Annotated in this window: 100 protein-coding genes and 1 riboswitch (2 of these 101 running past the window's edge); of the genes, 46 read left to right on the top strand and 54 right to left on the bottom strand. The window is 54.8% G+C overall.

The window, feature by feature from the left end:
• Positions 1-255, top strand: the end of a protein-coding gene (btuF, locus tag O1721_RS07820; protein WP_017383741.1) for a vitamin B12 ABC transporter substrate-binding protein BtuF. The gene continues 555 nt to the left of window position 1, outside the view; the window shows 255 of its 810 coding nt (coding positions 556-810); its start codon lies beyond the left edge, outside the window; its stop codon occupies positions 253-255.
• Positions 256-279: 24 nt separating this feature from the next.
• On the top strand, positions 280-903 hold the full coding sequence (locus O1721_RS07815; RefSeq protein ID WP_003856227.1) for a TRIC cation channel family protein: 624 nt from the start codon (positions 280-282) through the stop codon (positions 901-903).
• A gap of 58 nt (positions 904-961) precedes the next feature.
• Here O1721_RS07815 and erpA read toward each other — a convergent pair whose 3' ends face one another.
• Positions 962-1,306 (bottom strand): iron-sulfur cluster insertion protein ErpA, encoded by a 345-nt coding sequence (erpA, locus tag O1721_RS07810; protein WP_003856230.1) that lies wholly within the window; start codon positions 1,304-1,306, stop codon positions 962-964.
• 85 nt (positions 1,307-1,391) lie between these two features.
• A complete protein-coding gene (gene clcA / locus O1721_RS07805) occupies positions 1,392-2,792 on the bottom strand; it encodes a H(+)/Cl(-) exchange transporter ClcA (protein ID WP_479953727.1) in 1,401 nt (466 codons plus the stop codon).
• Between the two features lie 177 nt (positions 2,793-2,969).
• Here clcA and hemL point away from each other — a divergent pair, with 177 nt between their 5' ends.
• On the top strand, positions 2,970-4,250 hold the full coding sequence (gene hemL, locus O1721_RS07800; protein WP_032647302.1) for a glutamate-1-semialdehyde 2,1-aminomutase: 1,281 nt from the start codon (positions 2,970-2,972) through the stop codon (positions 4,248-4,250).
• Between the two features lie 472 nt (positions 4,251-4,722).
• Here the strand turns inward: hemL and fhuB are convergent, their stop codons facing one another.
• From fhuB to hrpB, 10 genes are all read right to left on the bottom strand, one after another.
• Positions 4,723-6,705, bottom strand: coding sequence for a Fe(3+)-hydroxamate ABC transporter permease FhuB (fhuB, locus tag O1721_RS07795; RefSeq protein ID WP_032647300.1), 1,983 nt, complete (start codon positions 6,703-6,705; stop codon positions 4,723-4,725).
• Positions 6,702-7,592, bottom strand: coding sequence for a Fe(3+)-hydroxamate ABC transporter substrate-binding protein FhuD (fhuD, locus tag O1721_RS07790; protein WP_003856240.1), 891 nt, complete (start codon positions 7,590-7,592; stop codon positions 6,702-6,704). The genes fhuB and fhuD overlap by 4 nt, the downstream gene beginning before the upstream one ends.
• Complete coding sequence (gene fhuC, locus O1721_RS07785) at positions 7,592-8,389, bottom strand: Fe3+-hydroxamate ABC transporter ATP-binding protein FhuC (protein WP_032647298.1); 798 nt, start codon at positions 8,387-8,389, stop codon at positions 7,592-7,594. The genes fhuD and fhuC overlap by 1 nt, the downstream gene beginning before the upstream one ends.
• A 50-nt stretch (positions 8,390-8,439) precedes the next feature.
• Complete coding sequence (gene fhuA, locus O1721_RS07780; protein WP_032668676.1) at positions 8,440-10,650, bottom strand: ferrichrome porin FhuA; 2,211 nt, start codon at positions 10,648-10,650, stop codon at positions 8,440-8,442.
• A 204-nt stretch (positions 10,651-10,854) separates the two neighbouring features.
• Entirely contained in the window at positions 10,855-11,802 is a 948-nt protein-coding gene (locus tag O1721_RS07775; RefSeq protein WP_223259294.1) for a fimbrial protein, read from the bottom strand.
• Positions 11,803-11,846: 44 nt separating this feature from the next.
• Positions 11,847-14,324: a fimbria/pilus outer membrane usher protein gene (locus O1721_RS07770; RefSeq protein WP_032647296.1), complete on the bottom strand. Its 2,478-nt coding sequence runs from the start codon at positions 14,322-14,324 to the stop codon at positions 11,847-11,849.
• 20 nt (positions 14,325-14,344) lie between these two features.
• Complete coding sequence (locus O1721_RS07765) at positions 14,345-15,058, bottom strand: fimbrial biogenesis chaperone (RefSeq protein WP_032647295.1); 714 nt, start codon at positions 15,056-15,058, stop codon at positions 14,345-14,347.
• A gap of 43 nt (positions 15,059-15,101) precedes the next feature.
• Positions 15,102-15,710, bottom strand: coding sequence for a fimbrial protein (locus tag O1721_RS07760; RefSeq protein WP_048984305.1), 609 nt, complete (start codon positions 15,708-15,710; stop codon positions 15,102-15,104).
• 272 nt (positions 15,711-15,982) lie between these two features.
• Entirely contained in the window at positions 15,983-18,508 is a 2,526-nt protein-coding gene (mrcB, locus tag O1721_RS07755; protein WP_015572709.1) for a bifunctional glycosyl transferase/transpeptidase, read from the bottom strand.
• A 152-nt stretch (positions 18,509-18,660) separates the two neighbouring features.
• Positions 18,661-21,090 carry an ATP-dependent helicase HrpB gene (gene hrpB / locus O1721_RS07750; RefSeq protein ID WP_023295935.1) on the bottom strand — a complete coding sequence of 810 codons (2,430 nt, stop codon included), beginning with the start codon at positions 21,088-21,090 and terminating at the stop codon, positions 18,661-18,663.
• Positions 21,091-21,163: 73 nt separating this feature from the next.
• Here hrpB and thpR point away from each other — a divergent pair, with 73 nt between their 5' ends.
• The 16 genes from thpR to O1721_RS07670 all read left to right on the top strand — a co-directional run bounded on the left by thpR (position 21,164) and on the right by O1721_RS07670 (position 35,389).
• Positions 21,164-21,718, top strand: coding sequence for an RNA 2',3'-cyclic phosphodiesterase (gene thpR / locus O1721_RS07745; protein WP_003856249.1), 555 nt, complete (start codon positions 21,164-21,166; stop codon positions 21,716-21,718).
• Positions 21,708-22,412, top strand: a complete 705-nt coding sequence (gene sfsA / locus O1721_RS07740) for a DNA/RNA nuclease SfsA (RefSeq protein ID WP_017694492.1) — start codon at positions 21,708-21,710, stop codon at positions 22,410-22,412. Before thpR ends, sfsA begins: the two co-directional genes overlap by 11 nt.
• A gap of 176 nt (positions 22,413-22,588) precedes the next feature.
• Complete coding sequence (dksA, locus tag O1721_RS07735) at positions 22,589-23,044, top strand: RNA polymerase-binding protein DksA (RefSeq protein ID WP_001155232.1); 456 nt, start codon at positions 22,589-22,591, stop codon at positions 23,042-23,044.
• Between the two features lie 59 nt (positions 23,045-23,103).
• Positions 23,104-23,994, top strand: a complete 891-nt coding sequence (gene gluQRS, locus O1721_RS07730; protein ID WP_032647293.1) for a tRNA glutamyl-Q(34) synthetase GluQRS — start codon at positions 23,104-23,106, stop codon at positions 23,992-23,994.
• Between the two features lie 42 nt (positions 23,995-24,036).
• Positions 24,037-25,434, top strand: coding sequence for a polynucleotide adenylyltransferase PcnB (pcnB, locus tag O1721_RS07725; RefSeq protein WP_026080645.1), 1,398 nt, complete (start codon positions 24,037-24,039; stop codon positions 25,432-25,434).
• Positions 25,431-25,910, top strand: a complete 480-nt coding sequence (gene folK, locus O1721_RS07720; protein WP_015572706.1) for a 2-amino-4-hydroxy-6-hydroxymethyldihydropteridine diphosphokinase — start codon at positions 25,431-25,433, stop codon at positions 25,908-25,910. Before pcnB ends, folK begins: the two co-directional genes overlap by 4 nt.
• Before the next feature lie 123 nt (positions 25,911-26,033).
• Complete coding sequence (panB, locus tag O1721_RS07715; protein ID WP_015572705.1) at positions 26,034-26,825, top strand: 3-methyl-2-oxobutanoate hydroxymethyltransferase; 792 nt, start codon at positions 26,034-26,036, stop codon at positions 26,823-26,825.
• 11 nt (positions 26,826-26,836) lie between these two features.
• Positions 26,837-27,688: a pantoate--beta-alanine ligase gene (gene panC, locus O1721_RS07710; RefSeq protein WP_003856282.1), complete on the top strand. Its 852-nt coding sequence runs from the start codon at positions 26,837-26,839 to the stop codon at positions 27,686-27,688.
• Positions 27,689-27,720: 32 nt separating this feature from the next.
• Positions 27,721-28,101: an aspartate 1-decarboxylase gene (gene panD, locus O1721_RS07705; protein WP_003856284.1), complete on the top strand. Its 381-nt coding sequence runs from the start codon at positions 27,721-27,723 to the stop codon at positions 28,099-28,101.
• A gap of 277 nt (positions 28,102-28,378) precedes the next feature.
• Positions 28,379-28,987: a fimbrial protein gene (locus tag O1721_RS07700; RefSeq protein WP_032647291.1), complete on the top strand. Its 609-nt coding sequence runs from the start codon at positions 28,379-28,381 to the stop codon at positions 28,985-28,987.
• An 80-nt stretch (positions 28,988-29,067) separates the two neighbouring features.
• Complete coding sequence (locus O1721_RS07695; RefSeq protein WP_032647289.1) at positions 29,068-29,811, top strand: fimbrial chaperone; 744 nt, start codon at positions 29,068-29,070, stop codon at positions 29,809-29,811.
• Positions 29,812-29,892: 81 nt separating this feature from the next.
• Positions 29,893-32,484, top strand: a complete 2,592-nt coding sequence (locus O1721_RS07690; protein WP_032647287.1) for an outer membrane usher protein — start codon at positions 29,893-29,895, stop codon at positions 32,482-32,484.
• Positions 32,485-32,512: 28 nt separating this feature from the next.
• Positions 32,513-33,088: a fimbrial protein gene (locus O1721_RS07685; RefSeq protein ID WP_032647286.1), complete on the top strand. Its 576-nt coding sequence runs from the start codon at positions 32,513-32,515 to the stop codon at positions 33,086-33,088.
• 26 nt (positions 33,089-33,114) lie between these two features.
• On the top strand, positions 33,115-33,678 hold the full coding sequence (locus O1721_RS07680; RefSeq protein ID WP_032647284.1) for a fimbrial protein: 564 nt from the start codon (positions 33,115-33,117) through the stop codon (positions 33,676-33,678).
• A 14-nt stretch (positions 33,679-33,692) separates the two neighbouring features.
• A complete protein-coding gene (locus O1721_RS07675) occupies positions 33,693-34,301 on the top strand; it encodes a fimbrial-like protein (protein ID WP_032647281.1) in 609 nt (202 codons plus the stop codon).
• Positions 34,302-34,312: 11 nt separating this feature from the next.
• Complete coding sequence (locus O1721_RS07670) at positions 34,313-35,389, top strand: fimbrial protein StkG (RefSeq protein ID WP_032647279.1); 1,077 nt, start codon at positions 34,313-34,315, stop codon at positions 35,387-35,389.
• 1 nt (position 35,390) lies between these two features.
• On the opposite strand, the gene O1721_RS07665 is transcribed toward O1721_RS07670, so the two are convergent.
• The 4 genes from O1721_RS07665 to O1721_RS07650 all read right to left on the bottom strand — a co-directional run bounded on the left by O1721_RS07665 (position 35,391) and on the right by O1721_RS07650 (position 38,941).
• Positions 35,391-36,638 (bottom strand): polysaccharide deacetylase family protein, encoded by a 1,248-nt coding sequence (locus tag O1721_RS07665; protein ID WP_032647277.1) that lies wholly within the window; start codon positions 36,636-36,638, stop codon positions 35,391-35,393.
• Positions 36,639-36,701: 63 nt separating this feature from the next.
• Positions 36,702-37,142, bottom strand: a complete 441-nt coding sequence (locus tag O1721_RS07660) for a PTS sugar transporter subunit IIA (RefSeq protein ID WP_015572698.1) — start codon at positions 37,140-37,142, stop codon at positions 36,702-36,704.
• A 105-nt stretch (positions 37,143-37,247) separates the two neighbouring features.
• On the bottom strand, positions 37,248-38,018 hold the full coding sequence (locus O1721_RS07655) for an ABC transporter permease (RefSeq protein ID WP_006810078.1): 771 nt from the start codon (positions 38,016-38,018) through the stop codon (positions 37,248-37,250).
• Positions 38,015-38,941: an ABC transporter ATP-binding protein gene (locus tag O1721_RS07650; RefSeq protein WP_017383763.1), complete on the bottom strand. Its 927-nt coding sequence runs from the start codon at positions 38,939-38,941 to the stop codon at positions 38,015-38,017. Before O1721_RS07650 ends, O1721_RS07655 begins: the two co-directional genes overlap by 4 nt.
• A gap of 107 nt (positions 38,942-39,048) precedes the next feature.
• Here O1721_RS07650 and can point away from each other — a divergent pair, with 107 nt between their 5' ends.
• Both can and O1721_RS07640 read left to right on the top strand, forming a co-directional pair.
• On the top strand, positions 39,049-39,711 hold the full coding sequence (gene can, locus O1721_RS07645) for a carbonate dehydratase (RefSeq protein WP_032647274.1): 663 nt from the start codon (positions 39,049-39,051) through the stop codon (positions 39,709-39,711).
• 150 nt (positions 39,712-39,861) lie between these two features.
• Positions 39,862-41,205, top strand: coding sequence for an RCC1 domain-containing protein (locus tag O1721_RS07640; protein WP_032647272.1), 1,344 nt, complete (start codon positions 39,862-39,864; stop codon positions 41,203-41,205).
• 46 nt (positions 41,206-41,251) lie between these two features.
• Here the strand turns inward: O1721_RS07640 and hpt are convergent, their stop codons facing one another.
• A complete protein-coding gene (hpt, locus tag O1721_RS07635) occupies positions 41,252-41,788 on the bottom strand; it encodes a hypoxanthine phosphoribosyltransferase (protein ID WP_003856303.1) in 537 nt (178 codons plus the stop codon).
• A gap of 206 nt (positions 41,789-41,994) precedes the next feature.
• Between hpt and O1721_RS07630 the strand changes: the two genes are divergently transcribed.
• The gene (locus tag O1721_RS07630; RefSeq protein WP_032647270.1) at positions 41,995-44,385 is read left to right on the top strand and encodes a glucose/quinate/shikimate family membrane-bound PQQ-dependent dehydrogenase; all 2,391 of its coding nucleotides are present in this window, start codon (positions 41,995-41,997) and stop codon (positions 44,383-44,385) included.
• A gap of 86 nt (positions 44,386-44,471) precedes the next feature.
• Here the strand turns inward: O1721_RS07630 and cueO are convergent, their stop codons facing one another.
• A complete protein-coding gene (gene cueO, locus O1721_RS07625) occupies positions 44,472-46,031 on the bottom strand; it encodes a multicopper oxidase CueO (RefSeq protein WP_032647268.1) in 1,560 nt (519 codons plus the stop codon).
• A gap of 145 nt (positions 46,032-46,176) precedes the next feature.
• Here cueO and O1721_RS07620 point away from each other — a divergent pair, with 145 nt between their 5' ends.
• The 3 genes from O1721_RS07620 to speD all read left to right on the top strand — a co-directional run bounded on the left by O1721_RS07620 (position 46,177) and on the right by speD (position 48,290).
• Positions 46,177-46,524, top strand: a complete 348-nt coding sequence (locus tag O1721_RS07620) for a YacC family pilotin-like protein (protein ID WP_003856306.1) — start codon at positions 46,177-46,179, stop codon at positions 46,522-46,524.
• A gap of 101 nt (positions 46,525-46,625) precedes the next feature.
• Positions 46,626-47,495 carry a polyamine aminopropyltransferase gene (speE, locus tag O1721_RS07615; RefSeq protein ID WP_032647267.1) on the top strand — a complete coding sequence of 290 codons (870 nt, stop codon included), beginning with the start codon at positions 46,626-46,628 and terminating at the stop codon, positions 47,493-47,495.
• On the top strand, positions 47,496-48,290 hold the full coding sequence (speD, locus tag O1721_RS07610) for an adenosylmethionine decarboxylase (RefSeq protein ID WP_032647265.1): 795 nt from the start codon (positions 47,496-47,498) through the stop codon (positions 48,288-48,290).
• Between the two features lie 31 nt (positions 48,291-48,321).
• Here the strand turns inward: speD and yacL are convergent, their stop codons facing one another.
• Positions 48,322-48,684: a protein YacL gene (gene yacL / locus O1721_RS07605; protein ID WP_003856309.1), complete on the bottom strand. Its 363-nt coding sequence runs from the start codon at positions 48,682-48,684 to the stop codon at positions 48,322-48,324.
• Between the two features lie 212 nt (positions 48,685-48,896).
• On the bottom strand, positions 48,897-51,494 hold the full coding sequence (gene acnB / locus O1721_RS07600; protein ID WP_017383766.1) for a bifunctional aconitate hydratase 2/2-methylisocitrate dehydratase: 2,598 nt from the start codon (positions 51,492-51,494) through the stop codon (positions 48,897-48,899).
• A gap of 445 nt (positions 51,495-51,939) precedes the next feature.
• Here acnB and O1721_RS07595 point away from each other — a divergent pair, with 445 nt between their 5' ends.
• Together O1721_RS07595 and O1721_RS07590 are read left to right on the top strand one after the other, a co-directional pair.
• On the top strand, positions 51,940-53,436 hold the full coding sequence (locus O1721_RS07595) for a DUF3300 domain-containing protein (RefSeq protein ID WP_479953722.1): 1,497 nt from the start codon (positions 51,940-51,942) through the stop codon (positions 53,434-53,436).
• 10 nt (positions 53,437-53,446) lie between these two features.
• Entirely contained in the window at positions 53,447-54,238 is a 792-nt protein-coding gene (locus tag O1721_RS07590; protein ID WP_032647261.1) for a DUF2950 family protein, read from the top strand.
• Between the two features lie 52 nt (positions 54,239-54,290).
• Here O1721_RS07590 and lpdA read toward each other — a convergent pair whose 3' ends face one another.
• From lpdA to pdhR, 4 genes are all read right to left on the bottom strand, one after another.
• On the bottom strand, positions 54,291-55,715 hold the full coding sequence (lpdA, locus tag O1721_RS07585) for a dihydrolipoyl dehydrogenase (protein ID WP_032647260.1): 1,425 nt from the start codon (positions 55,713-55,715) through the stop codon (positions 54,291-54,293).
• Positions 55,716-55,890: 175 nt separating this feature from the next.
• Complete coding sequence (gene aceF, locus O1721_RS07580) at positions 55,891-57,789, bottom strand: pyruvate dehydrogenase complex dihydrolipoyllysine-residue acetyltransferase (protein ID WP_032647258.1); 1,899 nt, start codon at positions 57,787-57,789, stop codon at positions 55,891-55,893.
• Between the two features lie 14 nt (positions 57,790-57,803).
• On the bottom strand, positions 57,804-60,467 hold the full coding sequence (aceE, locus tag O1721_RS07575) for a pyruvate dehydrogenase (acetyl-transferring), homodimeric type (RefSeq protein ID WP_003856315.1): 2,664 nt from the start codon (positions 60,465-60,467) through the stop codon (positions 57,804-57,806).
• Between the two features lie 123 nt (positions 60,468-60,590).
• Complete coding sequence (gene pdhR, locus O1721_RS07570; protein WP_015572686.1) at positions 60,591-61,355, bottom strand: pyruvate dehydrogenase complex transcriptional repressor PdhR; 765 nt, start codon at positions 61,353-61,355, stop codon at positions 60,591-60,593.
• Positions 61,356-61,892: 537 nt separating this feature from the next.
• Between pdhR and aroP the strand changes: the two genes are divergently transcribed.
• The 3 genes from aroP to O1721_RS07555 all read left to right on the top strand — a co-directional run bounded on the left by aroP (position 61,893) and on the right by O1721_RS07555 (position 65,786).
• Entirely contained in the window at positions 61,893-63,263 is a 1,371-nt protein-coding gene (gene aroP / locus O1721_RS07565) for an aromatic amino acid transporter AroP (RefSeq protein WP_015572685.1), read from the top strand.
• 164 nt (positions 63,264-63,427) lie between these two features.
• Positions 63,428-64,825 (top strand): glycoside-pentoside-hexuronide (GPH):cation symporter, encoded by a 1,398-nt coding sequence (locus O1721_RS07560; protein WP_017383771.1) that lies wholly within the window; start codon positions 63,428-63,430, stop codon positions 64,823-64,825.
• 10 nt (positions 64,826-64,835) lie between these two features.
• Complete coding sequence (locus tag O1721_RS07555; protein ID WP_479953720.1) at positions 64,836-65,786, top strand: glycoside hydrolase family 43 protein; 951 nt, start codon at positions 64,836-64,838, stop codon at positions 65,784-65,786.
• An 18-nt stretch (positions 65,787-65,804) separates the two neighbouring features.
• Here O1721_RS07555 and ampE read toward each other — a convergent pair whose 3' ends face one another.
• The 3 genes from ampE to O1721_RS07540 form a co-directional block, all read right to left on the bottom strand.
• Positions 65,805-66,659, bottom strand: a complete 855-nt coding sequence (gene ampE / locus O1721_RS07550) for a beta-lactamase regulator AmpE (protein ID WP_003856320.1) — start codon at positions 66,657-66,659, stop codon at positions 65,805-65,807.
• A complete protein-coding gene (gene ampD / locus O1721_RS07545; protein WP_017694507.1) occupies positions 66,656-67,219 on the bottom strand; it encodes a 1,6-anhydro-N-acetylmuramyl-L-alanine amidase AmpD in 564 nt (187 codons plus the stop codon). The genes ampE and ampD overlap by 4 nt, the downstream gene beginning before the upstream one ends.
• 269 nt (positions 67,220-67,488) lie before the next feature.
• On the bottom strand, positions 67,489-68,493 hold the full coding sequence (locus O1721_RS07540) for an IS110-like element IS5075 family transposase (protein WP_000427619.1): 1,005 nt from the start codon (positions 68,491-68,493) through the stop codon (positions 67,489-67,491).
• Positions 68,494-68,633: 140 nt separating this feature from the next.
• Here O1721_RS07540 and nadC point away from each other — a divergent pair, with 140 nt between their 5' ends.
• The 4 genes from nadC to hofC all read left to right on the top strand — a co-directional run bounded on the left by nadC (position 68,634) and on the right by hofC (position 72,705).
• Positions 68,634-69,527 carry a carboxylating nicotinate-nucleotide diphosphorylase gene (gene nadC / locus O1721_RS07535; protein WP_032647254.1) on the top strand — a complete coding sequence of 298 codons (894 nt, stop codon included), beginning with the start codon at positions 68,634-68,636 and terminating at the stop codon, positions 69,525-69,527.
• A gap of 174 nt (positions 69,528-69,701) precedes the next feature.
• Positions 69,702-70,139 carry a prepilin peptidase-dependent pilin gene (gene ppdD / locus O1721_RS07530; RefSeq protein WP_015572680.1) on the top strand — a complete coding sequence of 146 codons (438 nt, stop codon included), beginning with the start codon at positions 69,702-69,704 and terminating at the stop codon, positions 70,137-70,139.
• A gap of 12 nt (positions 70,140-70,151) precedes the next feature.
• On the top strand, positions 70,152-71,531 hold the full coding sequence (gene gspE, locus O1721_RS07525) for a type II secretion system protein GspE (protein WP_015572679.1): 1,380 nt from the start codon (positions 70,152-70,154) through the stop codon (positions 71,529-71,531).
• Positions 71,521-72,705 (top strand): protein transport protein HofC, encoded by a 1,185-nt coding sequence (gene hofC, locus O1721_RS07520; protein WP_032647252.1) that lies wholly within the window; start codon positions 71,521-71,523, stop codon positions 72,703-72,705. The genes gspE and hofC overlap by 11 nt, the downstream gene beginning before the upstream one ends.
• Positions 72,706-72,738: 33 nt before the next feature.
• Here the strand turns inward: hofC and O1721_RS07515 are convergent, their stop codons facing one another.
• The gene (locus O1721_RS07515; RefSeq protein ID WP_017383777.1) at positions 72,739-73,782 is read right to left on the bottom strand and encodes a GMP reductase; all 1,044 of its coding nucleotides are present in this window, start codon (positions 73,780-73,782) and stop codon (positions 72,739-72,741) included.
• Positions 73,783-74,010: 228 nt separating this feature from the next.
• On the opposite strand from O1721_RS07515, the gene coaE reads away from it, so the two are divergent.
• The 3 genes from coaE to yacG are packed head-to-tail and all read left to right on the top strand — an operon-like array spanning position 74,011 to position 75,578.
• Positions 74,011-74,631, top strand: coding sequence for a dephospho-CoA kinase (coaE, locus tag O1721_RS07510; RefSeq protein WP_032647250.1), 621 nt, complete (start codon positions 74,011-74,013; stop codon positions 74,629-74,631).
• Positions 74,631-75,374: a cell division protein ZapD gene (gene zapD, locus O1721_RS07505; RefSeq protein WP_017383779.1), complete on the top strand. Its 744-nt coding sequence runs from the start codon at positions 74,631-74,633 to the stop codon at positions 75,372-75,374. Before coaE ends, zapD begins: the two co-directional genes overlap by 1 nt.
• Positions 75,375-75,383: 9 nt before the next feature.
• Positions 75,384-75,578 (top strand): DNA gyrase inhibitor YacG, encoded by a 195-nt coding sequence (gene yacG, locus O1721_RS07500; RefSeq protein WP_003856332.1) that lies wholly within the window; start codon positions 75,384-75,386, stop codon positions 75,576-75,578.
• Between the two features lie 34 nt (positions 75,579-75,612).
• Here the strand turns inward: yacG and mutT are convergent, their stop codons facing one another.
• From mutT to leuO, 23 genes are all read right to left on the bottom strand, one after another.
• Positions 75,613-76,005, bottom strand: a complete 393-nt coding sequence (mutT, locus tag O1721_RS07495; RefSeq protein ID WP_026080649.1) for an 8-oxo-dGTP diphosphatase MutT — start codon at positions 76,003-76,005, stop codon at positions 75,613-75,615.
• A 57-nt stretch (positions 76,006-76,062) separates the two neighbouring features.
• The gene (gene secA, locus O1721_RS07490; protein ID WP_015572673.1) at positions 76,063-78,768 is read right to left on the bottom strand and encodes a preprotein translocase subunit SecA; all 2,706 of its coding nucleotides are present in this window, start codon (positions 78,766-78,768) and stop codon (positions 76,063-76,065) included.
• Positions 78,769-78,826: 58 nt separating this feature from the next.
• On the bottom strand, positions 78,827-79,330 hold the full coding sequence (secM, locus tag O1721_RS07485) for a secA translation cis-regulator SecM (protein ID WP_032103219.1): 504 nt from the start codon (positions 79,328-79,330) through the stop codon (positions 78,827-78,829).
• Positions 79,331-79,610: 280 nt separating this feature from the next.
• Complete coding sequence (lpxC, locus tag O1721_RS07480) at positions 79,611-80,528, bottom strand: UDP-3-O-acyl-N-acetylglucosamine deacetylase (protein ID WP_003856337.1); 918 nt, start codon at positions 80,526-80,528, stop codon at positions 79,611-79,613.
• A gap of 101 nt (positions 80,529-80,629) precedes the next feature.
• The gene (gene ftsZ / locus O1721_RS07475) at positions 80,630-81,781 is read right to left on the bottom strand and encodes a cell division protein FtsZ (protein ID WP_003856338.1); all 1,152 of its coding nucleotides are present in this window, start codon (positions 81,779-81,781) and stop codon (positions 80,630-80,632) included.
• Between the two features lie 63 nt (positions 81,782-81,844).
• Positions 81,845-83,101 (bottom strand): cell division protein FtsA, encoded by a 1,257-nt coding sequence (ftsA, locus tag O1721_RS07470; protein ID WP_003856340.1) that lies wholly within the window; start codon positions 83,099-83,101, stop codon positions 81,845-81,847.
• Positions 83,098-83,940 carry a cell division protein FtsQ gene (gene ftsQ, locus O1721_RS07465; protein WP_003856342.1) on the bottom strand — a complete coding sequence of 281 codons (843 nt, stop codon included), beginning with the start codon at positions 83,938-83,940 and terminating at the stop codon, positions 83,098-83,100. The genes ftsA and ftsQ overlap by 4 nt, the downstream gene beginning before the upstream one ends.
• Before the next feature lies 1 nt (position 83,941).
• Positions 83,942-84,862, bottom strand: coding sequence for a D-alanine--D-alanine ligase (locus O1721_RS07460; RefSeq protein WP_017694515.1), 921 nt, complete (start codon positions 84,860-84,862; stop codon positions 83,942-83,944).
• Positions 84,855-86,330, bottom strand: a complete 1,476-nt coding sequence (gene murC / locus O1721_RS07455) for a UDP-N-acetylmuramate--L-alanine ligase (RefSeq protein WP_003856345.1) — start codon at positions 86,328-86,330, stop codon at positions 84,855-84,857. The genes O1721_RS07460 and murC overlap by 8 nt, the downstream gene beginning before the upstream one ends.
• A gap of 59 nt (positions 86,331-86,389) precedes the next feature.
• Positions 86,390-87,454 (bottom strand): undecaprenyldiphospho-muramoylpentapeptide beta-N-acetylglucosaminyltransferase, encoded by a 1,065-nt coding sequence (murG, locus tag O1721_RS07450; protein WP_045324555.1) that lies wholly within the window; start codon positions 87,452-87,454, stop codon positions 86,390-86,392.
• On the bottom strand, positions 87,451-88,695 hold the full coding sequence (gene ftsW / locus O1721_RS07445; RefSeq protein ID WP_003856348.1) for a cell division protein FtsW: 1,245 nt from the start codon (positions 88,693-88,695) through the stop codon (positions 87,451-87,453). The genes murG and ftsW overlap by 4 nt, the downstream gene beginning before the upstream one ends.
• A complete protein-coding gene (gene murD, locus O1721_RS07440; protein WP_032647246.1) occupies positions 88,695-90,011 on the bottom strand; it encodes a UDP-N-acetylmuramoyl-L-alanine--D-glutamate ligase in 1,317 nt (438 codons plus the stop codon). Before murD ends, ftsW begins: the two co-directional genes overlap by 1 nt.
• Positions 90,012-90,013: 2 nt before the next feature.
• A complete protein-coding gene (gene mraY / locus O1721_RS07435; protein WP_003856353.1) occupies positions 90,014-91,096 on the bottom strand; it encodes a phospho-N-acetylmuramoyl-pentapeptide-transferase in 1,083 nt (360 codons plus the stop codon).
• The gene (murF, locus tag O1721_RS07430; protein WP_032647243.1) at positions 91,090-92,448 is read right to left on the bottom strand and encodes a UDP-N-acetylmuramoyl-tripeptide--D-alanyl-D-alanine ligase; all 1,359 of its coding nucleotides are present in this window, start codon (positions 92,446-92,448) and stop codon (positions 91,090-91,092) included. Before murF ends, mraY begins: the two co-directional genes overlap by 7 nt.
• The gene (gene murE, locus O1721_RS07425; protein ID WP_479953716.1) at positions 92,445-93,932 is read right to left on the bottom strand and encodes a UDP-N-acetylmuramoyl-L-alanyl-D-glutamate--2,6-diaminopimelate ligase; all 1,488 of its coding nucleotides are present in this window, start codon (positions 93,930-93,932) and stop codon (positions 92,445-92,447) included. Before murE ends, murF begins: the two co-directional genes overlap by 4 nt.
• Entirely contained in the window at positions 93,919-95,685 is a 1,767-nt protein-coding gene (gene ftsI, locus O1721_RS07420) for a peptidoglycan glycosyltransferase FtsI (protein ID WP_003856361.1), read from the bottom strand. Before ftsI ends, murE begins: the two co-directional genes overlap by 14 nt.
• Before the next feature lie 15 nt (positions 95,686-95,700).
• Positions 95,701-96,066, bottom strand: a complete 366-nt coding sequence (ftsL, locus tag O1721_RS07415) for a cell division protein FtsL (RefSeq protein WP_003856363.1) — start codon at positions 96,064-96,066, stop codon at positions 95,701-95,703.
• Positions 96,063-97,004: a 16S rRNA (cytosine(1402)-N(4))-methyltransferase RsmH gene (gene rsmH, locus O1721_RS07410; RefSeq protein WP_003856366.1), complete on the bottom strand. Its 942-nt coding sequence runs from the start codon at positions 97,002-97,004 to the stop codon at positions 96,063-96,065. The genes ftsL and rsmH overlap by 4 nt, the downstream gene beginning before the upstream one ends.
• Before the next feature lie 2 nt (positions 97,005-97,006).
• Positions 97,007-97,465 carry a division/cell wall cluster transcriptional repressor MraZ gene (gene mraZ / locus O1721_RS07405; RefSeq protein ID WP_006810119.1) on the bottom strand — a complete coding sequence of 153 codons (459 nt, stop codon included), beginning with the start codon at positions 97,463-97,465 and terminating at the stop codon, positions 97,007-97,009.
• 591 nt (positions 97,466-98,056) lie between these two features.
• Positions 98,057-99,061, bottom strand: a complete 1,005-nt coding sequence (gene cra, locus O1721_RS07400; protein WP_003856369.1) for a catabolite repressor/activator — start codon at positions 99,059-99,061, stop codon at positions 98,057-98,059.
• Positions 99,062-99,240: 179 nt separating this feature from the next.
• Complete coding sequence (ilvN, locus tag O1721_RS07395; protein ID WP_003856371.1) at positions 99,241-99,732, bottom strand: acetolactate synthase small subunit; 492 nt, start codon at positions 99,730-99,732, stop codon at positions 99,241-99,243.
• Position 99,733: 1 nt separating this feature from the next.
• Positions 99,734-101,458 carry an acetolactate synthase 3 large subunit gene (gene ilvI / locus O1721_RS07390; RefSeq protein ID WP_015572665.1) on the bottom strand — a complete coding sequence of 575 codons (1,725 nt, stop codon included), beginning with the start codon at positions 101,456-101,458 and terminating at the stop codon, positions 99,734-99,736.
• Positions 101,459-101,834: 376 nt separating this feature from the next.
• The gene (gene leuO / locus O1721_RS07385) at positions 101,835-102,779 is read right to left on the bottom strand and encodes a transcriptional regulator LeuO (RefSeq protein WP_017383788.1); all 945 of its coding nucleotides are present in this window, start codon (positions 102,777-102,779) and stop codon (positions 101,835-101,837) included.
• Positions 102,780-103,407: 628 nt separating this feature from the next.
• Here leuO and leuL point away from each other — a divergent pair.
• From leuL to leuD, 5 genes are all read left to right on the top strand, one after another.
• Entirely contained in the window at positions 103,408-103,494 is an 87-nt protein-coding gene (gene leuL / locus O1721_RS07380) for a leu operon leader peptide (protein WP_057979999.1), read from the top strand.
• A gap of 91 nt (positions 103,495-103,585) precedes the next feature.
• Entirely contained in the window at positions 103,586-105,157 is a 1,572-nt protein-coding gene (gene leuA / locus O1721_RS07375) for a 2-isopropylmalate synthase (protein WP_017383789.1), read from the top strand.
• Positions 105,157-106,248 carry a 3-isopropylmalate dehydrogenase gene (gene leuB, locus O1721_RS07370; RefSeq protein WP_032647237.1) on the top strand — a complete coding sequence of 364 codons (1,092 nt, stop codon included), beginning with the start codon at positions 105,157-105,159 and terminating at the stop codon, positions 106,246-106,248. Before leuA ends, leuB begins: the two co-directional genes overlap by 1 nt.
• A gap of 2 nt (positions 106,249-106,250) precedes the next feature.
• Entirely contained in the window at positions 106,251-107,651 is a 1,401-nt protein-coding gene (gene leuC, locus O1721_RS07365; RefSeq protein WP_003856382.1) for a 3-isopropylmalate dehydratase large subunit, read from the top strand.
• Positions 107,652-107,661: 10 nt separating this feature from the next.
• Positions 107,662-108,267 carry a 3-isopropylmalate dehydratase small subunit gene (leuD, locus tag O1721_RS07360; RefSeq protein WP_015572662.1) on the top strand — a complete coding sequence of 202 codons (606 nt, stop codon included), beginning with the start codon at positions 107,662-107,664 and terminating at the stop codon, positions 108,265-108,267.
• A gap of 91 nt (positions 108,268-108,358) precedes the next feature.
• Here leuD and O1721_RS07355 read toward each other — a convergent pair whose 3' ends face one another.
• From O1721_RS07355 to sgrT, 3 genes are all read right to left on the bottom strand, one after another.
• Entirely contained in the window at positions 108,359-108,511 is a 153-nt protein-coding gene (locus O1721_RS07355; RefSeq protein WP_032647235.1) for a Hok/Gef family protein, read from the bottom strand.
• A 216-nt stretch (positions 108,512-108,727) separates the two neighbouring features.
• The gene (locus tag O1721_RS07350) at positions 108,728-109,906 is read right to left on the bottom strand and encodes a sugar efflux transporter (RefSeq protein ID WP_045141618.1); all 1,179 of its coding nucleotides are present in this window, start codon (positions 109,904-109,906) and stop codon (positions 108,728-108,730) included.
• Between the two features lie 121 nt (positions 109,907-110,027).
• A complete protein-coding gene (gene sgrT, locus O1721_RS07345; RefSeq protein WP_023334488.1) occupies positions 110,028-110,180 on the bottom strand; it encodes a glucose uptake inhibitor SgrT in 153 nt (50 codons plus the stop codon).
• 88 nt (positions 110,181-110,268) lie between these two features.
• Between sgrT and sgrR the strand changes: the two genes are divergently transcribed.
• From sgrR to thiQ, 4 genes are all read left to right on the top strand, one after another.
• The gene (gene sgrR / locus O1721_RS07340; RefSeq protein ID WP_032647229.1) at positions 110,269-111,924 is read left to right on the top strand and encodes an HTH-type transcriptional regulator SgrR; all 1,656 of its coding nucleotides are present in this window, start codon (positions 110,269-110,271) and stop codon (positions 111,922-111,924) included.
• A 36-nt stretch (positions 111,925-111,960) separates the two neighbouring features.
• Positions 111,961-112,061, top strand: a riboswitch (TPP riboswitch).
• 31 nt (positions 112,062-112,092) lie between these two features.
• Positions 112,093-113,076 carry a thiamine ABC transporter substrate binding subunit gene (gene thiB / locus O1721_RS07335; protein WP_032647227.1) on the top strand — a complete coding sequence of 328 codons (984 nt, stop codon included), beginning with the start codon at positions 112,093-112,095 and terminating at the stop codon, positions 113,074-113,076.
• Positions 113,052-114,662: a thiamine/thiamine pyrophosphate ABC transporter permease ThiP gene (gene thiP / locus O1721_RS07330; RefSeq protein ID WP_032647223.1), complete on the top strand. Its 1,611-nt coding sequence runs from the start codon at positions 113,052-113,054 to the stop codon at positions 114,660-114,662. Before thiB ends, thiP begins: the two co-directional genes overlap by 25 nt.
• On the top strand, positions 114,646-115,343 hold the 5' portion of the coding sequence (gene thiQ, locus O1721_RS07325) for a thiamine ABC transporter ATP-binding protein ThiQ (RefSeq protein ID WP_017694525.1). It continues 1 nt past the right edge of the window; 698 of the gene's 699 nt are visible here — the first part of the coding sequence; it begins with the start codon at positions 114,646-114,648; only part of the stop codon is in view: it crosses the right edge, with 2 bases visible at positions 115,342-115,343. The genes thiP and thiQ overlap by 17 nt, the downstream gene beginning before the upstream one ends.

The following is a 115,343-nucleotide window of genomic DNA, read 5'->3' as shown; positions in this document are numbered from 1 at the left end:
GAAAATATCTTTGCCGAAAGCCGGGTTCCCTGGCCCCAGGTCAGTCGTGAGCAGGTTCTGGCACGACAACCGCAGGCCATTGTGGTGGTCGGAAATGCGAGCGAGATTCCTAAAATAGAACAATTCTGGCATCGGCAGCTTAAAATTCCGGTCATCGCACTCAACAGCGACTGGTTTGAACGCGCCAGCCCGCGTATTATCCTCGCCGCAAAACAACTCTGCGCCGAACTGGCAGAGAGTCACTCAAACAGATAAATACCCCCCTTCGAGGATTTAACGATGCTCGTGTATTGGCTGGATATTCTTGGCACAGCCGTTTTTGCTATCTCCGGCGTTTTGCTTGCCGGAAAACTACGCATGGATCCTTTTGGCGTACTGGTACTCGGCGTTGTTACGGCGGTGGGAGGCGGAACGATCCGCGATATGGCGCTGGCAAACGGCCCGGTATTCTGGGTAAAAGATCCCACGGATCTGGTGGTGGCGATGGTCACCTGCCTGTTAACCATCGTGCTGGTTCGTCAGCCTCGCAGACTGCCAAAATGGATATTGCCGGTGCTGGATGCCGTCGGTCTGGCGGTCTTTGTGGGAATAGGCGTGAATAAAGCCTTTATTGCCGGGACTGGCCCGCTGGTGGCGATCTGTATGGGCGTGCTAACCGGCGTGGGCGGAGGGATTATTCGCGACATACTGGCGCGAGAAGTCCCGATGATCCTGCGAACGGAAATCTACGCGACGGCCTGTATCATCGGGGGGATTGTTCACGCCACGGCGTATTACACCTTTGCTGTCCCGCTGGAGAATGCGGCGATGCTGGGGATGGTGGTCACGCTGGTGATCCGTTTAGCGGCGATACGCTGGCACCTGAAGCTGCCGACGTTTGCGCTGGATGAAAATTCAAGATAGGCGTCGTTTATAAGCCCGGTAGCGCTTCGCTTACCGGGCCTACAATCTGCGTTCAAGCTTAAATACTGAACGAAGAACCACACCCGCAGGTGCTGGTCGCATTCGGGTTAGTCACCACAAAGCGCGAACCTTCCAGACCTTCAGTGTAGTCCACTGAACCGCCCACCAGATATTGCAGGCTCATCGGGTCAACCACCAGCGCGACGCCCTGTTTCTCGATAGTCATATCACCATCGTTAACCTGATCGTCAAAGGTAAAACCATACTGGAAGCCACTACAGCCGCCGCCGGTAATATAAACACGCAGTTTCAGATCCGGATTGTCCTCGTCGGCAATCAGGGTTTTCACTTTTTTCGCTGCTGCTTCGGTAAATTCCAGCGGCAACGCTACGTCATCACTCATCTTATGCTCCCATGAATACTGCGACTGCTATTGGGCAAAAATCACCCAATTCTTTTTGTCATTATCTAATACCCTGGTAATTCATTCAAGTATTCTGCTTCAGGGCCTGTTCAGCTTCCTGTTTCGCCAGGGTACGGGCAAGAATGGTGGAGTATAGCGGTTTTCCACCCAGGAATTGGGCTAATAGTGTCGCGCCGAGACAGGTAATGATCATTGGCAAAATGAGCTGGTAATTGTCGGTCATTTCCAGCACCAGTACGATCCCGGTCAGCGGCGCGCGCAGGGAGGCCGCCAGCAGCGCCCCCATTCCCGCAACCGCAAACGTCCCCGCCTCCAGATGGTAGGCCGGGAAACCTGCCGCCGCCGCCATCCCGAACGCCGTACCCAGCAGCGTCCCCAGTGCCAGCATCGGAGCAAAAATGCCGCCCGGGGCGCCAGAGGAGAAGCACAATACCGTGGTGATGACGCGTGAAATAAACATAAACAGCAGCAGGCCTACGCTGAAATTCCCCGCCGCGGCAATGGGAATCAGGCCGAAACCGCCGCCCGCCGCATTCGGTTCGATGAAACCGAGGATCCCGCACACGCCGCCAAGCAGGCCTCCCACCAGCACCCATTTCGTGGTATTTCCGCCATGGATGCGCTGAAACATATCCTGCGCCCGTAAAATCAGGGTGTTAAAAAGCGGGCCGACGACGCCAAAAATCATCCCAAGAACCAGATACAGCCATAAAGTATTGACCGGCGCATTGGTCAGCTTGCCAACTTCAATCACCGCTCCTTCGCCGTTAAAGACGCGAAAGACAATGCTCGACATAATCACGCCGGTAAACACCGCTTTAATGGAGATCAGGTTGTAGCGGAACTGGGCACGCATCTCTTCAATGATAAACAGGATACCCGCCAGCGGCGCGTTAAACGCCGCAGACAGCCCCGCTGCGGCCCCCGTCGCCAGCAGCGTATGCCGTGCTTCGGCGCTGCGCATACGGAACAGATCGCCGACCATGCGCCCGACGTTACCGCCCAGCTGTACCGTTGGCCCTTCCCGACCGAGCACCATGCCCGCCCCGAGGGTTCCCATCCCGCCGATAAATTTCACAGGAAGCACCCGCCACCAGCGAACCGGGCGTAGCTCCTCCAGCGCCCCCTCAATTTCAGGGATCCCCGAGCCACCTGCTTCAGGTGCGAATTTACGCACCAGAAAATACCCCACCATGGCAAACAGCGCCGAAAGGCCAAAGGCCCACACCCAGACCAGCCATTCCCGATCGGCAAAGCTGGCGACGGTACCTATGCGCCAGTTGAGCACCGCGTTGACCGCTTTCTCGAATGCGCCCCCCACCAGCCCGGCCAGCGTACCGACCACGGCGGCTGCCAGCAGAATGGCTAACGGGGTTTTGTCACGGTTGAGCAGCCGCCGGATACTGACCCGGTGCTTCGCGTGCGTAAACTGTTGTTGTTCAAAAGAAGGTGTGTTCTCGTTCATTACCTGTTCTGTTTCGTCATACAAAAGGCCGCAGGGATTCTACCAGAGACAATCCCCTCGTCCCCTGAAAAATACTTAACAATTGTTAAGCCTTCTGAGGGGCAAAAATTTTATAACCTCTTCCGAATCACTTAGAATAGTTGCCTTAACTTATTTCTACGAACCAGGAACGACGCCATGAGCAAGTCTGAAAACCTCTACAGCGCAGCCCGCGAGCTTATTCCAGGCGGCGTGAATTCACCCGTGCGCGCCTTTACCGGCGTGGGTGGCACCCCGCTGTTTATCGAACGTGCGGATGGGGCATATCTGTATGATGTGGATGGTAAAGCCTATGTCGATTACGTCGGCTCCTGGGGCCCGATGGTACTGGGGCACAACCACCCGGCGATCCGCAACGCGGTGATTGAAGCCGCTCAGCGCGGCCTGAGCTTCGGCGCGCCAACCGAGATGGAAGTCAAAATGGCGGAGTTGGTCACCGAGCTGGTGCCAACGATGGACATGGTGCGTATGGTGAACTCCGGTACCGAAGCGACCATGAGCGCTATTCGTCTGGCGCGCGGTTTTACCGGTCGTGACAAGATCATCAAGTTCGAAGGTTGTTATCACGGCCACGCCGACTGCCTGCTGGTAAAAGCCGGTTCCGGCGCGCTGACGCTCGGTCAACCGAACTCCCCGGGGGTGCCGGCTGATTTCGCGAAACACACGCTGACCTGCACCTATAACGATCTGAACACCGTTCGCGCCGCGTTCGAGCAGTATCCGCAGGAGATCGCCTGCATCATCGTTGAACCGGTGGCGGGCAACATGAACTGTATTCCACCGCAGCCGGATTTCCTGCCGGGCCTGCGCGCACTGTGCGATGAGTTCGGCGCGCTGCTGATCATCGACGAAGTGATGACCGGTTTCCGCGTCGCGCTGGCGGGAGCGCAGTCATACTACGGCGTAGAGCCGGATCTGACCTGCCTCGGCAAAATCATTGGCGGCGGCATGCCTGTCGGCGCGTTTGGCGGCCGTAAGGACGTGATGGACTCGCTGGCGCCAACCGGTCCTGTTTACCAGGCAGGTACGCTCTCCGGTAACCCGATTGCGATGGCTGCGGGCTTTGCCTGTTTGACCGAAGTGGCGCAGCCGGGTATCCACGAAACCCTGACGGACCGGACGACGCAGCTGGCAAACGGCCTGCTGGAAGCCGCAGAAGACGCGGGTATTCCGCTGGTGGTAAACCACGTCGGGGGGATGTTCGGGATTTTCTTCACCGATGCGAAAACCGTGACCTGCTATCAGGACGTGGTGAAATGCGACGTGGAACGCTTCAAACGCTTCTTCCATCTGATGCTGGAAGAAGGCGTGTATCTTGCGCCGTCAGCGTTTGAAGCGGGCTTTATGTCCGTGGCGCACAGCGAAGAAGATATCAATAACACCATCGACGCAGCGCGTAAGGTGTTTGCGAAGCTGTAAAATGTGCGGCTTGATGCCCTCATCCCAACCCTCTCCCACAGGGGAGAGGGTTCCCCAGTAATTTGAAAGCAAAAGCGATAACGTTGCCTCAGAATAACTGAGGACTTTCAGCGATGCCTCGGTCCGGCTGTAAATCGCTGAGGCGTTTCCTGTAGGTCGGGGCGAGGCGCAGGGATGCGCCGAGAGGGCGGGCTTTACAGGGACGTTTCCTCCGCCCGTACCCGATTAGCCGGAAGGAATAAGCCGAAGGTACCGCGAAGCGGCGATTTTCCGCCGGAAGCCCGGGTCGCCAGGGTGGTGGCGACTGAGCCACCCTGGCACGTTCACCGCTCATGTCGTGACAAAGTAGCAAGGAACATAAAGTGAACGGAATGACCACCAGAGCCGTATGTTCCCCCTCACCCCAGCCCTCTCCCACAGGGAGAGGGAGCAAAAAAGTAAACGGCAATCTAAGGATTGCCGTTTACTTTTATTACCGACTCTGCTTTCTCAACAGATATATAAAGTACGGCGCGCCGATAAAGGTCGACAGCAGGCCCGCCGGGATCTGATACGGGAACAGCACCATCCTTCCGCACCAGTCAGCAAAGACCAGGATCGCTCCGCCCGTCAGCGCAGAGATCACGATATGCGGCAAAGTCCGGCGGAAGCCCATCATACGGGCGATATGCGGCGCCATTAATCCGACAAAACTGAGCGGGCCGATAGTCATGGTGGCCGTCGCCGTCAGGCACGCGGCCAGCAGCAACAGGGCGATACGCGTTGGCGTCAGCGCCACCCCGACCGCGCGGGCGGTATCCCCACCCAGCGGCAGAATGGTCATCCAGCGACGGCACAGCGGCACAATCGCCAGCAGTACGATCATCACAATCCCGGTATGCACCACCTGACTGCCGGTAGCGTTGTACGTTGAACCGGAAATCCAGGTCAGGATCTGCGCCATGCGCGGATCGCCGCTCGCCTGCAACATCATCAGCAGCATAGTAAACGCGGTGCTGAGCGCCATCCCGGCCAGCAGCATGCGGTGAGGTGAGAACCCCCCTCGCCCGGAGGCGATCAGGATAATCATCAGCGTGACTGCCGCGCCGATACTCCCGGCAGGCATCAGCCAGCCGAACGCATTTCCCGGCACGAGGAACAACATCAACACTACGCCAAACGCGGCCCCGGAGCTGATCCCTAATACTTCCGGGCTTGCCATCGGGTTGCCGGTGAGACGCTGGATAATACAGCCCGCCACCGCCAGCATGACGCCCGCAATCAGCGCGGAGAAGATCCGCGGCCAGCGCCACTGCATGAGTTCATGCAGCAAATCCCCCGTCGCCCAGTGCCAGCCTGTGGCGTCGCGTCCCAGCGAGAGTGCGGCAAACGAGGCGATAACCAGCACCGCCAGCCCGGCAAGGCTGAACCACACCACCGACTGACGTTCGGCATGTACTTTATCGCCGGCATCCATTGCCGGGGCGCTAATGCTGCGCAGGCGCGGCAACAGCCACAGCAGCAGCGGCGCGCCGATCAGAGCCGTCACCGAGCCCGTGGAAACTTCCATCCAGACGCGCGCCAGCCAGAGAATGAGTTGATCGGAAAGCCAGAGGATCAGCGCGCCAATCAGCGGAGCCAGCATCAGACGCGCCAGCAGACGGCGCGCGCCGAGCATTTTTGCCAGCAATGGCGCAAACAGGCCGATAAAACCGATGATGCCGACGGCGTTAACCAGTAACGCGCTCAGCACAATTGCCAGGGTCAGGGCCGCCAGGCGCGCCAGCGACAGCGCCAGCCCCAGATTGCGCGCCACGCCGTCATCGAGGCCCATCAACGTCAGCGGACGCAGCAGCAGCAGCGTCAGCACCACGCCGCCGAACAGCTGCGGCCACAGGCGCTGGACGATACTCCAGTCGGTCTGGGTGAGCGTGCCGGTACTCCACATAAACATGCTTTGCAGCTGGTCGTGGTGAAACAGCACCAGCAGCTGGTTGATCGCCCCACAGTAGAGGCTGACGACCAGCCCCGCGAGGATCAGCGTGACCGGCGAGAGACGTTTTCCCCAGGCCACGCCAAAGACCAGCGCACCGACCACACATGCGCCTGCCAGCGCGGCAAACTGCGAGGTTAACGCTCCCGGCAGGGTCCAGAGAGTGGTGATGGTGATCCCCAGCTGAGCCCCCGTCGCCACGCCCAGCGTGGTCGGCTCTGCCAGCGGGTTACGCAGCACCTGCTGAAACAGTACGCCCACCAGTCCCAGTCCCGCCCCGACCAGCAGGGAGATAGCCAGACGCGGCAGCAGGCTGTAGTGGAACAGCATTTGCTGAATATTATCGATATCCGGTGCGGCAAACGCGGCTGCCCACTGATCGCGCGGTAACGCCGTGGTCAGGTTAAAGCCGGTTAACACCAGGGCAGCCAGAAAAATGAGCGCTAACAGTAACATTGGGAAACGGGCCATCCGCGTGCTCATGCCTTGCCTCCCAGTGCATTGTCCAGCACGCGGGCAAAGTGCATTGCCGACAGCGTCGCGCCGTAGAACCATACCGCTGGCGCGCGCAGGAAGCGCTGCTCGCGGACGAACGGCATTGCCTGCCAGAGCGGAGTCGCCATCAGAGTTTGCATTTCGCGTTCGTTCCCGTGATCGAAGCACAGCACGTCCACATCACGAAACGCCGCCAGACGATCAATCCCCACGGCGGTACTGCCCCAGAATGTCATCTCGCCTTCCCAGGCATTGCGAATGCCAAAGCTGTCGAGCACTTCCTGGAACAGACAGTTATTTCCAAAGACCAGCATATGGCGGGCATCCAGCAGGGTTACCATCAGCAAAGGCCGATCGCCACGGTGGGCAAAGCGCGGCTTGAGGGAATCAATCAGCGCATCAAATTCATCGAGATGTTTTTTCGCCTGAGCCTCACGGTTGAGAAACTGCGCCATCTCGTGGATGGAATTTTTTGCCATGGTCAGCGGCTTTTTGCCGTCGCTAAAGGAAAAGCCCCGCCCTGGCGCAATCTTCGCCATGGTCTCTTCCGACGGGCCATACCCCGCAGACCAGAATAAATAAGACGGTTTCATCTGGGTGAGAAGCTCAAGGTTCGGCTCCGTACGCAGGCCAATGTCGATGACGGAGTCCGGCAGTTTTGGCTCATTCACCCACAGGGTGTAGTTGGGAATATCGGCCACGCCGTAAGGCGTCACGCCAAGCGCCATCATCAGTTCGACGGGCAACCACTCCAGCGCCACGATGCGGTGCGGATCGATAGCGGCAGCGCGGGCCGGGCCCATCTTTAACAGCAGCGGTGAGAGCGCCATGGCCGTCAGCAGGCGACGGCGGCTAATGAATGTTGAATCCAGCATCAGTAGACAAAGCTCACGGGTGCAGCCCCGGCTGGGTGAGACAGGATGCCCATAGGAATACCGTAGATATGTTCCAGCGTTTCGCTGCGCATCAGTTCGGCAGGGGTACCCTGAGCGATCATTTCACCGCCGCGCAGCGCTACCAGGTAGTCGCAATAGCGTGCCGCCATGTTGATATCATGCAGAACGGCAATCACCGCCAGGCCGCGCTGCTGACTTAAGCGATGCACCAGCGCCAGGACGTCAACCTGATGAGCAATATCCAGCGCCGAAGTGGGTTCGTCGAGCAGCAGGCAGCGGCTGTCCTGCGCCACCAGCATCGCGATCCATGCACGCTGACGCTCGCCACCGGACAGGCTATCCACCAGACGGTGCGCCAGCGGTTTTAACCCAACCAGCGCGATCGCCTCTTCCACTTTCTCTCTGTCAGCGACGCCAAAACGCCCGAGCGCACCGTGCCACGGATAACGTCCAATCGCCACCAGCTCGCGCACCGTCATCCCCTCCGCCTGCGGCAACTGCTGCGGCAGATAGGCCACCTTGCGGGCAAAGGCCTTACTGCTCCAGCTCGCCAGCGGCTGGTCATCCAGCAATATGTCGCCCTCGGACGGCGGCTGATGACGACCCAGCATCTTCAGCAGCGTCGATTTACCGGAACCATTGTGCCCGATTAAACCGGTCACTTTACCTGCGGGAAACGTCAAAGAGAGCGGATGCAGCAAGGTGCGCCCGGGTACGCGAAAGGAGAGATTGTTGAGCGTGAAGGTGGAGTCGGATTGCGTTTTATTATCCTGCATGTCAGCCAACTTAAATAAAAAGGGCACGGCGAACCGTGCCCAGAAAGAGGTTAGAAGCGGAAGGTCGCGGTGGCAACAACCTGGCGTCCTGCTCCCCAGTAGCATGCATACTCGCTGTAGCAGCTGGAGACGTATTCACGGTCAAAGATGTTGTTCACGTTGACGCCGACGGAAGATCCCGGCAGACCGAAGCGCGCCAGATCGTATTTCACGGTCGCATCCGCCAGGGCATAACCCGCGACGTTAAAGGACTCATAGGCTTTAGGCGACGCTGAGGAGTAGTACGTCACCGTGTTACCGATGTAACGCGCGCCCGCACCGACGGTCAGGCCACTCAGCGCCGTCTCGTGGAAGGTGTAATCCGCCCACAGGGATGCCATGTTGCGCGGTACTTCTGCCGGACGACGACCTTCATACCAGGTATCATGGGTATATTCCGCATCGGTGTAGCTGTAGGCCGCCGTTACGTTCACGTTAGCCGACACCGCCGCTTTCGCTTCCAGCTCAAAGCCACGGGAGCGAATTTCACCGCCCTGCACGCTAAAGCCGCTGGTCGGGTTCGCCGGATCGGCGGTCAGGTTGTTGTTCTTGGTCAGCTGATATACCGCGGCCGTCACCACAACAGGCAGATCTTTCGGAACATACTTCACGCCCGCTTCATACTGCTTGCCGCGCGCCGGATCGAACGGTTTGCCGCCCTGGGTGGTGCCAGAGAGCGGTTCAAAGGATTCACTGTAGCTGAAGTATGGGGTAATCCCGTTGTCGAACAGGTAGTTAATCCCCCCGCGCCAGGTAAATGCCTGATCGTTAATTTCCGCGGTCGTCCCGTTATTACGGTTAAAGGCAGACGTTTTTGCAAAGTCATAGCGGCCACCCATGGTGAGTACCCACTTATCCCATTCCGCCTGATCCTGAGCATAGAGCCCGGTCTGCTCCTGGCGATTGAGCATGGCATACGGGAAGTTCACATTGACGTTCGCATTGCCGTGCTGCGGATTGTTCATGCTGATCGGATCGGCGGTACCGTAGTCAGCATCAATATCATTGCGCATACGAAGGTAATCCACCCCCGTCAGCAGCGTATGGTCAACGGCACCGGTCGCGAATTTCGACTGGAGCTGTGTATCAACCGTGAACGAGTTGAGGTCTTCATCTGAGCGCACGTACGCACGGCTGATCTGGGCCGGAGCGATATAGCCGTTACCGTAAACTGAACGGTAAAGCGTATTGATTTTGGTATAACGCAGATTCTGACGCACGGTGAAGGTGTCGTTGAATTCATGCGCGAAGCTGTAACCCACCATTTTCTGACGACGGGAGATCTTATTGTCTTCATCGCCTTCGTTGAAATCGGTCGGCAGTTTGTGCGCCTTTCCGTTAGCATCATAGTAAGGCACAACGGTACCTTCACGCGGCAGCCAGCCGTAGTAACCCGCATCCGGATCGCTCTGGAAGTTGCTCAGGAAAGTGAAATCGGTTTTATTATCAGGACGCCAGCTGAAAGACGGCGCAATCGCGTAACGAGTAGACTTCACCATCTCCTGCTGCGCATTTTCACTGCGTCCCAGGCCGGTCAGACGGTAGGACCACACGCCGTTATCATCAATCGCGTCGCTGAAGTCAAACCCAGTCTGCCACAGGTTATCCGTCCCCATTTTGAACTGAATTTCTTTTAACGGTTCCGTGGTTGGACGCTTGCTGACCATACTCACTACGCCGCCAGGGTGGCTTTTGCCATACAGTACGGACGTCGGGCCTCGCAGCAGCTCTACGCGCTCCAGGAAGTATGGGTCCATCGACGCTTCAGAGTAGTTATCCCCTTGCAGCTTCATACCATCCAGATACTGGTTGGTATTCACGGTGCTGGAGGTGGTGAACCCACGAATCGAAACCACATCATAGGTCGTTGAGGCGCCGCGCGTTGCGAAAACGCTCGGCGTGTAGGCCAGCGCCTGTTTAACCGTCCCCGGCTGTTTCATGTCCATCTCTTCACGTGTGACCACGGAAATGGACTGCGGGGTTTTCTCGATCGGTGTATCGGTTTTCGTCGCCGTTGCAGTGCGCTTTGCTGCAATCGTCGGTGCAGGCCCCCAGGCACTCTCCTGCGCAGCCGGTGCGGCAGTAACAGTAATGGTTTCTTCTTTTTTCGGGGTTTCGGCGGCATGAGCATAAGCAGACATGCCGGCAACCGCTGTGGCTACGACGACCGCGATTTTACGCAGCGACGTGTTAATTGGCTGAGCAGTATTGGAAAGCGCCATGATGGATCTCTGATGGAAAAGTGAATGATAACGTAAACGAGAATTATTATTATGACCGCAGAATAATATGCGAAACGTTGGCTGCATAGCAAGCAGTATGCGGCCCTACAAGATATAAGGGTTTAAGAATTAACCAGATGAAAATAGAGGGTTAATGAAGTTAGCGAAATGATCGCTAAAGCCCGCCGAAACGGGCCGGAGGGCTTAACGATAGAAGAGTTCGAAAGTCGCGACGGCGTCGACTTTCCCGGCTTTAACCTCTCCCGTTTTGATGTAACGGGCTTTGAGTGGGATCTCAACCGGGACGTTGTCCTGGGTACGGGTTATTGCCGTGTAGCTCTGGTCGAACTGTAACACCGCATCGTTCTTGTCGAGGATTTGAATGCCTACGCCGCTTGCAGCGTTGTCTCCGGTAGCAATATTGAGGATATTGCCATCCGTTACGCCAGTCGACCCTGCACTGGTGAACTGATAATCAATTTTTGTCCCGGCGGCGCAGTCCGTAATATCAATCCTGAAACGACTGTCGGTCAGGATGTCAGAATACTGACCGTTAAAATCGTGCGCATTGACCGTTTCCAGAGGCACGTAGATGTTTTTATCCGCCAGGTTACAGGTGTTTGTCGTGATGTGCACACTGGTTGGTGAAAAGCGAATTTCGCCTATCACGTCGTTATCGTAAGTTTCATGTGAGGTTAACAGGGACGTATTAAGATCGCCCTCTTCGACTTCACCAATAACGATCAACTGAGCGGTAGCCCGGAAATTGTAATTCGTTGAAAAGCTTCTGATCGTGCCAAGATAAGTTTCCGGCCTGATAATGTCTTCTTCGGTATAGCTGGGGAACTGGGTTGTAGACGCTGCAACGCGAATGCCAATCCCGGCCACGTTGGTTTTATACACTCCGGGTAAAACATCTTCACGTGCATCAGCATCACTCAATGAGAGATAGCCTCTACGTACCCGAACGGAATCACCATCACATCTTTGCGCAATTTCACCTGATTCCACGCTGGCGTCATAAATAATGGTACCGACCTGAACGTCTGGCTCAAGCTGGATGACAGCGGGAATGTTGAAGGTAACAATTCCCCCGCTACTTCCGCCTCCCGTAAATGTACAAGTTGCGAATGCCGGAGCTGAAAACAGCATGATTAGGCCAGCCATTGCGCTGATGAATAGTTCTTTGCTACGCCTCATTGGCAATTTACCGTCATTTTCAAAATAGTTGCTGAGCGCCCGGGAGGGAGATCCCCCGCCCACGCACACCGTTGATCGCGCCCGTCACCCCACTGCACATTCAGGGAAACCGCTTCATGCAGACCGGTAAGCCAGACTTCTCCTTCATCACCGACGATAGCCGTTGCACTTTCCTGCGTGACAATGGCGCCGAAAGGTACCGGCTTGCCGTGGAAAAGCAGCGTGATAAGCGCACGCTTCCCCACTCGTGCATCAAAGTTCGCTGAGATGGCCGCACCTTTTGTTGGGACAACATCCTGGGTAGCGGCGGCAATTTCAATATCTTCACGATCCTGGGTGTTGACCGTAATACCGTTTTTCCGGTAGGCCGTCAGGGAAGGGACAATCGCGTTACCAAAGCGATCGGTGTAGATCCCTCGCCCGTTCTGTACTTTGACGTTATCGCCATCTTTGATATGGACAATGGCAAAGGCGTCGCGGACGGATTGCCCCAGGGTTACTCCATGTTCATGCGCAACAATTGAACCCTGCGCGCTGTAGTTCCACTGTCGGTTATCGCCCCCGTAGTTATACCCCAGCCCGACATCACCGGCAGATCCCCGGTAGCGCCCGGATACACTGCCGCCATAGCCAGTATCTTGACTGGCATAGGTCTGCTGGAGGTTATAGCTGAGGTTATTGTTCTCAAGTGCCGTGCCGCCGATCCCTACCTGATGCGAAACGAATCCACCGCTGGCAGTGTTGGCGCTGTAAGTTGACCATGCGTTCGCTAGCCAGCGTGAAAGAGGTACGTTGACCATCAACGCCATTTGCCGATCGGTATTGGCGTCCGGCGTACGCGTCAGGCTGTAGCTTACCGACCAGGTTATACCGCGCCAGCCGGAGCTTAGCCCCGCACTGACGCTGCGCTCGTGTCCTGCCATGTTCCAGTAATCCTGCTGATAGCCATTAAGGTAAGCCGATCCCCAGTCCGAAACGCGTTGGGAAAGATTAACCTGCATGCGGCTGCGCCGATTATTGGTTCGCCGATAGGTATAAATCCCATCGTAAATCTCGCTGTCACGCTGGTCGACAGCTTCCTGAAAGGTATAAAACCCTGAGGTGGAATAACGGTAGCTGGCAAGCGTCACGTTGGTGTCTGTATCCGGAATATCCCTGGAATACTGCGCACGCCATGACATCCCGCGGGCATCATCTCGTCCATCATCAAAAGCCGTACGGGCGGCGGTCACATCCACGGATGCCGATCCGAAACGGCCAAGATCGGCCCCTGTTCCCGCCAGCATAGCCTGATACGACGATGCAACGAGCGCGCCGGCGTATGTTGTTACGCCATAAGGCAGGCCGTAAATGACCGTCCCTTGCAGAAAAGGGGGCTCGTCCTCACCTTCATTACCGCGATAACGCCCTGCTGCCAGCGAATATTTAAATGCTCCTTCCCGCTGTAGCACCGGAACCGATGCACTGGCCTGGATGAAGCTGTGTTCGCTGCCGTCGGCCTCTTCCACCGTCACCTCCAGATCCGCGCCGGATGTGACCTGGCTTAAATCGCGGATCTCAAATGGCCCCGGAGAGACGTTGCTTTGATAAATGGTGTAGCCGTTTTGCCTGATGGTGACCTTTGCATCGCTATTTGCGATACCACGCACCACGGGGGCAAACCCCTGCTGGCTGGTGGGCAGCATGGAAGTATCCGTTTCCAGCTTCACGCCGGTCATTTGGACGCTATCGAAAAGCTCGCCGTTAGTGTACGTCTGGCCTATCTCAAGCTGGCTTTGCAGGGTTTTGATATCACGTTGCAGCGTACTGGCGATTGCATCCCAACCGGCGTTGTCACTCCAGGTGCTGTTGTTACGCAACCGCCACGCCCCGAGGTTGATCCCCGACTCCAGACCAAGCCATGCAGATGACGTTTCACCAGAACGGTAGTGCTGCTGAGAGCCGCTAAACTGGTAGCTTGTCCAGGCGGCGGGAGCACCGTCATCCCAGAATTTAGGCTCGATAGCCCCGGCCGCAGCCTGATCGCGGTATTTTTGCGGGATCACCAGCTTGAGGGTCTGATTATCCTGGTCGTAATCGTAGCGGGCATTATCAATAAAATGGGAGATGTCATCGATTATCACCGCATCATCCAGATCTTTCATGTCCGGGATCGTGTCGACTTTTACCCCTAATGCACGCAGATCCGCTTTGGTCAGCTCCGGTAACAGGCGCTGCTTATCGTCAGACAAGATCCAACTCACCGTGCGTTTATCCAGAACATCCCGATCCCACATAATGGTCGTCAGAAAGTTTCCGGGCAGTAAGCCATTATCATTGATGAAATTTTTTAGCGTTGAGGTGTTTTCCAGCGGAGTGTCCATCTCGAGGATCCGCAGGTTAAATTCGTCATCTGCACTCACAGGCTGGATCATCGCGAGCAGCGCTAACGCGATTCCCTTCAGAACCTGTTTGTAGAGTGGAGATGACGACATAGGGTACCAGCATTGTGTGTTTAAAGAGCCTGCTTGCGCTGGGAGGTTTGCGCGCCGAAATCGCTAATAGCAGTCCACGTCACGGGCCCGTTTGCAGATTGAGGCACAGAAAAATATTGCTCGCTGAAAGGTGCGACCATCATTGAAATCGCCCCCGGCGTGGTTTTTGTGTCAGTCACAGGGACACTTTTCCCGCCCACGGCCAGCTCGCCAAAGGAGACGTAAAACGGCGTTGGGTTTTTCGCAATGAGCTTGTTCCCCTGGCGGCGGAAGGTGATTTTTTCATAGGCTTGTAGCGCATCGGCTTCTTTCAAATCAGCAGGGCGCCAGAACAGCTTCAGACGCGTTTTCATCGCGAATTGCAGCGTATTCTTGTCTTTTAAGTCAGGTGATAACGCCGAGACGGATTTCACATTCGCCAGAAATAAAGATTCGCGATCTGCGGGCAGATTTTTTTTATCGCCGGTAAAAATGATGTGCAAAAGGGTCTGACGATTTTCCTGTAATTTATAGACAGGCGGCGTAATGATGAAAGGTGCTTTTGCATCGTTGGGGTAACTCACCCAGCTTTGCACCAGATATCGAGTATGAGGGTCTTTATTTTTGAGTGCTATTTGTACTTCGGATTTATTCGATGGATAAATAATTCGCGTGCCACCGAGAACCACACTTGCCTGTACTGAACAGCAAGAGATAATCAAACATCCACCTAACAATTTTAATAAATAATTCATACTACGTTCCAGAAGGCAGCCCTTTCAGGCTGCCAAAATAGATTTAGCGATAAACAACCTCGAACGTTGCAGATGAGGAGTAGTGACCTGCTGTTGGTTTGTTATCACCAACCTGAATAACTTTCGCGGTGTAATTAAAGACAGATGCTGTGGTGCCAGTGGCATCGTTCGCAACATCGGTACCGGCTTCCGGTTCTGATCCGTTGAAAACCACGTCCCCCTTAGTCCCATTTTCATTACTGACAATGATGCCAACGTTGGTCGCATTGCCAGCGCCGGAAAGATCGTTCTTCAGGCGCTTGTATTCCGCATCCGTTGTGGTGCCGCTGAACTTGAGGTTCAGTTTGGCAACCAGCGGATCACATTTTTTCACTTCAATCTTAAAGGCCTTCGACGTCCCGACCTGACCGTCAGTGCCAAAATCAGAAGGATAAGTATCTGCAAATGTGACGGTGGAAGTATTGGACCCCGAGCCATCAACATCAATTTCACAGGTATCCGCCACAATTTTTCCGGCGAAATTTACCGTACCAGAATCATTCGCTGCAAATACCGGCAGAGAGAGTGCAGCCATAAGCGTGCTGGCCAACACCGTTGAAACAACATATTTACTCATAACAATATCCTTATATGTGATGATGAAGATATCCATTCTTGATATATACAAAAATGTTGGGAAGTCCTCTAAGGAATATCCTGTGAGGTCAGTAAATTTCTGGAGAGGATTTAATCAGATTATTCTTCATCACGTCTAGATCGCAAAATGATAACACCCGAATAATCGGACACAACTTTCTGTTTTAGATGAAAAAAAGCAAAAATTAATAATTCTACATTTTAAATTTAATAATTTTAAATATAAATGAATGTAAACATAAAAAAAGGCCGCTTAATCATTAAGCAGCCTTTTATTCAGGAAACTAATTAGTTTCCGCCAAACATGTCCTTGATCCAGCCGGCGACACCGTCGCTGTCTTTCTTCTCATTCTGCTGCTGCGGCTGTTGCTGCTGCGGCTGCTGAGGTTGAGAAGACTGATCGAACGGGTTACCTGTCGGTTCTTCTGGCTGACTTTGCTGACACAGCGCATCCGGGTTAGTCGTCCAGACCGGCAGCGTACGCATCCCGCCACCGCAGATAAAGTTGCCCGATGCGTCCACGCCCATATCAACGATATCTTCCGGGGCAACCAGGTTCAGCGGCACCGGAGACTGGTTGGCCAGGTAGCGCTGGTAAATCGACATCGCACCGCTCGCGCCATACAGTTTGGTCGGCTGGTTGTTATCGCGCCCCACCCAGGTGATGACCACTTCACGACCATCAATACCGGCGAACCAGGTATCGACGTTGTTGTTGGTGGTCCCGGTTTTACCCGCCAGATGCAGGCCCGGATACTTCGCTCCCAGCTGACGGCCTGTACCGCGCTGGACAACCTGCTGCATGGTCCACAGCGTCATATAGGCCGCCTGCGCCGGAACTGCACGTTCTGCCTGCGGGAAGCTCTGATACAGCACGGAGCCATCTTCGGCAATCACCGAACGCAGAGCGGAAAGCGGAGCACGGTTACCGCCGCTGGCGATGGTCTGGAACGCCTGCGCCACTTCGATTGGCGTCAGGTTAAGCGCCCCCAGAATCATCGCTGGCACCGGGTGCAGCTGATCTTTCGGTACCCCCAGCTTCTGCCAGGTGTCGGTAATGGCCGGCAGGCCCAGCGCCATTCCGAGGTTAACCGTTGGCACGTTCATCGAGCGGGTTAACGCATCCACCAGCATGACCTGGCCGCTGAACTGTCTGTCATCGTTCTGCGGTGACCAAACCTGGCCGTTAGGCTGGCGCAGGGAAATTGGCGCATCGGCAATCCAGGTATTCAGGCGATAAAGATTCGGCTGGCTCAGCGCGGTCAGATAGGTCGCCGGTTTTGCCAGTGAACCAATTGAACGACGCGCCTGCATGGCACGGTTATAGCCCGCAAACTGCGGCTCAGCACCGCCCACCATGGCACGAACTTCGCCGGTGTTACGGTCAACCACTACCATCGCGGTTTCCAGATCGCTCAGCTTACGCTGCTTTTTCAGCGCCGGAATACCTTCTACCGCCGCTTTTTCTGCGGCGTCCTGTGCCACGGAGTCAAAGGTGGTAAAGATCTTCACGCCGGAGAGATCTTTCACTTTATCCCCGAGCTTAGACTGCAACTCCTGACGCACCATCTGCATAAAGGCAGGCTGCGGAGAGATCACCCCACCACGCGGCTGAACGCCCAGCGGACGCGCGCTCAGCATGTCGTACAGCTCCTGGTCAATCACCTGCTGTTGTTGCAGCAGACGCAGCACCAGGTTACGACGCTCCAGCGCCAGTTTCGGGTTACGCCACGGGTTGTAGATCGACGCGCCTTTCACCATGCCCACCAGCAGCGCCTGCTGGTCAAGGCTCAGCTCTTCTACCGGACGACCAAAGTAGTACAGGCTCGCCAGCGGGAAGCCGCGGATCTCGTTGTCACCGCTCTGACCGAGGTACACCTCGTTCATGTACAGCTCAAGAATACGATCCTTGCTGTAGCGCGCATCCATCAGCACGGCCATGTACGCTTCGTTGGCTTTACGCCAGTAAGAGCGCTCGCTGGAGAGGAACAGGTTTTTCACCAGCTGCTGGGTCAGGGTACTTGCCCCCTGCACCGTACGCCCGGCAGTCAGGTTCGCCAGTACCGCACGACCAATGGAGTAAAGGCTAATACCGTCGTGCTCGTAGAAGTGGCGGTCTTCGGTTGCCAGCAGGGTATCTACCAGCAGATCCGGGAAGCCGTTACGCGCCACGAACAGGCGCTGTTCGCCGTTTGCGGACGACAGCATGGTGATGAGACGCGGATCGAGACGGAAGAAACCGAACTGGCGATCGTTATCCATGTTCTCAATGGTTTCCAGACGATCGCCGTCAAAGGTCAGACGCGCGCGCACCTGCCCTTCTTTACTGTCCGGGAAGTCGAACGGACGGCGGATCATCTCAATGCTTTTCGCCTGGACGGTAAATTCACCCGGACGGGTCATTTTCGTGACCTGACGATACTGCGTGGCTTGCAGCAGCTTCACCATCTCGTTCTTGCTGATGGACATGTCCGGCTCAAGGTTCACCATGCGGCCGTACACTGCCGCAGGCAATTGCCAGACTTTCCCGTCGATACGGCTGCGGATCTTCTGATCCAGATAAACGCCGTAAATCGCGATCAGGACAACAAAAACAATGAACAGCTTCAGCAGCAACCAGAACCAGCCGCGCTTACCACGAGGCTTACGCCCTTTGCCTTTCCCTTTACGTGGCATCGGTTCTTCATCCTCATAATCGTCTTCATAGTCATCGTCATACTCCTCATCTCTGAGGCGACGACGGCTTACCTTTTCTTTCGCCGGACGCGTCGGCTTTCCCTTACGTCCTATTGGCTCGCGGTCATTCCCCGCCATGCTTTTTCTCCGCAACATTCAGGCGCAAAGGCCAGATTTTCTTATCTTGCACAGGTCAGTGAAAGAAGAAATCTCTCAAAGTTTGTTTATCCCTTTCCCCGTGGGAGAGGGCCGGGGTGAGGGCATCAGGCCGCACTCCCCTTTTCGATCCATTACGAATATTTCTTCGTGCGCCGTGTCGGCGCGGTATTCGCCGGATCGTCCGGCCAGACGTGTTTGGGATATCGCCCTTTCATCTCTTTCTGCACTTCACGATAGCTCCCCGCCCAGAACGCCCCCAGATCGCGGGTGATCTGCAAGGGACGATGCGCAGGCGAAAGCAGCTCAAGCACTAACGGCACGCGCCCTTCAGCGATGGACGGCGTGGTGGCCTCACCAAACATCTCCTGCATCCGAACCGCCAGCGCCGGCGGATTATCCTCATGATAACGAATGGCAATCCGGCTCCCGGTTGGCACAGTGTAATGCCCAGGCAGTTCACTATCCAGACGTTGACGTAACGACCAGTCCAGTAAATTCTGTAACGCTGCCTTAACATCAAGCGCCTTCAGGGCGCGCAGCGAGTGTACGCCGTTCATCTGCGGCAACAGCCACTGTTCAAGCGTCGCGAGCAGCGTCTCATCATCCACCGCTGGCCACCCCTGTTCCGGCAGCCACTTCGCGGCGCAATGCAGGCGAATGCGATACTGTTCGGCCTCCGGCGTCCAGTTCAGTACGCTCAGCCCTTTTTCCCGAATGCCGTTCAGCATCGCCTGGTGTAACTCTTCCTCCGACGGCTTCGCCAGCGGTTTCGTCCCGAGCGTCAGTTTGCCAATCTGGCTACGACGGAACGCCTTCAGCGTGCCCTGGGCATCATCCCATTCCACGATGTCAGATTGCTGAAGCAGCTGCGGGCAGGCACGCGTCAGCGCGTCAATATCCACGGCAACCGCCTGTAAAATACGCGCGTCCGGGGAGTGGCTGCCCTGGAGCAAGAGCGGCGCGATCAGCCATTCGTGACGCGTCAGGGCGTCATCGCTGTCCAGCATCGCGCCCATCCCATTTGCCAGCTGATAGCGACCATCCAGCCCGCGACGGCGAGCGATCCTGTCCGGGAAGGCCTGGGCCAGCAGAGGGATAACTTTATCGCTGTCAGGCGAACCGCCCCGGCAATTCAGGCGTTTACACAGCTGCTGCGCGCGTTGTTGCCAGTTTCCCTGATGGCGAGAAAAGGCCTGTCCCAGATCGCTGCTGCCACCGCGCGGCGGCTCCTCAAGAATAGCCGCCAGTTTTGCCGCCGTGGCAATTTCATCGTCGCCCTGTGCTGCCACCAGCATTGCCGCCAGACGCGGATCGTTGCCCAGCGCCGCCATTTTCTGGCCGCGCGCCGTCAGTCGCTCGCCTTCCAGCGCGCCAAGCTGGGTCAGCAGGCTGCGCGCAGCGGAAAGGTTCACGACAGGCGGAGGATTAAGCCAGGTGAGCTGGTCAGGGTCCGGGCAGCCCCACTGCATCAGATCCATCACCAGCCCGGAGAGATCGCTTTGTAAAATCTCAGGCGTGCTCTGCAATGCCGCACGCTCCGCCTGCTCGGCGCTGGTTAAATGCAGGCAAATACCCGGCTCAAGACGCCCTGCTCGCCCTGCGCGCTGCACCATCGAGGCCTGGCTGATGCGCTGCGTCAGTAGCCTGGTCAGCCCGGTACGCGGATCAAAACTGGCCACCCTCTCCTGCGTACTGTCCACCACCAGGCGAATGCCTTCGATGGTCAAACTGGTTTCCGCGATATTGGTTGCCAGCACCACTTTGCGCTGCCCCGCCGGTGCGGGAAGGATCGCCTTGCGCTGGTCAGCCAACGGCAGCGCGCCGTAGAGCGGGCACAGCATAACGTCACTGTTCACCCGGGATGCCAACTGCTCCTGTACGCGCTGGATTTCGCCTACGCCGGGTAAAAACAGCAGCAGCGAGCCGGGCTCCTGGCGGAGCAATTCGGCGGTGGCGATGGCAACCGCTTCGTCAAAACGCTGATGGGCAGGCAGCGGCTGATAGCGGCGCTCGACCGGGAACGCACGCCCTTCAGAGGAGATCATCGGCGCGTCAGGGAGCGTCTGCCGGAGCCGCTCGTTATCCAGCGTCGCCGACATAATCAGCAGCCGAAGGTCGTCGCGCAGCCCCTGCTGAACGTCGAGCAGCAGCGCAAGGGCCAGATCGGCCTGGAGGCTACGCTCGTGAAATTCATCAAGGATCACCAGCCCGACGCCGGTCAGCTCCGGATCGTTTTGCAGCATACGGGTGAGAATGCCTTCGGTGACCACTTCCAGCCGCGTGGATGGTCCAACGCAGGTTTCGGCGCGCATCCGGTACCCTACCGTCTCGCCCGGTTTTTCATTCAGCAGTTCCGCCAGGCGCTGCGCCACATTGCGCGCGGCCAGCCTGCGCGGCTCCAGCAGGATAATTTTCCCGCTGATGCTCCCCTCACGCAGAATTTGCAGGGGCAGCCAGGTGGATTTACCCGCCCCGGTGGGCGCGCTGAGCAAAACCTGTGGCGCATGTTCTAAGGCTGCGAGTAGCTCAGGAAGGACGACGGCGACGGGCAAAGAGGACACTTACGGCTCCAGAGGGTTAACATTAATCGGCGTACATTGTAGCATCGGCGCATATCATTACCGAGTCTTGCGCATGTCTGAGTCAAAACGGCTATTCTTCGCCATTGAATTACCCACCACGCTTCAACGGCAGATTGTTCGCTGGCGCGCCAGCCACTTCCCCGCGGAAGCGGGCCGCCCCGTCGTCGCCGCCAATATGCACCTGACGTTAGCCTTTCTTGGTGAAGTAAGCGCTGAAAAGCAGCGCGCGTTAAGCGCAATGGCCGGACGCATTTCGCAGCCGGGGTTTACGCTGCATCTTGACGATGCCGGGCAATGGCTGCGCTCTCGGGTGGTCTGGCTGGGGACGCGGCAGCCCCCTCGCGGACTGCTACAGCTCGCCAACATGCTGCGGGCGCAGGCCGCGCGCAGCGGCTGTTATCAGAGCCCGCAGCCGTTTCATCCCCACATTACCCTGCTGCGCGACGCGGGTCAGGCCGTTGCCATCCCGCCACCGGGCTTTCACTGGTCCTTTCAGGTGAATGAATTTGCGCTGTACGAATCTGCCTTTGTACAAGGACGCACCCGCTATACTCCGCTCCAGCGCTGGACGCTGGGCGACACGTTAAGGAATCCTGATGAAGTTTAGCCCTGCACTCCAGCCCGCCACGCTGATCCAGCGTTACAAACGCTTTCTCGCTGACGTGATCACCCCTGAGGGCGAAACGCTCACGCTGCACTGCCCTAACACCGGCGCCATGACCGGTTGCGCCACGCCGGGTGACACGGTCTGGTATTCCACATCAGAAAATACTAAACGCAAATATCCTCATACCTGGGAAATGACCGAGACGCAAAGCGGGGCATTTATTTGCGTGAATACCCTGCGCGCAAATCAGCTGGTTAAGGAAGCCCTGACAAATGGAATGCTTCCTGAACTGGTGGGTTACGGCACGCAAAAAAGCGAAGTGAAATATGGCGATGAAGGCAGCAGAATTGATTTTATGTTACAGGCGGAAGACCGCCCTGAGTGCTATATTGAAGTGAAATCAGTGACGTTAGCGGAACAGGAAAACGGCTTCTTTCCGGATGCGGTAACGCTACGTGGCCAGAAGCATCTGCGAGAGCTAATGAGTGTAGCGGCGGCGGGCAAGCGCGCCGTGTTGCTGTTTGCGGTTCTGCATTCAGCCATTGAACGGTTTTCCCCGGCCCGTCATATTGATCCTAAATACGCGCAATTGTTGAATGAGGCACAAAAGCAGGGGGTAGAGATTTTCGCTTATAAAGCGGAACTTTCTGCCGATAATATGACTCTGAGATCCTCTCTTCCCATTGTCTTATAAGGGATTAGACGATTGACTAATAAGTGTTCTGGCCGCGTGCGCAAATACGCTTTTCCTCACAGGGTTGTCAAGTGTTACGTTTAGATAATTGCCATACGGAAAAGCATCTGCTATTTATAGCGACCTGATTTTTCCCCCAACACGGGGATCGATAGTGCGTGTTAAGGAGAAGCAACATGCAAGAAGGGCAAAACCGTAAAACATCGTCCCTGAGTATTCTCGCCATCGCTGGGGTGGAGCCGTATCAAGAGAAGCCGGGCGAAGAGTATATGAACGAAGCCCAGCTGTCGCACTTCAAGCGTATTCTTGAAGCATGGCGTAATCAACTCAGGGATGAAGTCGATCGCACCGTTACACATATGCAGGATGAAGCTGCTAACTTCCCGGACCCGGTTGACCGTGCCGCTCAGGAAGAAGAGTTCAGCCTCGAACTGCGTAACCGTGACCGCGAGCGCAAACTGATCAAAAAGATCGAAAAAACGCTGAAGAAGGTCGAGGACGAAGATTTTGGCTACTGCGAATCCTGCGGTGTTGAAATCGGTATTCGTCGCCTGGAAGCGCGTCCAACAGCCGATCTGTGCATCGACTGTAAAACGCTGGCAGAAATCCGCGAAAAACAGATGGCTGGCTAACGCCTGCCCTCTCACTACTCTGCTAAGGCGGGAGTCTCTCCCGCCTTGTTACCGTTGATATGTCTGAATCTCACTATATCGGGCGCTTTGCGCCATCTCCCTCCGGTGAATTACACTTCGGCTCATTAATTGCCGCGCTTGGCAGCTACCTACAGGCTCGCGCCCGTCAGGGTAAATGGCTGGTCCGCATTGAAGATATCGATCCTCCGCGTGAAGTTCCCGGTGCAGCAGAAACTATTCTGCGTCAGCTGGAACATTACGGTCTTCACTGGGACGACGACGTACTCTGGCAGTCTCAACGCCATGATGCCTACCGTGAACGTCTGGCGTGGCTTGCTGAACAGGGCCTTTCCTATAACTGCACCTGCACGCGGGCGCGTATTCAGAGCGTAGGTGGCGTTTATGACGGCCACTGCCGCACGCGGCACAACGGTCCTGAGAATGCCGCCGTACGGCTAATACAGCGTTCTCCGGTGACGCAGTTTACCGACGTTCTCTCAGGAACAATTCAGGCGGATGAACGCCTGGCGCGTGAAGATTTTATTATTCACCGTCGTGATGGTTTGTTTGCCTATAACCTGGCGGTGGTTGTCGATGACCATTTCCAGGGCGTCACGGAAATCGTACGCGGGGCGGATCTGGTTGAGCCTACCGTGCGGCAAATATCGCTTTACCAGCAGTTTGGCTGGGCGGTGCCGGATTACATCCATCTGCCGCTGGCAGTCAATGAACGGGGAAATAAGCTATCGAAACAGAATCATGCCCCGGCGCTGCCTGAGGGCGATCCGCGCCCGGTTTTGATCGACGCGCTGCGATTTCTCAACCAGAATGTAACGCAGGAATGGCAGGATCTGAGTCTGGATGAATTGCTGAAAACGGCCATTGCTGACTGGGCGCTTATGGCCGTGCCAAAAATCCAGCATTCTCAAATGCGTTGCGCTGAGCTATGATTAGCCGCTTTTTTGATAACAAAACACACTACGAGGTGTACTATTTTTACCCGAGTCGCTAATTTTTGCCGTAAAGTGCTGAGCCGCGAAGAGAGCATGGCGAACGACGCTATTGCACAGCCACACATGTCGGTCATTCCGCGTGAGCAGCACAATATTTCCCGCAAAGATATCAGTGAAAATGCCCTCAAGGTGCTCTATCGTCTGAATAAAGCAGGCTACGAGGCCTATCTCGTCGGCGGCGGGGTGCGCGATTTACTGCTGGGCAAAAAACCAAAAGATTTCGACGTGACGACCAGCGCCACGCCTGAGCAGGTGCGTAAATTATTCCGCAACTGCCGTCTGGTTGGCCGCCGTTTCCGTCTGGCGCACGTGATGTTTGGACCGGAAATTATTGAAGTGGCGACCTTCCGCGGTCACCACGAAGCGGGCGTTAACGATCGCACGACTTCCCAGCGCGGCCAAAACGGCATGCTGCTGCGTGACAACATCTTCGGCTCTATTGAAGAAGATGCTCAGCGTCGCGATTTCACCATCAACAGCCTTTACTACAGCGTGGCGGATTTTACCGTGCGCGATTACGTCGGCGGTATGCAGGATCTGAAAGACGGCCTGATTCGCCTGATCGGCACGCCGGAAACGCGCTATCGCGAAGATCCGGTCCGAATGCTGCGCGCCGTGCGTTTCGCCGCCAAGCTGAACATGCGTATCAGCCCGGAAACCGCAGAGCCGATCCCGCGCCTGGCGACGCTGATCAACGACGTACCCCCTGCCCGTCTGTTTGAGGAGTCGTTAAAGCTGCTCCAGGCAGGCTACGGGTTTGAAACCTACAACCTGCTGCGTGAATACAACCTGTTCCAGCCGCTGTTCCCGACCATTACCCGCTACTTCACCGAAAACGGTGACAGCGCAATGGAGCGGATAATTGCGCAGGTGCTGAAGAACACCGATACCCGTATTCATAACGATATGCGCGTGAATCCGGCGTTCCTGTTCGCGGCCATGTTCTGGTATCCGCTGCTGGAAACGGCGCAGCGCATTACCCAGGAGAGCGGTCTCGCCTATTATGATGCGTTCGCGCTGGCGGCAAACGACGTGCTGGACGAAGGCTGTCGCACGCTGGCGATCCCGAAACGTATTACCACGCTGGTGCGTGATATCTGGCAGCTTCAGCTGCGTATGTCCCGCCGTCAGGGTAAACGCGCCTGGAAGCTGATGGAGCATCCTAAGTTCCGCGCCGCGTTCGATCTGCTCTCTCTGCGTGCTGAAGTTGAAAGGAACCCGGAACTACAGCGCCTGGCGCAGTGGTGGGGCGAGTTTCAGGTTTCTGCGCCACCGGAGCAAAAAGATATGCTTACGGATCTGGATGATGAACCGGCACCGCGCCGTCGTCACCGTCGCCCGCGCAAACGCGCACCGCGTCGTGAAGGTACGGCATGACCCTTGCGTATATCGCCATCGGCAGCAATCTGGCCTCTCCGCTGGAGCAGGTTAACGCTGCCGTGCAGGCTCTGGGAGAGATCCCCCAAAGCCGCATCGTCGCGCTGTCCTCATTTTACCGTACGCCGCCGCTCGGCCCGCAGGATCAACCTGATTATCTGAACGCCGCCGTGGTGCTGGAAACGACCCTTGACGCAGAAACGCTGCTGGATAATACCCAGCGTATTGAGCTACAGCAGGGTCGTGTCCGCAAAGCCGAACGCTGGGGACCGCGCACGCTCGATCTCGATATTATGCTTTTCGGTCACGAGGTGATTAACACCGAACGCCTCACCGTTCCGCATTACGACATGAAAAACCGCGGGTTTATGCTCTGGCCACTGTTTGAAGTCGCGCCCGATCTCACCTTCCCTGACGGCTCCTCGCTGCAAGCCGTTCTGCAAAATCTCAACGCGGATAAACCGGCCCGCTGGTAATCCCGCCTCTGCATCGATTAACCCTTCATTATTTGCGGTTAATCGATTGCCTAAAATCATTGTTCCCTCGAATGTTACTGTTAGAATGCGCAAAGATTCGCTTTTGGGCCATCAGGAAACAGTATGAAACCAACCACCATCTCCTTATTGCAGAAATGCAAACAGGAAAAAAAACGCTTCGCCACTATCACCGCGTATGACTACAGCTTCGCAAAACTGTTTGCCGAAGAAGGGATCAACGTCATGCTGGTCGGAGACTCGTTAGGGATGACGGTACAAGGACATGATTCCACTCTGCCGGTCACGGTCGAGGATATTGCTTACCATACCCGCGCCGTGCGCCGGGGTGCCCCCGCCTGCCTGCTGCTTTCCGATCTGCCGTTTATGGCGTATGCCACCCCGGAACAGGCCTTCGAAAATGCAGCGACAGTGATGCGCGCTGGCGCCAATATGGTCAAAATCGAAGGCGGCGCCTGGCTGGTCGATACGGTGAAAATGCTCACCGACCGCGCCGTGCCGGTTTGTGGTCATTTGGGGCTGACGCCGCAGTCGGTCAACATCTTTGGCGGATATAAGGTGCAGGGCCGAGGCGATGCGGCGCAGACGCTGTTTGATGATGCCGTGGCGCTGGAAGCCGCGGGCGCGCAGCTGCTGGTGCTGGAGTGTGTGCCGGTTGAGCTGGCTAAGCGTATCACTGAGGCGCTGTCGATTCCGGTGATCGGCATCGGCGCGGGTAACGTCACCGATGGCCAGATTCTGGTCATGCACGACGCCTTTGGGATCACCGGTGGCCATATTCCAAAATTTGCTAAAAATTTCCTGTCAGAAGCAGGCGACATGCGTGCTGCTGTGCGGCAGTATATTGCCGAGGTTGAGTCCGGCGTTTATCCGGGCGAAGAACACAGTTTCCATTAAGGAGTCCAGGTGTGCTAATCATAGAAACCCTGCCGCTGCTGCGTCAGCATATTCGTCGGGCGCGTCAGGAAGGTAAACGTATCGCCCTTGTTCCAACCATGGGCAACCTGCACGACGGCCATATGAAGCTGGTCGATGAAGCGAGAGCCCGGGCAGATATCGTGGTGGTCAGTATCTTCGTTAACCCGATGCAGTTCGATCGCGAAGACGATCTGGCGCGCTACCCACGTACCTTGCAGGAAGATTGCGAGAAGCTCAAAAAACGTCATGCGGATATCGTCTTCGCACCGGCACCCGCTGATGTGTATCCCCAGGGCACCACTGAATCGACCTACGTCGACGTGCCGGGTATTTCGACCATGCTGGAGGGCGCCAGCCGCCCGGGCCATTTCCGTGGCGTCTCCACCATCGTCAGCAAGCTGTTTAACCTGGTGCAGCCGGACATCGCCTGCTTTGGCGAGAAAGATTTCCAGCAGCTGGCGCTGATCCGCAAGATGGTCGCGGATATGGGTTACGACATCGAGATCGTCGGCGTACCGATTGTGCGTGCGAAAGATGGCCTGGCGCTCAGTTCCCGTAACGGCTATCTGACCGCCGAACAGCGTAAAATTGCGCCGGGCTTAAGCAAAGTCATGAATACGATGGCAGAGCAACTGCTGGCAAAAGAGTTAACAGCAGAAGAGATTATCGCCCTGGCTGAACAGGCGCTGAACGAGAAAGGTCTTCGTGCTGACGACGTTCAAATTCGGGATGCCGATACGCTTCTGGCACTTACAGAGACCAGCAAACGTGCGGTAATTCTGGTGGCGGCATGGCTCGGCCAGGCCCGCCTTATCGATAACAAAGTGGTTGAGCTGGCGTAGTTTTTCTACCCGGAAGATGAAAGGTAAACGTAATGATTCGCAAAATGCTGCAAGGTAAACTTCACCGTGTGAAAGTCACTCAGGCCGACCTGCATTATGAAGGCTCCTGCGCGATCGACCAGGATTTTCTCGACGCGGCGGGTATTCTCGAAAACGAAGCCATTGATATCTGGAACGTAAATAACGGCAAACGCTTCTCTACCTACGCCATTGCCGCTGAGCGCGGGTCCAAAATCATCTCCGTCAACGGGGCGGCGGCGCACTGCGCGGACGTAGGCGATATCGTGATTATCGCCAGCTTTGTCATGATGTCTGACGAAGAAGCGCGTCGCTGGCAGCCAAAAGTAGCCTACTTTGAAGGCGACAATGAGATGAAACGTACCGCGAAGGCGATTCCGGTGCAGGTTGCCTGATAATATTTATCCCACGACCCATTCCTGTGCATTTATTAAATGAATGGGTCTTTAAAAAGCATTTATTGAATTAATATCCAAACTCTCCCCGCACAACCAGACAAACACATCATATTGATAACAAATAATTTTAAATTTACTAAACTATTCATTTAGTTTAAATCACGCACAATATCTACATTTCATTGAGATTAACAATATAATTCGCCACGAAATTTAATTTCAAATAAAAGCTTTACGGGCACTTATTATTTACTCAACGAATATGGATATTGAAATGATTTCTAAAAAATATGGTTTGGCAATTGCTATGGCAAGCGTTCTGGCTGCGGGTTCAGCGGTAGCAGCAGATTCTGACACCGGGACTATTACTTTCCACGGCATGGTTTCTAACAACACTTGCCAGGTCTCCCTTGACCAGAAAATCAACCAAGACGGTAACGATTTTGACGTAACGCTGGACACCGTATTTGTGCGTGATTTCGCAAACGCACTGGGTAGCACCAGCACCCTGGGTGAAAAGAAATTCAGCCTTTCACTGACCGGTTGTGATACCGCAACTGTGAAGAAAGCATCTGCACAGTTCTCTTCCTGGGCTGGATCCTCTTCTACCGAAGGCGGTCTGCTGGTTCCACCAAGCAATGCTCAGGGTTCAGCTAAGAACGTTAACCTGGTGCTGTCAAACGACGGTAACTCAGCTACCGATCAGATCAAAATTGACCAGACTAACAACTCCCAGAAAGCAACCATCGATGGAACTTCTGGCGCAGGAAACCTGTACTACCGCGTAGCGTACACGCAGGGTCAGGGTTGGGATGCAACAAGTAATCCAGTTTCTGCTGGTACCGTGCAGGCACAGGTTGCCTTCACCATGATTTACGAATAAGAGATTCGTAAACTTTAAATTAAGCAATCCTTCATGGTGAGTGAGGGATTGCTTGTGTAATTCCAAAAGGAAGTGGAAAAATGTCTCATTCAGTCTGCATTAAAAGTTTTCAAGCCGTATTGCTCGCAACTGCCGTTTTGGCCACATCGAATGCAAGTGCGGATATTGTTATTTCCGGCACCCGTATTATCTATCCACAGTCATCGAAGGATGTTGTTGTTAATCTCGATAACCATGGAACCAAACCGCTTTTGGTTCAAACCTGGCTTGATGATGGGCGTGATGGCGTAAATCCGGAAGAGTTAAAGCTTCCTTTTATCATTACCCCTCCAGTATCCCGTATTGACCCGAAAAAAGGCCAATCCGTACGTATTACCTACACAGGTACACCTTTACCACAGGATCGTGAATCGCTTTTCTGGTTCAATGTCCTGGAGATTCCACCAAAATCAAAAGCTGCGGATAAAGAGAATCTTAACCAGCTTCAGCAGGCATTCAGAACACGTATTAAATTCTTTTACCGTCCTGACGGGTTAAAAGGCTCGGCAGGTGAAGCAGCTGAGCATTTGACATGGACGCAGAAAAAAGAAGGAAACGCGGTTAAGCTTGTTGCCCATAATAATTCACCGTATAACGTCTCCGTTTCGGCGGTAACCATTAAAGCCAGTCAAAAAACATACGACGTTGATCATAAGGCCGTTCCACCGTTCAGTGATACCACAATGACGGTTAAAGGTTTAGCTTCTGCCGTAAATGGTAAAGTAGAGTTTGATTCTATTAATGACTATGGCGGCACAGACCATCACGAAGCGGGACTAAAATAGAGCACCCTTTAATACATATAATAATTAATAGCATTAACTCTGTGGAGAGCACCCTCTCTGCACTGATTAAGTGGATGTGCCATGTTATTTAAACGTTCTCTTTTATGTCTTACGATAAGTGCAGCATTGCCTTTTTATGCCTGTGCAGAAAATATCACGCCAGCAAAAGATCTGCCTGATAATGAAGAAGAGGTCGAGTTTAACGATCAATTTCTTTTAAATGGCAGCGCTAATATTGATATTAATCGTTTTTCACATGGCAACCCGGTTTTACCGGGGACCTATCGCACTAAGATCAACCTGAACGGTAAACTGAAGTCCACCGTGGAGGTCACGTTTAAAGATAACGGAACACCTCGTGCGACCCCGTGCATAACAAAACTGCTGCTGTCACAATCGGGTGTCGACATCAGCACATTGCCTGACGGACCGGAAGACGATGAAACCTGCGTCGATATTAAAAAATCTTTCGCTGGCGCTACGGTTAGCTATGACAGTGGCAAGCAGGCTATGGATTTTAATTTTCCCCAGATTTATGTGCTGAAACGCCCGGCGGGCTATGTCGATCCATCGTTGTGGGATAACGGGATTCCTGCCGCTCTGCTCTCTTATGACATGAACGGCTGGCGTAGCGAGAACAACGGCAGTACATCAGAAAGTGCATATGTAGGGTTACGCTATGGCCTGAATATGGGGCCATGGCGCCTGCGCTCGCGTGGCAATTTTAACTGGGACAAAGATAGCGGCACAAAATACTCCAGTCAGGATGTCTATTTGCAGCGCGATATCACACCGTTGAGTGCCCAGTTTGTCATCGGCGACTCTTACACGCGTGGCGAGGCATTTAACTCTATGAGCCTGCGCGGCGCACGCATGTACAGTGACGATCGCATGCTGCCAATGGGGTCCACAGGCTACGCGCCTGTCATTCGGGGTGTCGCGAACAGTAACGCGAAGGTCAGCGTCACGCAGAGCGGCAATAAGATTTATGAAACCTCGGTGCCACCAGGCGCGTTTGAAATAAACGACCTGAGTACCACAGGTTACGGAAATGATTTACTGGTAACGATTGAAGAAGCTGATGGCAGCAAACGCTCCTTTACCGTACCCTTTTCATCCGTCACGCAGATGCTCCGTCCGGGAGCCTCTCGCTGGGACGTCGGTTTAGGTGAATTAAATGACGATTCACTGATTGATGCGCCTAAAGTGGGTTACGGTACGCTTTACTATGGCCTGAATAATACGTTCACGGGTTATATTGGCGCGCAATATACCGACATGGATTTTTATGCCGGTATTCTCGGCGTGGCAATGAACACCCCTGTTGGTGCGTTTGCATTCGACGTTACGCAATCTTATGCAGATATTGAGGGGCTGGATAAATTAAGCGGGCAAAGTTATCGTTTAACCTACAGCAAAATGATTGAGTCGACGAATACTTCCTTTAACGTTGCGGCTTATCGTTTCTCGACGGAAGACTACCTGACGCTTAACGATGCGGCGCAACTTCAGGACAGTATTAGGCACCAGAAGTACTCAAACCGTAGCTATGACTCAAACGAAGCGTTATATGCAGACTATCAGCGCACCAAAAACCAGGTGCAAATTAGTCTTAACCAACCGCTGACCTCCGGAGAAGACAATTTTGGCTCCCTGTATGTAAGCGGCACCTGGCAGGATTACTGGAACGCGACGGGCTCTACTTCCAATTACAATATTGGGTATAACAATAGCTTCACCTACGGCAGCTACAGCTTGTCAATACAGCGAACCTATGATCAGAACGGCAAGAAAGACGACAGCGTTTATTTAAGCCTAAGCATTCCATTAAGTGTATTCTCAAAAGATAGAGGGAATGCCGGTGGATTCTCGAACATCAATATGGGATTACGTTCCGACCTTAAAGGCGGCACAAGTTTTAACACGTCCGCGGGTGGAAATACGCAAGATAATAAGGTGAGTTATTCCGTTAGCGCCTCGTCAAACAGTGGTAATTATGGTGACCTGAATCAGATAAGCGGCTACGGGTCCTATAACAGTGAATATGGCCCGCTGGGTTTATCTGCCTCTTTTGGTGATGACAACAGTAAACAATATTCTGCCTCCTATAACGGTGGCATGGTCATCCATTCAGGAGGTATTGCATTTGCGCCAGGGAGTATTGGTGACAACGATGCGCTGGCACTGGTCAAAGCGAGTGGTGCGAAAGGCGCCGGTATCGGCTTTGGTAACAGCGAAATAGGCAGTTCCGGCTATGGCATTCTGCCTTATATGTCTGCCTACCGTGAAAACCGCGTATACCTTGATATCAGCACGCTGGAAAACGACGTTGAAATTAAAAACACCAGTGAAATTACGGTTCCCCGCAGTGGTTCCGTTGTGCTGGTTGATTTTGCAACCGATGAAGGCCGTTCATTAATTTTAGAACTTAAGCGCACCGATAACGGATTTATTCCTTTAGGCGCTGATGTTTTAAATGAAAAAAATGAATCTATTGGCACCGTGGGACAGGCGGGGCAAGCCTATGTCCGCGGCGTTGAGGATGAAGGCACGCTTCATGTTGTCTGGGGAAGCGATAAAGACAGTAAATGTGACGTGCATTATAACGTCTCATCACATGCTCAAAAAGTAGGACTTACAACGGTGCTCAGCAATCAAGTGTGCCAGATGTAATTATTCGGGAAAATAGACGAGAGTTTGTATGAAAAAAAATCTTTATAGCCTGTCAGTCGTTGCCGTAACGATGCTGGCGTTATCAGGTTCGGCGCTCGCCGAGGGCACGAATCTCGATGTTAACTTTACGGCCAATATCCGTGAAACCACTTGTGATATGAAACTGATGGGCGGTACGGGTTCCGATACGGATCAAACACTGCTCATTGGTAACGGCGGCCAGGTGCGTCTCGACGATGTCAAAGCTGGCACCGCAAATGCCAATTTCAAAATTGTGATTGTTGAATGCCCGGCCTCTCTGACCTCACTGAAAGCCACGGTAAAAGGAAGCCAATCGGGTTATTTGCTTAGCGGCCTTGTTAATCAAAAACCAAAAGCCGATGGAGGCGCAGATTTCTCTGCTGTTGAAATTGCCAGAGCCAGCGCACCGGAGGCCCCTTTTATCATCAACTCTGACGATGATGCTAAGCGACTGGTCTGGAGTGCAACAGAAATCCAGAATAAAGAAGTTCCTTTAGTAGCCACAATACGTGAAACCAAAGTTAATAGCATGACAGTTGGTGATTTTGAGGCCGCGGCGACTTTTGAATTTAGCTACGAGTAATTGGTGCAGGAAAACGGAGCAACATTATGAAATTTAAATCTACTTTTATCGCCCTGTCCGTTTCTGCCCTTCTGTGTTCTGGAATGGCAAGTGCTGCAATTACAGGTACAGGCAGCGTTAAGATGACGTTTCAAACAAAGGTAGTATCAGGCACCTGTACAGCAAAAGTGCTCAACGGCGCAGGTACTGCATCGACTGAAATTGCATTTGGAGATGTCTACAAATCCGATCTGGTGAATAAAACCCGTGTCGAACCACTCAAAATTCGTTTTACCAACTGTTCTGGGGTAGCGAAGGCAACGGTCGCTGCCGCAAAAGGCGCTGGCGGAGAATGTAGTGGTACAGCCAAAAATGGCGACTCTTTCTCCGGCGGCTTAGCAACAGGCTTTGAAATCTGGTCTGGCGTTGTCGATACAGGCTTATTGATGAGCTGTAACACGCCACCGGCAGCTCAGGAAGTCACCATTACTGACGGCGCGGGTGAATTCCCAATGAACTCCCGAATTGTAGTCGGACAAGGCCAAACTATTGCTGATGTAGGCACTGGTGCCGTTACTGCGCCAGTAACCTTCACAGTCACCTATCAATAATTCCAGGAACCATTATGCAACAATCACCGTTTAATTTACACCAGCCCGGTCTTGTGTTGCTTATCGGTCTGGCTGGTAGCACTCTGCCTGGCGTAAGCCAGGCAGGTTCAGGTATGGATGTAAACCTGACAGCAAACATCGTTAATAATACCTGTCGGCTAAGCGTCGAAAACGGCGGAGAGATCACTTTGCCGACCGTGTCACGAGACTGGTTTTATAACAGCGACAAGAGCGATCGTTTATCGCCAAACGATGATGAAGCTGGAACGCCTTTTACGATCCACGTAGATGACTGCTACGCGAGCAGTACAGAAGGCGCAACGATTAACAAACTAAAATTTAGTTTTGCTCCGCAAAATGGTTTCTGGAGTAATCACAACCAGGTCTTTAAAAACGATGCCACAGCCGGTGCGGCTGAAAATGTGGGTATCGTTATTTTTTCAGATGCGTTCAAAACTAACGTCCTGAACAGCGACGGGACATCAAACGTTACTTACGATGTCAGTGGAAGTAGTGAGAACTATATAAAGGATTATGGATTTTACGCGCGTTATCAGAACGTTGGAACAATCACCAGCGGCGCTGTGATGAGTAATGTTCTGGTTAATGTCAGCTACGAATAAAGGGATTTAGAATGAAAAAATATCTCAGCATATTAGCGTTCGCGGCACTCGGAATGTCTGGCGCAGCAAAGGCTAATTTAGATGAGTGCAAATTTTACGGTAATGATGACTTGCAGATTATGTCTCCAGGTGCACAACCGGTTATCACTCCTCTGCCTGTGGGCACAGTAACAACTCCCATACAGATCAGTAATACGATCATTATGGAAACAACGCCTGCGTTAAAATCTCACTGTGCTGGGGGAAATGACGGTGAAAACACCTATCAGATTACCGACAACTCAATGCTGGCAGGCTACATAGATAACAAAGCCACCTTCCGGACGAATATTCCGGGTATTGTCTATACCCTGGCGATGTATCCCGATGGTAACGGCGTCACCGCGTGGTTCCCGCCCAACGCAGGGTCCTGGTATATGACCGCACCTGATGACGATCACGAAGAGCTGCTTGACGAAAAAACCTGGCATGTGCGCATGGAAATCTATCAAACCAATGGATTTCAGGGTGTTCCTTCGGATGTTAATTTTTTAACGGCCGGTGCAGGCCCGATTGGTCAGATCATTCTGGGCGATCCAAACGGTACTATTGAATCCGATCATCCTCGTCCCCATGTGAACATGAGCGAAATGTCATTCAGCATGCCATTAAATCGCCCGACCTGTGTCTTACGTGCGCCCACAACGGTAAACCTTGGTGACTGGTATCCCGCAGAAGTCGAAAACGGGAATACCAGCAAAGTCGAGTTCCATGTTACGGGTACATGTGTAAATACAACCGCGGTTTACTATACGTTATCCTCCACACATACCACCGCAGATAAAAAATATTTTACCAATACCGTCGAGAATACTGGTGGTGTTACTGCGGCAGGAGGCGTCGGCGTCATGATTACGGATTCTGAAAATGATCATTACCCCGTGCCGGCAGACAGTTACCAACGTGTCATTGCTATAGGAGAGGTTGTTGGGGATCCTGTTAGTATTATTGACAGATCACTTTGGGCCAGGTTGGTCAAAACCGGTAGCGATCCGGTAACCGTCGGTGTTTTCGGTACCACCGTGACCATTCAGACCACGTACGAATAACCTACCCCTGCGGCTGATTGCTGATCAGCCGCGACATTGTCTCCAGCGAATCCGTTCTCAGAATATACAGTCGCTTCAGTAAGAACGGATTATCCCCCGGCTTCACCTTCCCCTTCACCGTTGTCACCGCCAGATGAAAACCGGCATCATTCGCGGCTTTAATCGCTTTATTGTCATACCCGCCAAACGGGTACGAAACATACAGCACGCGCGGGTTGAACTGCGCCAGTGCACGCCGTGAGCGTTCAAAATCGAACAGGATCACGTGATAGCTGCGGCTCAATAAGATGGGGTGTTTATACCCATCAACGCGATGCAGGAAGTGGGTGTGAGACTGAATGTCGAACACATCCTGGATGCCCTTGATTTCCTGAACGCTCATAAACTGTAGCGATCGGGGATCCCACTTCTGCGGGTGACCTTTGATTCGGGATGAAATAATAAACGCCGTCGCGTTGAAGCCATACTCTTTCAGCACCGGATACGCGTAGCGGCTCACCGATTTCAGGCCATCATCAAAAGTGATCACCACCGCTTTCGCGGGGAGGTTCATCTTGTTACGCACGTACCCTTCAAGCTGGTACATTGTCAGCGTGGTATACCCTTGATCGCGTAACCAGGCCATCTGATTATTAAACGCACGTACGCTGGTTGTCGTGGAGGTATGTCGAAAACGGGTGTTCTCTTCATCACGCAGGATATGGTGGTAGGTCAGAACCGGCAGTCCGTTATCTTCCTGTGCATCCAGGCTGCTGATCCACGCCAGACGATTGCCGATGCGGATCTGAAACCAGGTCTGGTTCAGGCGATCTTTCAGCTTATTCAGAATCGGATAGCGAAGATTGGCGCTTAAGGTGCCAAAGGGCGCGCTTCCGCTGCTGGGGGCATTATACACTGGCGTGTCTTTCCAGGTGATGAGGTTTTGATTGCTGAGCGGCTTGTTCAGATCGCCCAGGCTATCCTCGACGCGTTGCTTACCCTGCACTTTTTCCAGGTGCTCTTTATCAATAAACCCCGTACCGAATCCGAAACGAAATTCATAGTAATCCGCCGCGGCCGGAAAGACGGCGAGGATCTGCCCGGCGCGGACATTGCCCACGTTCACGACGGCATTTCCCACCTGCGCCCAGATGGCCGCATCTTCGGTGGTTTGCATATATTGGGCAGGAAGGCCTTGCTGACTGGTCAGGTTGGCAGACGCACCACCGGAGACCAGTAGCAGAAGGATAAAGATAACGCGCATGAGCATGGGATATAAATCGATACGGAAAATCAGTCGCCATTGTAGCAAAAGCGACATCAATACCAATGTTTAATGCTTATACAGATCGTGAAGCAGAACGAAAGGCGGATTCTTCTGCTGCTGGTGCCACAGGCTGCTCACGCCCGGCGAGCCCTGCGCCACAATGGCGTGACGAAACTCAGCGCTGCTCAACGTTGCGCGCAGCGGATACATCGCTTCGAGTAAAGGCAGGCTGATACCGGAGATCACTTCACAGTTATCATGCTTATGGCTCATTAACGCCGCTGAACGGTAAGGCGCCGCGCCCGATCTGTCGGTGAGAAAAATCACGCCATCACCGGTGTCGGTTTCATGCAGCGCGTCGCACATCATCCGGCTTAGCATATTGGTGCTCAGCCCTCGCCAGTAATTTACCGCACGACATTGCGCCAGAGGGCCAAATCGGGCCTCCAGCTTCAGGAGCATTTCCTGTGCCTCTTCATCGTGGCAGGTGATAACCCATCCCAGCATAACGTCTCTCCTTAGCAGGCGAGTAGTTTATCCAGGTGAAGGTTAGTTTACGGTGATAACTGTCAAAGAAAGTGCCCGGCAAACAGAACGTCGCCGGGCAGAAGATTAGCTACGCAGCCCACGTCCACGCTGGATCAGATACCAGCACAGCAGATAGAACGCCACGATAAATACCGCCAGCACCACAACGGTGGTGAACAGCGGGACATCGGTAATGCCGAGGAAACCAAAGCGGAAGCCGCTGATCATATAGACAATCGGGTTCAGGTGCGACAGCGCCTGCCAGAACGGCGGCAGCAGCGTCAGGGAGTAGAACACCCCGCCCAGATAGGTCAGCGGCGTCAGCACGAAGGTCGGGATCAGGCTGATGTCATCAAACGTTTTGGCGAACACGGCATTCAGCAAGCCAGCCAGCGAGAACAGGATCGCAGTAAGCAATAACGTGAGCGCGACGAATAGCCACGAGTGCACCTGGAACGGCACGAAGAACAGCGAAATCGCCGTCACCAGAATACCCACGCACAGCCCGCGCGCCACGCCGCCGCCCACGTAACCGGCGATAATGACGTGCGTCGGCACTGGCGCCACCAGCAGCTCTTCAATGTTGCGCTGGAACTTGGCGCTGAAGAATGAGGATGCCACGTTCGCGTAAGCGTTGGTGATCACTGCCATCATGATCAGGCCCGGCACGATAAACTGCATATAGGTAAAGCCGTGCATCTCACCAATGCGGGAGCCAATCAGGTTGCCGAAAATGATGAAGTAGAGCGTCATGGTGATCACCGGTGGCACCAGGGTTTGCACCCAGATGCGCATAAAGCGGTTAATCTCTTTCGCCCAGATGCTTTTCAGCGCGACCCAGTAAAGATGCGTCATGCCTTGTCTCCTTGTTTATCGTGCACCAGAGAGACAAACAGCTCTTCCAGTCGGTTCGCTTTGTTACGCATGCTTAATACCTGAACGCCCTGCGCGCTCAACTGGGAGAACACGCTGTTGATTCCCTGCTCGCGCAGCACTTCTACCTCCAGCGTCGAGGTATCGACCAGGCGATAGTTATACCCCTCCAGCTTCGGCAGGGCGCTTTTCGCCGCCAGATCGAGGATAAAGGTCTCTGATTTTAGCTTGGAGAGCAGGTTCTTCATCGAGGTGTTTTCCACCAGCTCGCCGTGCTGAATGATGCCGATGTTGCGGCACAGCATCTCTGCCTCTTCAAGGTAGTGCGTGGTCAGAATGATGGTGGTGCCTTTGTCGTTCAGATCCTTCAGGAAGCCCCACATGGAACGACGCAGTTCAATATCCACGCCAGCGGTCGGTTCATCAAGAATGAGCAGCTTTGGCTCGTGCATCAGCGCGCGAGCAATCATCAGGCGGCGCTTCATCCCCCCGGACAACATCCGCGCGCGCTCGTTACGCTTCTCCCACAGGTCAAGCTGTTTGAGATACTTTTCGCTGCGCTCCAGCGCTTCTTTGCGCTCAACGCCATAGTAACCCGCCTGGTTAACAACAATCTGCTGTACCGTCTCAAACGGATTGAAGTTGAACTCCTGCGGCACCAGCCCCAGCTGGCGCTTGGCGTTGACCACGTCTTTTTGCAGGTCGTAGCCAAACACGCTAACGCGGCCAGACGTTTTATTGACCAGCGAGCTGATAATCCCGATGGTGGTCGATTTTCCCGCCCCGTTCGGCCCCAGAAGCGCGTAGAAATCTCCCGCTTCGACTTTAAGATCTATCCCGCGCAGCGCCTGGACGCCCCCCGGGTAGGTTTTTTTGAGCTGTTCAAGCTCCAGTGCAATCGCCATGAATTCAACTTACCTTAAGTTCTGACACACGTTGTGTGGTTTCATTAAAAGTCGGGTTACCCTATAGTAGCGCAACGCAATCACTTGGTTACAGGTCGCTAACCTCCATGAACGACATAGATACACTCATCAGCAACAATGCACTATGGTCAAAAATGCTGGTGGAGGAAGACCCCGGATTTTTTGGAAAACTGGCACAGGCGCAGAACCCGCGCTTTCTCTGGATTGGATGTTCCGACAGCCGCGTCCCCGCCGAACGTCTGACCGGTCTTGAACCGGGCGAACTGTTTGTTCACCGCAATGTTGCTAACCTCGTTATTCATACCGATCTCAACTGCCTTTCGGTTGTTCAGTATGCCGTTGACGTTCTGGAGGTTGAGCACATCATTATTTGTGGCCACTACGGCTGCGGCGGCGTACAGGCGGCGGTCGAAAATACAGAGCTGGGGTTAATCGATAACTGGCTGCTGCACATCCGTGATATCTGGTTCAAACATAGCTCACTGCTGGGCGAAATGCCGCAGGAGCGCCGTCTCGACACGCTGTGTGAGCTGAACGTGATGGAGCAGGTCTATAACCTGGGCCACTCGACGATTATGCAGTCTGCCTGGAAACGCGGACAGAAGGTCTCCATCCACGGCTGGGTGTATGGTATTCACGACGGCCTGCTGCGCAATCTGGAAGTGACCGCCACCAACCGCGAAACGTTGGAACAGCGTTACCGGCAGGGTATTTCTAATCTTAACTCAAAACACGTTAATCATATGTAATAATGTTTAATAAGAGGCGCATATTTTATGTTGACTCTTATTATTCAAAACTCCTTTCCTAAAATTACCAAATATAATTATTGATACCAAACAGGTTATCAACTATTAATTAACCGATGCGTTTCCCTCACATGCAAAGGATGCATAAAAATGCCAAATGAAACCAATACAAATACATCATTCAAAATTATGGGCGCCAGAACAAATAACACTAGCCCGTGGCTTTACGCCAGAAAAAAACTGGTAGCATTAGACAGGCAAACATTAATCCCAATTGAAGTCCACTGGCGTTACGAAAACGAAACCGAGAGCAAAACAGGAAAATATTTCTCTGATACAGATCCCAATCAGCGTATTATTGCGACACTAGGTTCAGAAAATATTACTCTCAACATAGCAAATATATCAAGCGATTGCACATCCATTGTAGCAATAAAAAACGACGGTAAAGCCACCTCCTATGTGAATCCTGCGAATGGTGGAACAATGCCAGATTTCATCGAAAACCATAATATCCGTCTCGCTTCTGGTGGAAGTGATTCATTATTGGCCATCAATAAAGAAAACGAATTATTTACCTGGGGCAGCGATGAAAATGGCGTTTTAGATACTCCTGATGGATTAAGTACGATGGAGATAGAACAGATAAGAGGGGGTAGTGGTGCAATATGTGTTATGGGGAAAAAAGGTGATATAAAAGTCTGGGGAAAGGAAACACAACTGCCTCCGAATGAAATAGCCACCCTTAGTGATGTGAAAAATATTTATTCTGGTTTTGATTTTGCCGTACTGCGTAAAAATGGAAAAATCGCATCATGGGGCGAGGTGACTAATGCTCCTCCTGAAGATATTTCAGCTCTTGATGACATAGTTGATGTAGCAGCTGGTGGTTATGGATTTGCCGCAATCCGTGAATATACTGTGCGAAAAGTCGTTGGTTGGGGAAGTAAATATTATGATATGGATGTTCCTGATAATATTGCTTCGCTGGATGACATTGCTGAAGTTCACGCTTCTCTCGATTTTTTTGTGGCCCGAAGAACCAATGGCTCTGTTGTAGCATGGGGAGAGAATGATCACGGTTGTGCTCAAGTCCCTTCGCAAATTGCAGCTTTAACGGATATTATTGACGTCCAGCTTGCAGGTGAGACCGCTGTCGCGATTTTGCGTGAGAATGGCACCGTGATGGCCTGGGGCGGCCCAATATCTAGCGCAGTACCAGCAGGATTGAATGATGTTATCGCCCTTTCCGGCATACGCGGTGCATTCGCAGCCCTTAAATCTAATGGCACCGTTGTGGGTTGGGGAATTTATACTACAGAAGGCATGGAAGATCAGCTTACTGACGTATGTGGTGTTTATTCTAATGGCAATAGCTTCTGGGCATTAAAAAACGATGATACCGTCGTCGTCTGGGGAGATAAAGGTTGGGGAGGAGATATGGCTGATGTTCCAACGGACCTCCAGGGTAATATATCCTACGAAGCTAAGTAAGAACATCCACCGCGCCTTTTGAAGGCGCGGTTTAAATGATTCTTGACTATTCGTCCAGAATCACCACTTTCCCAACATACGGCAGATGGCGATAACGCTGCGCGTAATCAATGCCGTAACCCACCACGAATTCGTCCGGGATGGAGAAACCCACGAACTCTACCGGCACCTGCACTTCACGGCGCTCAGGCTTATCCAGCAGAGTACAAATCGCCAGTGATTTTGGTTCACGCAGGCTCAGGATCTCACGCACTTTAGAGAGCGTGTTGCCGGAGTCGATGATGTCCTCAACAATCAACACATCTTTGCCACGAATATCTTCATCCAGATCTTTCAGGATTTTCACATCACGGGTTGTGGACATGCCGCTGCCGTAGCTGGAGGCGGTCATAAAATCGACCTCGTGCGGCACCTGCACTTCACGGCACAGGTCTGCCATGAACATGAAAGAGCCACGCAACAGACCGACCAGCACCATTTCGCTGCCGCTGTCCTTGTAATGTTCGGTGATTTGACGACCCAGTTCGGCGATACGCGCTTTGATCTCGGCTTCCGGGATCATCACTTCAACAGTATGTTTCATATTACTAACCAAATGATTTTAGTGAAAATCTCTCAATGCGGATGACTCTCGCTCCGGCATCGATACGCAAGCCAGCCATTATACCAGTAAATGGATAAGCCTGGCGTATGAGTTATAAAAAGCAATATTTGTGATTCCGATCACAGTTGTTAATACCTATAATTAATTGCTAGCAAATAATTAACAAAACTGACGAGTACTTTTCTATGGCTGAAACAAAAACTAAACAGCCGCGTCTACTGGTGACATTAACAGCCGCGTTTGCCGCATTCTGCGCGCTGTATTTGTTAATCGGTGGCGTATGGCTGGTCGCGATTGGCGGCTCCTGGTACTACCCGATTGCGGGTCTGGTTATGGTTGGCGTAACCGTCCTGCTTTTACGCAGAAAACAATCTGCTCTGTGGCTGTACGCAGCGTTACTGCTCGCAACCATGATCTGGGGCGTCTGGGAAGTCGGGTTCGACTTCTGGGCATTGACGCCGCGCAGCGACATTCTGGTCTTCTTCGGTATCTGGCTGATCCTGCCGTTTGTCTGGCGTCGTCTGATCGTCCCTTCCAGTGGCGCCGTGGCCGGTCTGGTCGTTGCCCTGCTGATTAGTGGCGGCATCCTGACCTGGGCCGGTTTTAACGACCCGCAGGAGATCAACGGTACGCTGAACGCGGAACCCACGCCGGCTGCGGCTATTTCGCAGGTGGCGGACGGTGACTGGCCTGCTTATGGTCGTAACCAGGAAGGTCAACGCTACTCCCCGCTGAAGCAGATCAACGCGGACAACGTGAAAAACCTGAAGGAAGCCTGGGTGTTCCGTACCGGCGACCTGAAGATGCCAAACGATCCGGGTGAGCTGACCAACGAAGTGACCCCAATTAAAGTGGGCAACATGCTCTACCTGTGTACGGCGCACCAGCGTCTGTTCGCGCTCGACGCGGCCACCGGTAAAGAGAAATGGCACTTTGATCCACAGCTGAACTCCAACCCGTCGTTCCAGCACATTACCTGCCGCGGCGTCTCTTACCACGAAGCGCGCGCCGATAATGCCAGCCCGGAAGTCATTGCCGACTGTCCTCGCCGCATTATGCTGCCGGTGAACGATGGCCGCCTGTTTGCCATCAACGCTGAGACCGGCAAGCTGTGTGAAACCTTCGCCAATAAAGGCATTCTGAATCTTCAGACCAACATGCCGGACACCACGCCGGGCCTGTATGAGCCGACCTCCCCGCCAATCATCACCGATAAAACCATCGTGATTGCCGGTTCGGTAACGGATAACTTCTCCACGCGTGAAACCTCCGGCGTTATCCGTGGTTTCGACGTGAACACCGGTAAACTGCTGTGGGCCTTCGACCCGGGCGCGAAAGATCCTAACGCGATCCCATCGGATGAACACACCTTTACCTTTAACTCACCGAACTCCTGGGCACCGGCAGCGTATGACGCGAAGCTGGACCTGGTTTACCTGCCGATGGGCGTAACCACGCCGGATATCTGGGGCGGTAACCGTACGCCGGAGCAGGAACGTTACGCCAGCTCCATCGTGGCGCTGAACGCAACGACCGGTAAACTGGCATGGAGCTACCAGACCGTTCACCACGATCTGTGGGATATGGATATGCCGTCCCAGCCGACGCTGGCGGACATTACCGTTAACGGTAAAACCGTTCCGGTGATTTACGCTCCGGCGAAAACCGGTAACATCTTCGTGCTGGATCGCAGTAACGGTAAGCTGGTTGTTCCTGCGCCGGAAAAACCGGTTCCGCAGGGCGCGGCCAAAGGCGACTATGTCACCAAAACGCAGCCGTTCTCTGACCTGAGCTTCCGTCCGAAAAAAGATCTCAGCGGTGCAGACATGTGGGGTGCCACCATGTTTGACCAGCTGGTGTGCCGCGTGATGTTCCACCAGCTGCGCTACGAAGGGATTTTCACCCCGCCGTCAGAGCAGGGTACGCTGGTCTTCCCGGGTAACCTGGGGATGTTCGAATGGGGTGGGATCTCCGTTGACCCTAACCGTCAGGTCGCCATCGCTAACCCAATGGCGCTGCCGTTCGTTTCCCGCCTGATCCCTCGCGGTCCGGGTAACCCAATGGAGCAGCCGAAAGATGCGAAAGGCAGCGGTACCGAAGCCGGTATCCAGCCGCAATATGGCGTTCCTTATGGTGTGACCCTGAATCCGTTCCTTTCTCCGTTCGGTCTGCCGTGTAAACAGCCTGCCTGGGGTTACATCTCCGGTCTGGATCTGAAGACCAACAAGATCGTCTGGAAGAAACGTATTGGTACGCCACAGGACAGCATGCCGTTCCCGATGCCTGTTCCAGTGCCGTTCAATATGGGTATGCCAATGCTGGGTGGCCCAATCTCCACCGCCGGTAACGTGCTGTTCATCGCGGCAACCGCAGATAACTACCTGCGCGCGTACAACATGACCAACGGTGAAAAACTGTGGCAAGGCCGTCTGCCAGCCGGTGGACAGGCAACGCCGATGACCTATGAAGTGAATGGCAAGCAGTACGTTGTCATCTCTGCGGGTGGTCACGGTTCGTTTGGCACGAAGATGGGCGACTATATTGTCGCGTATGCACTGCCTGACGACGCTAAGTAACGAAAAAGCCCGGTGGCGCTAACGCTTACCGGGCCTACGGGTGCCCTATGCAGGCCGGGTAAGGCGAAGCCGCCACCCGGCTTTTTTTATACGGTAAAACCGAGCATCATCCCCGTATCTTCATGTTCCAGCAGATGACAGTGGGCCATGTAGGCAAACTCTTTCGGCGCGTCGTGGTCGAACTTCACCAGCACCTCGCTGACGCCGCCTTCTACCCTCACCGTATCTTTCCAGCCCGCGCGATGCGGCTCCGGCGCTTTACCGTTCTCAGTGAGAATACGGAACTGCGTGCCGTGGATATGGAACGGGTGCAGCATCATGTCGCCTTCGCCTGAAATCACCCAGCGTTCAAACTGCCCTTTCGTGGCGGCGAACATGGGCGTGTTCATATCGAACGCTTTGCCGTTGATGCGGTTGGCGTTGTGGAAATCGAAACCATGGCCGCCGTGATCCATGCCGCCCATATTGCCGTGGTCCATATTCATATGGCCCATCATCTGGCCGTGATGCATTCCCGCCATAGCCTGATTGCCGTATTTCTTCATCAGCGCCTGCATGCCCATCATGTCGAGCATCGGGTCCATGGAGAGCTGAAGTTTACGCTGTGTAAGCCCGTCCAGCGACGGGAGTGCTGGCAGCGTGGTGAGGGTCTCCGGCAGCGTACCGGAGGCGGTGATCTGTAGCGGCTGAATGCGCAGGACCGGATGCGGCTTATCAAACGGCGCAACGGCCATCCCCATCTGGCTGACCGGCAGGGTCACGAGGTCAAACGCTTTGCCATCGCTGATGTCCATCAGCACCTCGAAGCGCTCCCCCATCAGCATCGGCAGCTCGCTCACCTTCACCGGCTCCGGCAGCAGGCCGCCGTCGCTTGCCACCACGTAAAGCGGGCGTTTATCGCTGGTGGCGAAGTTCAGCGAGCGGGCGTTACAGCCGTTAAGCAGACGTAAGCGCAGCCAGCCTTTTGGCGCGGCATGCTGCGGGTAGATCGCGCCGTTGGTCAGCAGCGTATCGCCAAACCAGCCTACCGCCGCGCTCATGACGTCCAGCTGATAGTCAATTTGCCCGTCAGCGCTGAATTTTTTGTCCTGCACAATCACCGGGACATCGTCGATACCCCACTGTTTCGGCAGGCGCAGCAGGCGGCTTTCATCGTCTTCAATCAGCACCAGGCCGGCCAGCCCCATCGCCACCTGATGGCCCGTTTTGCCATGCTGATGCGGGTGGAACCAGCAGGTCGCCGCGCGTTGTTCCGGGGTAAAGGTTACGCTGCGTTTACCACCAGGCCTGATGATGCCCTGAGGCCCCCCATCCACTTCGCCCGGGACTTCCAGCCCGTGCCAGTGCAGCGTGGTCTCTTCCGCAAGCGTGTTATGAATGTCTACGGTCACCGCCTTCCCTTTGCGTAACTGCAACGCCGGGCCGAGCAGATTGCCGTTATAGCCCCACGTCGTGGCGGCGTGCTGACCGAACGTGGTTTTACCGGCCTGCACCACAAGCTGAATGCGGCTCCGGGCATCTGCGGCGAGTAATTCAGGAATGGGTAAAGCCGGTCTGTCGGCGGCAAAAACGGCGCGGCTCCAGAGAGGTAACGCGCTGGCAACCCCCAGCGCGGCAGAAAATTTTAAAAAATCACGACGTTGCATGTGCATTTCCTTATTTCCAGCAGGCGATCTTTTGAGCATAAACCCTCCCCTTACCGGAAGGTCAAGCACGGCGGCAATAATAAAGATCGTCGGCCTGGCATCAAGTATGCTAACGTTAATTTTCCGTGATGCAGTGGTAAAGGCAATGAAGACGTTTTTCAGAACAATTTTGTTCGCCAGCCTGATGGCGATGTGTGCGAACAGTTACGCGCTAAGTGAAAACGAAGCGGAAGATATGGCCGATCTGACGGCAGTTTTTGTTTTTCTGAAAAACGATTGTGGTTACCAGAATTTACCCAATGGGCAAATTCGTCGCGCACTGGTCTTTTTTGCCCAGCAGAACCAATGGGACCTCAGCAACTACGACAGCTTCGACATGAAGGCGCTCGGTGAAGACAGCTACCGTGATTTAAGCGGTATTGGCATTCCCACTGCTAAAAAATGCAAAGCGCTGGCTCGCGATTCACTCAGCCTGCTCGCCTACGTGAAGTAACCTTCCCGACGCCCCTTGTTGACCCGCTAACCGCCTCACGGCGGTGTTGTGTTGCGCCCATCTGCCGGATGTAATGGATGTTAACGAAGGAGGTGCTCCCCATGACCGAAAAAACGGTATGGCAAGAAACGCTGCATGACCAGTTTGGTCAGTATTTTGCCGTGGATAACGTGCTCTATCATGAGAAAACCGATCATCAGGATTTGATAATCTTCGAAAACGCCGCCTTTGGCCGCGTGATGGCGCTGGACGGCGTGGTGCAAACCACCGAGCGCGACGAGTTTATCTATCACGAAATGATGACCCACGTCCCGCTGCTGGCCCACGGCCACGCGAAGGACGTGCTGATTATCGGCGGCGGCGACGGCGCGATGCTGCGTGAAGTCTCTCGCCATCAGAATGTCGAAACCATCACCATGGTGGAAATCGACGCCGGTGTGGTGTCGTTCTGCCGCCAGTATCTGCCCAACCATAATGCCGGCAGCTATGACGATCCGCGGTTTAATCTGGTTATCGACGATGGCGTCAATTTTGTTAACCAGACCACGCAAACGTTTGATGTCATTATCTCTGACTGTACCGACCCTATCGGTCCGGGCGCGTCGCTGTTTACCTCGTCGTTTTACGAAGGCTGCAAACGCTGCCTGAAGCCTGGCGGTATTTTTGTGGCGCAAAACGGCGTTTGCTTCCTGCAACAGGATGAAGCACTTGATAGCCACCGTAAGCTGAGCACCTATTTTGCTGACGTCAGCTTCTACCAGGCGGCGATCCCCACTTACTACGGCGGGATCATGACCTTTGCCTGGGCGACGGATAACGACGTCCTGCGCCATCTCTCTACCGAAATTATCCAGGCCCGCTTCCATCAGGCCGGGCTCCAGTGCCGCTACTACAACCCGGCGATCCACACCGCAGCCTTTGCGTTGCCTCAATATCTGCAAGCCGCGCTGTCCTCAAAGGAGGTGAACTAATTGAAAAAGCTTAAACTGCATGGCTTTAACAATCTGACCAAAAGCCTGAGTTTTTGTATTTACGATATCTGCTACGCCAAAACAGCAGAAGAGCGCGATGGTTACATCGCCTATATCGATGAACTCTACAACGCCAACCGTCTGACCGAGATCCTGACAGAGACCTGCTCGATTATCGGCGCGAACATCCTGAATATCGCGCGCCAGGATTATGAGCCTCAGGGTGCGAGCGTCACCATTCTGGTGAGTGAAGAGCCGGTTGACCCAAAGCTTATCGACAAAACCGAGCACCCCGGCCCGCTGCCGGAAGTGGTAGTCGCCCACCTGGATAAAAGCCACATCTGCGTGCACACCTACCCGGAAAGCCACCCGGAAGGCGGGCTGTGTACCTTCCGCGCGGATATTGAAGTGTCGACCTGCGGCGTGATTTCACCGCTGAATGCGTTGAATTATTTAATCCACCAGCTGGAATCCGATATCGTCACCATTGATTATCGCGTGCGCGGTTTTACCCGTGATATCAACGGCATGAAGCACTTCATTGATCATGAGATCAACTCCATTCAGAACTTCATGTCCGAGGACATGAAGTCGCTGTACGACATGATGGATGTGAACGTCTATCAGGAGAATATCTTCCACACCAAAATGTTACTTAAGGAATTCGACCTTAAGCACTACATGTTCCACACCAGGCCGGAAGATTTAAGTGAAGAAGAGCGCAAGGTCATTACCAACCTGCTCTGGAAAGAGATGCGCGAAATTTACTACGGCCGTAACATTCCGACCGTGTAAACGTAACCCGGAGCAGGGACGCTTCGGGGAGTTACTTCTGTTTCATAAAATCGCGGTAGGCGTTCACCACGCTCAGGAAGTCTTCCACGCCGCACAGCGACAGGCTCTCTTCGTCGTAGTAGCTCATCCCCTCTTCCATCTCATCACCCGAGAATTCAAGCTGGTTGGCGCGCACCATCACCTCTTCGCCATCCATCCAGAGCGTGTATTCGTGCCCGGCGCGTTGCCAGGAGCGTTCACTGCCTTTCACCGTTTCCGCCGCCTGTTCGACTTCATCCAGCAGCGCGAGGTTCTCTTTCACCTCTTCGTTAAACCAGTGTCCAACGGCTTCGTGCCCCATCGACATTCGCACTTTCACCACGCCGGTGATGTCGCGCAAAAATTCGTAATCCATAGCGTTTTCCTCTGCAAAGCCATTAGGGTAATTATCGCAGCAGAGAGGAAGAAAAAAAGCGGGAGAGGCGGGAGGAATGAAAATAAAAAACCCACCGACGTTGCGATGGGTTTTGTAGGCCCGGTAAGCGTAGCGCCACCGGGCAATGGGTCAGGTGCGGAGCGGTCTGGTGCCCTCACCCCCAGCCCCTCTCCCACGGGAGAGGGTAGCATTTATACTGCGGTCTGGAAGATCACCCCGTCAGCCTTCTCGGTGTACTGAGAGAGCTGGTCGAAGTTCAGATAACGATAAGTATCCACCGCCGTCTTATCTACCTGAGCCACAAAGGTCTGGTACTCTTCCGGCGTTGGCAGTTTGCCAATCAGCGCCGCAACCGCCGCCAGCTCCGCAGAGGCCAGGTAAACGTTCGCCCCGGTTCCTAAACGGTTAGGGAAGTTACGGGTTGAGGTGGAAACCACCGTCGCACCGTCGGCCACGCGCGCCTGGTTGCCCATACACAGGGAACAGCCAGGGATTTCAATACGCGCCCCGCTCTTACCAAACACGCTGTAGTAACCCTCTTCGGTCAGCTGCGCCGCATCCATACGGGTTGGCGGCGCCACCCACAGACGGGTCGGCAGCTGGCCTTTGTGGGTATCCAGCAGCTTACCGGCAGCACGGAAGTGGCCGATGTTGGTCATGCAGGAGCCGATGAACACTTCGTCGATCTTATCGCCCTGCACGTCAGAGAGCAGACGCGCATCGTCCGGATCGTTAGGCGCACACAGGATTGGCTCTTTGATATCCGCCAGATCGATCTCAATCACCGCCGCGTACTCTGCGTCAGCATCGGCTTCCAGCAACTGCGGATCCGCCAGCCATTTTTCCATACCCTGGATACGACGCTCCAGCGTACGACGGTCGCCGTAGCCTTCCGCTATCATCCACTTCAGCAGCACGATGTTGGAGGTCAGATACTCAATAATCGGCTCTTTGTTCAGCTTGATGGTACAGCCCGCCGCAGAACGCTCGGCAGAGGCATCGGTCAGCTCGAACGCCTGCTCCACTTTCAGATCCGGCAGACCTTCAATTTCCAGAATGCGGCCAGAGAAGATGTTTTTCTTGCCTTTCTTCTCGACGGTCAGCAGACCCTGTTTAATGGCATACAGCGGGATCGCGTGCACCAGATCGCGCAGGGTAATGCCCGGCTGCATTTTACCTTTGAAGCGCACCAGCACCGATTCCGGCATATCCAGCGGCATCACGCCGGTCGCTGCGGCAAACGCCACCAGACCGGAACCCGCCGGGAAGGAGATCCCGATTGGGAAACGGGTATGGGAGTCACCGCCGGTACCGACGGTATCCGGCAGCAGCATGCGGTTCAGCCAGGAGTGGATAACGCCGTCGCCCGGACGCAGGGAGACACCGCCACGGTTCATAATGAAGTCAGGCAGCGTGTGGTGCGTGGTTACGTCAACCGGCTTCGGATACGCCGCGGTGTGGCAGAAGGATTGCATCACCAGATCGGAAGAGAAGCCCAGGCACGCCAGGTCTTTCAGTTCATCACGGGTCATTGGGCCAGTGGTGTCCTGAGACCCCACGGAGGTCATTTTCGGTTCGCAGTACGCGCCAGGACGGATACCAGTGACGCCGCAGGCGCGCCCCACCATTTTCTGCGCCAGAGAGTAACCGCGGTTGCTCTCGGCCACGTCTTTCGCCTGACGGAATACGTCACTGTGCGGCAGACCCAGCGCTTCACGCGCTTTGGTGGTCAGGCCACGGCCAATGATCAGCGGGATACGGCCACCGGCACGCACTTCGTCGATCAGCACGTCGGTTTTCAGCTCGAAGCTGGCCAGCAGCTCGTTGGTTTCGTGATTACGCACTTCACCTTTATACGGGTAAACGTCAATCACGTCGCCCATGTTCAGGTTGCTCACGTCCACTTCAATTGGCAGCGCGCCCGCATCTTCCATGGTGTTGAAGAAGATTGGCGCAATTTTGCCGCCGAGGCACAGGCCGCCGCCGCGCTTGTTCGGCACGTGCGGAATGTCGTCGCCCATGAACCACAGCACGGAGTTGGTGGCGGATTTACGGGAAGAACCGGTACCGACCACGTCACCGACGTAAGCCAGCGGGAAACCTTTTTGTTGCAGGGCTTCGATCTGTTTGATCGGACCAACCACGCCAGGCTGATCCGGCTCAATGCCTTCACGGGCGTTTTTCAGCATCGCCAGGGCGTGCAGTGGGATATCCGGGCGAGACCATGCATCCGGCGCCGGAGAAAGGTCATCGGTGTTAGTTTCACCCGTCACTTTAAAGACGGTTACGGTAATTTTTTCAGCAAGCTGAGGGCGGTTCAGGAACCATTCGGCATCGGCCCAGGACTGCATCACCTGCTTCGCGTAAACGTTGCCTGCTTTGGCTTTTTCTTCCACATCGTAGAAGTTATCGAACATCAGCAGCGTTGAAGAGAGCGCTTTGGCAGCAATCGGCGCCAGCTTGTCGTTATCCAGCGCGTCAATCAGCGGATGAATGTTATAGCCGCCCTGCATGGTGCCGAGCAGTTCAATCGCTTTTTCAGGAGTAACCAGTGGGGAGGTGGCTTCGCCTTTGGCAACGGCGGCAAGGAATCCGGCTTTTACGTAGGCAGCTTCATCTACGCCAGGCGGTACACGGTTGATCAGCAGATCTAACAGGAATTCTTCTTCGCCCTCAGGCGGGTTCTTCAGCAGCTCGACGAGCGCGGCCATTTGGGTTGCATCTAACGGTTTGGGTACAATTCCCTCGGCGGCACGTTCTGCTACGTGCTTACGGTATTCTTCTAGCACGACGGTTCTCCTCGCTCTCATTGTCATATGCGGCGGGCGTTCTCTTCACGCTCCTGTGAGACAGCAGTTTGTAGGGTAAATGCCCGATACCGCGTCGGGCAGCATAGCAGGATTTCTGCACAGTGTTAATCTGTTTACAAAAAAGCAACATTAAAAAATTTGCTGAATCGTTAAGCATGGTGTAGCACCCCGTCACCGGGCCCGGAAGCAGTTCCGTAAGTCTGTCGTCACCCCGACAACGCGCTGCTGGTCGCTCGCGCGGCCTTCTGAATTTCCGTCGCCGGTTCAGCCATCCGATATAATTGTGTAATAAATACTCACACTCTTTATCCGGACGCTTCGGAGGGTTTCCCAATAAAAGTCAAAACTGTAAAACACGGGTGAATGATACTCGCGGCAACAGCAACGCCTCACGGCACTGCACTCGTCTCGTTGGAGTCAATCTATGAAGTTGCCTTTTAAACCACATCTTCTTGTTCTGCTTTGCAGTGCGGGGCTGTTTGCCGCCTCAGGCGTCATGTTCGTTAAAAGCCGCGCAACGGAACCCGCTCCCGCACCTGCGCCGGTTGCCCCGCAGCTCCCCGACCCGGCAGCACAGCCTGCCCCGGTGGCGACTCCGGCCTATACCGCCGCGCAGATCGACCAGTGGACCGCGCCCATTGCGCTCTACCCCGACGCGCTGCTGTCGCAAATTCTGATGGCCTCAACCTATCCGGCGAGCGTGATTCAGGCCGCCCAGTGGTCAAAGGACAACCCTAAAATGCAGGGCGATGCCGCCATTCAGGCGGTCAGCGGGCAGCCATGGGATGCCAGCGTAAAATCGCTGGTCGCCTTTCCGCAGTTAATGTCGCTGATGGGGGAAAACCCGTCGTGGGTACAGAGCCTCGGCGACGCCTTTCTGGCCCAGCCAAAGGATGTGATGGATTCCGTGCAGCGTCTGCGCCTGCTGGCGCAGCAGACAGGCACGTTGCAATCCACCCCGCAGCAGACCGTCACCACCGTGAAAAAATCTGCGCCAGCCTCCACCAGTACAGCCGCGACGTCAACGTCGGCTAGTCCGACGGTGATTAAAATTGAGCCAGCCGATCCACAGGTGGTTTATGTCCCTACCTACAACCCTTCCACCGTTTACGGCACGTGGCCAAACGCCAGCTATCCGCCGGTGTATCTGCCCCCCTCTCCCGGCCAGCAGTTTACCAATAGTTTTGTCAGAGGCTTTGGCTATAGCCTCGGCGTAGCCACCACCTATGCGCTATTCAGTAACATCGACTGGGACGATGACGACGATCACCATCACGATCATGATGACGATCACCACGGCGGTTATTCGCATAACGGCGATAACATTAATATTAATGTTAATAACTTCAATAAGATCACCGGCGAGCACCTTACCGATAATCATCAGGTCTGGCAGCATAATCCGGCCTACCGCAACGGCGTGCGCTACGCCAATAGCCAGCTTGCCAGCCGCTATCATCAGACTTCAGTGCCGGGCGGGTTGAGCACTACCCGGCAGCAGCCGGTCAACCGCGATAGCCAGCGGCAGGCTGCGATGGCGCAGGTACAGCAGTCGACGGGCAAAACCCTCACACAGCTACAGCATGGCGACGCGCATTTCCCGCAACATTCAGCGTCCGCGCAGCAGCTGAAGCAGCTCTCTCAGCGCAGCAACTATCGCGGCTACGACAGCGCGCGGCCACACGCACAACAGATGAATAATACTCTTGCGCAAACCAGACGCCCGACGCAGGTTCAGCATCAGCCGCTGCGGGCAAACGCCCTGAGCGGCAACGACAGCCGTTCGGCCAGCTGGCAGGCCCAGCACCAGCGCGGGCTGCAAAGCCGCCAGCACGCGTCGCTGAACAGTGAACAGCGTGCCAGCTTCCGCCAGCAGCTGTCCGAACACCATACCGAACACCATGAATTCCACCGTCGTTAAGGGAGCCGCTATGAACATGAAACCGATCGGTGGAATGCTGTTGTTGATGGTATCCACCTTCGCCTGCGCCCAGCAATCCTTCTCCACGCCTGAGCAGGCAGCCAATGCCCTGACGAAGGCCATCAGCGAGCAGAATGAGCGCGCGATGGCCGACCTGCTGGGGGATAACTGGCGCGACTATCTGCCACCTGAAGGAGTTGATCCGGAGGCGGTGGCTCGATTCCTGCGTGACTGGAAGATATACCATCGTACCGAAATCAGCGGCGATATAGCCCATCTGTCAGTTGGCGATAACGGCTGGCAACTCCCCATACCGGTAGTGAAGAAAAAAGAGGGCTGGCAATTTGATATGCAGAAAGCGGCGGATGAGATCCTGACCCGCGAAATCGGCCGCAACGAACTCGCGGCTATCGAAGCGCTGCACGCCTACGTCGACGCACAGCACAGCTACTACGCCATGAACCACCGCTATGCGCAGAAGATTGTCAGCACTCCAGGTCTAAAAGACGGCCTGTACTGGCCCATCTCGCCGGGCGAAGCGCCAAGCCCGCTGGGTCCCGCCTTCAGCCCGCCGGAGCCAGGTATGGGCTATCACGGTTATCGGTTCCGCATTCTGCCGGATAAAAATGGCTTTGCGATGGTTGCCTGGCCCGTGAGCTATGGTCAGACGGGGGTAATGAGCTTTGTCGTTAATCAGGATGACAAAATTTATCAGGCAAATCTCGGCAACGATTCGGCGCAAAAAGCGCAGGCGCTCGCTGCATACCACCCGGATAAAACCTGGCAGCCTGTCACCCCCTGAACGCAGCGCATAAAAAAAGCGGCCTGAGGCCGCTTTTTTCATCTGAAGAAACTTATTTCTTCTTCGCTTTCGCGTTTGGCAGGTCGGTGATGCTACCTTCAAACACTTCTGCCGCCAGGCCCACGGACTCGTGCAGAGTCGGGTGAGCGTGGATGGTCAGCGCGATGTCTTCCGCGTCACAGCCCATTTCGATAGCCAGACCGATTTCACCCAGCAGCTCGCCGCCGTTGGTACCGACAATCGCACCACCGATCACGCGGTGAGTCTCTTTGTCGAAGATCAGTTTGGTCATACCGTCTGCGCAGTCGGAAGCGATAGCACGGCCAGAAGCAGCCCACGGGAAGGTGGCGGTTTCGTAGCTGATGCCTTTCTCTTTCGCTTCTTTCTCAGTCAGACCGACCCATGCCACTTCTGGCTCGGTGTAGGCGATAGATGGGATCACTTTCGGATCGAAGTAGTGCTTCATGCCGGCGATAACTTCAGCGGCAACGTGACCTTCGTGAACACCTTTGTGCGCCAGCATTGGCTGACCGACGATATCGCCGATAGCAAAGATGTGCGGCACGTTGGTGCGCAGCTGTTTGTCAACGCGGATGAAGCCACGGTCGTCCACTTCCACGCCAGCTTTGCCCGCGTCGAGGTTTTTACCGTTCGGCACACGGCCGATAGCCACCAGCACGGCGTCGTAACGCTGTGGTTCGGATGGGGCTTTTTTGCCTTCCATGGAAACGTAAATACCGTCTTCTTTCGCTTCAACGGCAGTCACTTTGGTTTCCAGCATCAGGTTGAATTTCTTGCTGATGCGTTTGGTGAAGACTTTAACGATGTCTTTGTCGGCAGCCGGGATAACCTGGTCGAACATTTCAACCACGTCGATCTCTGAACCCAGCGCATGGTACACGGTACCCATTTCCAGACCGATGATACCGCCGCCCATAACCAGCAGGCGCTCAGGAACGGTTTTCAGCTCCAGCGCATCGGTGGAATCCCACACGCGTGGATCTTCATGTGGAATGAATGGCAGTTCGATTGGGCGAGAGCCTGCCGCGATGATCGCGTTGTCGAAGTTGATCACGGTTTTGCCGTTTTCACCTTCCACTTCCAGGGTGTTCGCACCGGTGAATTTACCCAGACCGTTTACCACTTTCACTTTACGGCCTTTGGCCATACCCGCCAGACCGCCGGTCAGCTGAGTGATAACTTTCTCTTTCCAGGTACGAATTTTGTCGATGTCGGTTTTCGGCTCGCCGAAGACGATACCGTGTTCAGCCAGCGCTTTGGCTTCTTCGATAACTTTCGCTACGTGCAGCAGCGCTTTAGAAGGGATACAGCCGACGTTCAGACAAACACCGCCGAGGGTGCTGTAACGTTCTACGATGACGGTTTCCAGACCTAAATCCGCGGCGCGGAATGCTGCGGAGTAACCTGCCGGGCCTGCCCCAAGTACTACGACCTGAGTTTTGATTTCTGTGCTCATCATGACCTCTTAATGTATACCCGTCGTCCACCGGGTCGTTCTATCCGCCCGTATTTTACAAAATTGTTAACAATTTTGAAACAACAAACGGCTCACGAATTATCGCTTTCACCAATAACCTCAAAAACCCCATGAGATTATCAGAAAAAAGCCGGCCGACTGGCCGGCTTTTCGATTACATCACCAGGCGGCGAATGTCGCTCAGCATGTTGTTGATGATGGTGATGAAACGCGCACCATCAGCCCCGTCGATCACGCGGTGGTCGAAGGACAGAGAGATTGGCATCATCAGACGCGGCACGAACTCTTTGCCATTCCACACCGGCTCCATCGCGGACTTGGACACACCGAGGATAGCCACTTCCGGCGCGTTCACAATCGGCGCGAAGTGGGTAGTACCCAGGCCGCCGATGCTGGAGATAGTGAAGCAGCCGCCCTGCATTTCGCCGGCAGTCAGCTTACCATCACGCGCTTTTTTGGAGATGGTGGTCAGTTCACGGGACAGCTCAGTGACGCTCTTCTTGTTCACGTCTTTGAAGACCGGAACAACCAGACCATTTGGCGTATCAACCGCAACACCGATATTGATGTATTTCTTCAGCGTCAGCTTCTGGCCGTCTTCGGACAGGGAGCTGTTGAAGCGTGGCATCTGCTCAAGGGCAGCGGCAACCGCTTTCATGATGAAGACCACTGGGGTAAATTTCACGTCCAGCTTACGCTTCTCAGCTTCGGCGTTCTGCTGTTTACGGAACGCTTCCAGATCGGTGATATCGGTCTTATCGAAGTGGGTAACGTGCGGGATCATCACCCAGTTACGGCTCAGGTTAGCACCAGAGATTTTCTGGATACGGCCCAGTTCCACTTCTTCGATTTCGCCGAACTTGCTGAAGTCCACTTTCGGCCATGGCAGCATGCCCGGGATACCGCCGCCGGCGGCTGCCGCAGGTGCAGCTTCGGCGCGTTTCACCGCGTCTTTCACGTAAGCCTGAACGTCTTCGCGCAGGATACGACCTTTACGGCCGGTGCCCTTCACTTTCGCCAGGTTCACACCGAATTCGCGCGCCAGGCGACGAATCAGCGGAGTCGCGTGGACGTAAGCGTCGTTTTCAGCGAACTCAGATTTTTCTGCTTTAGCAGCAGGGGCAGCAGCCGGTTTAGCAGCCTGAGCCGGTGCAGCAGACGGTGCCGGAGCAGCCGCGGCAGCCGGAGCGGCGGCAGGTGCAGCGCCTTCCACTTCGAAGACCATGATCAGAGAGCCGGTAGACACTTTGTCGCCGGTGCTGATTTTGATCTCTTTAACGGTACCGGCGAACGGCGCAGGCACTTCCATAGACGCTTTGTCGCCTTCAACGGTGATCAGTGACTGTTCAGCGGCAACTTTGTCGCCCACTTTCACCATCACTTCGGTCACTTCAACTTCGTCACCGCCGATGTCCGGTACGTTAACGTCTTTCACGCCGCCAGCAGCCGCTGGTGCAGCAGCCGGAGCTGGAGCAGCTTCCGCTTTCGCTGGAGCCGCAGCGCCTTCAGCGCCCGCCACTTCGAAAATCATGATCAGGGAACCCGTAGACACTTTGTCACCGGTGTTGATCTTGATCTCTTTAACGGTACCGGCGAACGGTGCTGGCACTTCCATAGAGGCTTTGTCGCCTTCTACGGTGATCAGTGACTGCTCGGCCGCAACAGTATCGCCCACTTTCACCAGGATTTCAGTGACTTCAACTTCGTCACCGCCGATGTCAGGCACGTTCACTTCTTTCGCTGCCGCGGCCGCTGCTGGAGCAGCAGCAGGTGCGGCTTCTTTCTTCTCTTCCTGCGCAGGTGCAGCAGCTGCTGCACCGTCGGCGGAATCGAAAATCATGATCAGTTTACCGGTCTCGGTTTTATCGCCAACAGAGACTTTGATCTCTTTAACGATGCCAGCCTGAGGAGACGGGACTTCCATAGAAGCTTTGTCGCCTTCTACGGTGATCAGCGACTGTTCAGCTTCAACTTTGTCGCCCACTTTGACCAGGATCTCGGTGATTTCAACTTCATCAGCCCCGATGTCCGGTACATTGATTTCGATAGCCATTATTCTTTTACCTCTTACGCCAGACGCGGGTTAACTTTATCTGCATCGATGTTGAATTTGGTAATTGCGTCTGCAACCACTTTCTTATCGATTTCGCCACGTTTAGCCAGTTCGCCCAGTGCTGCTACTACCACGTAGGAAGCATCAACTTCGAAGTGGTGACGCAGGTTTTCGCGGCTGTCAGAACGACCGAAGCCGTCAGTACCCAGTACGCGATAATCATCAGCTGGAACGTAAGTACGAACCTGCTCAGCGAACAGTTTCATATAGTCAGTAGACGCCACCGCTGGCGCGTCGTTCATCACCTGAGCGATGTACGGAACGCGTGGGGTTTCCATTGGGTGCAGCATGTTCCAGCGCTCACAATCCTGGCCATCACGCGCCAGTTCAGTGAAGGAGGTAACAGAGTACACATCGGAACCCACACCGTAGTCTTTCGCCAGGATCTGCGCTGCTTCACGAACGTGACGCAGGATAGAACCGGAGCCCAGCAGCTGAACTTTACCTTTGCTACCTTCGATGGTTTCGAGTTTGTAGATACCTTTACGGATACCTTCCTCGGCACCTGCTGGCATTGCCGGCATGTGGTAGTTTTCGTTCAGGGTGGTGATGTAGTAGTAAATATTCTCTTGCGCTTCACCGTACATGCGCTGCAAGCCGTCATGCATGATGACTGCCACTTCGTACGCGTAAGACGGGTCGTAAGAGATACAGTTAGGGATAGTCAGAGACTGAATGTGGCTGTGACCATCTTCGTGCTGTAGACCTTCACCGTTCAGGGTCGTACGACCAGAAGTACCACCGATCAGGAAGCCGCGAGCCTGCTGGTCGCCTGCCTGCCAGCACAGGTCACCGATACGCTGGAACCCGAACATGGAGTAGTAGATGTAGAACGGGATCATCGGCAGGTTGTTGGTGCTGTAAGAAGTCGCAGCAGCCAGCCAGGATGCGCCTGCACCCAGTTCGTTGATACCTTCCTGAAGGATCTGACCTTTCTCGTCTTCTTTGTAGTATGCAACCTGCTCACGGTCCTGCGGGGTGTACTGCTGACCGTTCGGGCTGTAGATACCGATCTGACGGAACAGACCTTCCATACCGAAAGTACGCGCTTCGTCGGCGATGATTGGAACCAGACGATCTTTGATCGACTTGTTCTTCAGCATCACGTTCAGGGCACGAACGAAAGCGATAGTGGTAGAGATCTCTTTGTTCTGCTCTTCCAGCAGCTGAGAGAAATCTTCCAGCGCTGGCAGTTCCAGCTTCTCGGTGAAGTTAGGCTGACGAGCAGGCAGGTAGCCTTTCAGCGCCTGACGACGTTCGTGCAGGTACTTGTGCTCTTCAGAACCTTCCGGGAAGGTGATGTAAGACAGTTTTTCTACCTGCTCATCGGTCACTGGAACGTTGAAACGGTCGCGGATATAACGCACGCCGTCCATGTTCATTTTCTTAACCTGGTGAGCGATGTTTTTACCTTCTGCGGTATCACCCATGCCGTAACCTTTGATGGTGTGGGCCAGGATCACAGTCGCTTTACCTTTGGTTTCACGCGCTTTTTTCAGTGCAGCGTAAACTTTCTTCGGATCGTGACCACCGCGGTTCAGCGCCCAGATCTGCTCGTCAGTCCAGTCTGCAACCAGGGCTGCGGTTTCAGGATATTTGCCGAAGAAGTGCTCACGAACGTAGGCACCGTCTTTGGATTTGAAGGTCTGGTAGTCGCCGTCAACGGTTTCGTTCATCAGCTGGATCAGTTTACCGCTGGTGTCTTTACGCAGCAGCTCATCCCAACGACCGCCCCACATCACTTTGATCACGTTCCAGCCAGCACCTGCGAAGATGCCTTCCAGTTCGTTGATGATCTTGCCGTTACCGGTTACCGGACCATCCAGACGTTGCAGGTTACAGTTGATGATGAAGCACAGGTTGTCCAGCTTCTCACGGGTCGCGATGGTGATCGCGCCTTTAGATTCTGGCTCATCCATTTCACCGTCGCCCAGGAAGGCGTAAACGGTCTGCTCAGAGGTGTCTTTCAGACCACGGTGTTCCAGGTACTTCAGGAATTTAGCCTGATAGATCGCACCGATTGGACCCAGACCCATAGATACGGTCGGGAACTGCCAGAACTCAGGCATCAGTTTAGGGTGCGGGTAAGAAGACAGACCCTTACCGTGAACTTCCTGACGGAAGTTGTTCATCTGCTCTTCAGTCAGACGACCTTCCAGGAAGGCACGTGCATAGATGCCCGGAGAGATGTGGCCCTGGAAGTACACCAGATCGCCGCCATCTTTCTCGTTAGCTGCACGGAAGAAGTGGTTGAAGCACACTTCGTAAATGGTCGCAGAAGACTGGAAGGACGCCATGTGGCCACCCAGTTCCAGGTCCTTCTTGGATGCGCGCAGAACGGTCATGATGGCGTTCCAGCGGATAGCAGAACGGATACGGCGTTCCAGATCCAGATTGCCCGGGTATTCCGGTTCGTCTTCGACGGCAATCGTGTTTACGTAGTTGCTAGCCCCTGCACCTGAAGCCACTTTCACGCCGCCTTTGCGTGCTTCTGAAAGCAGCTGATCAATCAGATACTGAGCGCGCTCAACACCTTCTTCACGGATGACCGATTCGATCGCCTGTAGCCAGTCGCGAGTTTCGATCGGATCCACGTCATTTTGGAGACGTTCTGACATGGGGGTATTCCTTATCTATCTAATACGTTGATTTGTCTGGAACCTGTCCCATTGTGCTCTTGGGCAAGAACACAATAAGACAGGTTCTGCGTTTAGTTGCCGCGCTCTAAAAGTACCTGGCGCTTAATCCTTTCGTTGCTGTATGCGGCGTAATGAACGTTCGCGACGCGATTGTTCACGGCTGCGGTCCAGCAAGATTTCCTCAATGAAAGCCAGATGGCGGTGCGACGCTTCGCGCGCCTGCTCCGGTTCCCCGGCCATTATCGCCTCGAATACTCGGGTGCGATGGTTGCTTACCAGCGGGAGCATCTCCCGACGGGCATACAACAATTCAAAATTCTGACGAACGTTCTGGGCCAGCATCGGCTCCATGCAGCGTAGCAGATGGAGGAGCACCACGTTGTGCGCCGCTTCGGTGACGGCAATTTGATACTGGACGACGGCATTGGACTCGGCGTCTAAATCGCCGGACTGCTGTGCCCGTTCAATGGCCTGATGCAGCTCGCGAATACGTACGCGGTCTTCATCAGTGCTGCGAAGGGCGGCGTAATAAGCCGCGATACCTTCCAGCGCGTGACGGGTCTCAAGCAGATCAAACTGGGATTCTGGGTGGTCAGAGAGAAGTTCTACCAGCGGGTCGCTGAAGCTCTGCCACAGGCTGTTTTGCACAAAGGTTCCGCCACCCTGGCGACGGAGCAACAGGCCCTTTGCTTCGAGACGTTGAATCGCCTCACGCAGAGAGGGGCGTGAAACGTCGAACTGTTTTGCCAGCTCGCGTTCTGGCGGGAGTTTCTCGCCCGGGCGCAGTGTCCCTTCGAGAATCAAAAACTCCAGCTGCTGCTCAATCACATCGGAAAGTTTTGGTTGGCGAATTTTGCTGTAGGCCATATTCCCTGTCTTACGCCTTTTTGCCCGGAGTCAATTGGTCTTACCAATTTCATGTTCGTATCGCTAAAGTAACAAAGTATTCACCTTCTGTCTATATTGGTTTTGATTGAAATCAGTAAACCCGGCACATTTTAACAACCTTACAGAACTAACGTTTCAGGAATGTAACTTTGCACAAATGAAATGGTTACTACCAAAGAGGCAGTTTTAACCATAATGAAACGAGGGTTTTTGCAATCTGAAGCGATTCAACAAGGCAAAAAATGAAAATTCGCCCTCTTCTGACGCATTTCTATTCTATAGGTTGGGGTATGAGGGGTTAACGTACCGATTTACAATTGGTTTCTTTTTATTCAAGTCGTCTTCATCCCTTCATAAAGCAGGTGCATTCGCTGGCACTTACCACTATTCTTGCGCTAACGGAAGCCATCTCCGCTTTTTTCGGTATCGTTAACCGTAAAGAAATAAATACAGAATATGGACTTTCATAATTACACACGCACAGCGTGAACATAACAACCACACACGAGGTTTCAAATGGAAGCTCAACAGCATGGCGATCAGCTAAAGCGCGGCCTTAAAAACCGCCATATACAGCTCATCGCCCTGGGCGGTGCTATTGGTACTGGCCTGTTTCTGGGCAGTGCATCGGTTATCCAGTCGGCCGGTCCGGGCATTATTCTGGGGTACGCGATTGCGGGTTTTATTGCATTTCTGATTATGCGCCAGTTAGGTGAAATGGTTGTTGAGGAGCCGGTCGCAGGCTCATTCAGCCACTTCGCCTATAAATACTGGGGCAGCTTCGCAGGTTTCGCCTCGGGGTGGAACTACTGGGTTCTGTACGTTCTGGTTGCCATGGCCGAGCTGACCGCCGTTGGGAAATACATTCAGTTCTGGTACCCGGAGATCCCCACCTGGGCGTCTGCGGCGGCCTTCTTCGTCATTATCAATGCCATTAACCTGACCAACGTAAAAGTGTTTGGTGAGATGGAGTTCTGGTTTGCCATCATCAAAGTGATTGCCGTTGTAGCGATGATCATCTTCGGCGGCTGGCTGCTGTTCAGCGGCAACGGCGGTCCGCAGGCCACCGTGCGCAACCTTTGGGAGCAAGGCGGGTTCCTGCCGCACGGCATGACCGGTCTGGTGATGATGATGGCAATTATCATGTTCTCCTTCGGCGGTCTGGAGCTGGTGGGCATCACCGCCGCGGAAGCCGACAACCCGGAGCAGAGCATCCCGAAAGCCACTAACCAGGTTATCTACCGTATTCTGATCTTCTATGTGGGCTCCCTGGCGGTCCTGCTCTCCCTGCTGCCATGGACGCGCGTGACGGCGGATACCAGCCCGTTTGTGCTCATTTTCCACGAGCTGGGCGACACCTTCGTGGCGAACGCGCTCAACGTCGTGGTGCTGACCGCCGCGCTCTCCGTTTATAACAGCTGCGTTTACTGCAACAGCCGTATGCTGTTCGGCCTGGCGCAACAGGGCAACGCACCGAAAGCGCTGCTTACCGTTGATAAGCGTGGCGTACCGGTTAATACCATCATCGTGTCGGCGGTCGTGACGGCGCTGTGCGTTCTGATTAACTACCTGGCACCGGAATCTGCCTTCGGTCTGCTGATGGCGCTGGTGGTTTCCGCGCTGGTGATTAACTGGGCGATGATTAGCCTCGCGCACATCAAGTTCCGCCGCGCCAAGCACCAGCAGGGCGTAACCACGCGCTTCCCTGCCCTGCTCTATCCGCTGGGGAACTGGGTTTGCCTGCTGTTCATGGCAGCTGTGCTGGTCATCATGCTCATCACCCCAGGCATGGCGATTTCCGTCTACCTGATCCCGGTCTGGATTGCGATCCTCGGCGTGGGTTATATGGTGAAACAGAAAAATGCCAAAACGGTGAAAGCGCACTAAGTGTTTTCTCGCTGTACTCGCGGTTGCGGGTACAGCGTCTTGTTACCTTCCTCACAAATTCGCGCCTACAGCAAAATCCTCCATATCACCGCCTTTATATTGCAACGCATATATTCGTTTGCCAGCGAATAATTCTCTCCATACCGAAACCCGGAGAGCTGTCGATGAATAACAACAAACTGTCAGTAAAAGAAAAGATCGGCTATGGCATGGGTGACGCCGGATGCAACATTATCTTTGGCGCCATCATGTTATTTGTTAACTACTTTTATACGGATATTTTTGGTCTGGCTCCTGCACTGGTTGGCGTTTTACTCCTGTCCGTACGCGTCATTGATGCCGTCACGGACCCAATTATGGGCGCGATTGCCGACCGTACCCGCAGCAAATATGGCCGGTTTCGTCCATGGCTGCTGTGGATTGCCTTCCCCTACGCGCTGTTCAGCATCCTGATGTTTACCACGCCTGACTGGAGCTATAACAGCAAAGTTATCTATGCCTTTGTCACCTACTTCCTGCTGTCGCTGACCTATACGGCTATCAACATTCCCTACTGCTCGCTGGGCGGAGTGATTACCAACGATCCCAAAGAGCGCGTCGCCTGCCAGTCATATCGTTTTGTTATGGTTGGTATCGCCACGCTGCTGCTGTCGCTAACGCTCCTGCCGATGGCCGACTGGTTCGGTGGGGATAACAAAGCCAAAGGCTACCAGATGGCGATGACCGTGCTGGCGCTGATTGGTACCTGCATGTTCCTGTTCTGCTTCGCCACGGTGCGCGAGCGCGTGCGTCCGGCGGTGCAAACCCATGACGAACTGAAAAACGACCTGAAAGACGTGTGGAAGAACGACCAGTGGGTGCGGATCCTGCTGTTAACCCTGTGCAACGTCTGTCCTGGCTTTATCCGCATGGCGGCCACCATGTATTACGTCACCTGGGTCATGGGGCAAAGCACCCATTTCGCCACGCTGTTTATCAGCCTGGGCGTGGTCGGCATGATGTTCGGCAGTATGCTGGCGAAAGTGCTGACCGACCGCTGGTGTAAGCTGAAGGTCTTCTTCTGGACCAACATCGTGCTGGCGATTTTCTCCTGCGCCTTTTACTTCTTCGACCCGAAAGCGACGACAACCATTGTCGTGCTCTACGTCCTGCTGAACATTCTGCACCAGATCCCGTCACCGCTGCACTGGTCGCTGATGGCCGACGTGGACGACTACGGTGAATGGAAAACCGGGAAACGCATCACCGGGATCAGCTTCTCCGGCAACATCTTCTTCCTGAAGCTGGGTCTGGCGATTGCCGGGGCAATGGTCGGCTTCCTGCTCTCCTGGTACGGCTACGACGCGGGCGCAAAAGCGCAGAGCGCGGATGCCATCAACGGGATCGTGCTGCTGTTTACCGTCATTCCCGGCATTGGATACTTAATTACCGCGGGCGTAGTACGTCTGCTGAAAGTGGACCGTGAGACCATGAAGCAGATCCAGTCCGATCTGGAAAAGCGTCGCACCAACTATCGCGAGCTGAACGATTATCAGGAACTCAAAGCCGCTGAGACTAAATAAGGAAAGCCGAATGCAAACCTGGCCAAACCCGTTTATTGAACAACGCGCCGACCCGTATATCCTGCGTCACGATGGGCAATATTACTTTATCGCCTCCGTGCCGGAGTACGATCGGCTGGCGATCCGCCGCGCGGACTCGCTGGAAGGTTTACGCGATGCCGAAGAGGTGATTGTCTGGCGCAAGCCCGACACCGGCCCGATGAGCCAGCTGATCTGGGCACCGGAGCTGCATCATATCGACGGCAGGTGGTACATCTATTTTGCCGCCACGCATACCCAGGCGCTCGATCAGCTCGGGATGTTCCAGCATCGCATGTTTGCCATTGAATGTGCAGATCGCGATCCGCTCACCGGTACGTGGGTGGAAAAAGGGCAAATCAAAACCCCGTTTGACACCTTCGCGCTGGATGCCACCACCTTTGTTCATCAGGGTAAACGCTGGTATCTGTGGGCGCAAAAAGCCCCGGACATTTCCGGTAACTCCAATCTTTACCTGTGTGAAATGGAAAATCCGTGGACGCTGAAAGGCGAGCCGGTGATGCTCAGTAAACCGGAATATGACTGGGAGTGCCGTGGGTTCTGGGTCAACGAAGGCCCGGCGGTGCTGTTCCATGGCGATAAGCTGTTTATCAGCTATTCCGCCAGCGCCACCGACGAGAACTACTGCATGGGATTACTGTGGGCAGACCTGAATGCCGATCCGCAAAACCCGGCTAAATGGCATAAATCCCCGCGCCCGGTGTTCGTCACCAGCTACGAAAACCGTCAGTATGGGCCAGGCCATAACAGCTTTACGCAGACGCCGGAAGGCGAAGATATGCTGGTCTACCACGCGCGAAACTACACTGAAATTGAAGGCGATCCGCTTTACGATCCCAATCGCCATACTCGCCTGAAACTCGTCCGCTGGAACGAAAACGGGATGCCTGACTTCGGCATCCCGCCTGCGGATACGCCGTAACAGCTTCGGCGCGCTGGCTCAGACCAGCGTGCCGTAAATCGTCAGCAGCGCCACAATCACCACCACCACAAAGGATGTTTTCTTCGCCATCGAGACGGCAGCTTTTGGCGTTGCGACTTTGTCCGTGTGCGGCTCACGCGCCAGCGAGAACTGTGCCAGTCGGGTTAAAACCTGATACTGCGAGGTATGGCGGTCTGCAAGGGAGACAAACCACGCGGGCAGCGCCTTTTCACCGTGACCGATGAGGGCATAGACCACGCCTACCAGACGCACCGGAAGCCAGTCGAGCACGTGCAGGATGGCATCAATGCCGGACTGTAGACGTTCATGCGGCGTAAGATAGCGGGCAAGCCAGGTCTGCCAGGCGCGCAGGAACGCATAACCCATCAGCAGTACCGGCCCCCAGGGTCCGCCCACCACGAACCAGAACAGCGGCGCCAGGTAGTAACGGAAGTTGATCCACAGCAGCGCGTTTTGCAGCTCCCGCAGAAACTCGCGTTCATCGCAGTCCGGCGGTACGCCGTGGATCATCGTCAGCTCGCTCGCCATCGCGCCGCGCGCGTGGGCATCATCCCGGGAAGCGGCTTTCAGATACGCGTGATAGTGCAAACGCACCTTGCCCGCGCCAATACACAGCACGCCGAGCAGGATCCACACCACCAGCAGCGGCACGTTGAAAAAGAGGCCGTAAAGCGAGCGCAGCAACAGGAACGTAATCGCCATCACGCCTGCCGCCATCAGCAACGTGCGCAGCATGGAAAAATGCCTGATGCGGCGGAATAACACCTCCAGCCGATGATCCAGATGCCAGTGCTCGCCGAGCTTAAACAGGCGTTCAGCGATCATAACCAGCAGCATGGTAAACAACGTCATGTTATCTCCTTATCTGACGACGTGGTAAGCATGGCGTGAAACCGGGACCAGTCAAACGCCGGGCCGGGGTCGGTTTTTCTTTCGGGGGCGATGTCGCTGTGCCCTGTAATATTGTCTGCAATGGCGGGATAGCGCCCGATTAACGTTTGCGTTACAGCAACCAGTTTCTCATATTGCGCATCGGTGTAAGGCGTGGTGTCCGTTCCTTCCAGTTCAATTCCAATGGAGAAATCATTGCACCGCTCGCGCCCCTGATACATCGACACGCCAGCATGCCAGGCTCGCTTATCAAAAGGAACATACTGAACCACTTCGCCATCACGACGGATCAGACAGTGCGCCGATACGCGCAGATGCGCAATCTCAGCGAAGAAGGGGTGGGCATCGGGATCTATCGTTCCAGTGAATAACGCATCGATCCACGGACCGCCAAACTCACCCGGCGGGAGACTAATATTGTGAACCACCAGCAGTGTGGGCTTTTCATCCTCCGGGCGGCAGTCGTGGTGCGGCGACGGTACATGCCGCGCGTCCACCAGCCATCCGTTTTCTAACAACATGCTGGAACTCCTTATCTATGGTCACTCCCGTTTTTGCAACACCGATTTTGACGACAAGTTGGCTTGCTTGAATCTATCCGGCGTCTGAATGGGATTTTATTCCCGCGCCTCGATGAGTTCCGCGCCTGATGAACCTCCAGAAAATATACGGCTTCAATGAGCCTTTCCGTTTTACAGGTTCCTCAACAGGCCGGTGGGCCGTTAGTATCATCAATATCAGTATTCGCAAAACCAGATGAATGATTGTTTAAACTGGTGTATTTCTGCCTTTATGCTTCGTAAGTTTGCTGTCGCGCCGTCAGTGCCCAGGCTATTCTGGCCAGCTTGTTTGCCAGAGCACAGGTGACGACAAAGTTGCTTTTCCGACACAACAACTCCCTGACCCAGTCGGCCAACTTGCCAGACTGGTGTTCCAGTTTTTGTATGAATACCCTGGCACACTGAACCAACAAAGTTCGGATCTTTTTGTTGCCCCGCTTGCTAATCCCTAACAATGTCGTCCGACCTCCCGTGCTGTACTGTCGGGGTACCAGCCCTGTTGCCGCCGCAAAGTCACGGCTGCTGGCGTACTGCTTCCCGTCGCCAATCTCAGTTGAAATAGTACTGGCAGTCAGCGTTCCAACGCAGGGAATACTCAGCAAGCGCTGTCCAACCTCATCTTCGTCCAACTTTCGTTTCAACTGAGATTCCAGATCTTTAATCTGCTCAACAAGATAGTGATAATGCTGTTGTAATTTCAGCAGTAACTGGCTGAGATAAAGAGGCAAACTACTGTCCTCAAGAAGGGTACTCAGTCGACTAATAACGGCAGCACCTCGCGGAACGCTGATACCAAATTCCAGCAGAAAAGCATGCATCTGATTAGTTGTTTTCACCTTATCCTGAACCAGGGATTCACGGACACGATGCAGAGCTCGCATTGCCTGCTGAGATTCGGTTCTGGGCTGCACGAAACGCATAGATGGACGTGATGCTGCTTCACAGATAGCTTCAGCATCAACGAAGTCATTTTTGTTGCTTTTAACGAATGGGCGGACAAATTGCGGTGATATCAGCTTTGGAAAATGCCCTAACTCTTCCAGCTTGCGTGCCATAAAGTGAGAACCGCCACAGGCTTCCATCGCGATGGTTGTTGCCGGGCATGTCGCCAGAAATTCGATTAGCTTTGGTCGGGTGAATTTTTTACGGTAAACGGCCTTCCCACGATGATCCTGACAATGAATATGGAAAGAGTTCTTACCCAGATCGATACCAATAAGCGCAATGTTTTCCATGATGGTTCTCCGAATGAAAGCCTGTCCTCAGCATAGTACTGGGAAGGAGGGAGTGACCATCTCATTATCTATGGTGCTGTTACTCGGTTCAGAGTAGCATGTTTCAATATTATGATTCGTTACCAATTTGGAGTTTTATCATGCCGCCTCGCCGCTATAACCCCGACCACCGACGTGACGCGCTTCTGGAACGTATTAATAGTGATATCCCGGCAAGCGTTGCCCATGCCCTGAAAGAAGATCTCGGCGGCGACGTCAGCGCCGATAACGATATTACCGCCCAATTGTTGCCAAAAGAGACGCGCTCGCATGCGGTGATCATCACCCGCGAAGCGGGAGTCTTCTGCGGAAAACGCTGGGTTGAGGAGGTCTTTACCCAGCTGGCAGGCGACGAGGTGCAGGTAACATGGCACGTTGAAGACGGTGATGCGGTCACGGCGAATCAGCCACTGTTCGAGCTGGACGGCACGTCCCGCGTCTTGCTGACCGGTGAACGCACCGCGCTCAATTTTGTGCAAACGCTCTCTGGCGTTGCCAGTGAAGTACGCCGCTACGTTGACCTGCTGGCAGGCACCCGCACGCAGCTGCTGGATACCCGTAAAACCCTGCCGGGCCTGCGGACCGCGCTGAAATACGCGGTACTCTGCGGTGGCGGCGCCAACCATCGTCTGGGGCTATCCGATGCCTTCCTGATCAAAGAGAACCACATTATTGCCTCTGGCTCGGTGCGTCAGGCCGTGGAAAAAGCCTTCTGGCTGCATCCGGATGTGCCGGTCGAAGTGGAAGTGGAAACGCTGGAGGAGCTGGACGAGGCCATTAAAGCGGGGGCTGACATCATCATGCTCGATAACTTCGACACGGAGCAGATGCGTGAAGCGGTCAAACGCACAAACGGCCAGGCGCAGCTTGAAGTGTCCGGCAACGTGACGTTCGACACCATCCGCGAATTTGCTGAAACCGGTGTGGATTACATCTCCGTTGGCGCCCTGACCAAGCACGTCCGTGCCCTCGACCTCTCGATGCGCTTCAAATAACTTATCCTCCCCTCTCCGCCCGGAGAGGGGAAATACGAAACCGCTCGCAATTACGCTGTCCTTCTCTGCAACACTGAATCATTTCCCTGAAAGCCCCTTCACGTTCACGCTTTTGTCCCTCGTTTCTGCATGCTGGCACTGCCACAGTAGCGCCACTTAACGTAAGGAGCAGACATGAACAGACAACAAGGATTTACCCTGATTGAGCTAATGGTGGTCATTGGCATTATTGCCATCCTGAGCGCGATTGGCGTTCCGGCCTATCAGAACTACCTGCGAAAAGCGGCGCTCACCGATATGCTGCAAACGTTCATCCCCTACCGCACCGCCATTGAGCTTTGCGCCCTGGATCGTGGTGGTGTGGATAGCTGCGACGCAGGCACCAATGGCATCCCCTCCCCGACAACCACACGTTACGTTTCAGCGATGAGCGTGGCAAAGGGGGCCGTATCGTTAACAGGGCAGGAAAGCCTTAACGGACTTGAAGTGCTCATGACACCGATCTGGAGCGACGGTAACGGTATGACGGGCTGGACGCGTGACTGCAAAATTGCGTCCGACACGGCGCTCAGACAAGCCTGTGAAGATGTTTTCCGCTTCGACAACAACTGACAGGAGTGGACAATGAATACCGAACAGCTAATGACGCTCTGTCAGCGCCATCACGCACTGCTACTCGCAAGCGACACCGATATGATCAGCATTGCGGTGGTGGGTAATCCTGCCTCTGAGCTGATGGAAGCGTTACGCTTCGCCACGCAGAAGCGTATTGATATTGAGTGCTGGACGGCAGAACGGATGGAAAAACGGCTTCAGTCCGTCTCATCATCACACCTGCCGGGCATAGCGCCAAACTCAGCCGCTGACGTGCTCAGTACAACCTTGCAGCAGGCAGTAAACCAGCGGGCTTCTGACATCCATATTGAACCGACGGAGCACGGCTACCAGATCCGTTTGCGAATCGACGGTGTTCTCTACCCGCAACTGCCGATCTCTGCCGCCCTCGGGACGACGCTTGCCGCACGCCTGAAGGTGCTGGGTCAACTGGATATTGCGGAGCGCCGCCTGCCGCAGGACGGCCAGTTTACGGTGGAGCTGGCAAGCGTCCCCGTCTCTTTTCGTATCGCAACCCTTCCCTGTAGTGGTGGAGAAAAAATCGTGCTTCGTCTGCTTCACCAGGTACAGCAGGCACTGGAGCTTGAACAGCTGGGGATGAGCGCAGACCAGCAGGCCCGTTTTGCCGGGGCGCTTAACAGCCCTCAGGGGTTGATTCTGGTCACCGGCCCGACCGGTAGCGGGAAAACGGTGACGCTGTACAGCGCGTTACAGGCGCGAAATACCCCTGACGTCAATATTTGCAGCGTGGAAGATCCCGTTGAAATCCCGCTTGCAGGCTTAAACCAGACGCAGATTAATCCGCGCGCGGGGCTGACCTTTCAGAGCGTGCTGCGTGCCCTGCTCAGGCAGGATCCTGACATCATTATGGTGGGTGAAATTCGTGACGGCGAAACGGCAGAAATTGCCATTAAGGCGGCGCAAACCGGGCATCTGGTGCTGTCCACCCTCCATACTAATTCGACGACTGAAACGCTGGTACGGCTGCAACAGATGGGCGTCGCGCGCTGGATGATCTCTTCGGCGCTCTCGATGGTGATTGCCCAGCGACTGGTGCGCCGTTTATGTCCGTACTGCCGACAGGAAGCCAGCCGCCACACCGAATTACCCCGCACGCTGTGGCCCCGGCCGCTTCCTCGCTGGCAACCCACCGGCTGCGATCGCTGCTACCACGGTTTTTATGGTCGCGTAGCCATTTTTGAAGTGCTCGTCATCGACGACACGCTGCGGCAGGCCATCGCCAGCGGAGCAAGCACGGAGGTGATTGGGTCCAGCGCTCGTCAGGCGGGAATGACCTCTTTGTTTGAGCATGGCTGCATGGCCGTAGAACAAGGGCTGACCACGCTCGAAGAGCTGTTGCGCGTCCTGGGAATGCCCGATGGCTGCTAATTCGCTCTGGCGCTGGCGTGCCCTGAACACCGAGGGGGAGGTGCAAACCGGCACCCTCTGGGCCATCGACCGTGACGCAGCTTACACGGCTCTGGTGCTTAAACAACTGCACCCGCTGGCGCTAAAACGCTGTCAGCAGCGCCAGCGATGGCAGGTGCAGCACTGCTACGATATTTTTCGCCAGCTCGCCACGCTGCTACAGGCTGGACTCACGCTATCCCAAAGCCTGCACATGCTGGCGGAACAGCATCCTTTGCAGCACTGGCAGGCGCTGCTGCACAGTCTTGCTGATGACCTGAGCGAAGGTTGCGCCCTGTCAGAGGCCATGAAGAAATGGCCAGAGGTGTTTAGCCCTCTTTATGTCTCAATGGTGAAGACGGGTGAGCTGACGGGTAAGCTCGAAGCCTGCTGCCGTCAGCTTGCGCAGCAACAAAAATCCCAGCAGCAGCTCAGTGCGAAGGTGAAGAAAGCGCTGCGCTATCCGCTGATCATCCTGACGCTGGCCGTTTTCGTGGTGCTGGCGATGGTCACGCTGGTTTTGCCTGAGTTTGCTGCAATCTACAAAACGTTCAACACCCCGCTCCCTTTGCTCACGCAGGCAGTCATGGGGCTGGCGGCCTTGGTTCAGGCGCATATCCTCACCCTTTTGGCCCTGCTCGTGGCAATGGTTGTCATCGCCTGTAAGCTGCGGCGGCATCCACGCTGGCAGTATGTCTTGTTACACGTACCGGTGATGGGCACGCTGACGCGCGGGCAAAAACTGGGGCAGATTTTTACCGTGCTGTCATTAACCCAGCAGGCCGGAATTGCCTTTTTACAAGGACTGGAGAGTGTGGAGGAGACCGTTGAGAGGGGCTACTGGCAGGAGAAACTCCGTGAGATACGCAGCGATATCGAACAGGGGATGCCCGTGTGGTCCTCCTTCCAGAAGGCCTCTGTTTTTACGCCACTGTGTATTCAGCTCATTCGCACCGGAGAAGTGTCGGGTTCACTGGATGTGATGCTGATGAATCTGGCCCGCCACCATACGGAACAGACATTTCAGCAGGCAGACAATCTGGCAGCGCTTCTTGAGCCTTTGCTACTGGTCGTGACGGGTCTGATTATTGGCACGCTGGTGGTGGCAATGTATTTGCCGATTTTCCATCTGGGGGATGCAATGAGCGCGGGGTAATGCTGGCGCACGGACGCGCGCCAGCCGTAGCCGTCAGAGGCTATTGAATACGCGGTTTTCCTGCTCCTGAACGCGGATAAACGTCGTGCGTTTCGTCAGCTCTTTCAGGCGGGAAGCACCAACGTAGGTGCAGGCAGAACGCAGACCGCCGAGGATATCGCGCGCCGTGTTTTCGACCGGACCACGCAGTGGCAGCTTAACGGTTTTGCCTTCCGCCGCACGGTATTTCGCGACACCGCCCACGTGACGGGTCATCGCGGATTCAGAGCTCATTCCGTAGAACAGCATGAACTTCTCACCGTTTTCTTCCACCACGGTACCGCCGCTCTCTTCGTGGCCAGCCAGCATGCCGCCGAGCATCACGAAATCCGCGCCGCCGCCGAAGGCTTTCGCGACATCGCCTGGCATGGTGCAGCCACCGTCGCTGATGATCTGGCCGCCCAGACCGTGCGCAGCGTCAGCGCATTCAATTACCGCAGACAGCTGCGGATAACCCACACCGGTTTTCACGCGCGTGGTGCAAACGGACCCCGGGCCAATGCCAACTTTCACAATGTCGGCCCCGGAGAGGATCAGCTCTTCACACATTTCACCGGTCACCACGTTGCCCGCGATGATGGTTTTGGTTGGCCAGGCCTCACGTGCCTTGCTGACGAACTGAACGAAATGCTCGGAATAACCATTTGCTACGTCAATGCAGACAAAATTCAGCGCTGGATTGGCGTTCAGGATCTGTTTGGTTTTCTCGAAATCTGCATCAGAGGTACCGGTCGAGACCATCACATGCTTCACCACGTCAGCCGAGGCGGAGGCGACAAACGCATCCCACTCTTCAGCGCTGTAGTGTTTGTGTACCGCAGTAAGGATGTCGAATTGCGCCAGTGCGGTCGCCATCTCGAAGGTCCCGACGGTATCCATGTTGGCCGCGATAATCGGCACGCCAGACCACGTCTGACCGGAATGCTTAAAGGTGAATTGACGTTCGAGTTCAACGTCTGAGCGACTTTTCAGTGTAGAGCGTTTAGGGCGGATAAGAACGTCTTTGAAACCTAACTTCAGATCTTCTTCGATACGCATGTGCGGATTCCTGGGGTTAGAGGCAAATATATTAAAAGCACAACTCCAGTGACGCTATCATACGCACTAATACCTGCTCCGCAAGACTGCGAAATTCTCTTTTTTTACGCTACAATCCTATAAATTTACCTGGTAAAAAGCGGGTAAAGAGAGCTAAACATTGGCTGTTGTAAGTTTGAATTTTAAGCAACTGATTTTAAAACTGAATAATTCCCAGGATCTGATTTAATGGGGTATATCGTCGCATTAACCGGCGGCATCGGTAGTGGTAAAAGCACCGTTGCGCATGCGTTTGCTCGTCTCGGCATCACGATTATCGACGCCGATATCATTGCCCGTCAGGTGGTAGAACCCAATACACCCGCCTTAAACGCCATCGAAGCGCATTTTGGTCGCCGTGTGATACAGGCTGACGGCACCCTGAATCGTCGGCAGCTGCGTGAGTGCATATTTTCCGATCCAGCGGAAAAAGCCTGGCTTAATGCCCTGCTCCACCCCATTATCCACCAGGAAACTCAGCGTCAGATTGCCGCAGCCCGTTCGCCCTATGTGTTGTGGGTGGTCCCGTTACTGGTGGAAAATCAGCTTCAGCATAAAGCAGACAGAACGCTGGTGATTGACGTTTCCCGCGAAACGCAAATCCAGAGAACCATGGCGCGTGACCATGTTTCACGCGAGCATGCTGAACAAATTCTTGCCGCACAGGCCACGCGCGAAGCGCGCCTCGCCATTGCGGATGATGTTATTGATAATAACGGCGCACCAGATGCCATTGCATCGGATGTTGCTCGTCTGCACGCGCAGTATCTGACCTTCGCCGCGCAGGCCGTTGCACAGGAAAAACCATAATGTCGACTCATATCCTTTTTGAGCACCCGCTTAACGAAAAAATGCGTACCTGGCTACGCATAGAATTTCTTATTCAACAGCTTTCACAACATCTGCCTGTCAACGATCACGCCACCGCGCTGCATTTTTTCCGCAACGTGGGCGATCTGCTGGATGTGATTGAACGCGGCGACGTCCGCACTGAGCTGTTGAAAGAGCTGGAGCGCCAGCAGCGTAAATTACAGGCCTGGGCCGAAGTACCGGGCGTGGATCAAAGTCGAATTGACGCTTTACGCAAGCAGCTAAAAAACAGCAGCACGACCCTGATGGCCGCGCCGCGCGTTGGCCAGTTTTTACGAGAGGATCGTCTGATTGCGCTGGTGCGCCAGCGCCTGAGCATACCGGGCGGATGCTGTAGCTTTGATCTGCCAACGCTGCATATGTGGCTGCACATGCCGCAGGAACAGCGCGATCGCCAGGTGAACAGCTGGCTGGGCAGCCTGGAGCCGATGAATCAGACGTTATCCCTGATCCTCGATCTTGTGCGTAACTCTGCCCCGTTCCGCAAACAAACCAGTCTCAACGGTTTCTATCAGGATAACGGCGACGACGCCGATCTTCTGCGCCTGAACCTGTCTCTTGGCGAGCAGCTTTACCCGCAAATTTCCGGACATAAAAGCCGTTTCGCGATCCGCTTTATGCCGCTGGACAGTGAACATGGCACCGTGCCGGAACGCCTCGATTTTGAACTGGCCTGTTGTTAAGGAGTGCCAATGTCTGACGTAACCACCGTAAACTGCCCAACCTGTGGGAAAACTGTCGTCTGGGGAGAAGTGAGTCCATTTCGCCCATTCTGCTGCAAGCGCTGTCAGCTTATAGACCTGGGCGAATGGGCGGCGGAAGAGAAACGCATTCCGAGCGAAGGCGATCTCTCGGATAGCGATGACTGGAGCGAAAACCAGCAGTAACGTTCAAAGCCTGCTGGCGCTTCGCTTAGCAGGCCTACGGTTGTGCGGCCAGCCGGAGGATCACAGGCTCATTGGCAGGCGGGAATTTTTCCGCATCGCTGGCCTGAAGCTCAATCCAGTTACCCGGCTGCCCCTCTTTTCCCCACGGCTCACCTTCCCAGTTTTCAACCAGCCAGAACCACAGCGTGATGTGACGATCCGGAAACTGGTACTCCAGCTTATCGAACAGCGTTGCGCCAAGCGGGGTGATCCCCACCTCTTCCTGAAGCTCACGCACCAGCGCCTGCTCCGGCGTTTCACCTGATTCGATTTTTCCGCCGGGGAATTCCCATTTGTTGGCCATGTGCGCATCGGCGGCACGTTGGGTAATGAAGATCTGATTTTGCGGGTTGCGAATGATCCCGACAGCAATTTGCAGTGTTTTCATCATGTCACTTCCATAAAAAAGGCGCAGATATCTGCGCCTTTTCAGTTTGTTATGTTCTTAGCTCAGGCGGCCGTGGCACGCCTTGTATTTTTTGCCGGAACCGCATGGGCACGGATCGTTACGACCGACTTTACGATCGCCCGTCTGCGCTGCGATTGCCGCTGCGGCTTCGCTCTCATCGGTCTGATGGCTCAACTGCTGCATCTGTGCCAGACGCTCAGCTTCTTCACGACGCTGCTGCTCCATCGCTTCCACTTCTTCCGGCATACGCACCTGAACTTTGCTCAGGGTGCTGATGACTTCATACTTCAGCGACTCCAGCATGGCAGCAAACATGGAGAAGGATTCACGCTTGTACTCCTGCTTCGGATCTTTCTGCGCATAACCACGCAGATGGATACCCTGACGCAGGTAGTCCATTGCCGCCAGGTGCTCTTTCCACAGGGAGTCCAGGGTCTGCAACATTACGCCTTTCTCGAAGTGACGCATCATCTCTGCGCCAACCACTTCTTCCTTACGCTTGTAGACGTCCAGCGCGGTTTCGTAGATACGCTCGCGAAGGGTCTCTTCGTGCAGCTCAGGCTCTTTGTCCAGCCACTCTTTGATTGGCAGTTCGAGATCGAAGTCGTTTTTCAGACGTTCCTGCAAACCTTCGATATCCCACATCTCTTCCAGAGACTGCGGCGGAATGTGCGCGTCGATAGTGGCTTTGAACACATCTTCGCGAATGCTGTTGATGGTTTCGCTCACGTCGGATACGTCCAGCAGTTCGTTACGCTGGGTGTAGATCGCACGACGCTGGTCGTTGGCAACGTCATCATATTCCAGCAGCTGCTTACGAATATCGAAGTTGCGGCTTTCTACTTTACGCTGGGCGTTGGCAATCGCTTTGGTAACCCACGGGTGCTCGATCGCTTCGCCAGGTTTCATGCCCAGTTTACGCATCATGCCGGACACACGGTCAGAGGCGAAAATACGCATCAGCGCATCTTCCATAGACAGATAGAAGCGGGAAGAACCGGCATCACCCTGACGACCTGCACGACCGCGCAGCTGGTTATCGATACGACGAGATTCATGACGCTCGGTACCAATGATGTGCAGACCACCGGATGCCAGCACCGCGTCGTGACGCACCTGCCAGTCGGCTTTGATCTGCGCGATTTGCTCTGGGGTTGGGTTTTCCAGCTCCGCCACTTCGGCCTGCCAGCTACCGCCGAGCATAATATCGGTACCACGACCCGCCATGTTGGTGGCGATGGTTACGGCAGCCGGGTAACCGGCCTGCGCAACGATATCTGCTTCTTTAGCGTGGAACTTGGCGTTCAGAACGTTGTGTTTGATGCCTGCTTTGGTCAGCTCGTTAGATACCACTTCGGATTTCTCGATGGAGATGGTCCCCACAAGTACCGGCTGGCCCTTCGCGGTACGTTCGCGAATATCTTCAATGATCGCCTGAATTTTTTCCGCTTCAGTCATGTATACCAGGTCCGGCATATCCTTACGGATCATCGGACGGTTGGTAGGTACTACCACGGTATCCAGCTTATAGATGGAGCTGAACTCAAACGCTTCGGTATCTGCGGTACCGGTCATCCCCGCCAGCTTCTCGTACAGACGGAAGTAGTTCTGGAAGGTGATGGATGCCAGCGTCTGGTTTTCGTTTTGAATATCCACGCCTTCTTTCGCTTCCACGGCCTGGTGCAGGCCATCGGACCAGCGACGTCCCTGCATGGTACGGCCGGTGTGTTCATCGACGATGATGACTTCGCCGTCTTTAACGATGTAGTCAACGTCGCGGGTGAACAGGGCGTGCGCGCGCAGTGCGGCCGTTACGTGGTGCATCAGCATGATGTTGCTCGGGGAGTACAGAGACTCGCCCTCTTCCATAATGCCTTCAGCCACCAGCAACTCTTCGATTTTCACCAGGCCGCGTTCGGTCAGGTTGACCTGACGCGCTTTTTCATCCACGGAGAAGTGACCTTCCCCCTGGAAAGTATCGGAGTCTTCTTTCTCCTGACGCAGCAGGTGAGGAATGATTTTGTCGACTTTACGGTACATCTCGGAGCTGTCTTCGGCCGGGCCGGAGATGATCAGCGGGGTACGCGCTTCATCGATCAGAATGGAGTCAACCTCATCCACCAGCGCATAGTGCAGTTTACGCTGGACGCGCTCTTCCGGGCTGAACGCCATGTTGTCACGCAGGTAGTCGAAGCCGTATTCGTTGTTGGTGCCGTAGGTGATATCCGCGTTGTAGGCTTCACGCTTGGCAGGTGCCGGCAGGCCGGACATGTTAATGCCCACGGTCATGCCGAGGAATTCGAACAGTGGACGGTTGTTTTCTGCGTCGCGCTGCGCCAGATAGTCGTTGACGGTAACAACGTGAACGCCCTTACCCGTCAGCGCATTCAGGTAAGCCGGCAGCGTTGCCGTCAGGGTTTTACCTTCACCGGTACGCATTTCCGCGATGCAGCGCTCGTTGAGCACCATCCCGCCCAGCAGCTGCACGTCGAAGTGACGCATGCCGAACACGCGTTTACTGGCCTCACGTACAACGGCGAAGGCTTCCGGGATCAGGCTTTCTAAGGTTTCACCTTTCTCCAGACGCGCACGGAACTCCGCGGTTTTCGCTTTCAGCTCATCATCAGTGAGCTTCTCCATCGCCGGTTCCATACCGTTGATGACGTTCACAGCTTTGCGCATGCGGCGCAGGGTACGATCGTTACGACTACCAAAAACTTTGGTTAACAATTTGATTAGCATAATAAATTCTCAAACGCCCCAGTCGGGCAGATAAATTAAGGTATTGAAAAAGGTTAATTTAGCTGAGGCGTTGAGGCCCGGCACGGATGCCGTGAACCTGGCTAATCCATGTCGAAACAGAGAAGGATGCAGGGGAAACAAAATCCGTTTGCGCCGTCTGATTTACGGTCACTGGCGGCTGGTTGTCCTGCGTCAGAAGCGCATTAAGCGTATCGAGCAGGGCAAGATGCTGAGCCTGAACCGGCAGCGTTTCTTCCGCAACAGGCATCGTCTGCGGCGCCATCGCGAACGACAGATGGCGGATAACCGTGCGAATCGCGTGCTGCTGCCAGTAATCAACGGAGAAATTAGGACGGCGGCTGGCTTCAAGCCATGCGAGATTAGTGAAGTTAACCCGTGTGGTGAGATCGTGTTTGGTCGTCGTGGAACGTGCTGGCGTGGCCGCGTCTGCGCTGTTGCTGAGTACAGGCAAGCCGAAACTCGCCGCGACCATCCCCAATAAGAGATGCGGCCAGAAGTAACGTCTGCCAAATTGTCGCCAGCGCGTCAGTATTCCGCTCACTTGCTCCACCACGTTCGCCCGCCAGTGCAGGCTGAGTTCAGTTATTCTTTTTTAGCGCCCAGATATTACCACTAAAGCCAATACACGGCAGCAGGAATGACACCTTGCAGCAGGTAAAAACGGTCAATAATGCAGCGAACACACCGTTATTCGGCACCCGACACAGGCCAGGGGTGAGGGGGACAAATTAAAGAAGGGCAGAAATAAAAACGACTGGCTTCCCTGGTCGGAGAGAGTACCAGGTGAACCAGTCGCTTTTCTTACGAAACGGCTTTAACCGTTACGCCAGGACCATAGTCGGGGCTTTGAACGCCAGCGGCAGTTCAGCTTCGTCTTCGAAGGTCACATATTCCCAGGCTTCCTGTTTTGCCAGGACGGCCTGCAACAGTTTGTTGTTCAGTGCATGACCGGATTTAAACGCGGTAAATGCACCAATGATGTTGTGACCACACATGAAGAGGTCGCCGATCGCGTCCAGCATTTTGTGACGAACAAATTCATCTTCAAAACGCAGGCCGTCTTCGTTCAGTACGCGATAATCGTCAACAACGATGGCACAATCGAAGCTGCCGCCCAGGCACAGGCCGCGGGATTGCAGATATTCGATATCACGCATAAAGCCGAAGGTACGTGCTCGGCTGATCTGACGCATGAACGCATCCGCAGAGAAGTTCATCGCATAGCGCTGAGTGCTGGAGTCAATCGCCGGATGGTTAAAATCGATGGTGAAGTCCAACGAGAAACCATTGTACGGTTTGAATTCAGCCCATTTGTCGCCATCTTCGACGCGAACGGTCTCTTTAATGCGAACAAATTTCTTCGCGCAGTTCAGTTCTTCGATGCCGGCATCCAGCAACAAATAAACGAACGGAGCAGCACTCCCGTCCATGATCGGGATTTCTGGCGCATCGACTTCAACCATAATGTTGTCGATACCCAGACCCGCCAGGGCGGCGTTCAGGTGCTCTACGGTAGAAATCCGCACGTCATGCTCGTTCACCAGACAAGTACAGAGCATAGTATCACGCACAGATTTGGCATCGGCCGGAAAATCTACCGGTGGATTCAAGTCGGTGCGACGATAGATGACCCCGGTATTGGCCGGCGCAGGGCGTAACGTCAGTGTGACTTTCTTGCCGGTATGTAAACCGACACCCGTCGCCTGAACGATACGTTTAAGTGTCCTTTGTTTGATCATCGTATAATCTCGCCAAATTAACTATCCAACCGAGAGTGTATATCACTAACGGTGGGCCAGTTTAGCACAAAGAGCGCAAATCCCCAAATTCCAGCCAATTCTTAGTCAGCTTGCTTACGCAGGAACGCCGGGATATCCAGATAATCTGGCTCTTTTGCCGTTTGTGGAGTTGGGTCGTTCACCACTTTCGCAGCGGGTTTTTGCTCCTGAGTCAGAGGCGCCATACCGTGCTGCTGGTAACGATCCATAACCGGCTGCTGAGTCTGTTTGTTGGTCACCAGGGTGATCTCAGGACGCTTGTCCATACCGATACCGGTGGCCACAACGGTCACACGCAGTTCGTCGTTCATTTCCGGATCAAGGGACGTACCGATAACGACGGTCGCGTTGTCAGAGGCGAACGCACGGATGGTGTTACCCACGGTTTCGAACTCATCCAGACGCAGGTCAAAGCCAGCGGTAATGTTGACCAGCACGCCGCGCGCACCAGACAGATCGATATCTTCCAGCAGTGGAGAAGAGATCGCCATTTCAGCGGCTTCTTCCGCACGGTCTTCGCCGCTCGCCACGCCAGAGCCCATCATCGCGTAGCCCATCTCGGACATCACGGTGCGAACGTCTGCAAAGTCAACGTTCATCAGACCTGGACGGGTAATCAGTTCAGCAATACCCTGAACCGCGCCTTTCAGCACGTCGTTTGCCGCGCCAAAGGCGTCCAGCAGAGAGATACCGCGACCCAGCACTTTCAGCAGCTTGTCGTTCGGGATGGTAATCAGAGAGTCCACGTGCTTGGACAGCTCGGTGATACCCTGCTCCGCGAAAGCCATACGCTTCTTACCTTCAAAGTTGAAAGGCTTGGTCACGACAGCAACGGTCAGAATACCTAAATCTTTAGCGACTTCCGCCACAACGGGTGCTGCACCGGTACCTGTACCGCCGCCCATACCCGCTGCGATGAAGACCATGTCTGCACCGTCCAGTGCAGCGCGCAGCGCTTCACGATCTTCTTCAGCCGCGTTGCGGCCCACTTCCGGGTTAGCCCCTGCTCCCAGACCTTTGGTGATGCCACCACCGATCTGAATCGTCTGGCCAACAGCCGTTTTACGCAGCGCCTGCGCATCGGTGTTCACCGCGAAGAATTCAACACCTTCGATGCGCTCGCGCACCATGTGCTCTACGGCGTTACCGCCGCCGCCACCGACGCCGATGACTTTAATCACCGCGTCGTTGGTTAATTCCATAGGTTCAAACATAATCTCTCTCTCCGTTGTGCCTGTCGCCCGAGACCGCTAATTCTCTCCGGTCTCTTAAAAAAATTAAAACTCTTTTCGCAACCAGGTGTTAAGTCGTTTGACCCAAGACCCCACCGAGACGCGTTTTTCCACTTCTGCTTCACCACTCAAATGGGATTCTTTCCCGTAGTGCAGCAGGCCCACGGCCGTTGAGTAATACGGCTCCTGAGCGTAATCCGTTAAACCGGTAATATTCAGCGGCGCACCAATACGCACCTGCGTATGGAACACGCGCTGAGCGCAGGCCGCAAGACCTTCAATTTGCGCTGCCCCGCCGGTTAATACAATCCCCGCCGCGAGATGATGTTTCACACCCTGCTGGCGAAGCTGTTCCTGTAACTGCAAAATCTCTTCGTTGACCAAGTTGAGCAGCTCGGTATAACGCGGCTCAATCACCTCTGCCAGCGTCTGGCGTTGCAGGCTGCGCGGCGGTCGCCCGCCTACGCTCGGCACTTCAACGCTCTCGTCTTTGCCGACGATAGAGCCCAGCGCGCAACCATGGCGCACTTTAATCGCCTCTGCATCGCTCGGTGGCGTACCAAAGGCGTAAGCGATATCGCTGGTCACCACATTCCCGGCGTACGGGATCACTTTGGTGTGGCGTAACGCACCGCCGGTATAGACGGCCATGTCCATTGTACCACCACCAATATCGACCACACAGACGCCCAGTTCACGTTCGTCTTCGGTCAGCACGGAATAGCTCGCGGCAAGACCGGCGAAAATGAGTTGGTCAACTTTCAGGCCACAACGTTCAACGGCTTTTACAATGTTCTTCGCCATATCGTTGTGACATGTGATCAGGTGCACTTTTGCCTGCATACGCACGCCCGACAGACCGACCGGATTCTTGATGCCTTCCTGGTAGTCGATCGCGTATTCCTGCGGGATCACATGCAGCACACGGTGCTCGTCGCGAACACGCACGGATTTCGCCGTGTGGACAACGTTCTCAACGTCTTCCTGCGTCACCTCTTCTTCAGAAATCGGCACCATACCGATTTCATTCTGGCAGCTGATGTGCTTACCAGACAGGGCCAGATAGACAGAGGAAATCTGGCAATCTGCCATCAATTCAGCCTGGTCGATGGCGCGCTGAACGCATTTCACCACCGACTCAAGGTCGTTTACCCCACCTTTATCCATACCACGGGAGGGGCAGCTGCCCACGCCAATGATATTGACCATACCGTCGGGCAGAACTTCCCCTACCAAAGCGGCAACCTTCGCGGTGCCAATCTCCAGTCCTACTACCAATTTTCTGTCCGTCGACTTGATCATTGTTGTTCTGCCTGTACCTGTGCCTGATTTTGTTGCTGATTAGGTTCCTCGACCGGAGCCGGCTCCCAACCGACTGCTGCGCCTGAGTCATAGCGCAAATCAACGTAGCTTATCCGTTTGCCATCCGTCTGCGCCTGCTGCTGTAAAACCGGGTAAAGTTCTACAAAACGCGCCAGACGTTTCATTGTGTCGCCGCGGCCAAGATTGAGCTTAATGCCATTCGTTAGGGTCAACTGCCAGGAACGGCGCGCCGTCATCGCAGCATCTTTTAACGTAAAGCGATCCTTAGCCAGCACCTGCCCCATCTCACGAAAACCCTGCAATACTTCGTTTTCGCTGCCTTCCGGGCCATACAACATCGGTAAATTCTGCTTGTTGACACGATCGCTCGGGACGCTGAACGAATTTCCGTCTACGTCAACCATATGCTGATCATTCCAACGCGCAATCGGCACATATTCAACCAGATGAATCTTCAATTCATCTGGCCATTGTTTTCTGACACTCGCCTGTTTTATCCACGGCAGACGTTCAATCTGACTCTGGATAATGTTGACGTCCTGCGTCATAAAGGTGCCAGGCGACCCAAGCGCCAGAATCGACTGGCGAATGTCATCGTTACGCGTGTAGTGTCGCTCCCCGGTCACCACCAGCTTCGACAGCGGCAACCGCTGCGCGTCTTCCATCCAGCCCAGCACCATCCAGCCGCTGATAAACACGGTGCACAGCACCCCGAGCAGGAAGATGATCCCTGCAAGACGCGTTCCATTACTCCGGCGCGAAGAGGAATATTCTTCTTCGTCATCGCGGTTGCGCGTGTTCAATGCAGCCTGAGACATATCAGCCCGCCTGGTCCAGAATACGTACGACTAACTGCGAGAAGCTCATTCCCGCCTGACGCGCCGCCATCGGCACAAGGCTATGGCTGGTCATACCCGGAGACGTGTTTGCTTCCAGCAGATAAAATTGCCCGTCACCGTCAAGCATCACGTCAATGCGTCCCCAGCCACGACATCCCAGCACATTCCAGGCTTTAAGCACCAGAGACTGTAATTCGGCCTCACGCTCTGCTTCAAGACCCGCTGGGCAGAAATATTGCGTCTCATCAGAGAGATACTTCGCCTCATAATCATAGAAGACTCCGGCGGGTTGGATGCGAATTGACGGTAAAATTTCTTCGCCAAGCATCGCGACGGTAAATTCCGGCCCGCTAAGCCATTTTTCAATCAGAACTTCTTCATCATGTTGAAATGCCAGTGCTAAAGCGTCAGCCAAATCTACAGCTTTATCGACTTTGGACATTCCCACGCTCGACCCTTCACGGCTCGGCTTCACAATAACCGGTAAGCCCAGTGCCGCAATGCGTGTATTAACGCTGTCCGACAGACCCAATTCATATTCACGACGCGTCAGTGCAACCCATGGCGCAACGGGCAGGTCCGCCCCCTGCCACAGCAGTTTGCTGCGCAGTTTATCCATGGAGATGGCGGATGCCATCACGCCGCTGCCGGTGTACGGCATGCCGATCAGCTCCAGCAGCCCCTGCAACGTGCCGTCTTCACCGCCGCGACCGTGCAACGCGATAAAGGCTTTATCGAAGCCCATCGCTTTCAGCTGCGTGACGTCCACCTCTTTCGGATCAACCGGATGCGCGTCCACACCACCTTCACGCAGGCCCGCCAGCACGGCAGCGCCCGAATTCAGAGAAACCTCGCGTTCGGCGGAAGTGCCGCCAAACAGGACAGCAATCTTATCAGCCATGACGCTCGTCCTCCTGAGTTTGCGGCTTCAGTTTGATTTCAGCTAAGGTACGGGCGATTTTGCCGATATTTCCCGCGCCCTGAATCAGGATCAGATCGTTACCCGTCAGGACCGGGGCAAGCATTTCAGCCACCTGCGCCGGGTCGGGAACCAGAATAGGATCCACTTTACCGCGTCCACGGATGGTACGACATAAAGAACGACTGTCCGCACCCGGAATCGGAGTTTCACCCGCTGCATAAACATCCAGCATCAGCAGGGTATCGACCTGCGAAAGGACGTTGGCAAAATCGTCATACAGATCGCGAGTACGCGTGTAACGGTGCGGCTGGAAGATCATGACCAGATTCTTTTCCGGCCAACCCGCGCGTGCCGCTTTGATGGTTGCGTCCACTTCCGTCGGATGGTGACCGTAGTCGTCTACCAGCATCGCAGAACCTGGCTTACCGTTTACCGGCTCCAGCGGGAATTCACCGAGGAAGTCGAAGCGACGGCCCGTCCCCTGGAAGCTCTCCAGTGCGCGCAGGATCGCTTCATCGTCAATGCCTTCTTCTGTCGCAACAGCCACCGCCGCTGCCGCATTCAGGGCGTTGTGACGTCCCGGCGCGTTCAGGGTGACATGCAGCAGGTCTTTATCCTGACGCGCGAGGGTGAAATGCCCCTGCGCACCGATCTGCTTGTAATCTTCTACGCGTACATCCGCGTCTTCGCTGAAGCCGTAGGTCGTAATTTGACGCCCGACGCGCGGCAGCAGCTCGCGAATAACCGGATCGTCCACGCACATCACCGCACGGCCATAGAACGGCAGGTTGTGCAGGAAGTTAATAAAGGTCTGCTTTAAGTTCTCGAAGTCGCCCTGGTAAGTGTCCATATGGTCAGCTTCGATGTTGGTGACGATCGCCACCATCGGCTGTAGATGCAGGAACGACGCATCGCTCTCATCCGCTTCCGCAATCAGATAACGGCTGTGGCCCAGACGCGCATGCACGCCAGCGGCTTTCACCAGACCACCGTTAACGAACGTCGGGTCGAGACCCGCTTCCGCATAAATGCTGGAGACCATCGCTGTTGTGGTGGTTTTACCGTGCGTACCGGCCACCGCAATGCCGTGACGGAAACGCATCAGTTCCGCCAGCATTTCCGCGCGACGGATCACCGGGATGCGCGCCTCATGCGCCGCAACGATTTCCGGGTTATCCGCGGAGATAGCGCTGGACACCACAACCACGCTCGCATCGCTCACGTTTTCCGGGCGATGATTGAAATAGATAGTCGCCCCCAGCGACGCCAGCTGCTGCGTAACAGGGTTTGGCGCCAGGTCAGACCCGCTGATCTGATAGCCTTCGTTAGCTAACACTTCGGCAATACCGCCCATGCCAGCACCACCGATGCCGACAAAGTGAATGTGCCGGACGCGACGCATCTCGGGCACGATAGAACGCAGTTTTGCCAGTTGTTGTGTATTCATTCTCTAAACGCCATCGACTACTTCAAAAAAATCGTGCAGCGCAACACGCACTGCGAGAATTATGCCTGGGCTGCCAGGCTCACTTCTTTTGCCACCCGTTCCGTTGCATCCGGGATAGCGGTCGCGCGTGCGCGTTGCGCCATCTCCAGTAATACATCCCGGTTCCAGCCCGCCAGGGTAGTGGCGACCGCGTCAGCGGTAAATTGTGGCTGCTCAAAAATCTTCGCTGCGCCCGCTTTCTCAAGCGGCAGCGCATTCCAGTACTGCTGTCGGTCTTTGTGCTGGAACGGCACAAACAGCGCCGGCAAACCGGCGGCGGCGATTTCGCTCACCGTCAGCGCGCCCGAGCGACAGACCACAACATCGGCCCAGGCATAGGCTGCGGCCATATCATCAATAAATTCAGTCACTTTATGCTGCGGCTGACCTTCCTGCGCGTAGGCCTGCTCAACGGTCTGCTGAGCGCCCTTCCCGCTCTGGTGCCAGATGGTCACCGCATCACCCAGTTTTGCCGCAACCTGCGGCATCGTCTGGTTTAAAATACGTGCGCCCTGGGAACCGCCGACGACCAGCACGCGCACCGGCCCTTCGCGACCCGCCAGACGCGTATCTGGCAGCGGCAGCGCCAGCACGTCCACACGTACCGGATTCCCTACGACATCCGCTTTCGAGAATGCCCCGGGGAAGGCCTGCATAACTTTGGTGGCGATTTTTGCCAGCCATTTGTTGGTCAACCCGGCAATACCGTTCTGCTCATGCAGAACAACGGGGATGCCCAGTGACCACGCCGCCAGTCCGCCCGGACCGGAAACGTAACCGCCCATGCCCAGAACGACGTCAGGCTTAATACGCTTCATAATGGCGCGCGCCTGACGCCAGGCATTGAAAATGCGCACCGGCGCCAGCAGCTGCGCCTTGATCCCTTTGCCACGAAGGCCAGAAATACGAATAAAGTCGATCTCGATACCGTGTTTAGGTACCAGGTCGGCTTCCATGCGGTCTGCGGTTCCCAGCCAGCGTACCTGCCAGCCCTGTTCCATTAAATGGTGCGCAACCGCCAGTCCCGGGAACACGTGTCCGCCGGTCCCGCCTGCCATCACCATTAACCGCTTCGGTTGATTCATCGTGAACCTCGTGTAAACGCCTGAGCTTTCTCCAGACGCGTTTCATAATCTATGCGTAACAAAAACATAATGGCCGTCGACATGATCAACAGACTCGAACCACCATAACTGATCAACGGCAACGTCAGACCTTTGGTCGGCAGCATACCCGCTGCCGCCCCAACGTTTACCAGCGCCTGGAAGCTAAACCAGATACCAATTGAGCAGGCCAGGAAACCGGAGAAGCGGTGATCGATCTCCAGCGCTTTCCGGCCAATCGACATGGCGCGGAAAGCGACGAAGAATACCATTAATAGCGCCAATACCACACCGATATAACCCAGTTCTTCCCCAATAATGGAGAAGATGAAGTCGGTGTGCGCCTCCGGTAAATACTCCAGTTTTTGTACCGAGTTGCCCAGGCCTTGACCCCAGACTTCGCCGCGGCCAAACGCCATCAGCGACTGCGTCAGCTGGTAACCGCTGCCGAACGGATCTTCCCATGGGTTCCAGAACGAGGTCACACGGCGGATACGGTAGGGTTCGGCGAGGATCAGCAGCACCACCGCCGAAATCCCCATCCCGATGATGGCAATGAACTGCCACAGTTTTGCGCCCGCCAGGAACAGCATCGCCAGCGTAGTGACAAACAGTACGACTACCGTACCGAGGTCGGGCTGCGCCAGCAGCAGGATCGCGAGGACCAGAATCACGCCCATCGGTTTTAAGAAGCCACGAAGGTTGTTACGAACTTCGTCAACTTTACGCACCAGGTAGTTAGCCAGGTAGCAGAACAACGACAGTTTGGTGAACTCCGCAGGCTGAATACGCAGTGGGCCAAAGGCAATCCAGCGTGATGCCCCGTTAACGGAGCTCCCGACAACCAGCACGATCAACAGCATGATGATTGAGGCGATGAGCATGGCCGTACTGTGCCGCTGCCAGAACGACATCGGCAGGCGTAAGGTGATCAGCGCCAGGCAGAACGCGAGAATGATGTACAGCCCGTCACGCTTGGCAAACAGGAACGGGTCATTTGCCAGACGCTGTCCGACAGGCATTGACGCCGAGGTGACCATAATAAAGCCGATCGCTGCCAGCCCCAGCGTGAGCCAGAACAGCGTGCGGTCGTACATGATCAGGCTGTCGGAATCTTTATCCCGGGAAGCCATCACCCAGCCTTTCAGCGCCGTAAACAGCCATACCAGGATACCAAATCCTGGCAGGCGCGGCATTTTCAGGCGAGGGAGAGATAAACGCATCAGCCTAACTCCTTCGCCAGGCGGGTAAAGACATCACCCCGCTGTTCGAAACTCTTGAATTGATCGAGGCTGGCACAGGCTGGTGAGAGCAGTACCATATCGCCGGGCTTCACGCGTGGGGCGATGAGGCGCATCGCCTGCTCCATGGTCTCGGTTTGCTCGGCGACTTCAGGACGCAACGCTGCCAGCTCGCTGCCATCGCGGCCAAAGCAATACAGGCGCACGTTATCACCGTTGAGGTACTGCTTCAGCGAGGAGAAGTCAGCCGATTTACCGTCGCCGCCCAGCAGCAGGTATAGCGTGCCATCAACGTGCAAACCGTTCAGTGCCGCCTCGGTGCTACCCACGTTGGTCGCTTTGGAATCATTAATCCAGCGTACGCCGTTGTGCTCCAGCGCCAGCTGGAAGCGGTGCGCCAGGCCGGTAAAGGTGGTGAGCGCCTTCAGGCTTGAAGATCGCGGCAGGCCAACGGCATCCGCCAGCGCCAGCGCCGCCAGAGCATTGGTGTAGTTATGCTGGCCGGAGAGCATCATCTCTTTCACGTTCAGCACTTTCTCACCTTTCACGCGTAGCCAGGTTTCGCCCTGCTGACGATTAAGGTGATAGTCACCCATGTTAATACCGAAGCTAATGCAGCGTTCGTCTGCGCCGCGCACCGGCATGGTGAGTGCATCATCGGCATTCACTACGCAAACTTTGGCATTTTCATAAACGCGCAGTTTGGCCGCACGGTACTGCTGCAAGCCGAACGGGTATCTGTCCATATGATCTTCGGTGACGTTTAGGATCGTCGCCGCCGCCGCATGCAGGCTTGAAGTGGTTTCCAGCTGGAAGCTGGAAAGCTCAAGGACGAACAGCTCACACCCTTTATCAAGCAGCATCAGAGCGGGCAGACCAATGTTACCGCCCACGCCGACATTTTTGCCCGCCGCCTTCGCCATTTCCCCCACCAGCGTGGTGACGGTGCTTTTACCGTTTGAACCGGTAATGGCGACGATCGGGGCCTGCGCCTCCCGGCAGAACAGTTCGATATCGCCGACAATCTCAACGCCTGCATCCGCGGCGGCGCTCAGGGAAGGATGCGCCAGTGCCATACCGGGACTGGCAACAATCAGATCGGCGGCCAGCAGCCACTCATCATTCAGACCACCCAGGTGGCGTTCTACCTGCTCCGGCAGCTTGTCCAGACCCGGCGGAGAGACGCGCGTATCCATCACGCGCGGCGTCACGCCACGTGCAAGGAAAAAGTCCACGCAGGAGAGGCCGGTGAGGCCTAACCCGATGATAACGACTTTTTTGCCCTGGTAATCTGCCATGATTAACGTACCTTCAGCGTTGCCAGGCCAATCAGCACCAGCATCAGCGAAATAATCCAGAAGCGCACAATGACGCGCGGCTCCGGCCAGCCTTTCAGTTCATAGTGGTGGTGAATCGGTGCCATACGGAAGATGCGCTGACCGCGCAGCTTGAAGGAACCGACCTGCAAAATCACCGACAGCGTCTCAACCACAAACACACCGCCCATGATTACCAGCAGGAACTCCTGACGCAGCAGCACGGCGATAATGCCCAGCGCACCGCCCAGCGCCAGTGAACCGACGTCGCCCATAAAGACCTGCGCCGGATAGGTGTTAAACCACAGGAAGCCCAGCCCCGCCCCGACAATCGCCGTACAGACGATCACCAGCTCACCCGCATGTCGCAGGTACGGGATGTGCAGGTAGTTTGCAAAGTTCATGTTACCGGTCGCCCACGCCACCAGCGCGAAACCGCCCGCAACAAACACGGTTGGCATGATGGCCAGGCCGTCCAGACCATCGGTCAGGTTGACGGCATTGCCGGTGCCGACGATCACAAAGTAAGCCAGCAGAATGTAGAACAGCCCCAGCTGCGGCATCACGTCTTTGAAGAACGGCACCACCAGCTCGGTGGCCGGGGTGTCTTTTCCTGCCAGGTAAAGCGCGAAGGCCACGCCCAGCGCAATCACCGACATCCAGAAATACTTCCAACGGGCGATCAACCCTTTAGTGTCTTTGCGCACGACTTTGCGGTAGTCATCAACAAAACCGATGATCCCGTAGCCAACCAGCACGGTCAGCACGCACCAGACATAGGGGTTAGACGGATAGGCCCACAGCAGAACGGACACCACAATCGCGGTTAGGATCATGATCCCGCCCATGGTCGGCGTACCGCGCTTGCTGAAGTGCGATTCCGGACCATCGTTGCGTACAACCTGGCCGAAAGAGAGTTTTTGCAGACGGGCAATCATGCGCGGGCCCATCCACAGCGAGATGAACAGCGCAGTCAGCAGGCTGACGATGGCGCGAAACGTCAGATAGGAAAAGACGTTAAAGCCTGAGTAATATTTGACCAAATGTTCGGCCAGCCAAACTAACATGTCCCGTTCTCCTGTAATGCGTGCACAACCTCTTCCATGGCGGCACTACGTGAACCTTTAACTAAAACAGTCACAATCTGTTTTTCTGTAATCAATGCCTTCAGGCGTTCGATCAGTGCAGATTTATCGGCAAAATGTTCGCCAACTTCACTGGCATCGGAAATGGCCTTGCTCAGCGTGCCTGCGCTCAATACGCGGTCAAGCCCGGCGGCTTTCGCCGCTTCACCCACCTGAACATGGCAGGCTTCGCTTTCATCACCCAGCTCGGCCATATCGCCCACAACCATCACGCGATAGCCCGGCATCTCAGACAAGACCTGCACGGCCGCCGTCATGGAGCCGACGTTAGCGTTGTAGGAGTCATCCAGCAGAAGTTTGTTTTCAGCCAGCTGGATCGGGAAAAGACGCCCCGGCACGGCTTTTAAATTTGCCAGACCTGCTTTGATCGCCGCGTGTGAGGCACCTACCGCCATTGAGAGCGCTGCCGCAGCAAGCGCATTGGCGATGTTATGACGACCGGGCAGGGGCAGCAGCACCTCGATGTCGCCCGTTGGGGTCGTGAGGGTGAACTCGGTGCCGTGTGACGTCACATGAATGTTGGTCGCCGAAAAATTACTGTTTGCCGCATTCGGTGAGAAGCGCCAGGTTTTGCGTGAACCAATGATGCTCTGCCAGTTCAGCCAGTCGTTGTTATCGGCGTTCATAATGGCGATGCCGTCATCCGGCAGTCCGGTATAAATTTCACCTTTCGCTTTCGCCACACCGGCCAGCGAACCAAAACCTTCAAGATGTGCCGCCGCCAGGTTATTCACCAGCGCCGCTTCCGGACGCGTCAGGCTCACGGTCCAGGCGATTTCGCCCTGATGGTTAGCCCCTAACTCAATCACCGCATATTCATGCTCGTGGGTCAGGCGCAGCAGCGTCATCGGTACACCGATGTCATTATTAAGGTTGCCCGCCGTATAAAGCGTGTTACCGCACTGGCTAAGGATCGCCGCCGTCATCTCTTTAACGGAGGTTTTACCCGACGAGCCCGTCAGCGCCACGACGCGTGTTGGCACCTGCTGGCGAACCCATGCCGCCAGCTCGCCAAACGCCAGGCGCGTATCTTTCACCACAATCTGCGGCAAATCGATATCGAGCTTACGGCTGACCAGCAGCGCGCCCGCGCCGTTATCTTTAGCCTGTTGCGCAAAATCGTGGGCGTCAAAACGCTCGCCCTTCAGCGCCACAAACAGGCAGCCCGCCGTCACCTTACGGGTGTCGGTGGTCACAGCCTCAATGGTTAGATCCTGACCATGCAGCATCCCCTGCAATACCGCAGCGGCCTGGCTTAACGTAATGCTAATCATGCCACCACTCCCAGCAGACGCGCTGCCGTCACGCGGTCGGAGTAATCCAGACGACGATTGCCGACGATCTGATAATCTTCATGACCTTTACCGGCCAGCAGAACCACATCGTTCTCCTGCGCCTGCATAATGGCGTTGGTCACGGCCTCCGCACGGCCTTCCACCACGCGCGCACGACCCGCATCCAGCATGCCCGCCAGAATGTCATTGATAATGACCCGCGGCTCTTCGGTACGCGGGTTGTCATCGGTTACCACGGGAATATCCGCGAACTGCTCAGCTATGGCGCCCATCAGCGGACGTTTGCCCTTGTCGCGATCGCCACCGCAGCCAAACACGCACCAGAGCTTGCCTGCGCAGTGCAGACGCGCCGCTTCCAGCGCTTTTTCCAGCGCATCCGGCGTGTGTGCGTAATCCACGACCACCGTCGGCTTGCCCGGCGCGCTGAACACTTCCATGCGGCCACAGACCGGTTGCAAACGCTCAGACGTTTTCAGCAGATCCGCCATCGGGTAGCCCAGCGCCAGCAACGTCGCCAGCGCCAGCAGCAGGTTACTGACGTTAAAGGCCCCCATCAGGCGGCTTTCAATTTCACCTTCGCCCCAGGTGGAAGCGAAGCGGATCGTCGCCCCACTATCGTGGTAGTTCACCTCGACCGCCTTCAGCCAGCGGCCGCGGCAGTTCGGATTAATGCGATCTTCCATCGACACCGCCACCGCATCCGGCAGTTTTTCCAGCCAGCGGCGACCGACTTCGTCGTCGGCGTTAATGATCGCCTGCCCGTGGTGGTGAGTGGAATAAAGCAGCCATTTCGCCGCTTCGTAGTGCTCCATATCACCATGATAATCAAGGTGATCGCGGCTCAGGTTAGTAAAGACAGAGGCAGCAAATTTCAGGGCCGCCACGCGATGTTGTACCAGACCATGGGAAGAGACTTCCATCGCAGCGAAGGTCGCCCCCTGCTCAGCGAGGCCCGCCAGCACACGCTGCACGTCAACCGCCGAGCCTGTAGTGTTTTCCGTCGGGCTTACTTTGCCCAGAAGACCGTTCCCCACCGTGCCCATGACGGCACCGGCTTCGCCCAGCAGCTGCGCCCACTGCGCCATCAGCTGAGTGGTGGTGGTTTTTCCGTTGGTTCCTGTCACGCCAACCAGCTTTAACTGGTCGGAAGGTTCGTTGTAAAAACGTCCTGCCAGTGCGGAGAGACGCTCATTCAGCTGGCTGAGATAGATGACCGGCACGCCGTGCATTTCACGGATCTCACCGTCTGTTGCCTCATCTTTGGCCTCAGCAATAATGGCAGCAACACCTTGCGCAATCGCCTGCGGGATATAACGACGCCCGTCCGCCTGATGACCCACTACTGCCACAAAAAGATCGCCAGAAGCCGCTGCGCGGCTGTCCAGTACCATCTCTCGCAGTGCTCGCGCAGGTAGCATAGGCACCCACGGAGCAAGAAGGTCGCGCAAATTACGATCTGCCACCTGTTCCCTCGCCTTGATTAATTACAAATTCACTTTTTTCGCCCGTCGCCAGCGCATCCGGTTCAATGTTCATGGTGCGCAACACGCCGCCCATAATAGCCCCGAACACAGGCGCGGAGACGGCGCCGCCGTAGTATTTACCCGCCTGCGGATCGTTGATGACGACCACCAGCGCAAAACGCGGATTGCTTGCAGGCGCTACGCCTGCGGTATAGGCAATGTATTTGTTGATATAGCGGCCGTCCGGCCCCACTTTTTTCGCTGTACCGGTTTTAATGGCGATACGATAGCCCTTAATTGCGGCCTTCACGCCGCCACCGCCAGGTAACGCGACGCTTTCCATCATATGCACGACGGTACGAACGATAGATTCCGGGAAAACACGTTCCCCCGGAACCGGTGGATCAACTTTGGTGATCGACAGCGGACGATAAATGCCATAGCTGCCAATCGTTGCGTAGACTCGCGCTAACTGTAAGGGAGTTACCATTAGCCCGTAGCCGAAAGAGAAGGTGGCCCTCTCTATGTCAGACCACCGTTGTTTTTGAGGATATAAGCCACTGCGTTCTCCGACCAACCCCAAATTGGTCGCCTTTCCCAGCCCAAAACGTGAGTAAGTATCTACTAACGCTGAGGACGGCATCGCTAACGCCAGTTTTGACACACCGACGTTACTCGACTTCTGCAAGACCCCGGTCAGGGTCAGTTCGCTGTAACGTGCCACGTCTTTGATTTCGTGACCGTTAATTCGATAAGGGATCGTATTCAGAACGGTATTTTCGTTGACGATGCCTCGCTGTAGAGCCGTCATCACCACCATAGGTTTTACGGTTGAGCCGGGTTCAAACACATCGGTGATGGAGCGGTTACGCATTGCATCTTTTGCTGTACCGGCAAAATTATTCGGGTTGTATGAGGGGCTACTGGCCATCGCCAGCACTTCACCTGTCGCCACATCCACCAGCACGGCGCTGCCCGATTCCGCCTTGTTAAACGCGACGGCGTTGTTCAGCTCACGATAGACCAGCGCCTGCAAGCGTTCATCAATACTCAGGGCCAGGTTGTGCGCGGCCTGGCTGTCTGTCGAGGAAATGTCTTCAATGACGCGACCATAGCGGTCTTTACGCACGATTCGCTCGCCAGGCTGGCCGGTAAGCCACTTGTCGAAGCTTTTTTCAACGCCCTCAATCCCCTGGCTATCCACGTTGGTAAAACCAATCAGGTGCGCGGTGACTTCGCCCGAAGGATAGTAACGGCGGGATTCTTCCCGCAGATGAATGCCCGGCAGCTTCAGTTTCTTAATGTAGTCAGCCATGTCAGGGTTCACCTGACGGGCAAGATAGATAAAGCGCCCTTTCGGGTTGGCGTTAACGCGCGACGCCAGCTGATCCAGCGGCATTTTCAACGCGTCTGAGAGCGCCTTCCAGCGGTTATCAAGCGTGATCCCGCCTGCGTCGTGTAACTCTTTCGGATCGGCCCAGATCGCCTTCACCGGCACGCTCACCGCCAGCGGACGCCCGGAGCGGTCGGTGATCATCCCACGAGAGGTAGAAACTTCCTGCACGCGCAGAGAACGCATATCCCCCTGACGCACCAGCATGTCAGGCGCGATGATTTGTAGCCACGCCACGCGTCCCAGCAGGAAACCCAGCGCCAGTAAAATGCAGCCGCAAAGCAACGCAAAACGCCAACTGACAAAGTTGGCCTGTTCTTCCTGGCGTTTTGGTTTTAGCGTTTTTGCCGCTGCTTTCATGCGTCGCGTTTTCCCTTATTTTTGTACTACGATATTTTCCTGCGAAGGATCAACATGCTGTAATTGCAGTTTTTCCGTTGCGATCCGTTCAACCCGGCTGTGATCGCCGAGCGCGTTTTCTTCAAGGATCAGATTTCGCCATTCAATATCCAGCGCATCGCGTTCCAGTACCATCTGTTCGCGCTGCGCAGTCAATAAACGGGTATGGTGAGCGGTGGTGACCACCATGACTGCCGTCACAATGATGCAAATGAACAAGCAGAGTGGCAGCTTCCCAAACCGCAAAAGATCGTCGCCGATCACGCCAGGCAAAGCATGGCGCTCGTTGCTTCCTAACGATCCCTTAACTTTGCTTAGGGTTTCTGTCACTCTGCTGATCATGCGTTCGTCCTCTCTGCAATACGCAGCACTGAACTACGGGCACGTGGATTCTCTGCCACCTCTTCTTCGCCCGGCATCAACTTGCCTAATGCTCGCAACTGACGGCCTCCCAGCTTTCTGAGTTGTTCTTCCGTCATCGGCAGCCCAGCTGGAACCTGCGGACCGCGGCTCTGTTCACGCATAAAGCGTTTTACGATGCGATCTTCCAGCGAATGGAAGCTGATGATGGATAACCGCCCACCCGGGGCCAGCACGTCGAGCGAGCTTTTTAGCGCCAGCTCTATTTCCTCCAGTTCACTGTTTACCCAGATACGAACCGCCTGGAAGGTACGGGTCGCAGGATGTTTGTGCTTGTCCTTCACCGGCGTTGCCGCCGCGATGACTTCTGCCAGCTCTTTGGTACGGGTCATTGGCTCAACGCGGTTGCGCTCCACGATGGCGCGCGCAATACGTTTGCCAAAGCGTTCTTCACCGAAGGTTTTGATTACCCAGGCAATATCCGCTTCGTCAGCAGTTTGTAACCATTCAGCGGCAGACTGGCCGCGAGTGGGGTCCATACGCATATCCAGCGGCCCATCACGCATAAAGGAGAAGCCGCGTTCTGCATCATCAAGCTGTGGTGAAGAGACGCCAAGATCGAGGAGAATCCCGTCGATCTTGCCGGTCAGGCCGCGCTCAGCGACATAATCCGCAAGCGCAGAGAAAGGTCCATGCACGATGGAAAAGCGAGGATCATCGATGGTTTGCGCAACGGCAATCGCCTGCGGATCGCGGTCAATTGCCAGCAGGCGTCCTTCCGCTCCAAGCTGGGAGAGGATCAAACGCGAGTGACCACCGCGACCAAAAGTGCCATCAATATAGATGCCGTCTGGACGAATATTCAGGCCGTTAACGGCCTCATCCAACAGCACCGTTGTATGTTTATAATTTTCCATCATATTTATAGAGACAAGTCCCGCAGCCGTTCCGATAATGTTGCGGAATCAGACTGCTCAGCGTCGATATCTTCCTTGACCTGTTGATACCAGGTCGTTTCGTCCCACAGTTCAAACTTGTTGAACTGCCCGACCAGCATCACTTCTTTAGTCAGACCGGCATGTTGCCGCAACACAGGCGCAATCAATAATCGCCCGGCGCTATCCATCTGACATTCACTGGCATGTCCCAATAACAACCGCTGCACGCGGCGTTCTTGCGGGTTCATGCTCGACAGTCGCGACAGCTTTTGCTCAATGATTTCCCATTCAGGCAAAGGGTAAAGCAGCAGGCAGGGGGAGTTGATGTCAATGGTGCAAACCAGTTGACCCGAAGCGTTCTCAATCAGCTGGTCGCGGTATCGGGTTGGTACCGATAAACGCCCTTTGCTGTCGAGATTGACTAACGTTGCTCCACGGAACATGCCAGCCTCACCCCTCCTCACCACTTTAACCCACAAATTCCCACCTGAAGGAGTTTACGGAGCGAGGGAAAAGCTTGTCAAGCCAGGACTCTCTCTATACCGGCGCGAAAGCACCGTATTTACAGAGCAAGAGTGACCAGGCTAATAACTACACAACTGGCGAGGCAAAATTAACGTTATGAATATTTGTAAGAAAAAAACCGAATATGCACACGAGCGTTAAGACTCACTCAATATCATCGCAGGGAAATATAAAGTGTCAGTTTGCGACGCGGGCAGCATTTTAAGGCATATCGCCGGGGGATAACAGCACCAGATTAAGCGCAAGGCAATATGGATTCGTTCGTGTACATTGAGGGCTGAAGGGGAGAGTAAAAAATGGCTGAATATTCATCGGCTGGCGGCTGTTTGTAACAAAACAATACAAAAGAATGCCCGTTAAAAATTATAATTGCGCTTTTTAACGCCAAAACGGATTCAGAAAAATAGCTGGCTACGAATCTTAGAGATAAATCCTAATTTTTATCCGGGAATTATTTCCCGCAATAAATGCGCCGCAAAAGGGGCAGTTTTACCGCCCCTGTGGAAATATTAATGGCGGCTCAAAATCCCGCGCCGATAGAGATTACGTTTGATACGGGTAAGCCCGGGTTTCGGTTTGCGGGGTTCATCCAGGCTTGCCAGAACAATCTCAAGCACGCGCTCGGCGACGTCGCGGTGACGCTGAGCCACGGCCAGCACCGGACATTGCAGGAAGTCGAGCAGTTCGTTATCGCCGAAGGTCGCAATCGCCAGATCGGATGGCAGCTTGCCATCGCGACGTAACGTCACGTCCATCACCCCCTGCAACAGGGCAAACGAGGTGGTAAACAACGCCTGCGGCATCGGGTGCGTTTCCAGCCATTTCTCGAACAGCTGAGCAGCCGCTTCGCGCTCATAGCTGTTGGCATACAGATAATGAACGTCACGCGGATCGTCTTTCCACGCCGTACGGAACCCTTGTTCACGCAGGAAGCTCACGGATAGTTCAGGCAAAGCGCCAAGATAGAGCACCGTTTCCGCCGGGAAGGTACGCAGCTCGGCAGCCAGCATTTCTGCATCGTCCTGATCGGCACCTACGACGCTGGTGAAATGTTCACGATCCAGAGCACGATCCAGCGCCACAATCGGGAATGGATCGTTCGCCCAGCGCTGATAGAAAGGATGCTCGGGTGGTAAAGAGGTCGACACGATGATGGCGTCAACCTGACGTTGCAGCAGATGCTCAATGCAGCGCATCTCGTTGTCGGGCTGATCCTCGGAGCAGGCAATCAACAGCTGATAGCCCCGCTGACGAGCCTGACGTTCAAGATAGTTGGCGATGCGGGTATAGCTGGTGTTTTCCAGATCCGGGATCACCAGGCCAATCGAGCGGGTGCGTCCGGCACGTAAACCTGCGGCGACAGCATTCGGATGGTAATTATGCTCACGAACGACTGCCATCACTTTCTCAACGGTCTTATCGCTGACACGATACTGCTTTGCTTTACCGTTAATCACATAGCTGGCCGTGGTTCTCGACACGCCGGCGAGCCGGGCGATTTCATCCAGTTTCACAATTGCCCCTCAAAAAAAGAAAAAAGTCCATGGCCCTGTCAAGGTTATGGTTAAATATTTTAACATCTAAACGCAGAATAGCTTTCACGGCAACCGCTTTTGTCCGCGTTGTCGGCGGATTACGCAAAAAAAAGCCCGGCTTTGGCTACCGGGCTGAAAGAGGCGAACCTTTTGCGCAACTAACGCATGATTTTATCGCCGCGCGAGAGGCCAACAACGCCAGAGCGCGCAACTTCAACAATTTTTGCCACATCCCTGACGGAGGCCAGGAACGCATCCAGCTTATCGCTCGTTCCGGCAAGCTGCACAGTATATATAGAAGGCGTGACGTCAATGATCTGCCCACGGAAAATATCCGTGTTACGCTTGACCTCTTCACGGCCATAACCGCTGGCCTGAATTTTCACCAGCATCACTTCACGTTCGACGTAAGCCCCCTGCCCCAGCTCGCTGACGCGCAACACGTCGACCAGCTTGTGCAATTGCTTTTCGATCTGCTCAAGCACTTTTGCATCGCCGACAGTCTGGATCGTCATGCGGGAGAGCGTTGGATCATCGGTCGGCGCAACGGTCAGGCTTTCAATGTTGTATCCGCGCTGCGCAAAAAGCCCAATGACGCGTGACAGTGCGCCCGACTCATTTTCCAGTAATACAGATAATATCCGGCGCATATCAGGTTCTCTCCGTTTTGCTTAACCACATTTCATCCATACCACCGCCACGGATATGCATCGGATAAACGTGCTCTGTGCCGTCGACGATGACGTCCATGAAGACGAGGCGATTGTTTTTAACGTGCTCAAGCGCTTCGCCGAGCTTCGCTTCCAGCTCTGACGGATCGGTTACCCGCATGCCAATATGACCATAGGCTTCAGCCAGACGGACAAAGTCCGGAAGTGACTTCATATAAGACTGAGAGTGACGGCCGGAATAAATCATATCCTGCCACTGCTTCACCATACCGAGGTAACCGTTATTCAGGTTAAGCACCAGCACTGGCAACTCATATTGCAGCGCAGTAGAAAGCTCCTGAATATTCATCTGTATACTGCCATCACCCGTTACGCAGATAACCGTTTCGTTCGGCAACGCCAGCTTCACCCCCAGCGCGGCGGGCAGACCAAAGCCCATCGTGCCAAGCCCGCCTGAGTTGATCCAGCGACGCGGTTTATCAAACGGGTAATACAACGCAGCGAACATCTGATGCTGGCCTACGTCAGAAGTGACATACGCCTCGCCTTTGGTCAGATGCCAGATCGTCTCGATCACCGCCTGCGGCTTGATGTTTTCACTCTGCGTGTCGTATTTAAGGCACTGACGGCCGCGCCATTGTTCGATTTGTTGCCACCAGTCACGGATCTCATCCAGCGGTTGAGAGGCGGTCTCCTGCGCCAGCAGTTCCAACATTTGATCCAGCACCTGTCGTGCGTCCCCCACGATGGGCACATCCGCCGGCACCGTTTTAGAGATAGAAGTAGGATCGATATCAATGTGTAGCACCGTCGCATTCGGACAGTATTTCGCCAGGTTATTGGTGGTGCGATCGTCAAAACGTACGCCGACGGCAAAAATCACATCAGAATGGTGCATCGTCATATTGGCTTCATAGGTGCCATGCATACCCAGCATGCCCAGCGCCTGACGGTGGGTAGCCGGGAATGCCCCCAGCCCCATCAGCGATGACGCGACAGGAAGGTTCAGCTTCTCAATCAGTTCGCGTAGTTGCGTTTCACAGGCTGCATTGACGGCGCCGCCCCCCACATAGACTACGGGCTTTTTCGCAGCCAGCAGCGTTTGCAGCGCACGCTTAATCTGGCCTTTGTGCCCTTGCGTCGTCGGATTATACGAACGCATGCTCACCGACTCAGGCCACAGGTAAGGCAGTTTATTCGCGGGATTGAGAATATCTTTTGGCAGATCGACAACCACTGGCCCAGGACGACCGCTGGCGGCCAGCCAGAAGGCTTTTTTCAGCACGCCCGGGATATCTTCCGTTTGCTTAACCAGAAAGCTGTGCTTCACCACGGGGCGTGAGATCCCCACCATGTCGCATTCCTGAAACGCATCATAGCCAATCAGTGACGTCGCCACCTGTCCGGAGAGAATGACCAGTGGAATAGAGTCCATATACGCAGTCGCAATGCCGGTGATGGCATTGGTCGCTCCCGGCCCCGAAGTGACCAGCACTACACCCACTTCGCCCGTGGCGCGGGCCAGGCCGTCAGCCATATGCACAGCAGCCTGTTCATGACGAACCAGAACATGATCAATACCGCCTACCGTGTGCAGCGCGTCATAAATATCGAGAACCGCGCCTCCGGGATAGCCGAACACTTGTTTCACGCCCTGATCGATAAGCGATCGGACGACCATTTCCGCGCCAGACAACATCTCCATGCTTTGCCTCCAGGCTTTTGTTATAGACGGTCAACAGAATTCATTTCCGCGCCGTCTTCTGACAGGGTGAATCCATCTTATAATGTGCAGAGTGATGGATACCTTAACCGCTCGTTATGAGGCAGGCAATTAGCAAACGGAATGCGGGAATGGGCAATAAAAGCAGAAAAAATAGCTGTCAGACACGAATATGGTGAATTCGTCTGGTATGAGGGGAGACGCTAATAATTCATCTCTTAAAAAGAGGATGGATCAGGAAATCATCTATTTTTAAGCCGCCCTGAGTGTCTGAAAAAATGCGCACAGAATAAAATATTGTCTGCATAAAAAATCACAGATTAAACCGCATGGCACCATGCGGTTTATTCACCCTGACTTATCGACGACAAATATTGATCAGCAACTCTTCCATCCACTGGTGCCCTTTATCCCGCCCCGCCGCTTCATGCCAGGAAAGATAACAGGTACGGCTATTCAGCTTGAGCGGCAGAGGTAAAATTTGCAGGCTCAGCGAATCGGAGAACTCTTCAGCAAGCCAGCGCGGTGCAATAGCGACTAGCTGCGTCTGAGAAACGACATTTAAAACGCTGACCATCGCCATCCCCTGATAGGCCACGCTGGCTTGTTTATCGGCAGTGTCATACCACGGCTGACTGAACGAAGCATATCTGTCCAGAGCAACAACGGCATGCTGCTCGCTGTAAACATCGCTTTCACGCAGCGGCGAATTCATGCGTGGATGTTTTTTGCTGGCGACTAACACCATTTCATCTTTAAACAACGGAACACAGGCAAACTCTGGACGGCGAAACTCTTCGTAGCCCAGAACGAACTCCGTTTCCTGATAACGAAGCTGGTGCTCAGTGTTTTGATTTAAAGATGATTTAAAAACGAGATGAATATTAGGAGCAATCTGTTCAACTTTATTATATATAACAGACGTCAAATAATTGTCTAACGGACTGCAAACACAGAGATGGAAAACCCGCTCACTGCTTAAAGGTTCAAACCCTGAGCCGGGAAGCTCATTTTGAACCAGCTGTAGCGCCTGACGAATCGAACCGAATAGCTGGAATGCACGCGCCGTGGGCTGGATACCTCTTCCATACCGGACGAATAACTCGTCGTTAAACATCACCTTAAGTCTGGCTACGGCATTACTCACGGCAGGTTGAGACATTCCCAGAGATTGCGCTGCTCGCGTAATATTCTGCTCCTGCATAACTGCATCAAATACAGTTAACAGGTTGAGATCCACTGTGCGTAACTGAGGCTTAACCCCATCATAAGGCTGTGGTTGGTTAATATTATTTTCTGGCATTTCTGACTCCACTGTCACGCTAAATTCCCTTTGCCAAAGTACAGTAATAACTTCGAAAAATATGATTTACCATGCATATACAACAAGCGAAAGGAAATTATTTAAAATTCAGAATATATAAAGAACCCTCATTCAAGAGATGGCATTAAGCATTCCCTGAATGAAGAGCTAAAAATCGTTCAAATGATATCTAAAACTTTAATGCAGGCATGAAACCATAAAGCTGGCAAATACACAATCACCGCCTTAGTTAATAATAACTTAAGTATTATTAAACTATGAAGGGCATACACCACGATTTCATTAACAAAATGATATCAATATTGATAACTTTCCCGCCCATGATTCATTCATAGAACTTATAACTCAATGAAATAAAAAACATTCCATTTCACAGCACATCGGTAAAAATACTGTGTTCAATTGCTACCAATTATATTCAAATTATTCCAGAGATGAATCTCAAGTCCAATAATAGACAATTAAATCGGTTAACAACGTAAAAACCAGCACAATTAGCTAATGTGTTTATCCTGCGCTGAGTGGCCGTTTTGCCTGAGAGGGGTTGACATGAGTCGGCGTATCCAGTACCACTAAAAGCATATCGCATTCATCTGGAGCACGATTCATGATTCGCACCCTTCGTTTCACCGGTCTACTACTACTAAACGCATCCACTGTGCGCGGTAGACTGGCGGGCGAAATTCAGCGTTGAATCGTCTTCAGTAAAACTAAAAACCCGCGCCACTGCGCGGGTTTTTTTATGCTCGTAGCAAGGCGCCCTAAGACTGACAAGGACCTAACCCATGAGCCAGCAAGTCGTTATTTTCGATACTACTTTACGTGACGGTGAACAGGCATTACAGGCGAGCCTGAGTGTTAAAGAAAAACTGCAAATTGCGCTGGCCCTCGAACGCATGGGTGTAGACGTAATGGAAGTCGGCTTTCCCGTCTCCTCGCCGGGTGATTTCGAGTCAGTACAGACCATCGCCCGCACCATCAAAAACAGCCGCGTATGCGGTCTGGCTCGCTGCGTTGAGAAAGATATTGATGTGGCCGCGGAATCCCTGAAAGTTGCAGAAGCCTTCCGTATCCATACATTCATTGCCACCTCCCCCATGCACATTGCAACCAAGTTGCGCAGCACGCTGGATGAAGTGATCGAACGTGCGGTGTATATGGTTAAACGCGCGCGTAACTACACTGATGACGTCGAATTCTCCTGTGAAGATGCAGGCCGCACGCCGATTGACGATTTGGCCCGTGTAGTGGAAGCCGCGATTAATGCCGGAGCCAGAACCATCAACATCCCGGATACCGTCGGCTACACCATGCCGTTTGAGTTCTCCAACATCATCACCGGCCTGTACGATCGCGTACCTAATATTGATAAAGCCATCATCTCTGTTCACACCCACGATGATTTGGGTCTGGCTGTGGGCAATGCCATCGCTGCCGTCCACGCCGGCGCGCGTCAGGTAGAAGGGGCAATGAACGGCATTGGTGAACGCGCCGGCAACTGCTCGCTGGAAGAAGTGATCATGGCGATCAAGGTGCGCAAAGACATTATGAACGTACACACTCGCATCAATCACAACGAAATCTGGCGCACCAGCCAGACCGTGAGCCAGATTTGCAATATGCCGATCCCGGCGAACAAGGCGATTGTTGGTACTGGCGCGTTCGCTCACTCCTCCGGTATTCACCAGGATGGCGTGCTGAAGAACCGTGAAAACTACGAAATCATGACTCCGGAATCCATCGGTCTGAACCAGGTTCAGCTGAACCTGACCTCGCGCTCTGGCCGCGCGGCGGTGAAACACCGTATGGAAGAGATGGGGTATCAGGACAGCGATTACAACATGGATCAGCTGTACGACGCATTCCTGAAACTGGCTGACAAGAAAGGCCAGGTCTTCGATTACGACCTGGAAGCGCTGGCATTTATCAACAAACAGCAGGAAGAGCCAGAACACTTCCGTCTGGACTACTTCACCGTTCAGTCAGGCTCAAGTGATATCGCTACCGCCTCCGTCAAGCTGGCCTGCGGCGATGAAATTAAAGCGGAAGCCGCCAACGGTAACGGCCCTGTGGATGCCATTTACCAGGCGATTAACCGCGTCACTGAGTACGACGTAGAGCTGGTGAAATACGACCTGACGGCAAAAGGGCACGGTAAAGACGCCCTGGGCCAGGTTGATATCGTCGTCAACTATAACGGTCGCCGCTTCCACGGTGTGGGTCTGGCGACAGATATCGTCGAATCCTCCGCGAAAGCGATGGTGCATGTCCTGAACAACATCTGGCGCGCAGCCGAAGTCGAAAAAGAGTTGCAACGCAAAGCTCAGAATAAAGAGAACAACAAGGAAACCGTGTGATGTCGAAGAATTACCATATTGCTGTGTTGCCGGGTGACGGTATTGGCCCGGAAGTGATGACACAGGCGCTGAAAGTACTGGAAGCCGTTCGTTCGCGTTTTGCGATGAAAATTACCACCAGCCACTACGACGTGGGCGGTATTGCCATTGATAACCACGACACTCCCCTGCCGAAAGGGACTGTAGAAGGCTGCGAGAATGCCGATGCCGTTCTGTTTGGCTCAGTGGGTGGCCCTAAGTGGGAACACCTGCCTCCAGCAGAGCAGCCAGAGCGCGGCGCGTTGCTGCCGCTGCGTAAACACTTCAAACTGTTCAGCAACCTGCGTCCGGCGAAGCTGTACCCGGGGCTGGAAGAGTTTTGCCCGCTGCGCGCCGATATCGCCGCCAACGGTTTCGACATCCTGTGCGTGCGTGAGCTGACCGGCGGGATCTACTTCGGTCAGCCAAAAGGCCGCGAAGGCAGCGGTCAGCATGAGAAAGCGTTTGATACCGAGGTGTATCACCGTTTTGAAATTGAACGTATCGCTCATATCGCGTTTGAGTCAGCGCGCAAACGCCGCCGTAAAGTGACCTCTATTGATAAAGCGAACGTGCTCCAGTCGTCTATTTTGTGGCGCGAAATCGTCAGTGAAGTTGCCAGGCAGTACCCGGACGTTGAGCTGTCACATATGTATATCGACAACGCAACGATGCAGCTGATCAAAGATCCGTCCCAGTTTGACGTGCTGCTGTGCTCCAACCTGTTCGGCGATATTCTCTCGGATGAATGCGCGATGATCACCGGCTCCATGGGCATGCTGCCCTCGGCCAGCCTGAACGAAGAAGGCTTTGGCCTGTACGAACCGGCGGGCGGCTCCGCGCCGGATATCGCAGGTAAAAACATCGCCAACCCGATTGCGCAGATCCTCTCCCTGGCTCTGCTGCTGCGCTACAGCCTGGATGCAGGCGATGCAGCAACCGCAATTGAAAACGCCATTAACCGGGCATTAGAAGAAGGCGTCCGTACCGGTGATTTAGCACGCGGCACGGCAGCAGTCAGTACCGATGAAATGGGCGATATCATTGCCCGCTATGTCGCTGAAGGGGTGTAATCATGGCTAAGACGTTATATGAGAAGTTGTTTGATGCGCACGTTGTTTACGAAGCACCAAACGAAACCCCACTGTTGTACATCGACCGTCATCTGGTACACGAAGTGACCTCTCCTCAGGCATTTGACGGCCTGCGCGCGCACAAGCGCCCGGTGCGTCAGCCGGGTAAAACCTTTGCCACGATGGATCACAACGTTTCCACCCAGACCAAAGACATCAATGCATCTGGCGAGATGGCACGTATCCAGATGCAGGAGCTGATTAAGAACTGTAACGAGTTTGGCGTGGAGCTGTACGATCTGAACCACCCCTATCAGGGTATCGTCCACGTAATGGGGCCTGAGCAGGGTATTACTCTGCCGGGCATGACCATCGTCTGCGGCGACTCCCACACCGCGACGCACGGCGCATTTGGCGCCCTGGCGTTCGGGATTGGGACCTCTGAAGTTGAACACGTTCTGGCGACGCAGACCCTGAAGCAGGGCCGCGCCAAAACCATGAAGATTGAAGTGAAGGGTAAAGCTGCGCCGGGTATCACCGCGAAAGATATCGTGCTGGCGATTATCGGCAAAACCGGCAGCGCAGGCGGCACCGGTCACGTCGTGGAATTCTGCGGCGACGCTATCCAGGCGCTGAGCATGGAAGGTCGTATGACCCTGTGCAACATGGCCATTGAGATGGGCGCCAAAGCAGGCCTGGTGGCCCCAGACGAAACCACCTTCAACTATGTGAAGGGGCGTCTGCATGCGCCGAAAGGTCAGAATTTTGACGACGCGGTAGCGTACTGGAAAACCCTGAAAACGGACGAGGGGGCAATTTTTGATACCGTTGTGACGTTACAGGCGGAAGAGATCGCCCCGCAGGTCACCTGGGGCACCAACCCGGGCCAGGTGATTTCCGTCAACGACAGCATTCCTGATCCGGCCTCCTTTGCCGATCCGGTCGAACGTGCCAGTGCGGAAAAAGCGCTGGCTTACATGGGGCTGAAACCCGGCGTACCGCTGACCGACGTGAGCATTGATAAAGTGTTCATCGGCTCCTGTACCAACTCCCGTATTGAAGATTTACGCGCAGCGGCAGAAATTGCTAAAGGCCGCAAAGTGGCGCCGGGCGTGCAGGCGCTGGTTGTGCCGGGCTCCGGGCCGGTGAAAGCCCAGGCGGAAGCGGAGGGTCTGGATAAGATCTTTATTGAAGCAGGCTTCGAGTGGCGCCTGCCGGGTTGCTCCATGTGTCTGGCGATGAACAATGACCGCCTGAATCCGGGCGAGCGCTGTGCCTCCACCAGCAACCGTAACTTTGAAGGCCGTCAGGGCCGCGGTGGGCGCACCCACCTGGTCAGCCCGGCAATGGCCGCCGCTGCGGCAGTCACCGGTCATTTCGCCGATATTCGCAGCCTGAAATAAGGAGACAATCATGGCAGAGAAATTTACCCAACATACGGGCCGGGTTGTCCCTCTGGACGCCGCTAACGTCGATACTGACGCGATCATTCCTAAGCAGTTTTTGCAGAAAGTGACGCGCACGGGTTTTGGTGCGCATCTGTTCAACGACTGGCGTTTCCTCGACGATAAAGGCGAAGTGCCGAACCCGGAATTCGTCCTGAACTTTCCGGAATACAAAGGGGCTTCCATTCTGCTGGCGCGGGAAAACTTTGGCTGCGGATCGTCGCGTGAACATGCGCCCTGGGCATTAACCGACTACGGCTTTAAGGTGGTTATCGCCCCGAGCTTCGCGGATATCTTCTACGGCAACAGCTTCAACAACCAGCTGCTGCCGGTGACGCTGAGTGACGAACAGGTCGATGAACTGTTTGCGCTGGTGCAGGCGAATCCGGGGATTTCGTTTGAGGTGGATCTGGAAGCGGAAGTGGTGAAAGCCGGGGATAAGATCTACAGCTTCAGCATTGATGCGTTCCGCCGCCACTGCATGCTGAACGGTCTGGATAGCATTGGCCTGACGCTGCAACACGAAGAGGCTATCTCCGCTTACGAGAAAAAACAGCCTGCGTTTATGGGTTAAAGGCAATGGCCCGCAGGGCGCGGGCCATTGATAAGGGTGCGTTGAGGCTCAACCACTCTGGAGTGGCGGGGAAAACTCCCCGCCAATACTGCTAACGTTTTGCTTCGTAAGCCAACACTGCCGCCAGCTCTGTTTTCTCCTGTCTGAAGTGCAGCTCACACAGCGAGTCGCGCACCATCCAGGTGAAGAGCAACAGCGTCGTACAGATCAGAAACAAACCTAACAGCAGAGTACGTTTTGGCATTCCAGCCTCCTTATTGCTTTTCGGCAATGAAGAGACTAACCTCGCAATGTTGGTTGTGAAGTTGGTCTCCCCATCAGTTTTTTGATGTGGGACTCTCCACTGTTTGCCTCTTGCGAAAGCCTGAGGCAAACAGCCTCAAGCACCCGTCACGCACTCTATGCGCCTTCTCTGCGCCTGTCAGAAAATCGTTTCATTTCGTGAAGCCGCCTTCCAGAATCAAACGTCTTTTACCCGGCACGTCAGCATCAGCGTGACGAGCGAAATCACTGCGATCACCCAGTACACGGATGCATGCCCATAGCTTTGCGACAGCGCCCCCTGAATCACCCCTGCCAGAATCACGCCGGTAGAGATACTGTTGGTAAACAGCGTGGTCGCGGAGCCTGCGCGCCCCGGCATTAAATCCTGGAACCAGAGCATGCCTATCCCGGCAACGATTCCGATAAACACCGCGTTAAACAGCTGTAACGCCAGCAAGGCTTCACGCGAATGGAACAGGATCAGCCCCGCGTAGAACAGTACCCCGGCCGCCACGGCGACGACCATCATCCGACGCTTTCCGAAACGTTTGACGTAGTAACCCGCCAGAATCATCGCCGGGATCTCCAGCCCGGCAGCGGTGCCCATCAGAATACCCGCGAGCTTGTCGGGCAGTCCCAGATCGCTGCTGATCCACAGCGGCATATCAATAATGTACATGGTGTTGCAGGTCCACATCAGCGTGGAGGCGATAAACAACATGCGGACGTTTTTATCCTGCCAGCCGCTCACCTGCGTGATGGGCTTGTCCGTCACCTGCTCTACGCGCGCCACCGATGGCAGCGCAAAGGCTATCAGCGCCAGGCTGATGACAAAAATCCCCGCCGCGATGGAAAACATGGTGGTGAAGCCGTAGTTCAGCGCCAGCATAAACGCCAGCGGCGGACCGATGACCCACGCGAGAGAGAGCTGCGCACGCATCACCGAGCTGAACATCACCACTTCTCTCGCCGAGCTGTCGGCGTACTCCCGGGCCAGGGCGAACAGTTGCGGCATCGCGGTGTTCGCCAGAGAGGCCAGCAGCACGCCGCAGGTAATGAGCGTCAGGTAATGGCGGTTGAAGGCAAACAGCAGCGCGTTGCCCACGGCCATGGCGCAACAAAAGAGGATCAGCTTACGGCGATCGCCCTGGCTGTCGGATCGTTTCGCCAGCCACAGGCTGACGAGGATCCCGGCAATGGCGTTGACGGTGTAGAACAGACCCACCCAAAACGGCTGCGCCCCCACCTCACGGCTGAGAAACAGGCTCAACGTCGGCGCCTGTAGCGCGCCGGCCACGCCCATCATGAAGGCCACCAACATAAAAGCGGCGTACACGCCATTCAGGCGTCGCCCCATCGTCATCAACCAGAGCATGCGCAAGTCCTTATGAAAGCGAATCGAAATTGGGTGAAATAGTAAACGAAAAAAGCCAGCAAAAAACATTTTGCTGGCGGGTGATTAGCACCAATACTCAGTCACACATGATCGAGGCGAGTTAGCGGGAAGAGGTCGGTGTTGTAACGTCCCACTGCATCAATTCTTCTAACGTTTTCAGCCGTTGCTCTGCACACCGGCGGGCCAGCCAGGACGATCCCTTTGTCGCTGAAAAGTACTGCTGATAAAACTGACGTGCGGTAGACCTCTTCATAATTTACCTCCTCGCTTCATCGAGGAGAATTATTGGCCTAATATAGGGATAAATAAATTGCTGGTTTTTTGTCAGGAGTTCCCCTTTTATGCCTTCCGGTCGTCTGCAACAACAATTTATCCGCCTCTGGCAGTGCTGCGAGGGGCAATCGCAGGAGACCACGCTGAACGAGCTGGCCGAGCTCCTCAACTGCTCCCGGCGTCATATGCGCACGCTCCTTAATACCATGCAGCAGCAGGGCTGGCTAAACTGGGAGGCCGAAGCCGGACGCGGCAAGCGTTCGCGCCTGACTTTCCTTTATACCGGCCTGGCGTTACAGCAACAGCGAGCGGAGGATCTGCTGGAGCAGGACCGCATCGATCAGCTGGTCCAGCTGGTGGGCGACAAAGCCGCCGTGCGCCAGATGCTGGTCTCGCATCTGGGACGCAGCTTTCGTCAGGGACGCCACATTCTGCGGGTACTTTACTACCGCCCAATGAAAAATCTGTTGCCCGGTACGGCGTTACGTCGCTCTGAAACCCACATGGCCCGGCAGATTTTCAGCGGCCTGACGCGGATAAATGAGGAAAACGGGGAACTGGAAGCGGATATTGCCCATCACTGGCAACAGGTGTCTCCGCTGCACTGGCGCTTCTTTCTACGCCCCGGCATTCATTTCCACCATGGACGCGAGCTGGAGATGCGCGACGTTATCGTCTCTTTAGAGCGCGCCCGCACGCTGCCGCTCTATTCGCATATCGCACGGATCCACTCCCCAACGGCCTGGACGCTGGATATTGAGCTATCGCAGCCGGACAAATGGCTTCCGTGGCTTCTGGGCTACGTCCCCTCAATGATCCTGCCTGCCGAGTGGCGATCCCTGAACAATTTTTCCAGCCAGCCGATTGGTACGGGCCCCTACTCCGTTACGCGCAATAACAGTAATCAGCTGAAGATCCGCGCCTTTGATGATTACTTTGGCTATAGGGCGCTGATCGACGAAGTGAACGTCTGGGTGTTACCGGATCTCAACGAAGAGCTGAGCGCAGGTCTGACCCTGGAGGGGCCAACAGCCGGTGAAAAAGCGTTCGAAAGCCGCCTGGAGGAGGGCTGCTACTACCTGCTCTTTGATAGCCGCAGCCATCGCGGGGCAAACCACGACGTCCGCAGGTGGATAAGCCATATTCTGGCGCCCGCTAACCTGATTTATCACGCAGAGGAGCAATACCAGACCTGGTGGTTCCCGGCCTATGGCCTGCTCCCACGCTGGCACCATGCGCAGCCCGTCCGCAGCGAAAAGCCTGCCGGACTGGAGACCATCACCCTCAGCTACTATCGCGATCACATTGAGCACCGTTTTCTGGCGAGGATCATGAGCACGCTGCTGGCAGCCGAAGGCGTGACGCTGGCGATACAGGAAGTCGATTATGATGAATGGCATCGCGGAGACGTCATCAGCGATATCTGGCTCAACAGCGCAAACTTTACGCTGCCGCTTGATTTCTCGCTCTTTTCTCACCTGTACGAAGTGCCCCTGATTCAGCACTGTATCAACCGGGACTGGCAGCAGGACGCCGCGCGGTGGCGGGCGGGAGAAATGGATCTGGCCGCCTGGTGTCAGGAATTACTGACCGGGCAGACGATCGTACCGCTGATTCACCACTGGCTGCTGATCCAGGGGCAGCGCAGCATGCGCGGCCTGCGGATGAATACCCTCGGCTGGTTTGATTTTAAATCCGCCTGGTTTGCGCCGCCGGAGCCATAACGCTTTCGTAATATTCACCAAATCATTACAATAGCGCCGTTCTCAACGGGGTGCTGCATCACTGATGTGCGCTGAGATAATACCCGTCGAACCTGATCCGGATAACGCCGGCGAAGGGATTTGAGGCTGTCTCTCAAAATCCTTTGCCACTCAACCCTGAGGTGCAAAGTGTTAAAAAACGTTCTTCCTCTGCTGGCGCTGTTTGCGCTGCCTGTTTTTGCTAAGCCCGTTCTGACGGTCTACACCTACGACTCCTTCTCCGCCGACTGGGGCCCCGGCCCGGTGGTTAAAAAAGCCTTTGAAGCCGACTGCAACTGCGAGCTGAAATTCGTGGCGCTGGAAGATGGCGTCTCGCTGCTCAACCGTCTGCGCATGGAAGGCAAAAACAGCAAAGCCGACGTGGTGCTCGGGCTGGATAACAACCTGCTGGAAGCCGCCACCCAAACCAGACTGTTCGCCAAAAGCGGTGTGGCGTCAGATGCCGTCAACGTACCGGGCGGCTGGAAAAACGACACCTTCGTTCCCTTTGATTACGGCTACTTTGCGTTTGTCTACGATAAAAACAAGCTGAAGAATCCGCCCAAAAGCCTGAAAGAGCTGGTCGAAAGTGACCAGAAATGGCGCGTAATTTATGAAGATCCGCGTACCAGCACGCCGGGTCTGGGGCTGCTATTGTGGATGCAGAAAGTCTACGGGGATAAAACGCCGGAAGCGTGGCAGAAGCTGGCCGCGAAAACCGTTACCGTCACCAAAGGCTGGAGCGAAGCCTACGGCCTGTTCCTGAAAGGCGAAAGCGATCTGGTGCTGAGCTACACTACCTCTCCGGCCTACCACATTATCGCCGAGAAGAAGGATAACTACGCCGCCGCGAACTTTGCTGAAGGGCATTATTTGCAGGTGGAAGTGGCCGCCCGCACCGCCGCGAGCAAACAGCCGGAGCTTGCCGAAAAATTCCTGAAATTTATGGTCTCCCCGGCATTCCAGAATGCTATTCCGACAGGAAACTGGATGTACCCGGTCACTGACGTTGCGCTGCCGGCAGGCTTTGAGCAGCTAAACAAGCCGCAAACCTCACTGGAATTTACGCCGCAGCAGGTTGCCGCCCAGCGCGCCGCATGGATTAGTGAATGGCAACGCGCCGTCAGCCGCTGATCCCCGGCTGGTTAGTTCCCGGGCTGCTCGCCGCCATACTGATGGTGGTCGTCAGTCTGGGTGCATTCCTTGCGCTGTGGTTTAACGCGCCAGAGAGCGATCTGCTCGCCCTCTGGCACGACAGCTATCTCTGGCACGTCATCCGTTTCTCCTTCTGGCAGGCGTTTCTCTCCGCGCTGCTGTCGACGATCCCGGCCATTTTCCTTGCACGCGCCCTCTATCGCAGACGTTTCCCCGGCAGGCTTGCCCTGCTGCGGCTGTGCGCGATGACGCTGATCCTGCCCGTGCTGGTGGCGGTGTTCGGTATTCTGAGCGTCTACGGTCGGCAGGGCTGGCTGGCATCCCTCTTCAACCTGCTTGGTCTGGAATGGACCTTCTCCCCTTACGGCCTGAAAGGCATTCTGCTGGCGCATATTTTTTTCAATATGCCGATGGCGACGCGCCTCTTTTTACAGGCGCTGGAAAACATTCCCGGGGAGCAGCGTCAGATTGCCGCCCAGCTTGGCATGCGCGGCTGGTCGTTCTTCCGCTTTGTCGAATGGCCGTGGCTGCGACGCCAGATTGCCCCGGTGGCCGCGCTAATCTTTATGCTCTGCTTCGCCAGCTTCGCGACCGTGCTTTCTCTCGGCGGCGGGCCGCAGGCCACCACCATTGAGCTGGCGATCTATCAGGCCTTAAGTTACGACTACGATCCGGGCCGCGCCGCGCTGCTGGCGATGGTGCAGATGGTCTGCTGCCTGGCGCTGGTGTTACTCAGCCAGCGGCTGAGTAAAGCGATCCCCACAGGCAGCAATCACTTGACAGGCTGGCGCGATCCGCAGGACAGCCTGCACAGCCGCGTCGCGGATTTTATGCTGATCGCGCTGGCCCTCCTGCTTCTGCTGCCCCCGCTGCTGGCCGTTATCGTTGATGGCCTGAATCGCAATGTGTTGTCGGTACTGCAACAGCCTGTCCTGTGGCAGGCGACGTGGACCTCATTGCGCATCGCGCTGGCAGCCGGGCTGCTGTGCGTGATCCTGACCATGATGCTGCTCTGGAGCAGCCGCGAGCTGTACGCGCGTCATGCCCGTAAAGCCGGACACGCGCTGGAACTGACGGGTATGCTGATCCTGGCGATGCCGGGTATTGTGCTGGCGACCGGATTCTTTTTACTGTTCAACAGCACCATCGGCCTGCCGGAAAGCGCCGACGGCATCGTCATTTTTACCAACGCGCTGATGGCTATCCCTTACGCGCTCAAGGTGCTGGAAAACCCGATGCGCGACGTGAACAGCCGCTACGGTCTGCTCTGTCAGTCGCTGGGGATGCAGGGCTGGCAGCGTCTGAAGGTGGTCGAACTCCGCGCCCTTAAACGACCGCTGGCGCAGGCGCTGGCGTTTGCCTGCGTGCTGTCGATTGGCGATTTTGGCGTTGTGGCCCTCTTTGGCAACGAGGATTTCCGCACGCTGCCGTTCTGGCTTTATCAGCAAATTGGCTCCTATCGTAGCCAGGACGGCGCCGTCACGGCACTTTTACTGCTGGTGCTGTGCTTTGCGTTATTTACCGTTATCGAAAAACTTCCGGGGCGTGATGTTAAAACTGACTGATGTAACCTGGCTTTATGAGCACCTGCCAATGCGTTTTACCCTCTCCGTTCGTCAGGGAGAGCGAATCGCAGTGCTTGGCCCCAGCGGGGCCGGAAAAAGTACTCTGCTCAATCTGATTGCCGGTTTTTTGCAGCCTGCCAGCGGGTCGATCGTCATTGATAATGGCGAGTATACCTACGCTCCGCCGGCTAAGCGCCCGGTGTCGATGCTGTTCCAGGAAAACAATCTGTTCAATCATCTTACGGTGTGGCAGAACATCGCACTGGGTATGGATCCGGGGTTAAAACTCAGTGTTGCGCAGCGTCAGACGCTGGAGGCGATCGCCGAACAAATGGGCCTGGCTGCGTTTATCAACAGACTACCGGGTGAGCTTTCCGGCGGCCAGCGCCAGCGCGTGGCGCTGGCACGCTGTCTGGTTCGCAAGCAGCCGCTGCTGCTGCTCGACGAACCCTTTTCGGCGCTCGACCCGGCCCTGCGTCAGGAGATGCTCTCGCTGGTTGAGGAGGTTTGCGAGCGCGAGCAACTGACGATGCTGATGGTTTCGCATAGCATCGAAGATGCCGCACGCATCGCGCCGCGATCGGTGGTGATCGCGGAGGGACGTATTTTGTGGGATGGAACAACCGACGCCCTAATGAGCGGGAAAGAAAGCGCGTCAGGATTACTGGGTATAAGACCGTA

The organism is Enterobacter cloacae complex sp. HYC033_NIDB (assembly GCF_056673335.1).
Note: the sequence above shows the minus strand (reverse complement) of the source record. Positions and strands in the feature narration are given on the sequence as shown.

Coding starts and splice junctions, on each gene's coding strand:
- O1721_RS07675 (WP_032647281.1), top strand. CDS start 33,693: ATGCAACAATCACCGTTTAATTTACACCAGCCCGGTCTTGTGTTGCTT.
- ftsZ (WP_003856338.1), bottom strand. CDS start 81,781: ATGTTTGAACCTATGGAATTAACCAACGACGCGGTGATTAAAGTCATC.
- hofC (WP_032647252.1), top strand. CDS start 71,521: ATGGCTGCTAATTCGCTCTGGCGCTGGCGTGCCCTGAACACCGAGGGG.
- mrcB (WP_015572709.1), bottom strand. CDS start 18,508: ATGGCGGGGAATGACCGCGAGCCAATAGGACGTAAGGGAAAGCCGACG.
- lpdA (WP_032647260.1), bottom strand. CDS start 55,715: ATGAGCACAGAAATCAAAACTCAGGTCGTAGTACTTGGGGCAGGCCCG.
- O1721_RS07775 (WP_223259294.1), bottom strand. CDS start 11,802: ATGCTGTTTTCAGCTCCGGCATTCGCAACTTGTACATTTACGGGAGGC.
- coaE (WP_032647250.1), top strand. CDS start 74,011: ATGGGGTATATCGTCGCATTAACCGGCGGCATCGGTAGTGGTAAAAGC.
- dksA (WP_001155232.1), top strand. CDS start 22,589: ATGCAAGAAGGGCAAAACCGTAAAACATCGTCCCTGAGTATTCTCGCC.
- O1721_RS07350 (WP_045141618.1), bottom strand. CDS start 109,906: ATGCTCTGGTTGATGACGATGGGGCGACGCCTGAATGGCGTGTACGCC.
- yacG (WP_003856332.1), top strand. CDS start 75,384: ATGTCTGACGTAACCACCGTAAACTGCCCAACCTGTGGGAAAACTGTC.
- thiP (WP_032647223.1), top strand. CDS start 113,052: ATGGCAACGCGCCGTCAGCCGCTGATCCCCGGCTGGTTAGTTCCCGGG.
- ampD (WP_017694507.1), bottom strand. CDS start 67,219: ATGTTGTTAGAAAACGGATGGCTGGTGGACGCGCGGCATGTACCGTCG.
- panD (WP_003856284.1), top strand. CDS start 27,721: ATGATTCGCAAAATGCTGCAAGGTAAACTTCACCGTGTGAAAGTCACT.
- yacL (WP_003856309.1), bottom strand. CDS start 48,684: ATGGATTACGAATTTTTGCGCGACATCACCGGCGTGGTGAAAGTGCGA.
- clcA (WP_479953727.1), bottom strand. CDS start 2,792: ATGAACGAGAACACACCTTCTTTTGAACAACAACAGTTTACGCACGCG.
- panB (WP_015572705.1), top strand. CDS start 26,034: ATGAAACCAACCACCATCTCCTTATTGCAGAAATGCAAACAGGAAAAA.
- leuD (WP_015572662.1), top strand. CDS start 107,662: ATGGCAGAGAAATTTACCCAACATACGGGCCGGGTTGTCCCTCTGGAC.
- O1721_RS07695 (WP_032647289.1), top strand. CDS start 29,068: ATGTCTCATTCAGTCTGCATTAAAAGTTTTCAAGCCGTATTGCTCGCA.
- O1721_RS07760 (WP_048984305.1), bottom strand. CDS start 15,710: ATGGATATCTTCATCATCACATATAAGGATATTGTTATGAGTAAATAT.
- ampE (WP_003856320.1), bottom strand. CDS start 66,659: ATGACGTTGTTTACCATGCTGCTGGTTATGATCGCTGAACGCCTGTTT.
- O1721_RS07765 (WP_032647295.1), bottom strand. CDS start 15,058: ATGAATTATTTATTAAAATTGTTAGGTGGATGTTTGATTATCTCTTGC.
- murC (WP_003856345.1), bottom strand. CDS start 86,330: ATGAATACACAACAACTGGCAAAACTGCGTTCTATCGTGCCCGAGATG.
- O1721_RS07560 (WP_017383771.1), top strand. CDS start 63,428: ATGAATAACAACAAACTGTCAGTAAAAGAAAAGATCGGCTATGGCATG.
- sgrR (WP_032647229.1), top strand. CDS start 110,269: ATGCCTTCCGGTCGTCTGCAACAACAATTTATCCGCCTCTGGCAGTGC.
- ftsL (WP_003856363.1), bottom strand. CDS start 96,066: ATGATCAGCAGAGTGACAGAAACCCTAAGCAAAGTTAAGGGATCGTTA.
- can (WP_032647274.1), top strand. CDS start 39,049: ATGAACGACATAGATACACTCATCAGCAACAATGCACTATGGTCAAAA.
- fhuC (WP_032647298.1), bottom strand. CDS start 8,389: ATGCAGGATAATAAAACGCAATCCGACTCCACCTTCACGCTCAACAAT.
- murD (WP_032647246.1), bottom strand. CDS start 90,011: ATGGCAGATTACCAGGGCAAAAAAGTCGTTATCATCGGGTTAGGCCTC.
- leuL (WP_057979999.1), top strand. CDS start 103,408: ATGATTCGCACCCTTCGTTTCACCGGTCTACTACTACTAAACGCATCC.
- cueO (WP_032647268.1), bottom strand. CDS start 46,031: ATGCAACGTCGTGATTTTTTAAAATTTTCTGCCGCGCTGGGGGTTGCC.
- mraY (WP_003856353.1), bottom strand. CDS start 91,096: ATGTTAGTTTGGCTGGCCGAACATTTGGTCAAATATTACTCAGGCTTT.
- O1721_RS07460 (WP_017694515.1), bottom strand. CDS start 84,862: ATGGCTGATAAGATTGCTGTCCTGTTTGGCGGCACTTCCGCCGAACGC.
- speE (WP_032647267.1), top strand. CDS start 46,626: ATGACCGAAAAAACGGTATGGCAAGAAACGCTGCATGACCAGTTTGGT.
- hpt (WP_003856303.1), bottom strand. CDS start 41,788: ATGAAACATACTGTTGAAGTGATGATCCCGGAAGCCGAGATCAAAGCG.
- murF (WP_032647243.1), bottom strand. CDS start 92,448: ATGATTAGCATTACGTTAAGCCAGGCCGCTGCGGTATTGCAGGGGATG.
- O1721_RS07660 (WP_015572698.1), bottom strand. CDS start 37,142: ATGCTGGGATGGGTTATCACCTGCCACGATGAAGAGGCACAGGAAATG.
- nadC (WP_032647254.1), top strand. CDS start 68,634: ATGCCGCCTCGCCGCTATAACCCCGACCACCGACGTGACGCGCTTCTG.
- O1721_RS07665 (WP_032647277.1), bottom strand. CDS start 36,638: ATGCTCATGCGCGTTATCTTTATCCTTCTGCTACTGGTCTCCGGTGGT.
- O1721_RS07355 (WP_032647235.1), bottom strand. CDS start 108,511: ATGCCAAAACGTACTCTGCTGTTAGGTTTGTTTCTGATCTGTACGACG.
- gspE (WP_015572679.1), top strand. CDS start 70,152: ATGAATACCGAACAGCTAATGACGCTCTGTCAGCGCCATCACGCACTG.
- folK (WP_015572706.1), top strand. CDS start 25,431: ATGACCCTTGCGTATATCGCCATCGGCAGCAATCTGGCCTCTCCGCTG.
- O1721_RS07815 (WP_003856227.1), top strand. CDS start 280: ATGCTCGTGTATTGGCTGGATATTCTTGGCACAGCCGTTTTTGCTATC.
- O1721_RS07670 (WP_032647279.1), top strand. CDS start 34,313: ATGAAAAAATATCTCAGCATATTAGCGTTCGCGGCACTCGGAATGTCT.
- gluQRS (WP_032647293.1), top strand. CDS start 23,104: ATGTCTGAATCTCACTATATCGGGCGCTTTGCGCCATCTCCCTCCGGT.
- ftsW (WP_003856348.1), bottom strand. CDS start 88,695: ATGCGTTTATCTCTCCCTCGCCTGAAAATGCCGCGCCTGCCAGGATTT.
- O1721_RS07540 (WP_000427619.1), bottom strand. CDS start 68,493: ATGGAAAACATTGCGCTTATTGGTATCGATCTGGGTAAGAACTCTTTC.
- O1721_RS07685 (WP_032647286.1), top strand. CDS start 32,513: ATGAAAAAAAATCTTTATAGCCTGTCAGTCGTTGCCGTAACGATGCTG.
- fhuB (WP_032647300.1), bottom strand. CDS start 6,705: ATGAGCACGCGGATGGCCCGTTTCCCAATGTTACTGTTAGCGCTCATT.
- O1721_RS07650 (WP_017383763.1), bottom strand. CDS start 38,941: ATGGCGATTGCACTGGAGCTTGAACAGCTCAAAAAAACCTACCCGGGG.
- leuA (WP_017383789.1), top strand. CDS start 103,586: ATGAGCCAGCAAGTCGTTATTTTCGATACTACTTTACGTGACGGTGAA.
- fhuA (WP_032668676.1), bottom strand. CDS start 10,650: ATGGCGCTTTCCAATACTGCTCAGCCAATTAACACGTCGCTGCGTAAA.
- pdhR (WP_015572686.1), bottom strand. CDS start 61,355: ATGGCCTACAGCAAAATTCGCCAACCAAAACTTTCCGATGTGATTGAG.
- leuO (WP_017383788.1), bottom strand. CDS start 102,779: ATGCCAGAAAATAATATTAACCAACCACAGCCTTATGATGGGGTTAAG.
- aceF (WP_032647258.1), bottom strand. CDS start 57,789: ATGGCTATCGAAATCAATGTACCGGACATCGGGGCTGATGAAGTTGAA.
- O1721_RS07700 (WP_032647291.1), top strand. CDS start 28,379: ATGATTTCTAAAAAATATGGTTTGGCAATTGCTATGGCAAGCGTTCTG.
- mraZ (WP_006810119.1), bottom strand. CDS start 97,465: ATGTTCCGTGGAGCAACGTTAGTCAATCTCGACAGCAAAGGGCGTTTA.
- rsmH (WP_003856366.1), bottom strand. CDS start 97,004: ATGATGGAAAATTATAAACATACAACGGTGCTGTTGGATGAGGCCGTT.
- O1721_RS07770 (WP_032647296.1), bottom strand. CDS start 14,324: ATGTCGTCATCTCCACTCTACAAACAGGTTCTGAAGGGAATCGCGTTA.
- sgrT (WP_023334488.1), bottom strand. CDS start 110,180: ATGAAGAGGTCTACCGCACGTCAGTTTTATCAGCAGTACTTTTCAGCG.
- leuC (WP_003856382.1), top strand. CDS start 106,251: ATGGCTAAGACGTTATATGAGAAGTTGTTTGATGCGCACGTTGTTTAC.
- secA (WP_015572673.1), bottom strand. CDS start 78,768: ATGCTAATCAAATTGTTAACCAAAGTTTTTGGTAGTCGTAACGATCGT.
- thpR (WP_003856249.1), top strand. CDS start 21,164: ATGTCTGAGTCAAAACGGCTATTCTTCGCCATTGAATTACCCACCACG.
- lpxC (WP_003856337.1), bottom strand. CDS start 80,528: ATGATCAAACAAAGGACACTTAAACGTATCGTTCAGGCGACGGGTGTC.
- O1721_RS07680 (WP_032647284.1), top strand. CDS start 33,115: ATGAAATTTAAATCTACTTTTATCGCCCTGTCCGTTTCTGCCCTTCTG.
- ppdD (WP_015572680.1), top strand. CDS start 69,702: ATGAACAGACAACAAGGATTTACCCTGATTGAGCTAATGGTGGTCATT.
- O1721_RS07555 (WP_479953720.1), top strand. CDS start 64,836: ATGCAAACCTGGCCAAACCCGTTTATTGAACAACGCGCCGACCCGTAT.
- O1721_RS07640 (WP_032647272.1), top strand. CDS start 39,862: ATGCCAAATGAAACCAATACAAATACATCATTCAAAATTATGGGCGCC.
- fhuD (WP_003856240.1), bottom strand. CDS start 7,592: ATGCTGGATTCAACATTCATTAGCCGCCGTCGCCTGCTGACGGCCATG.
- aroP (WP_015572685.1), top strand. CDS start 61,893: ATGGAAGCTCAACAGCATGGCGATCAGCTAAAGCGCGGCCTTAAAAAC.
- O1721_RS07590 (WP_032647261.1), top strand. CDS start 53,447: ATGAACATGAAACCGATCGGTGGAATGCTGTTGTTGATGGTATCCACC.
- hemL (WP_032647302.1), top strand. CDS start 2,970: ATGAGCAAGTCTGAAAACCTCTACAGCGCAGCCCGCGAGCTTATTCCA.
- O1721_RS07655 (WP_006810078.1), bottom strand. CDS start 38,018: ATGACGCATCTTTACTGGGTCGCGCTGAAAAGCATCTGGGCGAAAGAG.
- O1721_RS07630 (WP_032647270.1), top strand. CDS start 41,995: ATGGCTGAAACAAAAACTAAACAGCCGCGTCTACTGGTGACATTAACA.
- ilvI (WP_015572665.1), bottom strand. CDS start 101,458: ATGGAGATGTTGTCTGGCGCGGAAATGGTCGTCCGATCGCTTATCGAT.
- O1721_RS07690 (WP_032647287.1), top strand. CDS start 29,893: ATGTTATTTAAACGTTCTCTTTTATGTCTTACGATAAGTGCAGCATTG.
- sfsA (WP_017694492.1), top strand. CDS start 21,708: ATGAAGTTTAGCCCTGCACTCCAGCCCGCCACGCTGATCCAGCGTTAC.
- O1721_RS07595 (WP_479953722.1), top strand. CDS start 51,940: ATGAAGTTGCCTTTTAAACCACATCTTCTTGTTCTGCTTTGCAGTGCG.
- ilvN (WP_003856371.1), bottom strand. CDS start 99,732: ATGCGCCGGATATTATCTGTATTACTGGAAAATGAGTCGGGCGCACTG.
- ftsA (WP_003856340.1), bottom strand. CDS start 83,101: ATGATCAAGTCGACGGACAGAAAATTGGTAGTAGGACTGGAGATTGGC.
- zapD (WP_017383779.1), top strand. CDS start 74,631: ATGTCGACTCATATCCTTTTTGAGCACCCGCTTAACGAAAAAATGCGT.
- erpA (WP_003856230.1), bottom strand. CDS start 1,306: ATGAGTGATGACGTAGCGTTGCCGCTGGAATTTACCGAAGCAGCAGCG.
- ftsQ (WP_003856342.1), bottom strand. CDS start 83,940: ATGTCTCAGGCTGCATTGAACACGCGCAACCGCGATGACGAAGAAGAA.
- O1721_RS07620 (WP_003856306.1), top strand. CDS start 46,177: ATGAAGACGTTTTTCAGAACAATTTTGTTCGCCAGCCTGATGGCGATG.
- ftsI (WP_003856361.1), bottom strand. CDS start 95,685: ATGAAAGCAGCGGCAAAAACGCTAAAACCAAAACGCCAGGAAGAACAG.
- O1721_RS07515 (WP_017383777.1), bottom strand. CDS start 73,782: ATGCGTATCGAAGAAGATCTGAAGTTAGGTTTCAAAGACGTTCTTATC.
- leuB (WP_032647237.1), top strand. CDS start 105,157: ATGTCGAAGAATTACCATATTGCTGTGTTGCCGGGTGACGGTATTGGC.
- aceE (WP_003856315.1), bottom strand. CDS start 60,467: ATGTCAGAACGTCTCCAAAATGACGTGGATCCGATCGAAACTCGCGAC.
- mutT (WP_026080649.1), bottom strand. CDS start 76,005: ATGAAAACACTGCAAATTGCTGTCGGGATCATTCGCAACCCGCAAAAT.
- murG (WP_045324555.1), bottom strand. CDS start 87,454: ATGAATCAACCGAAGCGGTTAATGGTGATGGCAGGCGGGACCGGCGGA.